The 115,343-nt window shown below is 40.6% G+C and carries 88 protein-coding genes, 1 tRNA gene and 6 pseudogenes (2 of these 95 running past the window's edge); 37 read left to right on the top strand and 58 right to left on the bottom strand.

Going from position 1 to position 115,343, the window contains the following annotated elements:
- A protein-coding gene (fdhF, locus tag AC2VOY_RS11845; protein ID WP_491834125.1) for a formate dehydrogenase subunit alpha crosses the window boundary here: on the top strand, positions 1–2,906 show its 3' portion. Its footprint begins 1,282 nt before the window's first position; only the last 2,906 of its 4,188 coding nucleotides appear in the window; its start codon lies off the left edge, out of view; the stop codon is at positions 2,904–2,906.
- Positions 2,907–2,991: 85 nt separating this feature from the next.
- Here the strand turns inward: fdhF and AC2VOY_RS11850 are convergent, their stop codons facing one another.
- The 4 genes from AC2VOY_RS11850 to AC2VOY_RS11865 all read right to left on the bottom strand — a co-directional run bounded on the left by AC2VOY_RS11850 (position 2,992) and on the right by AC2VOY_RS11865 (position 7,504).
- Positions 2,992–3,315 carry a hypothetical protein gene (locus AC2VOY_RS11850; protein ID WP_491833742.1) on the bottom strand — a complete coding sequence of 108 codons (324 nt, stop codon included), beginning with the start codon at positions 3,313–3,315 and terminating at the stop codon, positions 2,992–2,994.
- 20 nt (positions 3,316–3,335) lie between these two features.
- A complete protein-coding gene (locus tag AC2VOY_RS11855) occupies positions 3,336–3,893 on the bottom strand; it encodes a hypothetical protein (protein WP_491833744.1) in 558 nt (185 codons plus the stop codon).
- 285 nt (positions 3,894–4,178) lie between these two features.
- Positions 4,179–5,285, bottom strand: coding sequence for an adenosylhomocysteinase (locus AC2VOY_RS11860; RefSeq protein ID WP_491833745.1), 1,107 nt, complete (start codon positions 5,283–5,285; stop codon positions 4,179–4,181).
- A gap of 137 nt (positions 5,286–5,422) precedes the next feature.
- Positions 5,423–7,504 (bottom strand): DUF4962 domain-containing protein, encoded by a 2,082-nt coding sequence (locus AC2VOY_RS11865; RefSeq protein ID WP_491833747.1) that lies wholly within the window; start codon positions 7,502–7,504, stop codon positions 5,423–5,425.
- 395 nt (positions 7,505–7,899) lie between these two features.
- On the opposite strand from AC2VOY_RS11865, the gene AC2VOY_RS11870 reads away from it, so the two are divergent.
- On the top strand, positions 7,900–8,409 hold the full coding sequence (locus tag AC2VOY_RS11870) for a DoxX family protein (protein WP_491833749.1): 510 nt from the start codon (positions 7,900–7,902) through the stop codon (positions 8,407–8,409).
- A 113-nt stretch (positions 8,410–8,522) separates the two neighbouring features.
- On the opposite strand, the gene AC2VOY_RS11875 is transcribed toward AC2VOY_RS11870, so the two are convergent.
- Positions 8,523–9,629, bottom strand: a complete 1,107-nt coding sequence (locus tag AC2VOY_RS11875) for a TonB-dependent receptor (RefSeq protein ID WP_491833751.1) — start codon at positions 9,627–9,629, stop codon at positions 8,523–8,525.
- Between the two features lie 70 nt (positions 9,630–9,699).
- Here AC2VOY_RS11875 and AC2VOY_RS11880 point away from each other — a divergent pair.
- A pseudogene (locus AC2VOY_RS11880) lies at positions 9,700–11,166 on the top strand (ABC transporter ATP-binding protein); the annotation flags it as partial.
- A gap of 25 nt (positions 11,167–11,191) precedes the next feature.
- Here the strand turns inward: AC2VOY_RS11880 and AC2VOY_RS11885 are convergent.
- Positions 11,192–12,301 (bottom strand): OmpG porin family protein, encoded by a 1,110-nt coding sequence (locus tag AC2VOY_RS11885; RefSeq protein ID WP_491833753.1) that lies wholly within the window; start codon positions 12,299–12,301, stop codon positions 11,192–11,194.
- Positions 12,302–12,664: 363 nt separating this feature from the next.
- On the opposite strand from AC2VOY_RS11885, the gene AC2VOY_RS11890 reads away from it, so the two are divergent.
- The 6 genes from AC2VOY_RS11890 to AC2VOY_RS11915 are packed head-to-tail and all read left to right on the top strand — an operon-like array spanning position 12,665 to position 19,588.
- The gene (locus tag AC2VOY_RS11890) at positions 12,665–13,921 is read left to right on the top strand and encodes an ABC transporter substrate-binding protein (protein ID WP_491833755.1); all 1,257 of its coding nucleotides are present in this window, start codon (positions 12,665–12,667) and stop codon (positions 13,919–13,921) included.
- A 9-nt stretch (positions 13,922–13,930) separates the two neighbouring features.
- Positions 13,931–15,055, top strand: coding sequence for a carbohydrate ABC transporter permease (locus tag AC2VOY_RS11895; RefSeq protein ID WP_491833756.1), 1,125 nt, complete (start codon positions 13,931–13,933; stop codon positions 15,053–15,055).
- Positions 15,055–15,945: a carbohydrate ABC transporter permease gene (locus AC2VOY_RS11900; protein ID WP_491833758.1), complete on the top strand. Its 891-nt coding sequence runs from the start codon at positions 15,055–15,057 to the stop codon at positions 15,943–15,945. The genes AC2VOY_RS11895 and AC2VOY_RS11900 overlap by 1 nt, the downstream gene beginning before the upstream one ends.
- A 17-nt stretch (positions 15,946–15,962) precedes the next feature.
- Complete coding sequence (locus tag AC2VOY_RS11905) at positions 15,963–17,450, top strand: glycoside hydrolase family 32 protein (RefSeq protein ID WP_491833760.1); 1,488 nt, start codon at positions 15,963–15,965, stop codon at positions 17,448–17,450.
- Between the two features lie 10 nt (positions 17,451–17,460).
- A complete protein-coding gene (locus AC2VOY_RS11910; protein WP_491833762.1) occupies positions 17,461–18,540 on the top strand; it encodes an ABC transporter ATP-binding protein in 1,080 nt (359 codons plus the stop codon).
- A 52-nt stretch (positions 18,541–18,592) separates the two neighbouring features.
- Entirely contained in the window at positions 18,593–19,588 is a 996-nt protein-coding gene (locus AC2VOY_RS11915) for a LacI family DNA-binding transcriptional regulator (RefSeq protein ID WP_491833764.1), read from the top strand.
- A gap of 22 nt (positions 19,589–19,610) precedes the next feature.
- Here the strand turns inward: AC2VOY_RS11915 and AC2VOY_RS11920 are convergent, their stop codons facing one another.
- Entirely contained in the window at positions 19,611–20,513 is a 903-nt protein-coding gene (locus tag AC2VOY_RS11920; protein ID WP_491833766.1) for a DMT family transporter, read from the bottom strand.
- A 90-nt stretch (positions 20,514–20,603) separates the two neighbouring features.
- The gene (locus tag AC2VOY_RS11925) at positions 20,604–21,296 is read right to left on the bottom strand and encodes a GIY-YIG nuclease family protein (RefSeq protein ID WP_491833768.1); all 693 of its coding nucleotides are present in this window, start codon (positions 21,294–21,296) and stop codon (positions 20,604–20,606) included.
- 382 nt (positions 21,297–21,678) lie between these two features.
- On the opposite strand from AC2VOY_RS11925, the gene AC2VOY_RS11930 reads away from it, so the two are divergent.
- The gene (locus AC2VOY_RS11930) at positions 21,679–22,794 is read left to right on the top strand and encodes an acyltransferase family protein (protein ID WP_491833770.1); all 1,116 of its coding nucleotides are present in this window, start codon (positions 21,679–21,681) and stop codon (positions 22,792–22,794) included.
- An 86-nt stretch (positions 22,795–22,880) separates the two neighbouring features.
- Here AC2VOY_RS11930 and AC2VOY_RS11935 read toward each other — a convergent pair whose 3' ends face one another.
- From AC2VOY_RS11935 to AC2VOY_RS11945, 3 genes are all read right to left on the bottom strand, one after another.
- Entirely contained in the window at positions 22,881–24,839 is a 1,959-nt protein-coding gene (locus AC2VOY_RS11935; RefSeq protein ID WP_491833772.1) for a TonB-dependent receptor plug domain-containing protein, read from the bottom strand.
- A gap of 287 nt (positions 24,840–25,126) precedes the next feature.
- Positions 25,127–25,471, bottom strand: a complete 345-nt coding sequence (locus AC2VOY_RS11940; protein WP_491834126.1) for a cysteine hydrolase family protein — start codon at positions 25,469–25,471, stop codon at positions 25,127–25,129.
- A gap of 130 nt (positions 25,472–25,601) precedes the next feature.
- Entirely contained in the window at positions 25,602–26,228 is a 627-nt protein-coding gene (locus tag AC2VOY_RS11945; RefSeq protein WP_491833774.1) for an HD domain-containing protein, read from the bottom strand.
- A gap of 280 nt (positions 26,229–26,508) precedes the next feature.
- On the opposite strand from AC2VOY_RS11945, the pseudogene AC2VOY_RS11950 reads away from it, so the two are divergent.
- The 3 genes and pseudogenes from AC2VOY_RS11950 to AC2VOY_RS11960 all read left to right on the top strand — a co-directional run.
- A pseudogene (locus AC2VOY_RS11950) lies at positions 26,509–26,658 on the top strand (type II toxin-antitoxin system RelE/ParE family toxin); the annotation flags it as partial.
- A gap of 264 nt (positions 26,659–26,922) precedes the next feature.
- Complete coding sequence (locus AC2VOY_RS11955; protein ID WP_491833776.1) at positions 26,923–27,144, top strand: TA system antitoxin ParD family protein; 222 nt, start codon at positions 26,923–26,925, stop codon at positions 27,142–27,144.
- Positions 27,137–27,427, top strand: coding sequence for a type II toxin-antitoxin system RelE/ParE family toxin (locus AC2VOY_RS11960; protein ID WP_491833777.1), 291 nt, complete (start codon positions 27,137–27,139; stop codon positions 27,425–27,427). Before AC2VOY_RS11955 ends, AC2VOY_RS11960 begins: the two co-directional genes overlap by 8 nt.
- Positions 27,428–27,569: 142 nt before the next feature.
- On the opposite strand, the gene AC2VOY_RS11965 is transcribed toward AC2VOY_RS11960, so the two are convergent.
- Positions 27,570–28,421, bottom strand: coding sequence for a hypothetical protein (locus AC2VOY_RS11965; RefSeq protein WP_491833778.1), 852 nt, complete (start codon positions 28,419–28,421; stop codon positions 27,570–27,572).
- 650 nt (positions 28,422–29,071) lie between these two features.
- Between AC2VOY_RS11965 and AC2VOY_RS11970 the strand changes: the two genes are divergently transcribed.
- From AC2VOY_RS11970 to AC2VOY_RS11980, 3 genes are read left to right on the top strand one after another with little or no spacing between them, the layout of a single operon-like run.
- On the top strand, positions 29,072–29,644 hold the full coding sequence (locus tag AC2VOY_RS11970; protein ID WP_491833780.1) for a hypothetical protein: 573 nt from the start codon (positions 29,072–29,074) through the stop codon (positions 29,642–29,644).
- Entirely contained in the window at positions 29,634–31,871 is a 2,238-nt protein-coding gene (locus AC2VOY_RS11975) for a site-specific integrase (protein WP_491833782.1), read from the top strand. Before AC2VOY_RS11970 ends, AC2VOY_RS11975 begins: the two co-directional genes overlap by 11 nt.
- Positions 31,864–34,896: a site-specific integrase gene (locus tag AC2VOY_RS11980; RefSeq protein WP_491833783.1), complete on the top strand. Its 3,033-nt coding sequence runs from the start codon at positions 31,864–31,866 to the stop codon at positions 34,894–34,896. Before AC2VOY_RS11975 ends, AC2VOY_RS11980 begins: the two co-directional genes overlap by 8 nt.
- Positions 34,897–35,405: 509 nt before the next feature.
- Here AC2VOY_RS11980 and AC2VOY_RS11985 read toward each other — a convergent pair.
- The 14 genes and pseudogenes from AC2VOY_RS11985 to AC2VOY_RS12050 form a co-directional block, all read right to left on the bottom strand.
- A complete protein-coding gene (locus AC2VOY_RS11985; protein ID WP_491833784.1) occupies positions 35,406–35,987 on the bottom strand; it encodes a hypothetical protein in 582 nt (193 codons plus the stop codon).
- Positions 35,980–36,918 (bottom strand): hypothetical protein, encoded by a 939-nt coding sequence (locus AC2VOY_RS11990; RefSeq protein WP_491833786.1) that lies wholly within the window; start codon positions 36,916–36,918, stop codon positions 35,980–35,982. The genes AC2VOY_RS11985 and AC2VOY_RS11990 overlap by 8 nt, the downstream gene beginning before the upstream one ends.
- Positions 36,884–37,918 carry a hypothetical protein gene (locus AC2VOY_RS11995; protein ID WP_491833788.1) on the bottom strand — a complete coding sequence of 345 codons (1,035 nt, stop codon included), beginning with the start codon at positions 37,916–37,918 and terminating at the stop codon, positions 36,884–36,886. The genes AC2VOY_RS11990 and AC2VOY_RS11995 overlap by 35 nt, the downstream gene beginning before the upstream one ends.
- Positions 37,899–38,591, bottom strand: coding sequence for a fimbrial biogenesis chaperone (locus tag AC2VOY_RS12000; RefSeq protein WP_491833791.1), 693 nt, complete (start codon positions 38,589–38,591; stop codon positions 37,899–37,901). The genes AC2VOY_RS11995 and AC2VOY_RS12000 overlap by 20 nt, the downstream gene beginning before the upstream one ends.
- On the bottom strand, positions 38,591–41,206 hold the full coding sequence (locus AC2VOY_RS12005; RefSeq protein ID WP_491833793.1) for a CS1-pili formation C-terminal domain-containing protein: 2,616 nt from the start codon (positions 41,204–41,206) through the stop codon (positions 38,591–38,593). The genes AC2VOY_RS12000 and AC2VOY_RS12005 overlap by 1 nt, the downstream gene beginning before the upstream one ends.
- Before the next feature lie 158 nt (positions 41,207–41,364).
- On the bottom strand, positions 41,365–41,958 hold the full coding sequence (locus AC2VOY_RS12010; RefSeq protein ID WP_491833794.1) for a hypothetical protein: 594 nt from the start codon (positions 41,956–41,958) through the stop codon (positions 41,365–41,367).
- 58 nt (positions 41,959–42,016) lie between these two features.
- On the bottom strand, positions 42,017–42,643 hold the full coding sequence (locus AC2VOY_RS12015) for a hypothetical protein (RefSeq protein ID WP_491833796.1): 627 nt from the start codon (positions 42,641–42,643) through the stop codon (positions 42,017–42,019).
- 71 nt (positions 42,644–42,714) lie between these two features.
- On the bottom strand, positions 42,715–43,320 hold the full coding sequence (locus tag AC2VOY_RS12020) for a hypothetical protein (protein ID WP_491833798.1): 606 nt from the start codon (positions 43,318–43,320) through the stop codon (positions 42,715–42,717).
- Positions 43,321–43,547: 227 nt separating this feature from the next.
- On the bottom strand, positions 43,548–46,106 hold the full coding sequence (locus tag AC2VOY_RS12025; protein WP_491833800.1) for an Ig-like domain-containing protein: 2,559 nt from the start codon (positions 46,104–46,106) through the stop codon (positions 43,548–43,550).
- 3 nt (positions 46,107–46,109) lie between these two features.
- On the bottom strand, positions 46,110–46,760 hold the full coding sequence (locus AC2VOY_RS12030; RefSeq protein WP_491833802.1) for an EAL domain-containing protein: 651 nt from the start codon (positions 46,758–46,760) through the stop codon (positions 46,110–46,112).
- A 110-nt stretch (positions 46,761–46,870) separates the two neighbouring features.
- Positions 46,871–47,758, bottom strand: a complete 888-nt coding sequence (locus AC2VOY_RS12035) for a hypothetical protein (protein ID WP_491833803.1) — start codon at positions 47,756–47,758, stop codon at positions 46,871–46,873.
- A 438-nt stretch (positions 47,759–48,196) separates the two neighbouring features.
- A complete protein-coding gene (locus AC2VOY_RS12040) occupies positions 48,197–50,890 on the bottom strand; it encodes an adhesion domain-containing protein (protein WP_491833805.1) in 2,694 nt (897 codons plus the stop codon).
- 221 nt (positions 50,891–51,111) lie between these two features.
- Entirely contained in the window at positions 51,112–52,005 is an 894-nt protein-coding gene (locus AC2VOY_RS12045) for a hypothetical protein (RefSeq protein WP_491833807.1), read from the bottom strand.
- A gap of 316 nt (positions 52,006–52,321) precedes the next feature.
- Positions 52,322–53,396 (bottom strand): annotated as a pseudogene (locus AC2VOY_RS12050) (IS3 family transposase).
- Between the two features lie 64 nt (positions 53,397–53,460).
- On the opposite strand from AC2VOY_RS12050, the pseudogene AC2VOY_RS12055 reads away from it, so the two are divergent.
- Positions 53,461–53,678: pseudogene (locus tag AC2VOY_RS12055) on the top strand (transposase); the annotation flags it as partial.
- A 264-nt stretch (positions 53,679–53,942) separates the two neighbouring features.
- On the opposite strand, the gene AC2VOY_RS12060 reads toward AC2VOY_RS12055, so the two are convergent.
- From AC2VOY_RS12060 to AC2VOY_RS12080, 5 genes are all read right to left on the bottom strand, one after another.
- Positions 53,943–55,535, bottom strand: coding sequence for an ORC-CDC6 family AAA ATPase (locus AC2VOY_RS12060; RefSeq protein WP_491833808.1), 1,593 nt, complete (start codon positions 55,533–55,535; stop codon positions 53,943–53,945).
- Positions 55,536–55,543: 8 nt separating this feature from the next.
- Positions 55,544–56,254 (bottom strand): hypothetical protein, encoded by a 711-nt coding sequence (locus tag AC2VOY_RS12065; RefSeq protein WP_491833810.1) that lies wholly within the window; start codon positions 56,252–56,254, stop codon positions 55,544–55,546.
- 246 nt (positions 56,255–56,500) lie between these two features.
- The gene (locus tag AC2VOY_RS12070; protein WP_491833811.1) at positions 56,501–56,812 is read right to left on the bottom strand and encodes a hypothetical protein; all 312 of its coding nucleotides are present in this window, start codon (positions 56,810–56,812) and stop codon (positions 56,501–56,503) included.
- Positions 56,809–57,984, bottom strand: a complete 1,176-nt coding sequence (locus AC2VOY_RS12075; protein WP_491833813.1) for an Arm DNA-binding domain-containing protein — start codon at positions 57,982–57,984, stop codon at positions 56,809–56,811. Before AC2VOY_RS12075 ends, AC2VOY_RS12070 begins: the two co-directional genes overlap by 4 nt.
- Positions 57,985–57,993: 9 nt before the next feature.
- Positions 57,994–58,206: a hypothetical protein gene (locus AC2VOY_RS12080; protein ID WP_491833814.1), complete on the bottom strand. Its 213-nt coding sequence runs from the start codon at positions 58,204–58,206 to the stop codon at positions 57,994–57,996.
- Between the two features lie 136 nt (positions 58,207–58,342).
- Here AC2VOY_RS12080 and AC2VOY_RS12085 point away from each other — a divergent pair, with 136 nt between their 5' ends.
- Positions 58,343–58,558 carry a helix-turn-helix domain-containing protein gene (locus AC2VOY_RS12085; RefSeq protein WP_491833816.1) on the top strand — a complete coding sequence of 72 codons (216 nt, stop codon included), beginning with the start codon at positions 58,343–58,345 and terminating at the stop codon, positions 58,556–58,558.
- 221 nt (positions 58,559–58,779) lie between these two features.
- On the opposite strand, the gene AC2VOY_RS12090 is transcribed toward AC2VOY_RS12085, so the two are convergent.
- From AC2VOY_RS12090 to AC2VOY_RS12115, 6 genes are all read right to left on the bottom strand, one after another.
- A tRNA-Gly gene (locus AC2VOY_RS12090) sits at positions 58,780–58,854 on the bottom strand.
- Between the two features lie 272 nt (positions 58,855–59,126).
- The gene (gene ppnP / locus AC2VOY_RS12095; protein WP_491833818.1) at positions 59,127–59,408 is read right to left on the bottom strand and encodes a pyrimidine/purine nucleoside phosphorylase; all 282 of its coding nucleotides are present in this window, start codon (positions 59,406–59,408) and stop codon (positions 59,127–59,129) included.
- A gap of 81 nt (positions 59,409–59,489) precedes the next feature.
- Positions 59,490–60,215, bottom strand: a complete 726-nt coding sequence (locus AC2VOY_RS12100; protein ID WP_491834127.1) for an amino acid ABC transporter ATP-binding protein — start codon at positions 60,213–60,215, stop codon at positions 59,490–59,492.
- 37 nt (positions 60,216–60,252) lie between these two features.
- Positions 60,253–61,203 carry an amino acid ABC transporter permease gene (locus AC2VOY_RS12105; protein WP_491833820.1) on the bottom strand — a complete coding sequence of 317 codons (951 nt, stop codon included), beginning with the start codon at positions 61,201–61,203 and terminating at the stop codon, positions 60,253–60,255.
- Between the two features lie 101 nt (positions 61,204–61,304).
- Entirely contained in the window at positions 61,305–62,096 is a 792-nt protein-coding gene (locus AC2VOY_RS12110) for a transporter substrate-binding domain-containing protein (RefSeq protein WP_491833822.1), read from the bottom strand.
- 253 nt (positions 62,097–62,349) lie between these two features.
- Positions 62,350–62,883 carry a glutathione peroxidase gene (locus AC2VOY_RS12115; RefSeq protein WP_491833824.1) on the bottom strand — a complete coding sequence of 178 codons (534 nt, stop codon included), beginning with the start codon at positions 62,881–62,883 and terminating at the stop codon, positions 62,350–62,352.
- A 486-nt stretch (positions 62,884–63,369) separates the two neighbouring features.
- On the opposite strand from AC2VOY_RS12115, the pseudogene cyoA reads away from it, so the two are divergent.
- From cyoA to cyoE, 5 genes and pseudogenes are all read left to right on the top strand, one after another.
- A pseudogene (gene cyoA / locus AC2VOY_RS12120) lies at positions 63,370–64,257 on the top strand (ubiquinol oxidase subunit II); the annotation flags it as partial.
- 153 nt (positions 64,258–64,410) lie between these two features.
- Positions 64,411–66,444, top strand: coding sequence for a cytochrome o ubiquinol oxidase subunit I (gene cyoB, locus AC2VOY_RS12125; RefSeq protein ID WP_491833825.1), 2,034 nt, complete (start codon positions 64,411–64,413; stop codon positions 66,442–66,444).
- Between the two features lie 10 nt (positions 66,445–66,454).
- Positions 66,455–67,093, top strand: coding sequence for a cytochrome o ubiquinol oxidase subunit III (cyoC, locus tag AC2VOY_RS12130; RefSeq protein ID WP_491834128.1), 639 nt, complete (start codon positions 66,455–66,457; stop codon positions 67,091–67,093).
- Positions 67,090–67,416: a cytochrome o ubiquinol oxidase subunit IV gene (cyoD, locus tag AC2VOY_RS12135; RefSeq protein WP_491833826.1), complete on the top strand. Its 327-nt coding sequence runs from the start codon at positions 67,090–67,092 to the stop codon at positions 67,414–67,416. Before cyoC ends, cyoD begins: the two co-directional genes overlap by 4 nt.
- A 287-nt stretch (positions 67,417–67,703) precedes the next feature.
- Positions 67,704–68,648, top strand: a complete 945-nt coding sequence (cyoE, locus tag AC2VOY_RS12140; protein WP_491833828.1) for a heme o synthase — start codon at positions 67,704–67,706, stop codon at positions 68,646–68,648.
- Positions 68,649–68,802: 154 nt separating this feature from the next.
- Here the strand turns inward: cyoE and AC2VOY_RS12145 are convergent, their stop codons facing one another.
- The 4 genes from AC2VOY_RS12145 to AC2VOY_RS12160 form a co-directional block, all read right to left on the bottom strand.
- Positions 68,803–69,558 carry an SDR family NAD(P)-dependent oxidoreductase gene (locus AC2VOY_RS12145; RefSeq protein WP_491833830.1) on the bottom strand — a complete coding sequence of 252 codons (756 nt, stop codon included), beginning with the start codon at positions 69,556–69,558 and terminating at the stop codon, positions 68,803–68,805.
- 188 nt (positions 69,559–69,746) lie between these two features.
- The gene (locus AC2VOY_RS12150; RefSeq protein WP_491833832.1) at positions 69,747–70,724 is read right to left on the bottom strand and encodes a CobW family GTP-binding protein; all 978 of its coding nucleotides are present in this window, start codon (positions 70,722–70,724) and stop codon (positions 69,747–69,749) included.
- Positions 70,705–72,387, bottom strand: a complete 1,683-nt coding sequence (locus AC2VOY_RS12155; protein WP_491833834.1) for an amidohydrolase — start codon at positions 72,385–72,387, stop codon at positions 70,705–70,707. Before AC2VOY_RS12155 ends, AC2VOY_RS12150 begins: the two co-directional genes overlap by 20 nt.
- Positions 72,380–73,801 (bottom strand): sodium/glutamate symporter, encoded by a 1,422-nt coding sequence (locus tag AC2VOY_RS12160; protein ID WP_491833835.1) that lies wholly within the window; start codon positions 73,799–73,801, stop codon positions 72,380–72,382. The genes AC2VOY_RS12155 and AC2VOY_RS12160 overlap by 8 nt, the downstream gene beginning before the upstream one ends.
- A gap of 310 nt (positions 73,802–74,111) precedes the next feature.
- On the opposite strand from AC2VOY_RS12160, the gene pdxR reads away from it, so the two are divergent.
- Positions 74,112–75,674, top strand: coding sequence for a MocR-like pyridoxine biosynthesis transcription factor PdxR (gene pdxR, locus AC2VOY_RS12165; protein ID WP_491833837.1), 1,563 nt, complete (start codon positions 74,112–74,114; stop codon positions 75,672–75,674).
- 9 nt (positions 75,675–75,683) lie between these two features.
- Here pdxR and AC2VOY_RS12170 read toward each other — a convergent pair whose 3' ends face one another.
- Positions 75,684–77,051, bottom strand: a complete 1,368-nt coding sequence (locus AC2VOY_RS12170; protein ID WP_491833839.1) for an aspartate aminotransferase family protein — start codon at positions 77,049–77,051, stop codon at positions 75,684–75,686.
- Positions 77,052–77,416: 365 nt separating this feature from the next.
- Between AC2VOY_RS12170 and AC2VOY_RS12175 the strand changes: the two genes are divergently transcribed.
- From AC2VOY_RS12175 to AC2VOY_RS12190, 4 genes are all read left to right on the top strand, one after another.
- Positions 77,417–78,169, top strand: coding sequence for an SDR family NAD(P)-dependent oxidoreductase (locus AC2VOY_RS12175; RefSeq protein WP_491833841.1), 753 nt, complete (start codon positions 77,417–77,419; stop codon positions 78,167–78,169).
- 70 nt (positions 78,170–78,239) lie between these two features.
- Complete coding sequence (gene rlmF / locus AC2VOY_RS12180; protein WP_491833843.1) at positions 78,240–79,265, top strand: 23S rRNA (adenine(1618)-N(6))-methyltransferase RlmF; 1,026 nt, start codon at positions 78,240–78,242, stop codon at positions 79,263–79,265.
- 224 nt (positions 79,266–79,489) lie between these two features.
- Positions 79,490–80,734 (top strand): NRAMP family divalent metal transporter, encoded by a 1,245-nt coding sequence (locus AC2VOY_RS12185; protein ID WP_491833845.1) that lies wholly within the window; start codon positions 79,490–79,492, stop codon positions 80,732–80,734.
- 148 nt (positions 80,735–80,882) lie between these two features.
- The gene (locus AC2VOY_RS12190; RefSeq protein WP_491833846.1) at positions 80,883–81,794 is read left to right on the top strand and encodes a polyprenyl-phosphate transporter; all 912 of its coding nucleotides are present in this window, start codon (positions 80,883–80,885) and stop codon (positions 81,792–81,794) included.
- Between the two features lie 385 nt (positions 81,795–82,179).
- On the opposite strand, the gene dkgB is transcribed toward AC2VOY_RS12190, so the two are convergent.
- Positions 82,180–82,989, bottom strand: a complete 810-nt coding sequence (gene dkgB / locus AC2VOY_RS12195) for a 2,5-didehydrogluconate reductase DkgB (RefSeq protein ID WP_491833848.1) — start codon at positions 82,987–82,989, stop codon at positions 82,180–82,182.
- Between the two features lie 57 nt (positions 82,990–83,046).
- Entirely contained in the window at positions 83,047–84,039 is a 993-nt protein-coding gene (locus AC2VOY_RS12200; RefSeq protein ID WP_491834129.1) for a zinc-binding dehydrogenase, read from the bottom strand.
- Positions 84,040–84,209: 170 nt separating this feature from the next.
- Here AC2VOY_RS12200 and AC2VOY_RS12205 point away from each other — a divergent pair, with 170 nt between their 5' ends.
- Complete coding sequence (locus tag AC2VOY_RS12205; protein WP_491833850.1) at positions 84,210–85,109, top strand: LysR family transcriptional regulator; 900 nt, start codon at positions 84,210–84,212, stop codon at positions 85,107–85,109.
- Here AC2VOY_RS12205 and AC2VOY_RS12210 read toward each other — a convergent pair.
- Positions 85,106–87,157 carry a GGDEF domain-containing protein gene (locus AC2VOY_RS12210; RefSeq protein ID WP_491833851.1) on the bottom strand — a complete coding sequence of 684 codons (2,052 nt, stop codon included), beginning with the start codon at positions 87,155–87,157 and terminating at the stop codon, positions 85,106–85,108. The two genes, AC2VOY_RS12205 and AC2VOY_RS12210, sit on opposite strands and share 4 nt — an antisense overlap.
- Positions 87,158–87,183: 26 nt before the next feature.
- Complete coding sequence (locus AC2VOY_RS12215; RefSeq protein ID WP_491833852.1) at positions 87,184–89,412, bottom strand: GGDEF domain-containing protein; 2,229 nt, start codon at positions 89,410–89,412, stop codon at positions 87,184–87,186.
- Between the two features lie 327 nt (positions 89,413–89,739).
- On the opposite strand from AC2VOY_RS12215, the gene AC2VOY_RS12220 reads away from it, so the two are divergent.
- On the top strand, positions 89,740–90,015 hold the full coding sequence (locus AC2VOY_RS12220) for a GNAT family N-acetyltransferase (RefSeq protein WP_491833854.1): 276 nt from the start codon (positions 89,740–89,742) through the stop codon (positions 90,013–90,015).
- A gap of 2 nt (positions 90,016–90,017) precedes the next feature.
- On the opposite strand, the gene AC2VOY_RS12225 is transcribed toward AC2VOY_RS12220, so the two are convergent.
- Complete coding sequence (locus AC2VOY_RS12225; protein WP_491833856.1) at positions 90,018–91,802, bottom strand: bifunctional metallophosphatase/5'-nucleotidase; 1,785 nt, start codon at positions 91,800–91,802, stop codon at positions 90,018–90,020.
- Between the two features lie 261 nt (positions 91,803–92,063).
- Between AC2VOY_RS12225 and AC2VOY_RS12230 the strand changes: the two genes are divergently transcribed.
- From AC2VOY_RS12230 to AC2VOY_RS12260, 7 genes are all read left to right on the top strand, one after another.
- Positions 92,064–93,764, top strand: coding sequence for a DUF2813 domain-containing protein (locus AC2VOY_RS12230; RefSeq protein WP_491833858.1), 1,701 nt, complete (start codon positions 92,064–92,066; stop codon positions 93,762–93,764).
- Positions 93,765–93,883: 119 nt separating this feature from the next.
- Positions 93,884–94,588, top strand: coding sequence for a TPR domain-containing protein (locus AC2VOY_RS12235; RefSeq protein WP_491833860.1), 705 nt, complete (start codon positions 93,884–93,886; stop codon positions 94,586–94,588).
- 28 nt (positions 94,589–94,616) lie between these two features.
- Positions 94,617–96,368: a D-lactate dehydrogenase gene (gene dld, locus AC2VOY_RS12240; protein ID WP_491833861.1), complete on the top strand. Its 1,752-nt coding sequence runs from the start codon at positions 94,617–94,619 to the stop codon at positions 96,366–96,368.
- Between the two features lie 208 nt (positions 96,369–96,576).
- A complete protein-coding gene (gene sbmA, locus AC2VOY_RS12245) occupies positions 96,577–97,749 on the top strand; it encodes a peptide antibiotic transporter SbmA (protein ID WP_491833863.1) in 1,173 nt (390 codons plus the stop codon).
- 76 nt (positions 97,750–97,825) lie between these two features.
- A complete protein-coding gene (locus AC2VOY_RS12250) occupies positions 97,826–98,731 on the top strand; it encodes a DMT family transporter (RefSeq protein WP_491833865.1) in 906 nt (301 codons plus the stop codon).
- A gap of 161 nt (positions 98,732–98,892) precedes the next feature.
- On the top strand, positions 98,893–99,903 hold the full coding sequence (dmeF, locus tag AC2VOY_RS12255) for a CDF family Co(II)/Ni(II) efflux transporter DmeF (protein ID WP_491833867.1): 1,011 nt from the start codon (positions 98,893–98,895) through the stop codon (positions 99,901–99,903).
- A 30-nt stretch (positions 99,904–99,933) separates the two neighbouring features.
- A complete protein-coding gene (locus tag AC2VOY_RS12260) occupies positions 99,934–100,362 on the top strand; it encodes a MarR family winged helix-turn-helix transcriptional regulator (RefSeq protein WP_491833868.1) in 429 nt (142 codons plus the stop codon).
- Positions 100,363–100,514: 152 nt separating this feature from the next.
- Here AC2VOY_RS12260 and AC2VOY_RS12265 read toward each other — a convergent pair whose 3' ends face one another.
- The 11 genes and pseudogenes from AC2VOY_RS12265 to AC2VOY_RS12315 all read right to left on the bottom strand — a co-directional run.
- The gene (locus AC2VOY_RS12265; RefSeq protein WP_491833870.1) at positions 100,515–102,878 is read right to left on the bottom strand and encodes a Lon protease family protein; all 2,364 of its coding nucleotides are present in this window, start codon (positions 102,876–102,878) and stop codon (positions 100,515–100,517) included.
- Between the two features lie 121 nt (positions 102,879–102,999).
- Entirely contained in the window at positions 103,000–103,407 is a 408-nt protein-coding gene (locus AC2VOY_RS12270) for a hypothetical protein (RefSeq protein WP_491833872.1), read from the bottom strand.
- Positions 103,408–103,505: 98 nt separating this feature from the next.
- Entirely contained in the window at positions 103,506–104,642 is a 1,137-nt protein-coding gene (locus AC2VOY_RS12275) for a glycosyltransferase family 4 protein (protein ID WP_491834130.1), read from the bottom strand.
- A 33-nt stretch (positions 104,643–104,675) separates the two neighbouring features.
- A pseudogene (locus tag AC2VOY_RS12280) lies at positions 104,676–105,869 on the bottom strand (glycosyltransferase family 4 protein); the annotation flags it as partial.
- Between the two features lie 29 nt (positions 105,870–105,898).
- Complete coding sequence (locus AC2VOY_RS12285; protein WP_491833873.1) at positions 105,899–106,948, bottom strand: glycosyltransferase family 2 protein; 1,050 nt, start codon at positions 106,946–106,948, stop codon at positions 105,899–105,901.
- A gap of 39 nt (positions 106,949–106,987) precedes the next feature.
- The gene (locus tag AC2VOY_RS12290) at positions 106,988–108,364 is read right to left on the bottom strand and encodes a capsular biosynthesis protein (RefSeq protein WP_491834131.1); all 1,377 of its coding nucleotides are present in this window, start codon (positions 108,362–108,364) and stop codon (positions 106,988–106,990) included.
- 5 nt (positions 108,365–108,369) lie between these two features.
- The gene (locus tag AC2VOY_RS12295; RefSeq protein WP_491833875.1) at positions 108,370–109,590 is read right to left on the bottom strand and encodes a lipopolysaccharide biosynthesis protein; all 1,221 of its coding nucleotides are present in this window, start codon (positions 109,588–109,590) and stop codon (positions 108,370–108,372) included.
- A 1-nt stretch (position 109,591) separates the two neighbouring features.
- On the bottom strand, positions 109,592–111,901 hold the full coding sequence (locus tag AC2VOY_RS12300) for a GumC family protein (protein WP_491833877.1): 2,310 nt from the start codon (positions 111,899–111,901) through the stop codon (positions 109,592–109,594).
- A gap of 10 nt (positions 111,902–111,911) precedes the next feature.
- Entirely contained in the window at positions 111,912–112,652 is a 741-nt protein-coding gene (locus AC2VOY_RS12305; RefSeq protein WP_491833879.1) for a polysaccharide biosynthesis/export family protein, read from the bottom strand.
- 15 nt (positions 112,653–112,667) lie between these two features.
- Positions 112,668–114,035 carry an outer membrane beta-barrel protein gene (locus AC2VOY_RS12310; RefSeq protein ID WP_491833881.1) on the bottom strand — a complete coding sequence of 456 codons (1,368 nt, stop codon included), beginning with the start codon at positions 114,033–114,035 and terminating at the stop codon, positions 112,668–112,670.
- 47 nt (positions 114,036–114,082) lie between these two features.
- A protein-coding gene (locus AC2VOY_RS12315; RefSeq protein WP_491833883.1) for an undecaprenyl-phosphate glucose phosphotransferase crosses the window boundary here: on the bottom strand, positions 114,083–115,343 show its 3' portion. It continues 140 nt past the right edge of the window; 1,261 of the gene's 1,401 nt are visible here — the last part of the coding sequence; the start codon falls outside the window, past its right edge — the gene reads right to left on this strand; its stop codon occupies positions 114,083–114,085.

The raw sequence follows: 115,343 nt of genomic DNA on the forward strand, positions 1-115,343 counted from the left end.
CGGCGGTTTCGCAAAAGCCGGATTTGAGCTTCTTAGAAGGCGAAGATTTGCAGATCCCGCTGTCGCGCTGGAACACTTCCGAGGTCGATGAAAAGACCATGCATACTGGCAGTGAAAACATCTTTAGTATCGGTGATTTTCGTCGCGGCCCTGCGACTGCGATTGAAGCCATTGCCGATGGACGCATTGCAGCGCAAGCGATTGATAAGTTCTTTGCTGGCACTATGGATCATATTCCTGCGCCAAAATATGACTCGAAAAAAGAAAAATCAGTCAAACACATAGATCCAAAACAATTTGAGAGTATTCAAAAAGTTGCCCGCGTGATCATGCCTGAGCTTACCACAGAGCAACGTGAGTTTAGTTTTGAAGAAGTCGAAACTGGCTTTGATAATGCAGATGCCATGCGAGAAGCTGCGCGCTGCCTTGAGTGCGGTTGCCAAGCCAATACCGATTGTAAGCTGCGTGATTATGGCAGCGAATACGGCGTCATTGATGATGCGTTAGATAAGTCGATGCAGCAAAAATTTGCGATTGATACCAGCTCAGAGTTTATTACCTTTGACGCTAACCGCTGTATCAGTTGCGGTCAATGTGTCCAAGCCTGTAATGAGTCGGGCGTGCATGGCGTGTTGAGCTTTTTGAAAAATATCGATGGCACCCCGATGCTACGCCCTGAAATGCGCGCAGGTTTTGGCGCCAACGGCTGTGAGCAAATGGGGGATTCAAACTGCGTCCAATGTGGCTTGTGCGTTCAAGCATGTCCGACCGGTGCACTTACCGATGCGCGCGACAAAGCAGAAAGTCGAATCGAGATGCTCACTCCTGTCGATACCATTTGTACCTATTGTGGGGTTGGTTGTAAGCTGAAATTCTTTGTTGATCAAACCACAAACAAGGTGCGGTATGTGCAAGGCGCAGATTCACCCGTCAACCAAGGCATGCTGTGTGTGAAAGGCCGTTTTGGGTTTGACTTTATTAATAGCGAAGAGCGTTTAACGACGCCGCTTATTCGCAAAAATGGCGAATTAACGCCTGCCTCTTGGGAAGAAGCGATACAGCTAATTGCAGACAAATTTACGCATATTAAACAAGAATTTGGTAGCGATAGCTTGGCAGGTTTCTCCTCTGCTAAAACCACCAATGAAGATAATTTTGTCTTCCAAAAGCTTATCCGCCGTGAATTTGGCACCAATAATGTCGATCACTGCGCGCGTCTTTGTCACTCGAGCACAGTAACCGGACTTGAAGCCACCCTTGGCAGTGGCGCGATGACCAATGATATTCCAAGTATTGCCCATTCGGATCTGATCTTTATTATTGGCTCAGACACAACTTCGGCGCACCCAATCATTGCCTCACACATCAAGCAGGCGATTCGCCATCATGGTGCACGTTTAGTCGTTGCCGATCCGCGTCAGATTGAGATCACCCAACATGCCGAGCTTCATGTGAAGCAGCGCCCGGGCACAGATGTGATGCTTCTAAACGGCATTATGCAACAAATCTTGCTCAATAACTGGCAAGACGATGCCTATATCAAAGCCAATACGGAAGATTATGACGCGCTGCGTGCTGAAATCTTAAAACCTGAGTATGCGATTGATAAAGTTGCCCTTGTCACTGGCGTGCCTGAGCAAGATATTGCCAAAATGGCAGAAATGATAGGCACAGCAAAACGCACAGGGGTTTATTATGCAATGGGGATCACCCAACATACCACTGGGCATGATAATGTTGTGTCGATTTCAAACTTGCAGCTTTTATGTGGCAACATTGGCATTGAAGGCGCAGGCATCAACCCACTGCGTGGTCAGTCCAATGTGCAAGGTGCGTGTGATATGGGCGCATTGCCATCCGACTTCCCAGGTTATCAAAAAGTGGTTAACCCTGATGTGCATGCGAAGTTTGTGAAAGCTTGGAATGCACCACATCTTTCTGATCAAAAAGGCTTAACCTTAACTGAGATCATTGATGGCGCTTGCGCAAAAAGCATTCGTGGCCTATTTGTGATGGGTGAAAACCCAGTGCTCAGCGATCCGGATCAAACTCATGTGATCCACGGCCTTGAAACGCTGGATTTCTTAGTGGTGCAAGATATTTTCTTAACTGAAACCGCCCAGTATGCAGATGTGGTGTTGCCCGCTTTCTCTTTTGCAGAAAAAACCGGCCACTTCACCAATACTGAACGTCGCGTGCAACGTTTAAACCCTGCCGTGAAACCACCGGGTTTGGCAAGAGAAGATTGGCGCATCATCCAAGATATTGCTAATGCCATGGGTGGCGGTTGGAATTATCAAAGCATTCAAGATATTACTGCTGAGATAAACCAAGTGACGCCGCAATATGCGTATATGACTTGGGATCGTCTATCTAAAGGCAGCTTACAATGGCCATGTAATGAAGCCAACCCTGACGGCACCAGACTGATGCACCAAAAAGGCATAGTGCGTGGTAAAGGACGCTTTATTCCAACCAGCTTTAAATATGCGGCTGAGTTGCCAGATGACGAGTTCCCACTCACGCTGACGACTGGGCGCTTATTGGGGCAGTTCCACACCGGCAGTATGACGCGTAAAACCCAAGGTTTGGATAACTTAGCCAAAGCGCGCGCAATGATAAGTGTGCAAGATGCCGAGCGTCTTGGGCTGAAAAATGGTGAAATGCTGAAATTAATTAGCCGTCGTGGTGAAATTGAAATTGCAGCCTTTGTCACCAAACGTATCCAAGAAGGTGTGGTTTCTGTGCCCTTCCACTTTGTCGAGGCGCCAGCCAACCGCTTAACCAACCCTGCGCTTGATCCTTATGCCAAGATCCCTGAGTTTAAGGTCTCTGCCGTGCGGATTGAGAAAATTGAAATCGGCGCAGATGGGGCAGGACAAACAGAAGCTGAAATGAGTTACTAAGGCTTACAAACTTGTTCTAATACTTAGCCCATAACCTGATATGCGTTTTATATTAGGTTACGGGCTTTGTTTTTGTTGCCCTATATTATTGATCTGTAGTGATACCAAATTCACTCCATTGGTGCTGACGCTTTCTCGTAAATATACAAGTGACACCTCCGACTGTATGCATAATCGGAGCTTCATAGTCACAAAATGCTGCAATATAATACAAAGGTAACTGCTCATTTCCGAATGTGTTCGGCGTCCATAACGCAACATCACCCTCCTTGCATTTGCTACTCGCCTGATTCGCCTCGCTAAAAGCACAGATGCTTTCTTGCTTGACGCTATTAAAACCAAATGCCGCAAATGAATTAGATGTGACTATCATAAGTATACAAAAAACAAATGCCGTAAAATTTTTCATCCTCTCTTCCTATAATCTGATCACAACATTGAAGCCTCTGCTGAAGCCTTTTGTCTTTCTTCTTCACGTTGCATTGCATTTATTTTTTGCCACATCTCTGATTTAAAATAAATTAAGTCTAATTCAAAACTCAAATGTGGCGCTTCAATAATAATCTCACTTCCCCCTTCTTTATAATGGGCAGATTTATTCCCAACAAAAGGAATGTTTTCTTTAATTAAAGTATATTTATTAGAAAGGGAATGGTGGATGTCATTAAATCTATCTTTACTTAAAGTAGCCATTACGCCGACTATGGTTCCACTTGGGTCTAAAAATACATTAATTTCTTGTAGCCCTTTAAACTGGATACCTTGAGCCGATACCTTATACTGTTTACCTTCTGTATATAGATTCACACCTTGATACTTTGCACTGTGGTACTTTTGCAGTAACTCTTGCTCCGTGGTCTTGCCTATTTCTAAACCAAACACAACTGGATCTGCGTTGACAGTCATAGAAATAACAAACATAAAAATACATAATATATATTTCATATATTCACCCTTTTCTTCATTCATTCCGTGCTTATGCTTCATACATAAATCTAGTTGAAATTACAAAATAGGCTTAGCGTTAAAATATAAAAATAATTACATTTAAATAAAAACCTGAACTTAGTTAAATAATCTAATTTCTATTTCATAATTCTATATATAACTTGTGATATAGCCTTTATTTTTAAAGATGAAATAGCGTTGCTTTACTCAAAGAGTATATTCTCAATTCATTTAGAGTTAGATAATAAAAAACCTACAGCCTGATCACTCAAACTGTAGGTTTATATGACGATATATTCTCTAGCTAAACTAAGAAGTGAGTTCTTATAACGCCGACTTCCAAGCTGACTCAGGTAATAGATACAAGCCATTGTCACTGTTTGCGCCTTCGCCAACAATATGCCCAATACCACTTGCCATCACAGCGAGCGTCACATCAAACGCATTGAGGCTATCGCCATAACCTGCGGTTAGGTTTAGCATCGAACCATCTGCCATCAGATACAAGGTTTTATCATTCCAAGTGTAAGCATCGACATACGGCATAGGTAAGCTGTGGCTGGCGGTTTGTTTGAGGTATGGCACATCAATCTCTTTTGCCACATGACCAACATTTAATACAAAGGTGCCATCTTTGGCAGCGTCAAGGTGGCGCTTACTAACCACATCATACGCACCAGTTGCGGTTGCAATCACATCTGCATCCGTCATCGCTTTGTCTAAATCCACCACAGGCCAGCCGTCATATTTCGCTTGTAGCGCGCGCGCCGGATCAAGCTCAACAACTTGCACTTGTCCGCCATAAGCTTTGGCTGCAGCGGCAACGCCTTGCCCAACCAAACCATAACCAATCACGACAACCACTTTCTCATGCAAGGTTAAATGCGTGGTTTGGAAAAAAGTATGCCACGCGGTTAAGCCCACCATATGGCGGTTATGCAAACCCTCTTTTACCGGTAAGTCATCCCAGTTGAAGATTGGATAATTTGGCGTGACGCCGCCTAAACGGCTGATCCCAGAGCCTGTTGCTTCAAGCCCTGCAATAATATTTAACTCGCGGTTTGATTCGTGTAAACGCGTCGTCAGATCTGCGCCCATTTCACATAGATGCGTTGGCTGCCAATCCAAAGCTAAATCAAAAGATTTCGACCAATCTTCATCGCTCATATCACGCCATGCATGCGCCGTTGCACCTTTGCTAGTGAGATATTTGACCACATCATCTTGGACTGTGGTTGGATTACATGTGGTTAAAAATACCTGTGCACCCTTGTTTAAAAGCCCTTCAACAAGCGGCGCCATTTTTAAGTCCAAGTGCATGTTACACGCTAAGCGCACATGGCTTAAATCAGGTAATTGCGCTAAGGCTGCATGCGTACGTGTCATATGTTTGGCTGCCCATTGCAACTCAGCGCTAAAATCTTTATACATCAGTGATCCTTTTTCCACATTTAAATATTATATTCTATATCAAAAACTTACAAAAAACCCACAGCCTGAAAATTCAAACTGTGGGTTTTCAATATAAGATAATTCACATTAACTTAATGTTAGATTATCTGCAAAACTTATAAAGCAATCTCAACGGTTTCGCCATCAACAGTCAATACAAGCGTGTCGCCTTTGACTTCATGAGAAACTTCTAGCGCTTTGCCAGTGTTTTTGTTTGGCACAAGCAACGTTAGGATGTTGTGATCTTTTGAAGGTTTAAATGACACTTCCACGTGACGGTGGATTTCAAGACCTTCATACTCAGCAGGATCAACCTCGCCAAAGCCTTCAACATTTTCAATTGAAGTGATGTTGTCTGCCGCAGCATTGATAAAGCTCACATCAAGATGCGCTTTTTCACCACGGATAGTGAATGCTTTGTCTGCTACTTCATTGGTAAATGTGGTGTGCATTAGCCAAGTCAGATCTTTCTCTTCAGTTAGCGTTGCTTTGTCTTGAATCACAAATACTTGGCCTTTCACAAACCAGATTTTACGCTTATAAGACTCTAGCTCAGGCACAAAGTATTTATAAGAAGCAGTCGCGTCACCTTCAACAAATTTCACATCTGATTCAGTGTCGAAATCTGAGATGTTACCGCCAGCTTCGATACAGAAGCGATCTTGGTGATCCGCAAAACCTGTATTTTTGTTCTCGCCGTATTGGCCTTTGCCGCCAAATAGAGGCAAGTTTTTAGAGAAGGTCTGACGACGCCATTTCGTGTGCATATCCACACCGAAACCGCCGTAGTAACCTGTGATGCTCGCTAGTGTTTCACCAAATGCATGCAAGGTGAATGCGTTTTGGTCACCGTGTGAGTGGCTGATTGAACCAAATGGGCTACATTTGAAGACCATATGTACATGCTCTTCACGCTCAGTCATCTTGTTGTGGAATGCTGCCCAACCTGTGATTGGGAAAACTTTAAGTAGCGGCTCATTTGATGGCGCCTTTTCTTCTGGTGCATCCCAAAGAATGTTGAAACGAAGATCGTCATAACCAAAGTCCCACCAACCGAAGTTGTAGAATTTAGTGTGCGCTTGTGTATCACGAGCTTTTAACTGGTTGTAATACCAAACATATTCAGGACGTTGGTTGATGCCTGCATAGTGCTTGATGTTATAAGCTAGTTTTAGACCTGGGTAATCACCGATTGATGATTGGTCACAGAAACTTGCGCGTTTTGAGTGAACAGGCATGCAATAAAGCGGGAAATCACCTGTGTTCTCATAGAAAGTCTTGTTAAATAGATTAACGCCAGTGTAGCTCTTCATTAGGTCGAATGCTTCACCTAGGAAAGCCATTTGGGTGTTCCAGTAATCCGGACCTTCTGCCCAACCGCCGTCTTCACCGCCCCATGGTGGGTAGTGTACTGCGTAGTATTCCATTGAATAAGCTAGGTATTCGCCAGCTTTCGGGTGATCGTGATAAAGCGCGATACAAGTTGGAACCACTGCAGATGAAATTGAACGAACGCCGTGGCTGTTAAGTGGGTTAGCAAGTAAATCAACTGTCACTTTTAGGTGATGCATGATTTCATCAAGACGCGTGATAAGCGCAGTTTTCACTGTTTCACGCTCTTCGTCTGTGAAGTGCTCGTTTAGCCAGTCATAACCCCAAGCCATTGCTGCAATCACGCGGAACGCTGCTTCATCGTTATAACCACGAGATGTAACGCCATCTGGATCATAAGTTGCAAGTTTTAGTGTCCATGCTTTTGCTTTGGCAATCATGTCTGCATCATCAAGCACAACACCAGCAATCGCTAGGTTACGTGTTGCGTTCATCGCCATTTGGCAATCTACATACATTTGACGCCAGTAAGGACGCCACAATGATGCCTTGCCCACTGTTTCTTCAGGATATGGCTTTGGCTCGTCGTAAGGTGCTGTATCTAAGAATTTCTCAGTCGAATTCTTCAAGAATGCATCAAACATGCAATATGAAGCATCTTCTTTTACTTTTTCTTTGAATTCAACAAGTTGTTCTGATTGAAGAAGTAAGCGAGGACGTGCGTGGCCTAGGTTATCTAAGAAAGATAAATCGACGTCACGTTTTTGTACTTCGATTGGCATTAAGTCAACAAGGTTACCCGCTGAAGTGTCATTTTCAAGCTTGATTTTGCGGATCGCATCAAGAGCTTCTGATGAGGTGGTCATGTAATTTCCTTTATACAATAAATAACGTTATTGGTGATCTATAAATTTAATCCTGATCTAACTTGTGTGGATTGCAAAAAAACATGCAAGTACCCTTACCTTTCACAAGTAAAACGCCAGTTTAATCTTATTGTATGATAAATGGTAAAAATTTCAAAACTTTCTTATACTTTATAGGTGGGTATAACTGGAAATTAACGTGATTTGTGTCACAGGGATGTGATCCTATGCCATACTCACCGCTTACCATGCATTGCCAAAATGGATAGTTTAATTTCAGCCAAGCCAGTTATATGAAATATAACCCAAAAAACCAACAATCACCCTTATAAGCTATTCATTAACCAAGCTTTTCTATGCTAGTTTACGCGCCTGATATATAGAGGAGAATTAGTTTGTCACAATTGATGATCCAAGATAGTTCTCTAGTATCTAATATAATTGTTGCTATGTTGGCGACAGAAACATTAAGTTTGAACCTTAAAATGGATAGGAAGAAAATGTTCTTTTATATGTTAAAGCGTGGCTCAACAGATTTATCTGAATTAGTCGTAAGAATGATGTTAGCCATAATTTTCATTTATCATGGTTACCAAAAGCTCACAGGAATTGACGCTACAGTCGCCTTTTTTGCATCAAAAGGCTTAGAGCCTGCATTATTACTGGCTTATTTAGCTGCATGTGGAGAGCTTATCGGCGGCATCTTGATTGGGTTAGGTTTCCTTACTCGCTTAGCAGCACTAAATGGCATCATTATTATGATCATCGCAATCATTACAGCCCACTTAGATCAAGGGTTTAAAGGAATGTCATTCCAGCTTCTGATACTTGCTTGCTTTGTCATGTTTCTAATTTCTGGCGCTGGGCGTTTTTCAATCGACTATCGATTGCGAACCAAACGCTAATCCCCTATCCATAAATGGCCCGATGGGATCCAACTAAAGACAAGCTAGCCTAAAAAAAAGAGGTAGACATAAACTGCTACCTCTTTATGATTCAAATGTATTAAATCACCTGATTAAAAATCATAACTTGCTGAAATGATGAAAGTTCGTGGTGAACCTTGGATCAAATAGCTGCTGCCCGGATAACCACCAGATGATGCCCAATAATCTTTATCTGCCACATTTTCAACACGCGCACGTAAAGTTAAAGGTCTTTGATCTAGCATAGTTTCATAACGCGCACCTAAATCAAAACGTACCCAAGATGGGATCTTATACTCGTTGTCTTCATCTGTATATTGTGAGTCCGTGTAGATACTACGCCCTTCAAGGGTTAAGCCATCAACAAACGGGGTTACCCACTCAAGGTTTAGGTTTGCCGTCACTTTTGGCACACCAATCGCTGTTTTACCATCCGCTAAACCGTCTTCCGTTTTCACAAGCTCCGCATCAATCAAGGCAAAGCCACCGATCACTTTAACTTGATCATAGACTTGACCAAAACCGGTTAACTCAATCCCGCGGTTACGCTGCTCACCATTATCGGTATAAGTATTATCAGATGTATAGCGATAGCTTGGCTTGCTGATCTGGAACAGACTCACAACGCCGCCAAACTGACCATTATCGTATTTTGCGCCAACTTCATATTGCTTTGAGCGCAGCGGATCCATGACTTCCCTAGCATTGGTTACTGGCAAGCCATTATTGGTATCAGAGGCGGTATCACCCGGCACTAATGCTTCCGCGTAGTTTGCATAAAGCGTCCAATCTAGAGATGGTTGGTAGATAAGCCCAGTAAATGGCGTGAACTCATTTTTAGCATAGCGCGTGCCATTTTTGCCATCATTATCATAGCTTGTAATATCAATGCGCTGATAACGTCCGCCTAAGGTAAATTTCACCTGATCATCAAACATAGACAAGGTATCGGTCAAGGCAATGCTGGCATACTTATCTTTTTGCGTCACGACAGGATCATCTAAATCACCGCCGCTATATAAAACTTCCAAATTATTATCGAGTTGGGTGTAATCTGAAAGCGAACCTGCATCCGTGCGCCCTGTCATTTCATACGCATTTCCAAGCTCTGCGCGGTACGCCGAACCAGACAGCACCAACGTATGCCCAACGCTCCCGGTATAAAACTCATGATTCACGCCTGTATCGGCAGAAATCACATCATCTTCACGTGCATTTTCAAATGCATAGATAGATAAGTTACCATCGCTATCTGAATAAGGGTTGGTGCATCGCTATTTACTCAAGCAAAGTATTAGTTTTTTCCAGCGTGATCATGCGGGTCGTGTTGCCACCAAAGTGATGCAAAGCGCCAACGCCGTGCGTGAAACCGTGATTAAACTGCTGAGTCTTTCGGTTTATGTCATCGTATATTTAATTTCGATGTTAGTGATGATTGGCCAAGCGGATCGTATATTAGTGATCCCGATTTTAGTTTGGATGCTGATTTATACCTTAGTCCAAAGCTATTTTTTACCGCGTTTGAAAAAAATCTCCACCGCGCAAGCCAATGCGCAGGCCAATATGACTGGCCGCATTGTTGATACTTATACCAATATCACGACAGTGAAACTCTTCTCTCACGCCTCCCGTGAAAAAGATTATGCCGAATCAGGCATGAAGCAATTTTTAAACACTATTTATCGCCAAATGCGCACCCTCACCGTGCTCCTATATAGCGTGGATATTCTCAACTACTTATTGTTATTTTCAGTCGCAGCGGTTTCGATTCAATTGTGGCTCAATGAGTCAGTCACCATAGGCGTGATTGCGATTGGGATAAGCCTCTCGATTCGATTACAAGGCATGTCAAAACTTGTGATGTGGGAAGTTCGCGCTTTATTTGAAAGCATCGGCACTGTGGTTGATAGCATCAAGACGATTTCAAATGATATTGAGATCACCGACATAGACGATGCCAAGCCTTTGATAGTTAAAGATGGTGGGATTGATATCGAAAAGATTTATTTTCGTTATACGGATAAAAAGCCAGTCTTTGAAGATCTTAACTTACATCTTAAACCTGGTGAAAAAGTTGGGATTGTCGGCCGCTCTGGCGCAGGGAAGTCGACCTTAGTGAACTTGCTGCTACGCTTTCATGATATTCAAGCGGGAGAGATTTGCATTGACGGGCAAAACATTGCCCATGTGACCCAAGAGTCTTTGCGCCATCAAATCGGCCTCATTACCCAAGACACCTCACTGCTGCACAGATCCATTGGTGAAAATATTTTATATGGCAACCCAGATGCGACTCAAGAACAAGTCATCCACGCGGCAAAACAGGCACAAGCGAATGATTTTATTGAAGAGTTAAAAGATGAAATGGGCAATACTGGTTATGCTGTGCAAGTCGGTGAACGTGGCGTGAAACTCTCTGGTGGCCAGCGTCAACGCATTGCCATTGCCCGCGTACTGCTTAAAAACGCACCAATTTTGATTATGGATGAAGCCACATCAGCGCTCGACTCTGAAGTGGAAGCGGCCATTCAAAGCAATTTAGAAGTTCTGATGCAAGGTAAAACCGTCATCGCGATTGCGCACCGTTTATCAACCATTGCCAAAATGGATAGATTAATTGTGTTAGATGAAGGCCGCATTGTCGAACAAGGCCCTCATCATGAACTGCTGGCTAAAAATGGGATTTATGCCCAATTGTGGAACCATCAAACTGGTGGATTTATTGGGAACGAGTAAAAGCGCTTAAACTGCGCCTAACGCTTTAAAATGCATAATTAACCCCAATCATAGCAAAGCCATGGGTGCGGTCGCGTTTGTCTGCACTTTTGGGGCCAGTATGCGTCTCGGTAATTTCCCCTTCACGATAATTCGCTTCACCAAATAAAGTTAAATCATCTAACAGCGGATATTCCATAAATACACCATATTTGGTGAAATCTTCTTCGTATTTTTTCAGTGTTTGGCCCGACTCAAGGTGATCGATTTTCTCTTCATACTTACCAATTTCACCAAAAAAGGTAATTGAAAACCCGTTGTCAAAGCGGTAGTTAACTCTTGGCTTCCAAATTAATTCTGAAAATGTCGCAAACTCATTTGGGCTACTCCCATCATCATAAATACGTACATCGTCATCATCGACTTTATTTCCGAATTTAGCAAAATAACCTAAGGCAATATTTCCAGAATCAAAATGGTAAATCAAAGCTGAATCAGTTTCTAAAATGTTGTTATCTGGACTGCCTTTTTTGTAGAACATTTCTCTGGTAAATAACCAAGAGGTAAAGAGTTCTATGTTTTGGGTTAGTTTGTAGCTGCCAAATGGACGAATCCGTGGTTTAAAGAGCCCATCAGCAATACTTTCATGCGCGATACCTATATTTATCCCCCAGTGTCCCCAGTCTTTTTCTTGTACATAATGCGGTTGGAGCTCCATAATTGAGTTGCCCATGTCTCCTTGTTTAAATCGTTTACTGTAGGGCTTGCCCTCATAATATTCTTCTCTTGAAAAGTGATAAAACAAAAACCAATTTCCCCATAATTGTGGTCGCATTGTCCCTTCTCCCAAGACATATTTGACTTTCGACCAGACAGCTTCATCATCTTGATTGTATTCAATTTCTGTTTCAATCTTAGTGATGTAGTTGCCATGAAAAGTCGACTTTGTTTGCACAAGTATGGGATCTTCAAGTTTGTCCTGATCTTCATCCAGAACCTTATCTTCTTCAATATTTGTTTCCGCTTCATCCAAGATGTCTTTATAGGTTGAGAAATACTCAAATCGCATGCCGTTTTCCGACTTCTCTTCACTCGCACTTACCGTTCCAGAGAGAAGTAGACCCATTGAGATCATCAGCAATATTTTATTATTCATTCGTTTCACCATTGGTAAATTTATATTTCTTATAGTTTTTATATAGTTATATTTGTATATGGATTGATAAGCTTAATCATTCTCCTTTTGGCAGCTCGCCAACCTCCAACGACACAATGGAATAGTTAGGCGCTTTGAATGGCCCCATACCTCCATTCTTAATGACAACATTGTCATTTCAACACTCATAAGATATTAATGTGAAGCAGATCACCTATGCGCCATAATTGTGCAATAATTTTATGATAATCGCCGCATATCAAGCTTTAAAACCCTATTTTGGTGCATTTTTAGCTATTTCATTCTTATTTTGATGTTTAGAATGATGAAGAGATAAAATGACAACATTGACTTGGTGGAATTATGAAAAAATCAATTACTGTTTTAGCGTTACCGCTTTCGTTTATTTCTACACTTGTATTAGCAGCACCAACGGAAGTTAAGATTTGGCGTCATCAAACCGGCGATACTGAAATGCAGGCCAGCTCTGATATGGTCAAGCGATTCAATCAATCTCAAGATAAATGGAAGGTTGTGGTCGAGTCGATTCCTGAAGGCGCCTACAATGAGTCGGTAACTGCGGCGGCAATGGCAAATCAGCTTCCTTGCGCCATGACAATCGATCAGCCAACCGTATCAAACTTCGCTTGGTCTGGGTTTATTCGTCCATTGGATGACCTACTCGATAAATCTGTCTATGCATCCGTGATTGAAGGCGGAAAAGGAACCTATAAAGATCACTTATATTCGCTTGGACAATTCGATGTCACCATTGTCATGTTCACTCGCTATTCCATTTTAAAAAAATACAATATCCGTGTCCCAAGTGTTGATAGCCCTTGGACACTGGCTGAATTTGACGAAGCGCTTGCCAAACTAAAAGCATCTGGTGATTTTAAATACCCACTGGATCTCAATGCGGCATGGGGCGGTGAATGGACAAGTTATGGTTGGGGGCCGATGTTACAAAGCTTTGGGGGCGATCTCATTGATAGGGAAAGTTACGTTGAGGCTGAAGATATTCTAAATGGCGAGCAAGCCATTGAATTTGCAGATTGGTTTAAACATCTAGTCGATAATAATTTAATAGATAAGAAACCTGCTAACGACAAAGGCTTTATCTCTGGACGTGTGGCCATTCATTATACGGGAAGTTGGTCGGCTGAAAGTTACGATCAAGCGTTTGGCGACGACTTAGCTGTTTTACCCCCACCTGATTTTGGCAACTCACCTGTGATTGGCGGTGGTTCTTGGCAATGGGCTGTCACAAAAGCCTGCCCAACCCCTGAAGGCGCGGCTGAGTTTATATCCTTTATCATGCAGCCTGAAGAAATCGCTACATTTGTTGATAAAACCAGCCTAGTACCAACCAAACCTGAGGCTGCCGCTTTATCGGAGCAATATAAAGAAGGCGGGAAGTGGAACATGTTTTACGTCTATTCAAGCCTTTACACCAAAAACCGCCCATCAACACCAGCCTATCCGGTGATCTCAAACTCATTTGATAAAGCAATGCGCGACATTATCGACGGCAAAGATCCGCAAGATGCATTAGATATGGCGGTTGATAAGATCGAACAAAATATCTTAGATAATCAAGGCTATGGTTTTGATATGTAAGGGGTTGATATGAATACTGAAACCATGAATAGCAGATTTATTGAAAAAACCGTCAAGAAGCATAGCTATGAGACGCAACAAAAACGTTACGGCCTTTTAATGGGCGCGCCTGCGCTTTTTGGTTTACTTATGTTTATCGTGGTACCTTTTTTGATGGCAATTACGATGACATTCACCAATCAGCGCATGATGTCTCCCCACCCAACTGAGATGGTTGGCCTGAGCAATTATGAACGCTTGCTAAGTATTAATTACCTAGTCATCGAGCCGACCCTTGATGAGGCGGGCAAGCCAAAACTTAATCGTCAAGGCGAGGTTCAATACCCAAGACTACGTACCCTGACACGTAAAACCCATAAAGAGCTAAAAGGCTATTACGAGCTAACTAGTTTTGGCTTATCTGATCATAAAAAATTAGTAATTTTAGCCAAAGATCCAACCTTTTATAAATCCCTGTGGAATACCTTGCTGTTTGCGCTGATGGTTGTCCCACTTCAAGGGGGCACAGCATTAGCCTTGGCGCTTTTGGTCAATCGCGGCTTAAAAGGCACTAAGTTTTTCCGTACCGTTTATTTCTCACCTGTGGTGACCTCTATGGTCGTGGTCTCGATTGTCTGGACATTTTTGTATCACAAAGATTCAGGTTTAATAAATGAGTACTTACGAATTTTAACCTTTGGCGCAGTTGGGCCCATAGATTGGCTGGGTGACAAAGACTGGGCGATGCCGTCTATTGTGATCATGTCTTCATGGCAAGGCGCGGGCGTGCAAATGTTGATCTTTTTGGCTGGCTTGCAGGGAATTTCAAAAGACTTATATGAAGCAGCGGATATAGATGGTGCCAATGCATGGCAAAAATTTCGCTACATCACCTTGCCAAGCTTAAAAAACACCATGGTTTTCATTGTGATCTCCACGACTATCGCCGCCTTTGGTCTCTTTACCCAAGTCGATGTGATGACCAATGGTGGCCCACAAGACTCAACTACAACTGTGATGTATCACCTTGTTCAAAAAGGCTTTAGAGAGATGGATACGGCCTATGGCTCAACCATAAGCGTGATTTATTTCTTAATCATTCTTGCGATTGCAATGATGCAAAAACGAATTTTCGACAAAAAGGATGCCAAATAATGATGCAATCAGTGGATCCAAAATCTGGTTATAAAAAAATGCTCACTTTCACCTTAATGTGTGTATTAGCTTATATTTTCGCATTTCCGTTGCTATTTATGATTTCGTCATCTTTTAAGCCGGAAAATCAAATATTTACTGATTTATATTCCCTTAATGCGATATTACCTGTTGGGGATATATCCTTTGATAACTATACCGCTGTGTTTGAAAAAAGCCGTATCGGCAAATTCTTTATGAACTCTATTTTTATCACAGGTGTTAGTGTCGCGGTCGGCTTATTGATTAACTCTATGGCTGCATTTTCATTAGCGCGCCTTGAGTGGCGAGGCAAAACCTTGGTATTGAGCTTAATTATCTCACTTTTAATTATCCCCGCAGAAGCCATTATGATCCCTTTGCTCAGTTTAGTGGCCGAACTGCCATGGATTGGCTTTGAAGGTGGTGAGTTTGTGGTGCAAAACACTTGGCTTAATAGCTATCAAGTGCAAATTATTCCTGGGCTTGCTAATGCTTTCTCTATCTTTTTGTTTTATCAATTTTTTAAAGATATTCCTAAAGACTTTGATGAAGCTGCTGCGATTGATGGTGCAAAACCCTTTCAAATTTACTGGCGCATCATAGTGCCGATGAGTGGACCTGTGTTTGCCACCGTTGCAATTTTGCAATTTCTAGGCAACTGGAATGCCTATCTCTGGCCTGTCATGGTGACCCAAAGTGAAGATGTACGCCCTATCATGCTTGGGATCCAACAGTTCTTTGGTAATGCCACTTCATGGGGTGAAGTCATGGCTTATGCAACCCTCATCACTTTACCCGTTTTAGCTGTTTTCTTAATTTTCCAACGTCGCTTTGTGCAAAGTTTAGCGGGCGCAGGTATTAAAGGTTAATCTTAGGAGTTTATAAGATGCAACAATTATCAACAGACATTTTTCGCCCAAGTATGCACTTTAGTCCGCCTTTTGGCTGGATGAATGATCCCAATGGATTGGTATATATCAACCAAGAATATCACCTCTTTTATCAATATTACCCTTATGGCAACAAATGGGGCCCGATGCACTGGGGGCACGCTGTCAGCGCGGATTTACTCAGATGGCAACACCTGCCACCAGCACTTGTGCCGGATGATACTGGCATGTGTTTTTCAGGTAGTGCTGTGATTGACTGGCACAATGCAAGTGGTTTATTTGATGATCCAACCCAGCCGGGGATCATGGCCTTTTATACCGCATGCATTGCGCCCACCGATGGCACAGATGGAATTCAAATGCAAAGCCTTGCATATAGCAAAGATGGCGGGTTAGCTTGGGAAAAACTGGCTCAAAATCCAATTTTAGCCAATCCCGGCTTAAAAGATTTTCGCGATCCCAAAGTCATTTGGCATCCACAAAGCAAGGCTTGGATTATGGTTGTAACCGAAGGGCAAGCGATTGGCTTTTATCGCTCTTTGGATCTAAAAAATTGGGAAAAAACATCCCTCTTTGGGGAAGATCAAGGTGCTCATGACGCCCTGCCTTGGGAGTGCCCAGACTTGTTCCCAATCCAACTCGAAGGCAGTGACAAAACCTACTGGGCATTAATTGTTGGCGTGCAAGGTGGGAGTTATGCGGGCGGCTCTGGCACGCAATACTTTATTGGACACTTTGATGGCTTTGAATTTACCAATCAACACGACAAAGACCAAGTGCTATGGCTCGACTACGGACGCGATTATTACGCCGCCCAAACTTGGGCAGATGTTACCGACGGCACTCGTGTTGCCATTGCTTGGATGAATAATTGGCAATATGCCAACGAAGTTCCCACCCAAAGTTGGCGCGGCGCGATGAGTGCACCACGTACGCTAACCCTTGATGAAACCAGCAATGGACTACGTTTACTTTCTCGCCTGCCAAAAGAGTGGTCGCTCGATACCTTGTCTTGCCCCTTGCAAAGTACAAGCCTTCGCGCAGGTGAGTCACACCCGATCACAGCGTCTCATCTTGCAGGGGTGTTATCTGCGCAGATTGAACTGACTTTCGACACAAAAATAGAATTACGACCATTTGGCAATCAGAGTTTGGTGTATACCATTTTGCGCTCAAAAGAAGGCTATCACATCACGACAACACGCATTGTGGCCGACAAAGGTGAACCAAATTATGAAGACACGTTTGCTCATCAAACCAGCTTAACCTTACCAACCCAGGAGCAACTACAACTCACCGCGTTGATTGACCATAGCTCTTGTGAATTGCTGCTTCAAAATGGTGAATTTTGCCTGACAGACTTGGCGTTTGACAAAAACATGTCCAGCTTTGAAGTCACTTGTTTAGATGGGCATTGTCATTTGTCGCAACTGTCTTTTTGTCAACCAAACACAATTCAATCTCCAGCAGTTAGACTGGCCTAAGGGGTAAATTATGGGAAGCGTTAAATTAGCCAATGTCACGAAAAGCTTTGGCAATACACAAACTATTCATGGCGTCAGTTTAGATATTCAAGACGGTGAATTTGTAGTTTTTGTTGGGCCATCGGGTTGCGGTAAGTCCACTTTATTAAGAATGATAGCTGGCCTTGAGTCGATCACCAGCGGCGATATTTCGATTAGCGGCGAACGCGTCAACGACTTGCAACCTTCTGATCGAGGCATTGCAATGGTGTTTCAATCTTATGCCCTGTATCCGCACATGACAGTGTATGAAAACATAGCCTTTAGCATGAAACTTGCGAAGATGAGCAAAGCTGACATCGATGAAAAAGTGATGCAGGCGGCAAAATCCCTGCACCTTGAAAAGCTTTTGGACCGTAAACCTTCTGAGTTATCTGGCGGGCAGCGCCAACGGGTGGCAATTGGTCGCTCGATTGTGCGCTATCCAGAAGTATTTTTATTTGATGAGCCATTGTCAAACCTAGATGCCGAATTGCGCGTTAAAATGCGCATCGAAATTGCTCGCCTCCATAAAGAGTTAGATTCCACCATGATCTATGTCACGCATGATCAAGTAGAAGCCATGACCTTAGCCGACAAAATTGTCGTCCTCAATGCTGGACGTATTGAACAAGTCGGTACGCCACTTGAATTATATCAGCATCCAGATAACTTATTTGTGGCAGGCTTTATTGGCTCACCAAAGATGAACTTCTTACCTGGCGTTGTTGCGCAGCAGACAGATACAGAGGTTAGCATTAATATTGGGGAGTGCTCACGAGTGGTGCTGCCAGCAACGAAACGTCCATTAAATGAAGGCGATAAAGTCACCATCGGCGTACGACCTGAACATATCCAACTTGGGCAAGGGGAAGGCTTAAACCTTGAAGTTATACCTAAAGTGGTTGAAAATCTTGGCGGCCACAGTTTTTTATATACTGAACTTGAAGGCAACAATGTATCCGTTGAACTTGAAGGGGTATATGAGAATAAAGACTATGTGCCTATCCACATTTTTGCTAATCTAAACAATATCCATCTCTTTGATGAAAATGGAAAATCTTTAAAATAATCCCGACAGCGGCATGTGACTTCGTGCCGCTTTTTTCTCGCATAAGGTTGTTATGGTTACAATTAAACAAGTCGCAGCACGCGCTGGCACCTCATTTAAGACAGTGAGTCGTGTGATTAATAATGAGAATAATGTCAGACCTGAAACTAGAAAAAAAATAGAAAAAGCAATTGCAGAACTCGGTTATCGTCCAAATGGTGCGGCGCGAATGATGCGTAACACAAAATCAGGCGTGATTGGCTTTATTGCCGATGAAGTTTCGACAACGCCTGCTGCTATCGAGATCATCAAAGGGGCGCAAGAGGTAGCTTGGCAGCATAACAAACTATTGATGGTATTAAATATAAAGCCTGATGATGGCTCAACCGAGCATGCCATCGACCAACTGTTGCAATTTCGCGCAGAAGGGATTATCTACGCCAGCATGTACCATAAACCGGTTAATCTACCGACTGATTTTCATCATACGCCAAAAGTCTTAGTGAACTGCTTTAGCCCGACTCAAAATATTGCCAGTGTGGTGCCAGATGACTACTTAGCCGCTTATGAACTCACAAACCGAATGTTGCAAAAAGGCTATAAACGGATTGCTTTATTAAACCTAAATCGCCGTATTATTGCAGCCTCTGAGCGTCAACGCGGTTATTTTGATGCGCATTACGCCGCAGGAATTCAAGTCGATGATGCCTATGCAAGAAATGCGGTCATAGAAGAAAATGGTAAAGAAAAACTCATCACAATCAAAGTACTCGAAGAATTACTCGCCCTACCTGAGCCGCCGGATGCAATTGTATGCGGCAAAGACCAACTCGCAATGGAAGTTTATTTTCACCTGTCACAAAAAGGCATTCGTGTTGGACAAGATATTGCCATAGGCAGTTTTGATAACATGAAACCTATTCCCGATACATTAAAACCTGGTTTATCAACCATGGCCTTGCCGCATCTAGAAATGGGTAAATGGGGCATGCAATATCTCATCGAAGAACAAAAGCATAGCGAACAAATTAAACTCCCTTGCTCATTTATCGAGAGGGAGTCTTTTTAATTCCAATCCGGAGCATTTGAGCCTAACGCCCTCGCCTTTCCCATTGGGTAATGAATACAATAGACGCAATCATAATGGTTGCGCCTACCCATAAATTACCCGATGGGACCCAACCAAAGACAAGCCAACCTAAGAACACATTAAACGGCAGTTTAGCTAAATCAAACGGTTGCACAAATGATGCATCCGCAACTGCGTAAGCTTTAGCAATCGCCCATTGCGCCAAGGCAGTTAAAGCGCCCGCGGCAATCAAAAGCAGCCAAACATTCACGCCCACAGGCGTAGACCAAGTTGGAAAGGCTAAAAACAAGTTAAATGGCGTCAACAACACAAGTAAATACACCACCATTGTCGATGGGGAATCATTGACTGACATTTTCTTCACCATCAAAGAATAACAAGCCCAGAAAAAAGCCGCGCCAACGGGCAATAATGTCGCCCAGCTAAAGGCATCTGACCAAGGCGCTAGAATAATCATCGCGCCGATAAAGCCGGCTAAGGTTGCGCACCATCTTGCCCAACCGACCTTTTCTTTTAGTAGTAAACCTGAACCCACAGTGGCAAACAAAGGCGATGTCATTAATAGTGCGATGCCCTGCCAAATCGGCACAGGGTATGCGAGCGCTAAAAACCATAATTGAATCCCAATCACGGAAAGAAATACACGAAACGCATGCCACCAAAAATGCTGCGTATATAAAGAGCGGCGGATCCCAAGGGTTTTGAGGTAAGGTAAAATCGCGACCAAGGCAATGCCATATTGTAAGAATGCCACCGTGGTGGATGGAATCGAAAAGCTGATACTCACATATTGAGCGATGCTGTTTACTAACGCAAAGGCAATGCCTGCGATTAACATCCAAGTTGCGCCTAAGACGGGCGAATGATGCGAAATAACGGGTTGTGATGTAGCGATTTTTGACATAATGCTCTTATTGCAAAAAAGTTAACAAAAAATGGTGGCAAACATCATAGGCTGTTAACAAATTAAGCTCAAGGGCTGTTTCACACTAGGCTAATCTGTTTGTCCATATTGAAATCTGGGGACGCGGTTGTTTTCACTAAAGTAAGCGCCGATTAAATCAACTTCAATCTCATGTCGCAAATGAGCCTGTGATAAATCGATACTTTGTGAAACTGAAAAAAATACGTGACTCATGCCTTTTGAAGCTAAACCGCCCCAATCTTTTTTAGCATGTTGCGCTAGCCTAGCTTGCAATTTCTGAGTCTCACCTATGTATATAACCTCTTGGCTTTGGTGATCAAAAATACGATACACAGCTGGCGAATTTTGAAATTTCTTAATATTAATTAAGTTCAACAGACGAGGCTTTGACCATTCGAGCCCCATCCAATTAAGATCATTACTTTTACCAATATGAGGAAGCGCCTTGCTTGTGGTTAAGCCAGCAGGGTTTAATTCACTCAAGGGTAATTGCGCCCCCTTTCGACCTTGCTTCTTATTACTTGGTTTCACCCAAAATTGATGAAATCGTCCATAATTACATAAGGTTGAAAAACCAAAGCTTTGTCTGTGCTGCCATAGCATAAAATCTTCCAACCCCTGCCTTTGCGGTGTTGCAAGGTCAGTGATAAGAAATGAAAATTCGTATTCAAAGGCTTCTTCTTTGCGCCAAATCCATAAATTCGGGGCGGCTGTATGTGGGTCATTATAAGGCATCTCTTGTGCATAAACGCCTTTTTTCAATGCTCTTAAGCGCTCCCTTAAACACCTCCCTGTTTGACCTATATAAATTAGGCCATTTTTCCAATCGCTCGAATACGATAAAGCCCCGCATGTTTTAAGGGGACACGGTTATATATTTCGGGGCCACCATCTAATGCAAACCATTCTGACCAAACTAGATTATCTATATTCATGACAGCCCTATTCTTCCCAAAATTATAATCAATATTAAACACGACTTAGCCACTTAAAGCTTATTTGTAGAATATCAAAAATAGCCTAATTTAACCCAATTTAAGCTCGCATAACAAAAACCATATAAAGTGAGTCTCCTCTCAAAAGTCACACAATAAAGGATAATATCATATGGTATGATTTTACTTTTAACCTACGGATTTCACGAATGAAAAGATTTGCTGCGCTTGATGGGTTAAGAGGAGTCAGTGCCCTATTTGTTGTCGTTTTTCATATGAATTGGCTTGATTCATTTACTGGCCATCCTTTTGCTAGAGGCAGTTTTCTTTTTGTTGAGTTCTTTTTTGTTTTAAGTGGCTTTGTGTTGGCGCATGGTTACGGGTTTAAAGAAAATTTAAGCTTTACGCACTACATGAAAGCACGTTTCTTTAGGTTGTACCCACTGCACTTGGCGATGTTTCTTTGTATTATCCTTTATCAGTTTATACATATGGCGGTCAATCATTATACTGGGACCAATTTTGGCATAGAACCCTTTACAGCCAAATATGATGTGCATGAAATTATACCGAATTTATTATTGATCCAATCCTGGTTCCCAATGTTCAATAATGTCAGTTTTAATGGCTCGTCTTGGAGCATTAGTATTGAATTTTATATGTATGCATTATTGTTCGCCACCTTAGTGACATTCAAATCTTATCGCATTCTTTCTTGGCTACTTCTTTCATTTGCCTCATTTATCCTGATTTACTTAAACCTTGAAATCGTGCCTAACTCTATTTTAAGGGGGCTTTCATGCTTTTTTGGTGGGAGCGTGATTTATGTGATATATCAAAAACTATCACACATCAAACCATCCTATAAAGTTGCCACCTTAATTGAATCCGCCTTGATTCTATCTGTCATTCTAGTCATTCAGTCAAAAAGTGACTATCGACCTATTTTTGCTTCATGCACTTTCTTCATTGTAGTGTTGTGCTTCGCGTTTGAATCCGGTTTTTTTTCTGCATTATTAAAAACGAAATGGTTACAATTGTTAGGTGTTCTGTCCTATTCAATTTATATGATCCACGGGATTCTTCTTTTATATATACGCGCACTCTTTACGCTGATGGATAACCTACTTGGAACAAGGCTATACCCACTTATTGATGGGGTTAAATATATGGATTTTGGCAGCAGTATGGCGAATAATATTGGCATTGTTCTATTCTGGCTGTTAACTATTTACTGCTCAAAATATACCTATAAATACATAGAAGTTTATGGCAAAAAACTAGGAGAGAAGTTTAACGTCAACAATAGTTTAAGACTTTCTTGAAACTGAGGTTTTATATTGCTTTCAAAGCATATATTAAAGGCCCACCTTTGAGTCAAAAGTGAGCCTTTTTATACAAAATAATTTAATTAAAAGTCATATTTTATCCCAAAACGGACATCACGCCCGGCAGCATAAACGCCAGATACACTTTCAAAGCCAGGGAATTTGGTAAAGTCGCCAATGCTTGAGTGATCACGATAATACTCATCAAACAAGTTGGTCACAGCTAGGTTCAGTTGTAAATCTTGGTTATCTAGCGGCATCCATTGAATGAAAACATCATGCACTTGATAGCTTGGTTTATCAATGCTTGATCCTTCCTCAACATAAGGATTTTCCACTTCAACATTATCTAAATCAGCCACATAGGTATAGTTCCAACCAAACTCAAGGCTTGGGTTAAGCGCATAACTCATGTTAAGTCCAAAAGTGTCCCCACGCGAGATACCAAGGCCAACATGATCATAGCCATTTAATGTTTGGCCATTTAGCTCAGAATCGACATGACTAAAGCTCGCCATAGCCGTAAACCCTTGATTCCAATAAGTCGCTTGTAATTCATAACCTTCACTTTCAAGCTTCCCAACATTCTGATAAATGCGATCTTCAACATCAATCACATCATCAATTGTGCTTTTAAAAACAGTTGCTGAAGCGCGTAAATTTTGCTGTTGGTATTCAAGCCCGACTTCAATATTTTCTGCAGTTTCTTCTTTAAGATCAGGATCAATGCCATACAAATCAAGGGTAAAAGTATCACCGACTTGCTTTCCACGAAGCGCTTGTGCATAGCCCGCATTTAATTTTAGCCCGTCGATAATCTGGTAATTAAAGCCAATATTTGAGCTGATACCGTCACTGTCGATATCCACACCCGTTGATTCTTGCTCTAATTTATAATAATCATAACGGGTACCAAAGCTGAGTAATAGGTTAGGCAGAGCTTGCCAATGATCTTGAAGATAAATCCCATAGACATCACCTTCCTCTTTCACCGCTGGCGCTGCGCCTGATTCTAATGACTGCGCTTTTGCTTCATCTGCGCGATATTCAACGCCATAGGTCAAGGCATGATTTTGAACTTCACTGGTGTTTCGCACATCAACCCCATACGTACTCACCTCTCCGTTATATTTACCATAGACAGCATCTTGCGTAACTTCAGCTTGGGTGTAATAAAAGGTGTCTTCAAGATTGATATATTGATTTACACTTAAGCTATGGTTGGCTGTCACTGTATGGCGCTCGGTTTCAAGCGGGTATAAAGGCGCATCTTCAAGTGCTGGCCAATTTGGTCGGCGTCCAAAATCACCTTCTTCGGTGCGATATTCGTAACTAAAAGATAAGGTTTGGGTAGGTGTTAAATAGCCATCAAGTTTAATAAAAGCTAAATCTTTATCCGACGATGAGCCGTTAATTTTATGCCCATGACCATCTTCCATATCTTTATTTTCAGCCGTCACAAATGAGCCAAAAATCCCCCAGTTTTCATTTATTTCACCGTATAAACTGGCACTGGTCTTATAGCCTTCATTGGTGAAATAATTGGCACTCACGCTACCGCCAAAACTTTCACCAGGATCGAGCAAGTCATGCGCACTTTTGGTTTTAAAACGAATCGCACCGCCGAGTGTGCCAAACCCACTGGTCGCTTCACCTGCGCCCGCTTGAACTTCTACTGTTTCAAGTAAATCAGGATCGATAGATAAACGGCCGATGTGATGGAAAAGTGTGCTCGTTTGTGGCGCCCCATCGACAGTGACATTTAAGTAGGTATCTTCAAGCCCTCTGACATAAACTTTCTGTGCGACACCTATCGAGCCGCCAACTGTCACGGACGGATCCGTTCTAAAAATATCTTCTAAATCTTGCGCTTGGTAATATTCAAGTTCGGTATCTGTGACTGAAAAGTTTGTCAGTTCGCCAACCACAACAATTTTATCTGTTGTATCCGACTCTGAAGACTTCTCGTTTTGTGCAAAAGAAACCGGCGATGCAATCGCTCCCATAATTGCCATCGCGGTGACTGATAGCTTACATTCCATAGTTATAATTCCATTGTGAGTTATATGTATTGATTTAATACCACTAATGATAATGGTGATGATAATTATTTCTATTCACGAATCTTATACATCAATGGAAATCATACATACAGATGGAATACATACTATGTTACAAAAGCATCAAAATTGAGTCTAATTCTTTAATAAACAATGAGTTGAATTACTTTTTGTGGGGATTTATTTAGATATGCGGAGGAAGCGAGTCACCTAATATGCAACTCTTTCTCTGCCGTTACAATACCAAGCACGAATAGGATACTCATTTATTAGCTTTTCAAGCGATCGATGATCTCAGTATTGGATAACGGAACGCCAATGCCACTATTTACCATGTATCCAAATGATTCATCATGACAACCTTGATCATATGAATCGATACATTCTTTGGCTAATAACAAACGATAATCGCGTTGATATGCATCGATAGCAGTCACTCTCACACATGCATGAGTATTTACACCAGCAATGACAATTTCACTAGGTGCCATTTCATTTAAGATTTCATCGAGATCTGTTTCAAAGAAAGCACTATAGCGTTTTTTGATGACTTCATACTCTTCTGGATTTCGAACCAGTTCACTTAATAACTCACAACCACGAGTACCTTCAATAGTCCACTTTTGAGTCGATTAAACGGTGCCCCCCGACACCCATGTCAAGACGGACACCTTAATCACTTAAACCAAGCATAGTAAAATACCACGCATTGCGAAGCACTCTTAAACAATTTATTAGCTGAATTTACATCTCAGAATCGAGCTGTTGAATATAGTTTTTCATAAACTGAACTCGTCTTGCTGCTTCTTGCTTAGCAGAAGATGTGTGCATTTGCTCCGCCAATTTAAATAGCTTCACTTGAAAGTGATCTAATGTAAATGATTTGTCATCAAGTCCACGATGTTTAGCATATGGATCTTCACTGTGGTATAAGCTGGCACCAAAGCTAGAACTTACCTGCAAGCATCGTGAAACACCTATGGCTCCTAGTGCATCTAATCTATCTGCATCTTGCACAATTTGCGCTTCAATTGTTGTAGGCTTGATTCCTGTGCTGAAGCTATGCGCTATGATCGCGTGTTTGATTGCTTTTAACTTCTCAAGAGGGTAATTGATAGAACGTAGGAACTGTTCTGCTTTTTCTGCCGCAACCGCAGAGCTTGATGCTCGCTCTGGATGATTTTTGGGGAAGGTGAAGCAATCATGCAAATAAGCCGCAGGCAAAACGACTAGCAGATCAGCTTGTTCTTTTTGGCAGAGTTCCCTCGCAGTTTTCACGACCCTAAACACATGATTTAGATCGTGTGCCGGATCTTGGATCATCTCTGCGCGGATAAAACGTACAAACTCAGATTCGTATTTTTCTAACAACTGCTCTTCCTTGTATAGTTGACTGCAGTTAACGCCGCATTAACCTGTGAGTCCCAACACCAAAGCATTCGCTTGCGCCTTATTCACTTAACTTATTGAAACTAGTTTTATTATACTAAGGAGAGCTATTATGACTACTGCTAGCGTACGTATTGATCAAGATTTATTTGATAAAGCCACGGTTATAACGAAAACTGAGAAAGAAGCAGGTAAATTAGAGGCCTATTCGTTTGACTAAAATCATAAATATTTTGCAAACACCGAGTTCAAAAAAACGGGTGACTTATCACTTCTGCGTGTATATAAGTCCAAAATGGCAAAGCAACTTACATTATTGGGCGATAGCTATGAAGACGGTACTGTCACCTTAGAATTGATGGCTCTAGGATCTCATGAAAACTTCTACCGTGGCATGAAGAAAATCTATTAGATTACACAAAAATCAACTTTTAACATGTTAATTTTAAAGGTTAATTTGTTATCTATCACATTGGTTCCCTGCGGCATAACTTCCGCTTAAATGGTGAGCCCCGACACCTAAGCCGAGGCTGTCACCTTAACCACTTAACTAACTGAAACCACGGCTGCCACGGGTCGAATCCGTTTTGAAGCGATTGTTATGGTGCAACTTGCAGCACCTGTGGTGATATGCTACATTATCTAAACTAGTTTTATTATACCAAGGAGAGCTATTATGGCTACTGCTAGCGTACGTATTGATCAAGATTTATTTGATAAAGCCACGATTATGGCGAAAGCATTAAACCGCACCACACCGAAACAAATTGAACATTGGGCTAAAATTGGGGAAATGATGGAGGATAACCCTGATCTACCTTACGAGTTTGTAAAGCAAGCAATCATTGCAAAAGCTGAGAAAGAAGCCGGTAAATTAGAGGCCTATTCGTTTGACTAAAATCATAAATATCTTGCAAACACCGAGTTTCAAAAAAACAGTTAAGAAATTGCATAAAAACCAAAAGGCTGATTTAGATAATGTGATTCGAATTCTTTTAGAAGATCCTTATTTAGGTGAGCAAAAAAAGGGTGACTTATCATTTCTGCGTGTATATAAGTTCAAAATGGCAAAGCAACTTACATTATTGGGCTATAGCTATGAAGACGGTACTGTTACCTTAGAATTGATGGCTCTAGGATCTCATGAAAACTTCTACCGTGACATGAAGAAAATCTATTAGATTACACAAAAATAAACTTTTAACATATTAATTTTAAAGGTTGATTCGCTATCTATCACATTGGTTCTCTGCGCCATAACGCTCTTTACACAGCATTTTCCTATTTAAATTACAGCCGACTGCCCACATCCCCCTATTAATTCTAATGGCTCCTAGCGATTGCATTGTTATAACCAATAGGAGAGAACGTATAGCGTTTATCATTAAAGAAAAGCACAGCCGTACTACCTTCTATATCTAATTCAGAAAGTTTATTTGATGCTGATTCAAAAAGACTTAATGTTAAATCATTTTGAATACAATCCATTATTGCAAAATAGTTTTTTCCATTAATCTGAATATATACTTCTTCAGATAATTGAACATTTTGACACGTATTTTTTATATATATTTGTATGTGGTTCATTTTTGAAGGCAAATTCAGATAAGTTCCGATACCTGTATCCTGTAAGTGCTCAACACTTACAAAACCAACAATTTTATTCTTGTTAGAATATAAAGGTGTCATTGATTTATTTTGTAATTTGACCCAATCACTTGCTCTAAGCAAATTTGCGGCACTCAATATTTTTTTAATATCCGAAACTGTAAGGATAGGAATGTCAAAACTGCCAATTAGACTTGTCTGTGTTGCTCTATGTTCAATTAACTCCATCCCTAAATCTGTAAATTTATAGGTGTATATTGACTGTGCAATGGATATATCATTTCCACTGCCAGTCGGTCTATCACGATATTTAATTATTCTGAATTCATTATCTGTACCATTCACACGATATAAAGATACTCTCGAGTACTCTAATTTATCATTATAATAACTATATCCAAGTATTAATTCTGTATATTCATCATAACCATATATACTACTGTCATTTATTGGAAAGATTGCTAGGTGCTCTAAGTCTTGCACATGTTCAGGTTCAGTTTTAGCTTTCATTGCACAAGATGTTAACGCTATTGAAAAAAATATTATATAAATATACTTTATAAACATATATATTCCTTTATATGGTATATCTTTGTTTGCTCTCTTACATACATGGATATTAGATTTTATACTTAATTTGGATTAAATGTAATATCAATCATTATATTAAGATTTTTATTGTATTTTTCATCTTAAGTATAAAGTATACATATAATATAAAACCATCAATATTATTTATATATAAACAAGATCTACTCCATACGATAATTTGTATGCTCGCAAAAAACCAATAAAGACATTAATATTGATCACAATCTGAATATATTATATTTTTCGATGTGAAGTGCAATTATTGCTTACTCTAATTTAACAAGATATTATACTGGTCAATAAACCATATTTGATACTTACCGAAATTTAGGTATTACCACTCAATAAAGAGTGTTATATTTCAATAAGATAAATTTAATTTTTGCTAGAAAAGCTTTGGAGCGTGCGGCGGGAATCGAACCCGCATCATCAGCTTGGAAGGGTTAAACCCAGTTGGATGTTAGAATGTGATATCACACACAAATCCATTTAAAACATACGGTTAAGTGGCGCTTTTAATTTGCATATTACAACATTTAAAACCATTCTTTAAACAAGGTGGTCACTATTTCATAATGACTTACTAGCTACTTTAGGTACTTTTTTCTTAAATAAAGAAGGGTGAGATGCCAGTCATATTATCAAAAATGAAGAAGAAAAACTTATCCGTCAGCATACATCCGATGGCCGAAGACGCCTTTAAATTTTTTCATTCATTTCAGTTTAGATTCGATAAATTTGCTATTGGATTAACTCCTATGGCGAGCACTGCTCATAGTCAAATCTATCGAGCTACCCTCTCTTCCCCAGAGCAATTACACCTAATATCTGGATTTGAATTTTCCGGATTTACTTTAACTTCACTCAATATAAATGATGCAATAATACTCATAGATAATGATCTAACAGATAACGAAATTACTAACTTTTCGTGGGAATGTATCTTACGGGTATTAAACTCATCTGTTCATTATCAGTCATTAGAATCAGTTCGCCATGATTTGAATTTACATGTGCCTTCATTCATTTTGAAAAAATTTTATGACACTGAATATTTGACTCAAAGTACTTTTTCAAAGCTAACTCATATGAGTGTATCAGGTTTAAAAAAGCAAAAGAAAACGAGAAATACATTAGAACCTTCTCACGTAAAACCAGATATATTTTCAACACTGAAGGAGCAGTTTGATGACGAATAACCTTCAAAATAAATCACAATCAATCAGTGAAAAAAGAGCTGAGTTTTACGATGAAATTTTCTACGGAACAGATGATAAAAAAAGCATTATTGCAACAGAAATTATACGACTATATGAGCTGCTTCCCGAGTCATTTCAAAATGAATTTGATGAAATATCATTACTTCTAGAGCAAGCTTATAATTGTCAAAAAACACCAAGTACTATTTTACTGGAAGATATTTATAACACCCTACATGCTCGCAAGCTGATTACTAAACACGAAATAGCAGCTTTCATTACCTCAACGATAAATTTATCTTCGTATGATCAATTAAAGTTTGAACAGTATAAGTCTCTCAGTTTAATAGTGATCACACAACTATATATTCATGGCGATCATCTTCAACAAATTAAAAAGCTCTGCAATGAAATTAGACAATATTCTCTGGGGCATAGAAAACAACTTATTGATCTCTTACCGAAGTTAGACGGGTATTCTTTTTCATCGCTCATCGAATATTTTAATTCAAAAATTGAATCCTTATCGGAGTCTCATAAACAACAATACCTACAGTTAACTTACTATCGAAATCCTATTCGAGCAAGTTATGAAGAACGACCAGGTATCCATCGAAGATTCCGATCAAGAGAGTTTAAAAATGGTAGGGAGTTAACAAAATCTAAACCGCTGATGCTTGATGATTCTCATGATGAATATACAGAAAAAATCATAGAGGTTTCAACACAGCATAAAAATAAAGTGGCTTGGTATGCAGAAGATAATGCTCAACCCGATCGTTCACTATCTCTCGTCTCATCAAAGCAATTTATTAAACGTGGTCGACATCTAAATGCGATGCAAGCCCGGGCAATCAATAGTACCATTACTAAAAATGCTATGTTTCTAACATGTAATATCAATCACACACTAGATTTTGATATTGCATGTGTCCTAAAAGAATGCATTAAAATTTGCAGCACAAGTACTCCTAACATGGACTCTGACGCGGCAACTGTTTTACTTTTGATGCTCTTTACCGGTAATACGTTAAGCGAAATCCAAGAATGGAAAGCAGCAAGGTTAGATGGCTCACGGCATATCATTGGATTAATCAGACATTTCAAATTACCATCTGTTAAAAAGCTAGATAAGGATCTAAAATTTTTAACTAAAAATATACAATCTGATTATTTATTACCTTTACCTTTAAACTTGGTGAGCCACCTAAGAAGCTTTCATTTCAAATCACTTACAAATCATGACATCAAAGAACTACTAGCCAAAATAAAAGCCAAACATCATTTATCTATCAATTTGTCATCCATTGCTCAATATATGAAGCAGACACTAAACCATAAGGGTGTTGATATTTGTATCATTGACTTGATCAATGGCCATCACCCTCAAAATGAACCCGCTAGATTTTACACCCAGATAAAACTTCAAACGCTGCAAGAGAGCTTTACTACATATTGTGAACATCTAAATAAACTCAGCCAATCAGATTATTTACGCGAGCGCCATATTATCAAAGCAGAAGGAGCTATCGGCTCACCATTTTTCATCAGTGAGCAAAAGCTGAAATTATTGTTTAATAAACTCAATGAGTATTTTTATCCTATCATTTATGCCTCACCCTCTTATTTCTCTGAGACCTACCATAATATGTGTGTCATTGAGCTACAGATTATATTAGGGCTAGCTTCTGGTTATCGTCCTGTCAACGACTGGTTTGGCACGATTCATGATATACACTTTGCTACAGGAGAGTACCGCATTGCTGATAAGGAGCGCCATTCTACTTATAGCGGTCGAATTGTGATATTGCCTCCCGTAGCTTTAGATAAATTACAAAACTACTTACGCTATTGCATAGAGGCAGAGCAGTATTTTGCTGCAAGGAACATTAGTTTAAGTCAACGTTATCGCTCGGCAATAGAGGGTGATTCAGCCTTTTGTTTTTATATTAATAAAGGAAGCATTGAAGCTGTAACGCCATCCTCTTACGCAGTACAAATTGATACAATCCTCCCCTTCCAACCGAATTGGACACGCCACTATTTAAGATCGTTCTTGTATTCACAAGGCATATCAGAAGAACTTTGCGCAGCTTGGTTAGGACATATGTATGCAAACCAATTCGCTTTTTCACAATTTAGCCAGCTAAATACAAGTGAGCTTATTTCTATTTCTGATCTTTTACAAAAGCATTTAACGTCATTATTAGGTGGGAAAAATGACTAATCTGACAGGTGAAGCCGAACGTGAAATAAAGCGTATTGAACACATAAATAAAGTGAAAGCTAAGGCTACCGAACTGTTTACGCAAGCTTTTCCAACCCCAGAATCAATATCAACTGAAGAGATGTTTATCCAAGGATGGCGCACCTTTGAAACCAACTTGTTACAAACATTTGGTCAACAGAAGGATTTTCGACAGGCATTTAAGACTGGTGAGTACTTATTCCAACGATACAAAAAGCAATATAATTGGCCCTACTCCCCTCCCGCTACAATTGTCACCAATAAACCGGCAAAGCAAACACGGGACGCTAAGTGGCTCAATAACGCTTGGAATATTTTCGACCAATATAGTCAATGGAGAGAAAAGCATCTCAGCGCGGATACGTCTGATCCTGCACATCGCTACCAGTGTTTGATGCTATCACTGATATTTGAATCGGGACAAATGAATCTTGATGTGGTGCAAGCTTTTCATAAAGGCATCATCAAAGGTAAGCCACTGCCTCTTACAAAATTCAGTTGCTATATTTATCTCCCTCTTCTATTAGAGAACGATAAAATTAACACTAATTCAGAGCATCATGGTGAAAGAGTGACTGAGTATCAGTGCTATCTTTCACTACACACCCTAGCGCAAATTCACTTGTGGTATAAAACGGATAAGCAGTTATGGGAAGCACCAACACATACACAAGCTATTTATAAATGTTTGATTGAAAATTTTCCTGATCCCACACGTCTGCCGAGTCAGTTTAAAACATTTTGCCGCTGCGCAATTACTTGGTATGAGAGACACCAACATACACAGATCAGCCAAGCTTTACTGGAGTATCGAATCGGACGAACCCATTCTTATTCACTGCCAACAAATAATTTAAGGCAAATCATACAACCTCACGTCACGCGACCAGAGGCTAGTTCATTTTATGATTTTCATAGTCAAGTGGATCTTCCAAACCTTTTGATTCCCAAAGCCAGTAGCGACTCAGTGGCAAAAATAGCCGTATCCGATTTCTACTCAGTCATTAAAGAACCTTTTCAACAAACAATTGGAACCAAACTTAGTGCAACAACTCTCAATCATTCACTATCTGATATTACAGATAAATACCAATTAGAAGATTGGCAATATTGCTTTATCGAGTGGCTCAAACATAAACTCACGAACTGTAAGCCTTCAACGGTGAAGAATTACAAAAATACCTTGATAAAAGATTGGATTTATATCAACACTGAGTACCAAATCACCCCATCAATATCATCAGCAAAATTACAAGACATTTATCAAGAACAAATAGACAGGCATAAAAGTGAAAAATCAAAATATCATTTTTCTGCTCGATTAAAAGATTTACATGGCTTCGCCTATGCTTATTTAGGCTTCCCTTTACTTGGTGATGAATTTTTTCATTGCGATGCCACCCAAAAGCACACCAATGCGGGTGTTGTGGACGAGATGACCTTTCGTGCTTTACTTCAACATATCAATACCTTAAATGATATCAATAATATAGATAAAATGGCGCTGCAGACTATCTGTATCTTGTCATATCGCTGTGGGCTTAGAATGATTGAGCTTTATAAGCTTCAGATGAGAAATATCAGTCAGTGCGCTCAGGTATGGATTGAAATTCGATCCAATGGTTTTGGAAATAATAAAACAGCCAGTAGCTTACGCAAAATTCCTGTTTTACCTCTATTACTAGATGAAGAAAAAAATATATTCAACCTTTACCTTCAACATAAAAGAAGTCTATGTAAATCCCAATCAGCACCTTTTTTAACCTTAGGTGAAGATTATGCTAGCCCTTTTAATATGACGGCCACTTCTAATTATGTGGGCAGTTTTTTAAAAATTGCTTCAGGACTTGATCATTTAGTCTTTTATCACCTCAGACATTCATGTCTCAGCCGTTTACAACTAATGCTTGAACTACCCTCACCTTACGACACACTGCCAAATTTTTACCCTTATAAAGAAAAGCAGCATCAAGAGATTCGTCAGTTACTATTTAAGTACTCTTCCATAAAGGGATACTGGGAAATTGCAGCCTTTGCTGGCCATGAAGAACCAGAAATGACCTTTAAACATTACCTACACTTTAGTGACATGCTCGCAGCAGTAAGAAAGCCAGCATACTTACAGTCTATTGACGCTGAAACGGCATTTAAAGCAGGTTTATTTTCACATAATCATTATTGGGCAATGTATCGAAAACACAAGCATAACGTGATCCTCGCTTATGCCTTTAAGCCCTTACTTCATAAGCTTGATGTGAAGGAAATAACGCCGCACACAAATCAATCGTTATACCGAGCAAAAAGTTTGTTGCCAAAAGCCTCAAATAGATTATCCATTGAGCTTTGCTATCAAGTACTGGATTCTATATCAAAAGGACAAGCGATTGACACTTTGGCTTTTAAGTATCGAATACAAGCGAAAACCATACATAACTGGTTGAAGAATGTTAATTATCTTAAATCCTTAAAATCTAGATCTAACCCTTCTCAAAGTAGGCTGTTTAGCTTTGCGCGTGAGCATGCTTTGACACCTGGCCAGCTAAAAACTAAAAAAGAGAAAGAATATGCAAGAAAATTTAATGTCAAATTAAGAGAGCATTACACAAAGTATAAAGATCAATTTACTGATCAAATGAATTACTGTTTGCACCACTGCTCGGTGAGTCAATCCGGAATATATTTTAATAATCCGAAGGAGTTATCGCTATTTTTAGACGCCTTTGCTTTTGCTATTCCAAAGGCACATTGGCGTGTGATGACTCAGTATATGCAATCAAGCACTGTGCTCGAAAAGTGGAAAAAAGCTTATAGTGGATTGAAAGTTATCCATGAGGTCAGTGGTACAAAAACAGGCCGCTCAGGGCACGGCTCTGTACGACTTGAATTGATTAGCCCGGATGAGGAAACCATGATTAAAGACAACCACATGACCAAATACTCATCTCATCTATTGGTCTACCTTTTGTTTTTTACTTTTGTCATGGTGAGGCATACAAAGACTTAATTCAATGATAGAGCAACTGACGAAATTGAGTTTGGAAAATGTGAGTTATCATCTATGCAGTCCTTCATCAATATATACAATTGACTAGTAAAATATATAACGAATAAAATTCGACTCGAAAAACTCTCTGTACATATAAAAGTTCATCAGCTAAAAGCATTTAATTGTGTAAACACACTTTTTCAGTGATATTCTAAATTAGAGTTGTTTCGCACTTTCGATTTAGCCATGTATTTCCAAGGAGTCAACTCTAAAGAAAACTTACGGCTCAGCGACCAAAGAGGAAACTTTACTTGAATTAGGGCTACTTAGCGATAAAAGAAGCCAGTAAGAAATGGACAATGCCTATTCGAAACTGGCGTCAAGCAATGAGCAGATTTATAATTGAATTTGAAGACCGCTTAGAAAAGCACCTTTAATACATGAGGTAGTTACACAGAATATGTTACAGCCTCCATCAATGCCGTTGAAAAATAAGAAATTTAAAAATTAGCCTCGTGCTTATATACCTAAATAAAAAATGGTTTTTTATATAAGGTCACAAACTGATTTATTTCATTATATTTCATTTCATATAAAGTATCGCTAGGGATAGAAAATGTTTCATCAAGTAATTCATCAGACTTCTTCTTGTCATTCAAACAAACTAAAAGGTATTTTTCAATTTCATTATATGTCTTACCAAATTTTGGTTCAGGAATTACCTTCCCTTGTACACGTTTAAATGGTTGGTGTATACCTAAGTAAGCTTCATGATATAAAAATCTATTATGTCCAGACGAAAAAATTAACAAACAAGAAGAAGAGCAATAAGTTTCAACATAAACATCCAAACCTTTACGTCTTACCTCTCTACCAATCTTCATTGCTTGCTCAACACTACCGCCATTTGATTGAATTAATAAACTATCAATACTATTACCTGATGAACGTATTGCAGCTTTAAAACGATTTAACTCATCGTGTGCAACACGTCCATTCATAACTAAAAAATTCTTATTATTAGATTTTATAAATTTATATTCTGCTGCATTAGCACAAGAAACTAAAGTGATAGAATAAATTATAAAAACAAATAAAATCTTAGCCATTTGAGATAACGATATCATTATTAGCATTAACATTAATAATAAAAGAGTGCCCTTTATTAGCAGCACTGCTTGGGTACGATTTTTTATTTGATTGAATTAAATGATTATGTTCTTTACCTATCAACATAAACTGAAGTTCATCATCAGAAGTCACTGGCAATTGTCCTTTAAATACAGCCAAGTTGTTCACAATACCTAGCTGTCCTTTAAACTTGCTCCCAACACTAACTTGCACTTGCTGCCAATCATGCTTTCCGTCCTCATCGACAACTTTAAAAGTAAAAGTATCAACTGTTGCAGTCGATGAATGCTCGTTACTTATTGATTGAACGTCAGCTTTAGATTTAGGTAAATTACCATCAGTAGCTTCATTAACTTTAGAACCTGCAGGTTCAGTAATTTCATCATCTGCTGGTTGACTCATTCCTTCACTAGATTGCTCACTAGCGTCTTCATGAAGAAAATCATACTCAAAACCTAACCCAAAGAAATAATCATTCCCTTCATGATCATGTCTATAATTATTACTAATTACAAAATGTGCATTTTTAGTAATCAAATAATGCAGTTCTAAACCAAGATTACCTTTAACAGATTCTGTTAAGAAGTCTGCACCTAATGTTGGTCGTATGATGTAATTTTTTGATAAATCAAAATCATACCCACTCGATAAAGAAAAGTATGGTTTATTTTTATTCTCATCCGATTTTGTAAAAAGCCCATTAACATTAAATTTATCATAATGATAACCTAAGGCTAAACGAATATAAGAATTCTGAATATCATCTTCATTTTCATAAGAAGTTGAATAAACCCCAGAATTAAAACCTGCAGCAAAATGTGATTCTGCAGCAAAAACATTAGCACTAAATAAAACAGGAATTGCTATTAATACATCATAGATCAATTTCGAATAAAACCTTGACTGCATCTTTATATTCTCCTTCAGCCACTTCTCCCGCAGGTAAATTTTTAAAATAGAAATCAAGATCAAAATTCATATTATCACCTACATATGGTATATTTGAATGTTCTCTAATTTTTTTACCATTTAGAATAACGATAGAATCTTCACATTTAGTGCAATTTAAGCTATATGGGATCACATCTTCTGATTCTGAATGTTCCAAATTAAATGAATCAGGATCCCCTAATGATTCAAAAGTCATCTTTAGACCTGGTTCAATATGACCAGTAACACGAACCAAAAATTTAGTACTACCAGACGCTGTATGATTATTAGTGTCATAATCTATATCAAAATCTCCATCACCAATAATAGACACTGAATCTAGAAATGATGGCGTATAATTAATAGCTATCGTTACTGAAGTCATAGCAGTTTGATAACTTTCGGCAGTTCCATATTTAACCATGTAAGACAACGGTAATTGAACATTTGCATAGTATAAGCCGGAAGGAGCATTACTTTGCTTAAAGTCTTCAACCAATGAATCTAGCTTTATACTACTTCTGTAAAATTCAAACGGCTTATATTTATTTGGCGCACTCAATAACTTTTCCGCTGCACATGAACTATTCCCAGATAATGCATAGTAGCCAGAAGGTGATGCCTCATAGCTACACTTAGCATAGGAAGTCGTTTCATCACTTAGCTCAAATGCGCCACCGTATCGAAACTCTACCCCTGTATGTGAAAACTCAGTTGTTACCGAGCCACCAAGTGATGACTCGAAAACAAGAGTGTTTTGACTACTTTTTTGAAAAGCTGGTCTCCATGCATAAACAGGATGAACATTAACCCCTGAACTGTTTTCCCATATTATTGGTATAATATTTCCATCTACTACATTGGCATTTTTCCAAGTAATTTGGTCACCAACTATATCTGCATTGAGTGTCAAAGCATAAGAATCAAATGAGATAGTAAATAGAAGTGTCAAAAATGAATTAAATAGAAACTTCTTCATTGATCTCTTCATTTGCGTTAATTACATTAAACTTAATATGTGATTTACCCTGTACAGATTCAGGAAGTTTAAATTGCTTCGATGCACCAGATAGTAATTTATATTGATAAATACAATCATTAGTGAACTTCTTGGTGCATACATTCAATACTGCATTTAACATAGTATTGCTGTTATTAGTGAATTGAAATTTATCTTTTCCTACTCTTTTAAGAGCATAATCTAAATTCACTTTTTTAGCTGGATCCATAAAGTAAACTCTATAGCCAAATGCAACGGCTACAGAAGATACGTTTCCTTCAGAGTATGGAACAGGAGTAATATCAACAGCATAGACTTGGTCTTTATTCTCATCACATTTATTTTCTGAGCATTTATTCACCATTCTAATCGTTCTTTTTTCACCTGGACCCAAAATCATCTGTGTAGGACTAATAGAAAAAGTCCAGTTTTCTAAGGTATCTTTATTAACTTTAGTAACTACTTTCTTTCCATTAACATATTCAACCTTAGCCATTTCTAAGTTAATGAACATATCTTTGCCATCATTATTTTCAATAACGACTTCTGCTGAATGCGATTTTGGGTCCGCAGCCTCAAACAGACTGCTGACAGCTATCGCATGAGCATTTATACTGAAAATTGCAAATAAAACACCTAAAAACCTAATCATTACCATACCTCTGAATATTTTTCATCAACACTATTAGTGCTTGCATATTGTTGCATTTTAAATAACAAATCGACTTGATTATCATTATTCGATTTACTTACTTTGGCAAAAACATGCTCATTTCCTGCGAATTGATATTTAAGTATATCAATATTTAAACTATCTAAATTAACAGCCATGCTTGATAATATTTCGTCATCAATCACACCAAGGTAATAATATTGCTCATCACCGTTACCTAAGCCATCGACAACCAACTGCATGCCATTTTCTTCTTCTTTAACACTTGGGAAGCATCGACTAACATATTTCTTATCAGTGCTATCCTCAGTAAATTGACACATTTCGTTATTTGAAGTTAACTTAAATTTCTCACCTTCTTGAACAGATACACTGTAAACACCATCACCAACTCGGCTCACACTAACGCATCCATCACCAATGCAGTCAACATCATTTAAAGGTGAGTTATTAAAGTCTTCAAAATATGTCAAAAACGTTTTTACTTTCTTCAATTTATTATCGACAGATTTAATCGTTCCTGGATAAGTGTACATAGAACCAATCGATTTAGTATTTGAGTGAAACCCACTCACCTCTGTATCTAAATTAAACTTATACTTAGAGTAATCATCTAATCCAACCATTGTATAATCATCACTAATTGACTTTCTATCACTATGGCCTGATAAAGATTGTACGTTTATCAACCCTAAATCATGACTATCGTCAGTAGCAGTATCATTATTTAGTACTAAATATGATCGAGAGCGCTCTGAGGTTGCATAAACTTTGTCTCGTGTAATAACAGTTGTTGACTCTATATCTGCTGAAATATTTCGGTATTCATCATCTGAAACATTCGCAAAAGCATGCGCATCAAAATACTTACCATTTGCAGCTAAGTCACCACCAATAGACGTTTGTGAGTCATTTCCATCAACGTACTCTGATGCATTTATTCCACCCACAACCTTCATATCCGGACTATCATAGACTTCATCGCTATAATTAATATTATTCGCAAGTCGATAACCAGTCAGACTTGAATGTTCTAAACTTGTTGAATAATCAAAAATGTCATTTAAAGGAACAGTCAAGTTTGCTGTCAGAACATTATCGTCATTAGATTTCGTCGAGTAATCTTTCGTCGATGTGAACCCTACATCTAAGCCCATATTTAGGAATAAACTTGTATGGTAATTCACAGAGTAATTTAAAGTATCAATGTTCTTTGAATATTCGTCTCTTTTATTCTCTTCATAATATTTATTTGCATAAAGACTCAAGTTACCAGGGCCGAGATTAAACGAATATGAAATCGTTGATTGTCTATAATCATTGTCCCCATAACGTGCACCGGTTAGATTACTAACATCATCTTTATTCACATCTAAAGATTCATAATTGAACCCAACACCATAAATATTACCGCCTATACTTAATAAGTGGCCATCACCAAGATAGTTAGCAAAAATACCGGCTGTCACATCACCTTCGATATATTTCAAGCCAGTACCGACATGAATATCTTCATCACTTGCTTGTAATGTGCCACCAAAGAGCATTCGACCATCTAGTACAGACATTACACCTGACGTATTCAAATAATCTGTTGTATATTGATTATCTCCACGATCTGCATCGGCGTGATTAAATGAGACAGAATAATCATAGCCACGCACAGAAGTTTGTGATGTGTTGTTATTTATTCTTTTCGTGTAAACTTCTTTACTATAGCCATTCGGTTTCAGCACTAAATCTGCTGTATAATTGCCTTTTGGTAATCGATTAAAATCTATAGTCTGTTGCCCTTTATCAACAGAGTCATTATAGATAGTCACACCATCACGAATTAGCTGAACAGTACCAGCTGCTTTCATGTCATAATATATACGCTTGCCATTTTTAATATCTTTTAGTAAGAGATTATCATTCGAAAACAGTGACACACTGTAAAGTTCAACACCCTGGCTATAATCCAACAAACTTGTTGCGTTATCTTGCAATGAAGAATATTCAGAATAACCAGCTTGAACAGAAAAGCCTTTAAAATCATATTGGTAGTTTAAAGTTTGAACATTATAATCAAGATCATTAGACCCTGCGGTTAAGTCACCATTAAAATCAATATGGCTTTTATTTAGCCCTAGCGTAGCTTCAGTATTGACGCTACCTGTATAACTACCATTATAACCACTCGTATAAACACGATTGGTCATAATTAATGCATTCTGATCTGGGGCTAAGTTGGTAAAATTAGTTTCTCCAACTTGCTCGCTCATGAATGAAGCAGGAACCTGAATTTTTACCGTGTTTTCATCTGATATATACTTAACAACCACATTGTTATTCGTGCTTTCACCAATAACACTGCGCATGACTTCTTGCACTTTGTCTTTCTTTATACCTGACTCCAAGAGTGCCTCTTCTAGCTTCTTGGTTTCATTAACTTTTTTTATTTCGCGAAAATTTGCTTCAACATCAACTGACTCTTCTATTTCATTTGGCAATACAAAATTCACCTGTTTATTTTTAAACATATAAAAATGCTTAAATTCTTCAGGCACATTAGTAGCAAAAGCAACATTAGTGAAAAAAATAAAGAATGCCAATATAGCGTTCTTTCTATTTATACAAAAAAAATACACAGAAGCACCCAAACGTCAAAGATGAAGTTATTATAATAACCCTGCAATCTTTTAAATTAGCAAAAACTAAAAAAAAACAACAGGAGTTGCTAAATAAAAACTGGAGGGGATATTTAGATATATTAAAAGTCTAAGCCAGCCACAAGAACAGCATTTCCTTTACAGCGGTTAACTTTTAAAGAGACATCATCCAAATCATCAAAATTAATAGTAAAACTTTTTTTCATGCCGAGTCCATCTTGCATAGGTACAAGATCATCAAATTCGATAGTTTCTGAAACTGCCAACTCTGTATCTGCTAACATATAATGTGCAAAATCTTTGGCCGTTTCTTCACCATCTGCAAGTTCACAATGGCTATTCAGTTCTTTGGCAGTAATGACATATCCAGCTGGAAAGTTAGAAGGTACATCAGTTTTTAAAATAAGGTTTGTCGTCACTGGCATCAATTGACCAGTATTTTTATTTACAGCGACTTCAAGATTTGGTTGTTCAAATTTAAATTCTTTTATCGTATAAGAATAAAAACTTTCATTTTCAATTGATGCAGATAAATTAATGATTTTTGTAATCGCATCTGAAGCAAAAGAAACATTTGCAATTGAAAATGTAACAATAAAAACTAATAAGTAACTCAACGTTTTAAAATGATAAATCATTATTACTTGTCTTATTATTAAATATTTAAAGCTAGCGCTCTCCGTCCTTGGAGACAATCTATATCCTTATATTTCGGAAGCATCAACATTCAAGAAATGTTGAAAATGTTCACTATTACTTAGCTGGAGTGGCTGGTGCTGCAAATGCAACATCTGCGCGCACAACGGTCGTAGCAGTAATTTTATCACCTGCAATTACAGTAGGAATCTCACCGCCGGTGTGGCTTGCAATTTTCCAGCTTGTTTTCCAAGCGTCGCCATCAGTTACTTCATATTCTGCGCGTGGAGTGATTTCAGAGTTGATTGCACTTGTTTCTGTAATCTTAGCATCAGCGCCTGTCATATCGATGCCTTTTTCAGAAGCAAAAGAAACATAATCAACTTGATAAGTGATTGCACTTACTGCTGCATCGCCGCCATTTGGGAATGTTGAACCGATTGCAGCACCAGGAAGAACTTGCTGAGTCGTTGCATCATAACCATGTACTTCTAGAGGAATTTCGTCTGACTCAAAGCTACCATCGTTATTTACTGTTAGCACACCTTCACGAATTGCGCCGCTGTCAGCACCAGTCATAGTTACCCAGTCACCTGGCACTACTGTAGGAATTTGCGCAACCCAATTAATTTCTGCACTTGTCGTATCTACATCACCATCAGCTGGACCTGTATCACCAACTGCTGCAAATACACCTGCTGAAAACAGACCTAGAAGGCTTACTGCTAAAATTGATTTTTTCATTTTAATTCTCTCTATTAAATTAGGCCTTCCATTAGCCAACTAAAAACCTAAAGCTATAGGCGATTAAATTATTAAAGTTGTGCAAATTCTACGTCTGCACGGACAACAGTTGTTGCGGTGATCTTATCACCTGCAATGACAGTAGGAATCATGCCATCACTTGTACTTTTCACCATCCAAGCTGTTTGCCAAGGCATAGGCGCAGCAGTGAGTGGCTGATATTCTGCATTTGGTGTAATTGGTTGCATAATACTGTCAGTCTCCAAAATCTCTGCATTTGCACCTGTTAGATCAATACCTTTTTCAGAGGCAAACGATACAGGTTCAATTTGATAAGTAATCTTAGATGCAACAACATCTCCAGCCTCACCTTGACCTAAAGCAAGTGGCTCGCCAACCTGACTTGTCTCAGAGTCGTAGTTATGAATCTCTAGGACAATTTTGTCAGATAGAAATGAACCATCATTATTTACTTGAAGCTCACCCTGCTTGATCTCGCCACCAGCTAGACCTGTCATAGTGATCCAGTCACCTGGCACTACTGTTGGAATTTGCGCAACCCAATTAATTTCTGCGCTTGTTGTATCAACATCACCATCTGCTGGACCTGTCTCTGCAGCAAATGCATTTGATGCCAATAGACCTAACATAAAAATAGATAACGTGCTTTTTTTCATTCTAATTCCCCTGTTATTAATATATTTATTTCAAAAGTAAAGTCACGAACAACAACCCTGCCCGACCATCTTATTATTATAAAGTTCCACACATAAAACTTAGCAAATTAAAAAAAATTTAATAAGACCAAGCTAATTCAAATATTATTTAAAAAATGCGCACTATTGCTTTTGGAATATATAAAATAAATAAAGGGTATATAAATATACCCTTTTAATATTAATATTTATTTTTTCTTACAGACAAGATATCTACTATTCGTCATATGTTTATTGTCATAAACAGCCTTGCCATCACTATAATGATTCCAAAATGACATACATGTAGGATCATTTGAGGATCCGCAAGCACCACTATTTAGCCATGTTGCACCATAACCACTTCCTGAATCATTAAATTTCCAAGATGAAGGTGGATATAAATTAGTATAGTTACTCGTTACTGCATCATAACCATGATCTCTACAGTAAACCTGTGGCAGTATCCCTTCAGCGACTATGTTAAGGTTAGATCCAAGATCAATTTGAACAAAATCAAACCTATCCCAACTTGCTGTCACAGACTTGGTCGTAGTATTAAATTCAGCTTGTACTTCACAGCTCTCAGTTGAATTATTTTTTGGCGTAACCTTTGTGATTGCGAAGCCTTCATCATTCGAGATAACCTCTTCAGTGTCGACAGTACAATTTGAGCTTAGCGCTGTAAATACCACAGGGTAGCCGCTTAACACATAATCATCATTCGCAATTTTAGCTTTAATTGTCACTTTATCCGTAGACTCATCATAAGCTGTTTGCTCAATGCTTCTAACTGATCCTGCAATGTAGGTAAGATGCGCATAATCTTCCTCTTCTTTATATGTAATCTTTACAGGTATAGATATATCACTTTTTAGGTCAGCGTTATCATAAGTAACTAAAGCCGTGGCAATCCCATCTGTATTTGTCGAATCATCAGCACTTATTGTTGCATCTTGATATTCTTCAGAGAAAGAAATGCTTTGCCCACTTACTGGGTTTCCGCTGGCATCTAGAACCTTAGCCTCAATTTCATCAACACCGCCGCCAGTTAATTGCTCATCTACCGTGACATCGAATGTTAAACTCGCCGTTTCTGGATCTCCGGTAAACTGAATTGTCGCTTTTCGAATAGCACCATTATATGAAATGCTCACTTCAACATCTTCTGCTGTTGCATCCGTGATATTAAAGACGGCCTTACCCTCAGAGTCTGTATAGACAGTTTCATTATCTAACTGTGCATTGCTTTCAGTGTTAACACTAGCACTTATTGGCTGGTCCTCTATTGGTGTTCCATTATAAGTAAGTTGTGCTACAACTTTTGCCGAATCACTGCCATTAGCAATAACTGGGCCTAAGTTGGATTCTGCTGTTAATATTTCCAAACCACCTTCAGTTAAGCAAGTAACATAATAAAGACTATCGTTACTATCTGACGCAGTACCATCTGATAGACTCACTACTTTATCACCAGTAGAAGTCCAATAAGGAATATCAACAGGCCACCCTTGTTGCGCAGGTTTTTCAGCATTAAAAAAGTTAGTTAATTCATCTTTAGTCGGCAAACGTCCAACAGCCAAACATGAATTTTCAGCATCCTTGAAATTAAATTCTGCAACAACAGCTCCCACACTATCATTATTACTCCCAGTAGCTGGTACACCCTGAGATTGTGTCTCTGATAATGTCAAAGGAGCATGAAAGACTTTTATTTTATATAAAATACTATCCCAATTAGCCTGCGCGGTAGAATCGATAACCATAATTTTAATTAGGGCAACATCATATCCACCATGATGATCTGTGACCACTGCATTGACATAATAATCACCAGCCCAATCAGCTGAAAAATCAAAACTTTTATTCTGGAGATCCTCTGCATCTGTCAAGTTCACCATCGCATTAAATGTATTCACATAAATTAATTGCCAGTCATCCCCGTAGCTATTTGTTACATAAGGAGATAGATCAATAGTCATTGATTCCGTAGCATTAACAGGATCTGGAATGACAATATTATCTTCTATATCAATTCCTGATTTTGCCTCTACAGCAACAGTGACAATCACTTGGCCTGCTAAAACATCCCCTTCAGAATCCTTTAAGCTATATAAAATTGATTCAGTACCTACAAAGTCTGAAGCTGGCGTATAATTGATAATGTTATTAACTGCATCAATCTGAACTTCTGCGCTACTGCTCGTTGATAAAACAGCTGAATCAAGCACATAATCGTCCAGATTAGTCAGATCACCAACCTTCTTCAGCTCTTTAGAGATATCAATATCTAGTTGCTGATCTTGATAGGTGATCATGCCAAAGGGTGTTAATTCTGAGTCATTAACATCCTCTGATACGACAACACGACTGATCCCCGATGTTTTACCTGTTAAATTAGTATTTTCATCATTTGAGTCTATAGCATACTCATAATCACAAACTTTATTTTCATCAGTTGAAACAACGAAACCATCGTCATCTTGGCTTAAAACATTGCAGCCAGGATCTGCAGATAAAACGTCAATCGCACTAATCTTCACTTTGGCATCTGAAGATAGCTCGACTTGATCTGTTAAATCTACACGAAATTGATTGCCCGTTTCTTTTTCAGCAAAACTGTAACTATCTTTAGAGTATGCAGTCACGTATTTTGTGCCTTGATTTCCAGAAGAAGATGCTTCTGAACTATTTGTATTATCTTGGTTACAGGCAACCAATGATAAAGAAATAGATACACACAAAATTATTTTTAAAAATAAATTCATATATTAACTCTTTTTATTAAATAAAAAACCTTGAGCTAAACAGCCATTATTATATGCAAAATCAAGTTGATCATTGGTTTCAATTCCTTCAATAATGACAGAATGACTGAACATTTTTATAAAGGAAATCATTTCACTTAAAAAAGCGCCGCTGTATTCATATAACATCCAGAATACTTTTTTATCAATCTTGATTGCATCAAAACAACCTATATCTAGAGAGGCAAAGTTTGCACCACCTGCCCCAAAATCATCCAGCCAAAACTTAACACCTAAGGAGCTGAAATCTCTATAAAATAATTTATATTCTTGTGTACCAACTAAGTCATAACAAGATTCATTGATCTCAAAAATAATCTCATTTTTCTTATGACAAATCAGGTCTAAAGTTTTGGATTTTAAAAGTTCGCGTAAACCACTATCAATAATCATATTTTTATTTATATTAATAGAGACTTTTATGTTATCTTTATTGGAAATAAAATCAAAAGTTTCATGTAATAATGAATAAGTTGATGATATAGAAATGTTAGTAAAATATTCATCAATCGAACAATTTAAGCTATTCATACACTGAGGTTTAGATAAAACCTCATAATAGCCTATATCCTTTATAGACTTAATCTCTTCTAATCTAAATGTAAAATTACTCATGCGCAGGCCCCAATATAGCATTAATTCTATATTTTATACTGTTACAGAGCCTAAATATTAGCTATCCATATATAAAAAATAAATGAAAAGCTAATAGACATGAATATTAGCTAAAAATCAGATACCAATACAAATTCTTCTGTATTCAATAGCTTAGTATTAGCAATACATTTTTTAATCACATGAAATATCATTTTATTTGATATAAACTGCAACCAATCAAACTTAGCGATATATACCGGACTAAAGTTTCCATTTTCTTTGCTCACGAAAACGAGTTCACCACCTAGTACTTCCATATACTTTATAAACCTTCGGTCTCTAAATGCAAAGTAAGCTCTCTTTGCATTATTTTTATTCAACAAAATATGTGATAACATACAACCTAACAGTATGATAAAATACTCTCGGCAAGAATAATAACTTACATTTACCATAATATCCTCATCATTAATATCTAGTAAATGAGATAAAAAACCTGGCTCTTGGATGAATGATACATGTGAAAGTAAAGTTTTTTCATTACCAATCGTAATTAATGTCGATTGTTGTATAGGACAAAGACTTTCATCATTACTAATCAATTTCGAATAAGTTTTCATCTGACAATAAAAATTGTTTAATTGCTCTGTATGGATAGAGTTTTTTAATAAAGACATAGAAACAACTGCATCGTCTGACATCGAACAGTAATATCTAATCCTATGGTAGCTCTCATCGAGCTCATCAAAAATTTTTGTAAAAACAGATTGTTCTTTTTTGGGAACCGGAGGATCATCAATTAATTCAAAGAACTCCCCCAGAGTCAGCCCAAAAAATTTCGCTAGTAAAATTTGTTTATACAATCCAGGAACGCTTATACCATTGCTCCAACGGCAAAATGTTATATCATCTAAAAACTCAAAACTTTGATGACTAAGTTGTAACTTTGCTATTATTTCTTTCCTTTTAAGAGAGCTTTTCCCTTCCAAGTTTGTCAAAATTTCTGAAAAAATCATAAGTTATAACTTCCCATTATTCATAAGATTACAATTTGTTACATATTATTTGGGTTTCGTAGGTTACACTTTACACAGACCAAAGGTTAGCACCAAAAGAAAAAGTTTTCACCTAGTTGCTAATTACCTGTTTGGAATTTATACGTAACAATTATAAATATACAATCAAGAACGAGTTAAGTTACCGATAATATCCCTCTTTAATTGCATGGATATATAACCTTAATTTAAATGAGCCAATTTACATATAGCTCTTGTATCCTGTTAAGCAAACCTAAGTCATCCATAAAAGATAAATACCATGGTGTTAACACTTACCTTCAAGTCAAAGCAACATGAGTGCCCTTAGTCGTACATATGTTGCGATCAAAAATTATTTGTTTAAAAAATATGCCCAATGTAAATTGAGCATATTAAACTTTGATTTTTATAAATTAATCATTTCTCACATATAATTAATTTACTATAAGCTGAAAGGGATGTACTTAAGCGATATCCTGAATCGGCTCTAATAAATGAAGTAGCAATAGTTCCAGCAGAACAATTTGCGGCACTTGGTGTTCGACGTAATTCACCGGTTAAACCGAAACTTTCAAATTTAGACGACTGACACAGATATCGGATTTCATCTGTTTGCCAACCTTTGGCTTTTAACTCTGCATAATGTTCAACAGTCCAATCCTCGAGTTGATTAGGTTCTGCTTTTTTATAACCATATTCATTACATTTACTTTCAACTTCATCATATTTAATGTTTGAATCCAAAACGACTTGTACGTAAGGGTCTCCACTAAATCGAACTTCAGTGGTTTTATTCTGATCATCCAATGTAATACTCAAGGTTGCCGACATACTACTTCCAAAATTGCCGCTATCCACATCATCTTGATTAAGCATCGATAACACCTTCGCTTCAGCCCAACCATCTTGATCGGTTTTTATAATGGCATGTCCTAGTGCCGGTACTGCTGAGCCGGTATAATCAATCACTCGCATATACGCATTATTGACATAAGAGGCTAACTCGACACCCGGTACTGGATCGCCATTATCATCTGTGACTCGTACTTTAAATTCGTCTACCCCCGCGACCATAGGTTGGTCATTTAAAACAGTTTCAATAGCACCCATTGTTCCGTATTTATGAGTAAAATTCACATCGGTAGTATCAGTCAATTGCACTTCATCAGGTCGCAGATAATTGCCGTAAACACTTGCCGTCATCACATCGCTAGCTTCACCAATCCAACTGATATTAACAGTGCCTTGTCCCTTGTCATCGGTGACTAACTGGTCGGTGCTTAATTTAACGGTTATACCTTCATCATCAGAACCTACGTCAATACTCTCACCTGAAATCGGGTTATCATAAGCATCTAATAATGTTGCTTGGACAACATCATCTGCCTTGGTGATTTCTTGATCATCTATCATTGTAGTAAGCGATAAATCAGCCGTAGCAGGGTCACCAACAAAACTTAACGTCGTTTGACGGTCAACATTATTGTAACGAACGTGTGTTTCGACTTTCTCCGCTTTAATATCGGTAATGATAAAATCCACCTTACCGTTATCATCGGTAATTAAAGTACTATTTTCGATTTGAGCTTGTGAATCATCGGCAACAGACACCGTTAACGGATAATCCGGTAAAGGTACATTGTTAAAGGTTAATTGCGCAATTACGTGAGCTTTATCCACACCGTTGGCAAAAATTGGCCCTAATGATGACTCTGAAGAAAGAATCGATAGGCCGCCTTCGCCTATACAAGAAACATAGTAAGGTTTAGATGAACTTGATTCGCTTACTCCAGTGCCTAAATTAACGACTCTATTTACGTCACTAGTATAAAATGGTAAGTCAGTAGGCCAACCTTGATTAGCTGGCTTAGCTTTCGCATATAAATTTTCTAGTTCATCTTCTGTCGGTAAACGACCAATTAGAGCGCAATATTTTTGTGCAGCGGCATAATCAAACGTCGCAATGGTTGAGTCTACTGAATCATAATTAGAACCAGAAACGGAGATACCTTGGCTTTGCGCTTCACTTAATGTTAGTGGCGCAAAGAAGATGTTTAAATCTAACGGAATATCGTCCCATGTTGCTTGCGAATTAGGGTCAATAACATCTATTTTAATTAGGCTGATGTCATATCCACCGTGATGGTCCGTCACCACAGCATTCACATAATAATCCCCAGGCCAATCAGCTAAAAAATCAAAGCTTTTATTTTGGAAATCCGTTGAATCAGTCAAACTGACCATCGCATTAAATGTATTAACATAAATTAATTGCCAGTCGTCGCCATAACTATTTTTCACATAGGGAGAAAGATCGATAGTCATCGATTCCATCGCATTAGCTGTATCCGGAATAATGATACTATCTTCAATATCAATACCTGATTTCGATTCTTCAGTAACAGTGACAATCACCTGACCAGCTAAAACATTACCTTCCGAATCCTTTAAACTATATAAAATTGGTTCTGTACCTAAGAAATCGTCAGCAGGTGTATATTTTATAATATTGTTATCTGCATCAATATCGACTTGTGCGTTACTGCTCGTTGGTAAAATAGCTGAATCCAATACATAATCGTCAATATTAGTAAAATCACCAACTTTCTTTAACTCTTTGGCAATATCAATTTCTAACTGCTGCTCTTGATATGCAATCATTCCAAATGGTGTTAATTCTGATTCATTAACATCCTCTGATACCACAACACGGCTAACCCCCGATGTTTTACCTGACAATTTTGTGTTCGAATCACTTGCTTGAACAAAATACTCATAATCACAAACTTTATTTTCGTCAGTCGACACAACGAAACCATAGTCATCTTGACTTAAAATATTACACCCTGGATCTGATGATAAAACATCAAGCTCACTAATATTTACCTTTGTCTCTGAAGATAATTCGACTTGATCGGTTAAATCTACACGATATTGATTACCTGTTTCTTTTTCAGCAAAACTATAACTATCTTTAGAATACGCTGTAACATATTCGATACCTTGACTTCTAGAAGATGATGTTGTTGGGCTACTATTACTATCCTGATTACAAGCGACCAATGATGATAAAATAGAAATATACAGAATAAATTTTAAAAAACCTGTCATGTATTAACTCCTTTTATTAAATATAAACCTTGAGCTAAAAATTATTAATATAGGTGCAGTAAACTGCTCATTGGTTTCAATTCCTTGAACAATTAATTTCAACGACAATTCTGATAACGCCATTTATTTCATTTAAAGGCTCCTACTAGATTTATAAAAATGCATTCTCTTTTTCACAACTTTTAAAGATTACTTAGATTTATTTAGGAAAATATATGAAGCTAAAGATCAGATAGCATCATAGCCTTACCTTTATTTAGGCGTTTAGCAATAAAAAAATTTTGTTTTATAATATGAAAAATCGCATTATTTGATATAAATTTTAGCCAATCAAACTTCTCTATATATATCAAACTAAAGTTTCCACTTTCCTTATTAACAAAGACGAGTTCACCTCCTAATGACTCCATATATTTTATAAATCGTTTATCTCTAAAGAATAAAAAAACTCTATTAACTTCACTTTTATTCAATGCAATATATGCAAGCATACAACCAAAAAGTATGATGAAATACTTGCGGCAAGAATAATAACTAACATTAACCATAACGTCATCGTCATTTATATCTAAATTAATTACATGAGATAAAAAACCTGGTTCTTGAATAAATGACACATGCGAAAGTAAAGTTTTTTCATTACCTATCGTTATTACCGTCGATTTTTTTATAGGGCAAAACCTATCAAAATTTGTAATCAAATTAGAGTATGTATTCATCTGGCGATAAAAATTATTTAGTTGTTTTTTATGTATAGAGGATTCTAATAAAGACAATGATATGACTTCATCACCCGACTCAGAAAAATAGCATTTTACTCTATGGTCACTCTCATCGAGATCATCAAAAATTCTTGAAAAAGTAGACAGCTCTTTGTTAGGTATTGGTGCTTCATCTATTAATTCAAAAAATTCTTCCATAGATAGGCCAAAAAACTTTGAAAGTAAAATTTGCTGCGACAACTCAGGTACGCTAGTGCCATTACACCAACGACAAAATTTTATTTCATCAAGAATATCAAAGCTTTCATGACTAAGTTGTAGCTTTTCTATTATCTGATCTCTTTTAAGAGGGCTTCTCCTCTCCAGTGTGGTCAACATTTCAGAAAAAGTCATATGCTATATAATCCACCATTCAAAAAGCCAGTATTTAATAATTACTCTTACACTTTTCTAGTGTTAAACATTTAAGGTGACAATGGCTAGCATCTGAAGAAAAACTTTTTATTAACATGCTAGCAACATACTTGTACATTTGGGATACATAGATGTGAGTAGTTAGCTTGGCCACGATGAATCTTTCCGCCACTAAAAACCCAAACGCCAGACATGTAAAAACACGCAATAAAGCGTTTAGTTTTAATAAGTTAAATTGAAGGTATATCAAGAGAAGCTTTGGAGCGTGCGGCGGGAATCTGTATCCCTCCCTGTTTTAGTGGCACTCTAAATTAGAGTTTTTCCTGCTTTCATGCCTTGCTAAATACTCCCAGGGAGTCAAATCATCGAGTGACTCATGAGGCGTTCATCGGTGTATTCCTTTATCCATTTTTCTGTCGGATCTCGGACTTCGCTCAGTGTTTTGAACACGTACATGTTGAGTATTTCTGTCCGGTAAGTTCGGTTAAATATCTCAATATAAGAGTTCTCCGTTGGTTTGACTGGGCGAATAAACTCCAATTCCACTGTGTTCTCTTCAGCCATTCAGCCAGAGTGATCGAGATAAATTCTGGGCCATTATCCATGTGAAGCTTACTGGGGAACCCTAGCCAGGAAATAATGCGCTCTAGCACCCTTATAATGCGTGGTGCTGGTAGATTTAAATCCACTTCAATCGCCAACACTTCACGGTTAAAATCGTCCACGACGTTAAACGTACGAAAGAGCCGACCACAGTTCAATGCGTCACTCATGAAGTCGATAGCCCAGCAACTGTTGAATGACTATGGGCACGCTGGTGGCGTTGGATCTCGTTTCGGTAGACGCTTTTTACCCTTGCGCTGTAGGTTTAACTTGAGCGAACAGTACACTCGATAGACTCGTTTATGATTCCATCGATATCCCCAACGTCTAAGTATTTTAAATAATTTGCCAAATCCGTACGCATGATACCGCTCTGCTGCCTCCTGCAACTTAGCGATGACCTCATCATCTCGGTGAGGATCTGATCGGTTGCGATAGACTGAGTCACTAATGCCAACTGCGCGGCTGGCCATTCGTAAACTGACCTGATAGTGTTTGCGAGCGTAATCGACAAGCTCGCGCTTAACCACTGGCCTTACAGCTTTTTTTCCAGAATATCTTTAACGATACGGTACTCGAGACTGAGGTCGGCAAACATTTGCTTGAGCCTCCGATTCTCATCCTCGAGTTCTTTAAGCCGTTTAACATCTAACGCTTCCATCCCACCATACTTGGACTTCCAGTTGTGTCGCATCAGAGATGCCATATTCACGACAGACTTCGTTGACTTTTCGGCCTGCTTCGACTTCCTTCAAGATTTTTACGATTTGCGTTTCAGTGTAAACGGAAAAGCTCTAATTGCTAATGACCAGTTTTTGGGGAGGGTTACAATTTGATTATATGCAAGCAATGAAAGATAAATTGATAGTCCAGAGGGACGGCGTCAATATAGTAAACGGCTTGGCTGCGTTGAGCCTGCTTTTGGTAATATCACAGTAAATAAACAGATGAACCGCTTCACAATGAGAGGAAAAGAGAAAGTAAACGCCCAATGGGCGATGTTTAGCATGCTCCACAACATAGAAAAGCTGCGAAATTACCTAAATTAGCGGGTAAAAATGCCTATCAAAGGCAAAATAGCCATTTATCCTTTCTTATCACGCTCTATTTTGCGTTACCACAATCAGGACAATTGTCACACCACAGCATTTAGCACATTATCGACAGCAAAAACTACGAGAAAATCAGGTAAAAACAGCTAAAAATAGAGAAATCCTACAGCCTCAACGCCTTGCTAAACGGAAAATAATGGTTGGCTATAATCGCGAAGCGATGGCCAACTGTTATTTTTCCGTTTAAGCAACTTGTTAACTTTAACCTGATAAATATTCAAAAACTGCTGAAGTAGCTTCATTTTTTATATACCTAGATCTTACTTTACCCACATAATAAGCTTGCTGAATTCGACTCTCTGTAGCATCGAGAACGTCCTTTATTTGAATCAAATTTATGCTTTTTAATGATTCTATCAACCAGTTAGGTAGATCTAAAAAATCTACTGACTTTGAAAGCTGCTCATTCAATGCGCTATTTATTACTGAGTCGTCAAAATCAGTAAGTGTGGGCTTAAGGCTATCGTACGCGGCATGACTTTCCCCATACTCAGTCATTCTTTTTATAGTTGTATTTTTAACAATAGGTAAACCTGTAGATACAGGTATATTTTCCAAAGAAAGCAAACAGCCAAAATTTACACTGTACCTTGTGCCTACTCGGCTTTGTGTAGCCTTTACGGCTTCTGTATGCAATGAAATAATGCCGGTATAACAAAGAAGATTTAAAGCTTTTTTAACTGCTTCAGGTGCATCTCTACTAATCCAAAAGAAGCGAGTCGATTTTTTACCTTCAGGTATATAAGCGTCATTTTTTTCTTTGGTATCTGGTAATACATAATCCTCAACAAAGTCTCGCCCCCAATCAATGAATTCAGTAAACCCAGAGTATTTATTTGACAGCAGCGTATGTTCTTCCCAAATATAGCTTTTATAAAAAGATTTAATAGTAGCATTTACATCTCTAGACGATATAGATGAAGCCTGTGTAAGTGTCTTTAAAAGAGCTCGAGGGTTTCCATTTGCTGCATAAGTTAATATAGAGAAATTCCCCATATTCTTGGCTATTTTTCCAAGAAGAATACTGTCAGCTTGCTTCTCAACAATACTCCTCATATATTCAACATACCCTACACTTGAAACATCTCTCTCTAGATATAAAAATGTAGCATCATGACTAGGTTGAAAATTATTGCCAAATGAAGTTACTCCAGGGTAGATAGCAGCATTACAATTAATGTAAGGGCTATTTATATCTCTATAAAGATTAAAAAACTGCCTCTGTTGGGCCGGTCGTAAAATATGGGCAGCCTCATCAATAAAAAAGTTAACTGATTCGATTTCTGCTTCTTCACATATATCTTCTACGGCGTCCTTAAAATCATCTATTGATGGTAAATCTCCTGAGTCAATTACATTTGAGTTATTCTTCCATGTTTGTTCAAATTCACTAATCAATTTAGTAAGATATGTTTCTTCTTCATCTTCAGTTTTCCCTCCCAATAGTGATACCGGCATTGAAATACCAAGTTTCTTTATACTTCTTAGGAAAGCGGAACACATTTTTGCTAGCATCCATTGATAAAAATCATGTTCATCAGCTAACTGGAGTACTGAACCTTCAGTAAAAGATATATATACCGGTACAATATTACTATTACCTATATCCTTTTTTAACTCTGCTTCGGCAACTCTTAGAAGGAACGATTTTCCAACACCACGACTACCTACTAATACAATTGGAGTATCTGATTTTAATTGCTCTATAATTTTGCGATCTTCTTTTGTTTCAACAAAATAATCTAAAATTTTAGACGGTTTGATCGTTTCTGTACGTATCTTAAAATTTGACATAGTTCTTCCTAACTATTGAATAGAAAATTGAATTCTTCTATTCCACCAAGTTCATCTCTAACATTATCTTCAATTTCATCCAACTCTGTACGGCTAAAATTTTTTGAAAATCGAATTGTGAGTAAAAATACAGTTATAAATTTACTTGTTTCAACAAATTCCAACCACTTATTGAGTAATAAGGGTTCGAAACTCAATTTAGCCGGCATATCAACTACCTTATTAAAATTACCATGGATATATTCAGAAGTTTCCCGATATAATTTTGACGAAAGAGTAATCATATGAACTCCTTCACCTTCTACCTCATTGTAGAATGCACGGATAAAAGTCTTTGAGAAAATGCCATTATCCTTATCAATAAGGGAGCCCCAAGAAATATCTTTAAGTCCTAACTTCCAATGCCTAAGTTCGAGTTCATTAGTTGATAGGTAGATATACCGACAAACCTGTTCTAAAAAATATCGTTGAGCAGTGAATGCATATCTATATTGTCCATTTAACGCAGCTTGAAAGCTGAACTCGTATTCTTTAATAGCACTAACAAGAATTGTTGTATCTTCTTTATTTTTTAAAATTTCATACCATACATTTAAGTCATCTATAAATTGAAACAATTCAGAAATTTTAGAAGAATTTTCAGATGAAAAAGAAGCCTCTATGATTTTAGAAAACTCATTGTTTAATTGTATAAAGTGACTTTTACTACCCTGTTCCATAAAATTTCCACTATTTGATGATTGGTAAAGTTAACGCTCTTTACACAGCATTTTCTGTTTAATTCACAGCCTACCGTAATTTCAATTTATGAACAATGTGCTTGAAATTAATTATTTTTAATTCGACATAGTTCACATAAATACACCTAATTCTACTCAGAACACCTATCATCTTCAGGTGGTTTTGTGAGCAAACAAAAACACTCTGTACTAATGACAGAGTGCAAATAATAATCTATGTTATTGTCACGCCTGCACAGTCTTTAATGACAATATAATTCGAGACTCCATAGCTGGTAGAATCCATGCTGAATCTCGAGCTAAGGGGTTGCTTAAACATTGATGCAATACACAAACTATGCCATGTGCGACTAGTAAGGCAAACTCACGCTCTTCTGGATGCTTCTCAGGAAATAACTTTGTTCGCTCACGAACTAACAAATAAATATCTTCTTCAAAAGCATCAATATCACTATGGCTCAACTGTTGGAATTTTATGCTTTCAATTACATCAAAGCATAAACTGGTACAGTGAATTGCTAAGGATGAATATTTCATACAACACCCTCCTCAGATAAAAAACGCTCAAACGCACTGCCATCTTTTCTCGTCAAGTTTGGTACATAACGAGAGTAGACGCGAAATAGCATTGTTGTTGTCGTATGCCCCATCTGATTTGCAATCCATTCTGGAGATTCACCAGACGCTAATAATAATGTCGCAAAAGTATGACGCGTTTGATATGGATTGCGTTTAGGCAGTTGTGCTTTTTCAAGCGTTGGGTACCAAACTGTTCTGGAAACGATTTGATAATTTAATGGCCCGCCCTTTCCATTAGTGAAAACAAATCTACTTTTGGTGTCAGACAACTGTTTATGCTTATATAAAGCATCAAGTACCGTATCAATTAAGCGAATGGCACGATGAGATCCAGCCGTTTTAAGACCTTTAATTTCCCCACGCACATAACTTTGATTAACTGTCAGTGTTTTATTGTTAAAATCAATATCACGCCACATCAAACCATCAATTTCGCCGGTTCTAAGGCCTGTAAAAAAACGAGTTAAATAATATGCTTGGTATTCTTTTGGTACAAATTGCAAAAAAGTATCAATTTCTTCTAAAGAAAATGGATCAACCTCAGTACGACCAACTTTTAAAGCTTTTATATTTTTCCAAGGAGAAGTAAAGTCATAACGATCAGCAGCTTCATTAAGAATCACTCTCAATGGAGTCATAATGTGATTAATACGAGATGGGCTCAACATCCCTTTTCTTCCTGGTACTTTGGCAAGTATGGAACGAAACTGCAAAATCTGACCTTTATTAATAGTGCTAATTTTTTTACTACCAAAAGCTGGCAACAAATATTTATCTAACACTCCCTTTACATCTATATAATGGCCTTTACTCCATTCAATTTTCATCTCTTCAAGCCAAACACTTGCGAACTCTTCAAATTTTGGTGAATTTGGTGCCTCAAAATAACTTTTTGCAGATTCTTTTCGATGTGCAATATTTTCAAAGCGCTTTGCCATTGAACTATTTGGAAAGTAACGAGCATAATCGAATGTATCTAATACAATCTCAGCTTCAATACGTTTTAATAGACGCTCCAATCGATTACGATTTGCTTTATTGTCCACAAGTTGAGTTTGCTCCCTGCATCGGAGCCCTTTGTATCGAAACTGTAATACTAACTTGTTATGACGTACATTTAGAACCCCCATACCATCTCCTTACAAGCCGGTTATAAGTGACTGAGTTGAAATACCATTAAGCATCTCTTCTTCAACTCTTTCCCAAATGAACAATATTTTTCTGCCACCAAATGGACGAATATAATGCAAGCCTTCAAATAAAACCGTATCTTTCAATTGTTCTCTTATCACTCTTTCGTCATATTTAATGCGTTGTGCAAGCTCAGCGGTTGTCAAATAGGTGTTATCCATAATACAATCTCCTAATGAACTTATTATCTCTCAAAAGAGCTTAATGCTCTCCTGTAGATTAAAATATAGCACTATGAATAACTATTGCAAGTCATTTTAACCTACAGGGGGGCATTTTTTACAGGAGAAGAACATTTTGAAATGCCACTTGTCACGAATTATGGGTGAAAGAAAACTAAAAATTGCCGATGTTGCGCGAGAAACAGCTATCAATAGAGGTACTATAACTCGACTATATAATGAAACAGCTACCCGAATTGAGTTAGACGTCATTGATACATTATGTGATTATTTTGATATTGAAGTGGCTGATTTATTCGAGAGAGAAAGAAAAGGTGACGAATCAAATTAATTAGAAAAACTAATCTTGAGCTGAGGATTATATCCGCTTACTTCACTTAAAAACATTTAGCCCCAAAAGATCCCAGCCGGAAAAGTTGGCCACCAAAATGGCCACGGTTTGGCCACGGTGAATCTTTCCGCCACTAAAAACCCAAACGCCAGACATGCAAAAACACGCAATAAAGCGTTTAGTTTTAATAAGTTAAATTGAAGGTATATCAAGAGAATCTTTGGAGCGTGCGGCGGGAATCGAACCCGCATCATCAGCTTGGAAGGCTGAGGTAATAGCCATTATACGACGCACGCATCAGATGTGCTCAAGTTGAGCTTTGAGATGCAGTCCCTCATCGGAACGAGTTACTATATTGCCATAAATTTGAAAAAAGAAAAGCCCTTTTATGCAGCAAAAAGTTCAATTGCGCATAATATAATCAATAACTTGGGGGGAACTTTAAATGCAAGCGATGAAGCAAATAAGTCTGCGATCTTAGTCACAAAAAAACCTAGCACAAGTCTGGCTAGGTTTCATTTATATTAACTGGCTGAACGTATCAGTTATACCAAAAGCTCGACAGTCTTTATAGATACTCGCACAGATATGCTGTATCAAGTTCAACTTTTAAATCAAACGAAGCGTCCCCTTCAACACTGAAAGATTCGCCTGAGCGATAGGTGATCCATTCTTGGCTATTTGGCAGTTTAACTGTCAGCGCACCTTTGATCACAGTCATACGTTCTGGCGCTGCAGTGCCAAAGGTATATTCCCCTTTTGCCATTACGCCAACGCTGCTGTCACCATCCTGTTGAGCAAAACCTAATGACTTTACATTGCCATCAAAGTAAGTGTTCTCTTTTATCATCCTTGTGTCCTTAAATAATATAATGTTTATTACAAGCTAATCCTCAAAATACATGACGCTCTACGTCAGATATATAAAGGATCAGAGCAACATAGATAAAAACTGCTGCAATCTAGGATGCTCAGGGTTATCAAAAAATTTATCCGGCGTCTCATCAACCAGTAGCTCGCCATCTTGCATAAATAGTACACGGTCGGCCACTTCGCGGGCAAAACCCATTTCATGCGTCACCACGACCATGGTCATGCCTTCATCAGCTAAGCTTTTCATCACTTCCAGCACTTCGCCGACCATTTCAGGATCCAGCGCAGAGGTTGGCTCATCAAACAGCATCACATGCGGTTTCATTGCCAAGGCGCGGGCAATCGCCACACGTTGCTGCTGACCACCAGATAAATGGTTTGGGTAATTACTCATGCGATCGGAGAGGCCAACTTTCGCCATTAAGGCTTTCGCTTCTTCTTCGATATCCGCTTTGGTGCGTTTCGACACCACCATAGGCGCAAGCATCACATTCTCTAATGCGCTTTTGTGCGGAAATAAATTAAAGCTTTGGAAAACCATGCCTACATGTTCACGCAAAGTATTGATATTCGTAGATTTAGCATACATATCTACGCCATCAATCACCACGCTGCCGGAGTTAATTACTTCCAGTTGGTTCAGCGCTCGCAAAAATGTTGACTTGCCTGAGCCCGACGGGCCAACAATCACTACCACTTCACCGCGGTGGATCGTTGCCGATACATCTTTTAATGCATGACAGCCGTTTGGATAGACTTTGTTGACATCCGTCGCGATGACCATAGGTTCACCTGGCGCGACTGGGATTTGAGTTGTTGAATTAGTCACTGACAGCTAACCTCTTTTCTAATGCTTGAATGCCCCAAGATAAGGTACCGGTGAGCACTAAATATAAAAGTGCGACGGTGATCCAAACTTCAAACGGTGCAAAACTACTACTCACCACTTCACGTCCCGCTTTGGTTAAATCGGTAATTGCAATCACAGAAACCAATGATGAGTCTTTGATTAAGTTAATAAATTGGCCTGCAAGCGGTGGTAGTACTCGTTTAAATGCTTGCGGCAAAATAATATGGCGCATGGCTTGAGGATAGGTCATCCCAAGCGAGCGTGAGGCTTCCATCTGCCCTTTTGGAATGGCTTGAATACCGGCGCGAATAATTTCTGCGACATAAGAAGCGGTGAACATGGACAATGCCACCACACCTGCGGTAAAGCGCTCTAAATCAAGCACAGTGCCGATAAAGAAATAAACAAGGAAGATTTGCACCAGTAGCGGCGTACCACGCACCACTTCGATATAGCTAATGGCTAATTTGCGTAGCGCGATATTGTCTGCAAGGCGCATGAGCGCGAGGATCATCCCGACCAGGACGGCAAAAAATAACGAAATGATTGACAGTTTAATTGTGACGATCACCCCTTCGCCGATACTGCCAAGTTTCCATTGCTTGCGCTGAGCGATTTCATCGCCTTCGAAAACAATGTCACCATCGCCGACCTGCAAATTCTTGTATTGGCTCAGATCAACTAAGGTCTCACCGGTTGCCGTCTCGGTCAAAATTAATTGTCCATCAGCATTGGACACCACATCGCCATCACGCGGCGCATAGATAGATTCAGGTTGGGTATCAATAATATAAGGAACGACGCGCTGCCAGTTCCATTCATAATTAATTCGTGCTGCAGAAAAGTAAATCAATGCGAATAGAGCGGCGATAATGCCCACATAGACCAAATTCCAAAACAGCTTATTGGCTTTAGGCTGCATAAAAACTCTCTTTAAAAATCATAAATCACGCAATTTGGTGAAAAGCAGATATAACAACACTCGCCTAAACTTAGACGAGTGTTTGGGAACAAATAGCGGAATTATTGGACTTTATCGAGCCAGGTTGCTGACTTAAACCACTTGTCATAAATGCGATCGTATGTGCCGTCGCCTTTAATTTGTTTCAAGTAGTTGTTCAGGAAGTTTAGGAAGTCAGGATCGCCTTGACGCACTGCAAAGCCTAGTGGTTCAAAGGTAAATGGCGTATCAAGGTGAACCACTTTGCCTTCGTGTTGCGCAGTATAGATAGCGTTAAATGGCAAATCATAGACAAATGCATCGGCTTTGCCGCCAGAAACTTCAAGCGCAGCATCAGCTGTGGTTTCAAATTGATTTTGCTTTGCTTTTGGTAGGAATTTTTCTGCCGCAACGATACCTGTTGTGCCGATTTTAGTTGCAATGGTGTACTTAGGATCGTTCAAATCACGGTAGCTTTTCACTTCATCTTTTAGCTTGTCGCTCAGTAAGATACTTTGACCGATCACCACATAAGGTTCTGTGAAGTTCACTTGCATGTTACGTTTAGCGGTAATTGTCATGCCGCCCATGATCACGTCACATTTATTAGTTAAAAGTGCAGGAATGATGCCATCCCAAGAGGTGTTGACTGGCGTAAATTTCACATCAATGGCTTTTGCCAGCATTTTGCCTAAATCGACATCAAAACCGATAAATTCGCCATTTTTTGCTTTCATTTCAAACGGCATATAGCCCGCATCAAAACAAACACGTAGCTCGCCTGATTTTGAAATATTTTGAAGGGTGGTGTCTGCAAAACTTGAAGTTGCAAAAAGCGCCGCGCATACAGCTGCGACTTTAAACGTTGTTTTCATAGTAATATCCGTATTGTTGTGTTTATTCCTTGTCGCTTCATTTGTGAGCAACATATAAAACTTATACCAAAAATATAAAGCAAATTAAATGATTATTTGAAATCAAGTTACAACTTTGAACCTTTAATTAAAACAATCAAGGGATTCAACCGATACAAAAAAGCACGATTGGACGAAAAACAACATATTGCGTAAGTTTCATCCAAAATCGTGCTTTAAATTTACAGTTTTGCTCTAAAAATAAGAACTTAGCTTATAGCGCAGCTTCAACTTTCGGCGCTAGCTCGTCTGCTGTATAAGTTGGTGAAAAACGCTCTAGCACCTTGCCATCTCGCCCAATCAAAAACTTAGTAAAGTTCCACTTAATTTCGCCGCCTTCAAACACTTGACCAAGCTCAGTCAGTTTTTCAACAAGCTGATTCGTGCCTTCATTTTGCGTATCAGTTGGCTGTTCAGATTTTAAGAATTTGTATAGTTCAATCGCATTGTCGCCGTTGACCTCAACTTTCGCAAAGTTGGTGAATGTTACGCCGTAGTTCAGCTGGCAAAACTCTGCCACACCGGCGTCATCTTCTGGCGTTTGGTTTAAGAACTGATCGCACGGAAAGCCAAGAATTTCAAGACCTTGATCTTTGTATTTTTGATATAAGGCTTCAAGACCTTCGAGCTGTGGCGTGAGGCCACATTTGGTCGCAATGTTAACAATTAAAAGCACCTTGCCTTGATAATCAGAGAGAGAAACATATTCACCTTGGGTATTGCGTACATTAAATTGATAAACGCTCATGTTCGATCCTTTCCATTGTTAAACGTGAAGACTCACTATAGCAGTAAGCTCTCCATACACACAATCAGGAATTGATAAAAAATCATTGTTTTAAATCAATAAACCCAGATACCTCATTACATTAAAACGTGACACTGATCACATTTATGAAAGATTCCCATGTAAAGCCCTGATTGTTTCGTGACCTTAGGGAGAAATGTAAGCAAAATAATATTATGTAACAAAACAATTACAAAAAGTAAGGTTTATAGAAAGAACTTTAAGTCTTTGTTTTTATTTTGTTACGCAACATGATTGGGCAATTCTTTTGTGAGCAATGTGATTATCGCGAGCGAATGCACTTGCACAATTAAAAACAACGTCACTTGGCGGCGCAATTGGCGGTCTTAGGGCTGTTTTTTGAAGCCAAAGAGTAATAACACGTCAACATTAGACTCGGTCCTTCTTCCTAGGACTATTTAATCTAAACGATAAGTTGAGACGAGAATGGATGCTTTAAATAAGAAAAAAGCATGGCGTAATGCATTAATCTTTTTTTCCATTGCCTTACTTACTGGATGTGAGAGCGCACTGCTTGATCCAAAAGGTGCGGTTGGGATGCAACAAAAAGAGCTGATCATTACCGCTTTGTTATTAATGTTAATTGTCGTGATCCCCGTGATCTTAATGACAATTTATTTTGGGTATAAGTATCGCGCGTCGAACAAAGATGCCACCTATACTCCTGAATGGTCGCACTCTACAAAAATTGAAGTCGTCGTTTGGGCTGTGCCAATCGTAATCATTGCAATTCTTGCAACCATTACTTGGCGCACCACGCATGAGCTTGAGCCGTCCAAGCCGCTTGTGCATGAAACGCCGCCAATGACAATCGAAGTGGTATCGCTTGATTGGAAATGGCTCTTCATCTATCCAGAGCAAAAGATCGCAACAGTCAACTATGTTGCGTTTCCAAAAGATGTTCCGATCGAATTTAAGATCACCTCGGATAACATCATGAATGCTTTCTTCATTCCTCAATTAGGCACACAAATTTACGCGATGGCCGGTATGGTTACTCGCCTAAACTTAATTGCCAACCACGAGGGTGATTATAAAGGTATTTCATCAAGTTATAGCGGTGATGGGTTCTCTGGAATGAAGTTTACGGCGCACGCTTTTGATACCCAAGCTGATTTTGAAAAGTGGGTTGAAGAAGCTAAGTCTAAACCTCGCAAAATCGAAAACTTTGCCGATTATGAAAAGCTTGCCGAGCCGAGTGAAAACGAGCCTGTGGCTTACTTCTCAAGTGTTCCAGATGACTTGTTCATGTCTGTGGTACATCAGTTTGAAGGTTCTTTGAATCATCACGGCGCAATGCCAGAAGGTAAAGCTATGACCCATGGTGAAAAGCCAATGGCGCATGGTGATAAAGCGATGTCAGATGACAAAGCAATGCATTCCGAGCATGGCACAACCCATGATGCACATCAAAGTCATGGCGATGCTGAGCATGCGCAAGCATTAGAAAGCAAGGAAGAATAGATTATGTTTGGACGTTTAACATTAGAATCTGTCCCTTATCATGAGCCAATTATTGTGATCACCCTCACGGCGATTGCATTGATTGGTGCAGGGCTGCTATTTGCCATTACCAAAGCGGGCAAATGGCAATATTTATGGACGGAGTGGTTTACCTCTGTCGACCATAAAAAAATTGGTTTCATGTATATCGCTGTTGCGCTTGTCATGCTTATCCGCGGCTTTGCCGATGCGGTGATGATGCGTAGTCAGCAATTGCTGTCATCTGCCGGTGAAGCCGGTTATCTGCCACAACACCATTATGATCAAATCTTTACCGCTCACGGCGTGATCATGATTTTCTTTGTCGCGATGCCGCTTATCATAGGTATGATGAACATTATCGTGCCACTGCAAATTGGTGCGCGTGATGTGGCTTTCCCGTATTTGAACAACCTTAGCTTCTGGCTATTTGTTGTCGGCGTCATTCTAACCAACCTATCTTTAGGTTTGGGTGAATTTGCGCGTACTGGTTGGCTGGCATACCCGCCACTTTCAGGGATACAAGATAGCCCCGGGGTCGGGGTCGACTACTGGATATGGGCACTCCAGATATCCGGGGTCGGGACAACCCTTTCAGGGGTAAACTTTGCGGTAACAATTTTAAAAATGCGTACCCCAAGCATGCCACTGATGAAAATGCCAGTCTTTACTTGGGCGTCACTATGTTCAAACATTTTGATCATCATTTCGTTCCCAATTTTGACCGTGACCATCGCGTTATTAACGCTTGATCGTTACTTAGGCATGCACTTCTTTACCAATGACATGGGCGGCAACATGATGATGTATGTCAACCTGATTTGGGCCTGGGGTCACCCAGAAGTGTATATCTTAGTCTTGCCTGTGTTTGGTATCTTCTCTGAAGTTGTTGCCACCTTTAGCCGTAAAAAGCTCTTTGGTTATACCTCTTTGGTTTGGGCAACAGTTGTGATCACCATTTTGGCATTCGTCGTATGGCTGCATCACTTCTTCACCATGGGTTCGGGCGCGAACGTCAACGCATTCTTTGGTATCGCCACCATGATTATTTCCATTCCAACCGGGGTGAAAATCTTCAACTGGTTATTTACCATGTATCGCGGTCGCATCGAGTTTAGCACCCCAATTCTTTGGACATTCGGTTTCCTTATCACCTTCACCATTGGTGGGATGACAGGGGTACTGCTGGCTGTGCCGGGCGCAGACTTTGTGCTTCACAACAGCTTGTTCTTGATTGCGCACTTCCATAACGTGATCATCGGTGGTGTAGTGTTTGGCTGCTTTGCAGGTTTAACTTACTGGTTCCCGAAAGCAACAGGTTTCAAACTTGATGAAACTTGGGGTAAACGCGCATTCTGGTGTTGGATCATCGGCTTCTGCCTTGCATTCATCCCGCTTTATGCACTTGGATTTATGGGTATGACGCGCCGCATCAGTCAGCACATCGACCCTGAGTTCTTCCCACTGCTCGCAACAGCTGCCTTTGGTACTTTCGTGATTGCATGTGGTGTGCTTTGCCAATTCATCCAGTTCTTCGTTAGTATCAAGAACCGTGAAGCATTGCGCGACCACACTGGAGACCCGTGGGATGCACGTACGTTTGAATGGTCAACGTCGTCGCCACCGCCGTTTTATAACTTTGCAACCTTACCAAAAGGTGATGAGTTAGATTCGTATTGGTATCAAAAACAAAGCGGTGAGTTTGACGTTAATGGTGAAAAACCACGTCCGAAATATGAACCGATTCATATGCCAAAAAATACCCCAATGGGCATGTATCTATCAGCATTTGCCTTAGCATTTGGCTTTGCGATGATTTGGTACATTTGGTGGCTTGCAGGCCTAAGCTTTGTGGCTATCGTTGCGCTTTGTATTAAGAAGAGCTTTGATGAAGATGTTGATTACTACGTCAGCGTAGAAGAAATCGAAGCGATTGAAGCAGCGCATCATGCAAAACGTGCTGAATATGCACAAAGTCTCAAACAAAAACAAGATGAAGCGGAGGCTCAGCATGGATAATCAAGCAGCAATGAGTCAAGACCTAAACCAAGCATCAGATCATGCTGATACGTATGATCATGATGCGCATCATGCACACCATATGCATGAAATTGCTGAAAACAAGAAGTTTGGGTTTTGGATTTACTTGATGAGTGACTGTATTTTGTTTGCAAGTTTATTTGCAACCTATGCAGTCCTCGCTAACGGCACAGCTGGCGGTCCTTCTGGTAAGGACATCTTTGAATTGCCGTTCGTGTTTGTGGAAACCATGTTCCTACTTGCCAGTAGTTTAACTTTTGGCATGGGCATGATTGCCTTCAAACAGCAAAACCTTGAAGGGGTTAAAAAATACTTAGGACTTACCTTTGTGTGTGGCTTTGCCTTCATCTGCATGGAAATTTATGAGTTTCATGTATTAATTGAAGAAGGCTTTGGCCCAGATCGCAGCGCGTTTTTATCTGCTTTCTTTGGTCTTGTTGCCACCCACGGCTTGCACGTGACCTTTGGTTTGATCTGGCTTGCAACTTGCTATGTTCAGCTATCAAAACAAGGTCTTACGCCAAACATGCAAATGCGTTTGTCTTGCCTAAGTTTATTCTGGCACTTCCTTGATATTATCTGGATTTGTGTGTTCACCTTTGTTTACTTAATGGGAGTTCTAGTATGAGTGATCAAAACCAAACCCATGATGTAAATGCACTTAAAGAGGATTATCTCAAGGGCTTTAAGCTCTCGATCATCCTGACAGTGATCCCTTTCTTCTTAGCGTCATTTGAATTTTTGACGCGTGAAGCAAGTATCATTCTTGTCGTTGTGTGCGCGGTGATCCAGGTCTTGGTGCATTTTGGATATTTCCTCCATATGCGCCATAAAGATCCAGAAACAGGTTGGAATAAGGTTTCGCTTGTTTTCACCGCAATTGTGGTTTTCATTATTGTCGCAGGGTCGATTTGGATCATGTGGAATATGAATCATAATATGATGATGTAACGATACTCTTCATCCTTGAAGTTGCAGAACTTCGTTAACTTTTATGATTCAACCTAGTCACATATTCTTATATGCTCCTAGGCTTGAATCATCTTGTTGCCTTGCTGCATCTCCAATGATTTTGAGTATACCCTTTCTATTTGGGTATAAATCAAGATAGTGCTTACACCGATAACCTCATGGTTTAAGCACTATCTTTCAGATTTCTTTCACCATCCATGCACAACAAATGCATCTTTGGTATAGCGACAAGCAGTACCTTTCAGGTTTACAAGGATAAAGCCAATATGCAAACGCCAGTGATACACTCCCCTCGCAAACTAAATATCGGGGCATATGTTCGCTTAACAAAACCTGGGATTATTGTCGGTAATCTCATCTCAACCCTTGCCGGAATTTTTCTTGCCGCCAAATCAAGCCCAATCACTTGGGAGCTCACCCTTTGCACCCTTGCAGGCGTGGCGCTGATCATTGCTTCTGGCTGCATGTTTAACAATATTTTTGATAAAGACATCGACGCTAAAATGGCGCGCACCGCCAACCGCCCTTTGGTGACAGGTGAAGCCAACATCGATGTAACATTTGTACTCGTCATGCTAAGCCTCTTGCTTGGCACTTGGCTCTTATATCATAACGTCAACCCAATGACCGCCGTAGTAGTCTTACTCGGTTACGTGTTTTACGTCTTTTTCTATACCATGTGGTATAAACGCAACTCAGTTTATGGCACTTTAGTTGGCAGCGTTTCAGGCGCGATCCCGCCGCTTGCGGGCTACATCGCCGTCACCAACTACATTGATATTAATGCAGCGCTTTTATTTGCCTTATTTAGCCTTTGGCAAATGCCCCACTCTTATGCAATTGCCATGTTCCGCCGCAAAGATTATCAAGAAGCCAATATCCCTGTCCTGCCACTTGTAGAAGGCATTCAAGTTGCCCGCAGTCATATGCAGGCTTATGTGGTGGTGTTCAGCCTCGTGGCTTTAGGTTTATTCTTATTTGGCGAAGCAGGCTATTCTTATTTAGCTATTTCTAGCTTGGTCTGTTTTGGCTGGCTAAAAGCAACATTTTCATCTTTTGATTCGCAAGTGGCTAAAAAAGACAATAAAACTGATCTTAATCAAGAAGATAAAGAAAACATTTGGGCGAAAAGCTCATTCAAACATTCTTTATTTGTGGTGATGGGACTTAGTTTTGCGATGGGCATTGAGTTTTTACTAGCTGGAATTTAATCCACAAGTATCAAAACAAACTCAGACTACTCCTCCCCTTTCCAAGGGGAGGTTGGGTGGGGTTAAAGCGCCAATAAAAAACCGCCACCTTCAAATGAAAGCAGCGGCTTTATCAAATCAATTCGATTTCTTCAATCTATCGCGCAAGCAAGGATTAGATACCTAGTGCTTGACCACCACCGATTTGAACAGTTTCAGCAGTGATGAATGATGCATCATCGCTTACTAGGAAAGAAATTACAGAAGCAACTTCTTCAGGTTGACCTAGGCGGCCAAGAAGAATGTTGTTTTTCCAAGAAGCGAATACTTCTGGTTTAGTTTCTTTGATTTGCTTGTGGAAAGGTGTATCGATTGTACCAGGCGATACAGCGTTTACACGGATACCAGCAGGTGCAAGTTCTTTCGCTAGTGCGCGAGTTAGAGTGTGTACAGCGCCTTTAGAAACACCGTAAATACCAGCGCCAGGGCCACCAGCATTCCAACCAGCGTTAGAAGTAAAGTTGATGATTGAAGCAGACTCTGCTTTTTTCAAGAATGGAATTGCAGCGCGAGAAACGAAGAATGCGCTGTCTAGGTTAAGAGCCATCACGAAACGGTAGAAATCAGTTGTCATTTCTTCCATTGAGCTACGACCACCAAGGCCACCAGCATTGTTCACAACTACATCTAGTTTGCCGTATTTTTCGCCGATTGCTGTGACTTGCTCAGTGACAACTGCATCGTCAGTTACGTCAAAACCATAGTATTCAGCTTCAATACCTAGCTCTTTAAGCTCAGCAACACGTACTGCGCCTTGATCATCTTCGATACCGTTAAGAACAACAGTGTAACCGTCTTGGCCTAGACGTTTAGCAACTTGAAAGCCAATACCGCCTGTTGCGCCTGTGATTAATGCTACCTTTTTAGACATTTTTATTTCCTCGTTTTTGAAAATTGCATTCCCAAGCTTGATCATATCAAAAGGACATGCGTAAACTCATACCCTGTATATCTGGGTAGATATTATTGTATGACAATTATAAGCTCTAATAATTCTATGAGAACACACTTGAGTTGTCAAATCGGCTAGAAAACACACGGATAGATATATAAAAATGCTTAAAAACTAACTAATTTATTGATATCTGAGTAGAAAATATCAAAGGATAGGTTTTTCTTAGCTATCACCACACAGGTTTTTAAATTTGCTTGAGTTAAGCTTTGCCAACTTAGACGCGTCCCTGAAAGTTGCACTAAATAAGCTTTTTGTTCCGACTTTACATAGACATAGCCTTTAAGGCGAAGTAACTCATTTTGATGCTTGCTAAGCAGCTCAGCAAATGTCTGTTTTGTGTTACAGGTAAGATCTTGAAATGTAAAAGATGATATCCCTGCGTGGGCTGTTTTGAGGATAATTTTCGCTTGGTTATTAGCTTCTATTTGTGGGACAAATAAAGCAGTGTTTTTTTGCTCTGAATGCAAGTGATAAACATTATCGTCAGAGGTGTATTCCTCTAATTTTCTTATAATCCCTGTTTGCTTAACTTGTGATTTTAAAAAATTCATCGCTTTGCGATCCATGTCTCGGATTTCCTTCGAAACACGATTCACCAACACCAGATCCGCTGCTTGGACTTGCGCAAGCCAGATATCACCAATGCTTTGATCATCTCGCCAGCGCGCCACTTGTGACACATCAACCAAGGTGGTGATCGCACTGAGCGTAAAGCCGCGTGCAAGGTGCAGCGTTTCTATAATCGTTTTGGGCTTGGCAATGCCACTAGTTTCGATGTAAACATCTTGCACCGACGCAAACCAAGGCTGCTTGGTGAGTTGAGTGAGTTCATCTGCCAAGCTGCCACGAATCGAGCAACAAATGCAGCCGTTCGAGAGTTCAATCACCTGCTGATCTTGGGCTTCAATCAAACTGAAATCTAAGTTAATTGAGCCAAAATCATTGACAATCACCAGCGAATTAGCGCCCAATTTGTTGCTTTTAATCAGTTGGTTTAAATAAGTGGTTTTGCCCGCGCCCAAAAAGCCTGTCAACACATAAACAGGCTTTGGCATTGGCAGCTTATGCGCCGCTGTCTGCATACACACACTCCCCGCCCAAGTGCGTGGCTAGCACTTTAATATCTTTAATTTCTTCACTTTCACACGTTAATGGGCACGCATCTAAGACAGCAAAGTCGGCGAATTTACCACATTCTAAGCTGCCGATAAGATGATCTAAGTGCAGGCTATAGGCTGGCGCTAGTGTCACCATTTCCAGAGCCTCCATCGCAGATACTTTTTCATATTCGCCTAAACGTACGCCATTTGGCGTGAGCCTATTCACTGCGCAACTCATTGAGAAAATAGGATCTAATGGCGTCACTGGGGCATCCGAGTGGATCGCAACCATCACCCCTTTATTTAATGCCGAGCGAAGCGGCTCCATACGTTGCGCGCGCTCATAACCCACCGTGGCGTGCAAGTGTTGATCGCCCCAATAATACAGGTGATTGGCAAAAATATTCATACAAATATTAGCATTGGCAATACGCTTAATTTGCGCGTGATTGACCAGCTGGCAATGCTGCAAAGTATGTCTATGGTTCATCCAAGGCACCATGCTGAGCGCAGATTCAATGCTTTCAATCATCAGCTGAGTGGCTTCATCACCATTGGTATGAATATGCAAGTTGATCCCCGCTTGGTGATACGCATGCACCATTTCCGTTAAAGTTTCCGGTGGCGCATTCCAAATGCCTTTGACATTTTGCGCGCTTTCGCCTTCTTTTTGAAAATACCCCGGATACATTAAACGCGCGGTGTAGCCTTGGATACTGCCATCTGTCATCAGTTTGACTGTACCAAAAAAGAGTTTATCGTTGCCCGCATCTTTTAGGCTTAATAAACGCTCCACCCCTTCTTCTGGGCGATAACTCAAGGCGCTCATTGCCGGAATAAGACGTAAACCAAACTCTGGTAAGCTCGTGACTTCTTTTAAGATTTCTACCCCCTTCGGCGTCAGCGGGTTATATAAGTCAGTTGCTGTGGTCACCCCAACGCGCGCGGCTGATTTTGCATATAAAAATAGTGCACTTGGGTCTGCTGAAGCATCAAACACATCATCATCCAGCAGTTCTAACACACGGTTCATTGTCGCCATTTCTAACAGCTCACCCGTTGCTGCGCCGTTTTCATCGACCAATACACCTTCAATACTGGTTTCTTTATCTAGCCCAGAGGCTTCAAGCATTAAGCTGTTTACCGTTAAAACGTGAAAACTTGCATGTAAAATCACGACTTTACGATCGCTCACCACGGCGTCAATATCATGACGTGAAATGCGCTGGCCTTCAAAATAAATCGGGTCAAACCCCCAAGCGAGCAGCACTTCACCTTCTGCTAATTCAGCCGAGGCCGTTTGCAAACGATCTTGAATTTGCGCCAGGTTTTTCACCCCAGTCCATAATTTGCCATCGGGCGCGGTGCGGTCAAAAAAGCCTAAATAGGTATATTTCCATACGCCACCTTCCATTGCATGGGCGTGTCCTTCGACAAAACCCGGTACTAAGACTTTGTTTTCATAGCTAGTATCAAGTTCATACTCATCCATTAAGTGCGCAACCGCTTCTTTTGGCCCAACGCTGACAATCTTGCCATCTTCACAGGCTAGGTATTGCGCTTGTGGCATGGATGGATTCATGGTGATAATTTTTTTCGCTTTGAAGATTTTTTTTGTTTGAGAAACGTTTGTTGTATTAAGCATGGCTATCCATTCCTTGTTGTGCCGTCGAAGCGGTTATTTTTTTAGGTTTAAACATTAAGAAAAGCATGATCGCTAAGGCAAATAAACTTTGCAGCACCAGCACAGTTAAGTAGAAACTTAAAGATAAAGACGGCGCAATTGGCGTGAAGATCATGAGTAACGGCAATGTCGTGATAATAATGGCAACGTTAAAGAATGCGAGTTCTTTGGCAACCAAGGTATTGAAGTTGGTATCTAGCATGCGCAGTAGCAAGAGGCCAGTACCTGTTGATCCACAGCAGCAGCCAAATGCAGTGACGGCGCGCTCAGGACCAAGTTCGCCACTGAATTTCCCAACCAGAACACAAGAGAAATACGTAACGATAGTTGTAAAAAAGGCCACAATGAGGATTGGTACTAATAAAAGACTTAACACTGAGAGCTTGATACTCATGATAGTACCTGTGACCATAAAATCGACGGACGAGCCGGTTATGCGTTTTAGGGTTTCATCATCCACTGTTTTGCAATAACCGAGTTTGTTCATGGTGCTGCGTAAAATCAGGCAGACCACAAGTCCATGTAAAAAGAATAAGTTGTAGCTAAATAAAACTTCAAGGGTGACGCCAGCAATGCTCACGCCTGCAACCACGCCTTGGATCCAAGTCAGCCAAAGGTAAGTCACCACATAGGCCACGCCAAGCAAGCCCACATGATAGGCTAACGAATCCAAGTTGGCCGAGTGCGTCACTAACTTGCCACTTGATGGGCAGTTTTCAGCTTTATACATACCGTTTAGATAATCTGTATCCATTTTGGCATCTTGGTTTGAGTTCATGCCAAGACCAAGGTAGCGACGCGCCATCGGCACACCGACTAAAAACGCGGCGATAAAGCCAAGCGAGGCATAAATGACCCCTACTTGCATCACATTGACGATGCCATATTGGCTCTCCCAAATACCACCATAAGTTAAGGCTTGACCTGGGCCTTGAGTGAAACCGTGGGCGACAATTGAGCCTAAGAAATAACTTAAAGATTGGTCGGTAAAAAAGTTATAGGCGCAAATCGCCGTGATCCCAACAATCGCTTGCAAACCTAAAGTAAAGGTCCAAGTTGCGGTCAACCACATGCCACCTTGTAAGATCCCTTGCTTTGGCGCATCAACTGGCTTTTTACGACGCAAACCGCCACATAAACACAGGGACATAAAGCTCAAGGTGAAAAAGTGAAAAGTAATTCCAAGGAAGTCTTTTGAAGTAAAAGGGACAACGCCACTCCAGTTAATCAGCGCAAAGCCGATGATCCCGCCAATCAGGCTCGATGGAATGAGGTTACGCTTAAGAAATGCGACTTTACTACGCACCAAACTACCAAGCACGAGCATAGCGGCTAAAAAAGCAAAGGCAATCACACCATGAAAGGTACTATCCATATGTCTATCTCCATGTTCAGATATTTATATTCTGTATATCTTGTAATGTTAAAATATCTATATTCTGACCAAATAGGTTAGTGCCAGTTTGTTTTTTATTATGGGTCAGTTTTTAGTGCTAATTTAATCAACTTTTATTCACTCTAAAAAATATAGGCAATATCTATGCCATTTATATTTATTAAGATACTAGCCCTTTAAATATGGAATGATTCTTGCAATGATCTTTTCATTTATATTGATTTTATAGTTTAAAATATTTTAAGCGTCATATATTGGGGCAAGTTGCACTATTTTAGGGAGAGTAAACATGGCAAGCCATCACACCTGCTTTATTGAGTTTAACAAAAACCAAAGCTTACAAGATCAAGTGCGTGCTTACTTAGTAAAGTGTATCTTAAATGGTAGTTTTCCTCAGGACAAAGCCCTGCCTTCTTGTCGTAAGCTTTCCACCCAGTTAAAAGTCTCACGTAACACGATTTCAATTGTTTATGAGAAATTATTAGACGAAGGTTATTTAATTAGTAAGCCGCGCAGTGGCTATTATTTAGCGCCCGGTTATGAAGAATTAACCCCACAGGAAATGTCACTAGAAAATAAACCTAAAGCTTCTGATTCAAATAATTCAACTGCACAAGATGCGTGCAGCGCAATAATTACCCCTAATAATGATGAGAATATTCACGCACCAAATTGGCACAAGCGTTTAAAACTTTCTACGAGTGCTTACCCGAAAATTCAAAAGCCTTCTTATTGGAGTCATTATAAATATCCATTTATTTATGGACAGCCTTCCATTGGCGAATTTCCGTTAACCCAATGGCGCGAATCTAGCCGCAAAGTGATTGCCGATGCCAAAGATCACAGCTGGCTGTGTGACAAGGTGGATAAAGATGTCGATGCCCTGATCCAACAGTTAAAAATGCGTGTTTTGCCGCAGCGTGGCATTCATGCCAGTGAGGATGAGATTTTAATCACCATCGGCTCGCAAAATGCCCTCTCATTAGTATCTTTATTACTTATGGATCAAAACACTAAAGTTGGCATCGAAAACCCGGGTTACCGTGAAGCGCACAATGTGTTTAGTTTATGTGGGGCGCAACTTATGCCGCATCAGGTCGACAGCCAAGGGTTAGTGCCCAATGAGACGACGCCAGAATGTGATTATTTTTATGTCACCCCAAGTCATCAAGCGCCAACTGGCGTGACCATGAGTGATGCACGCCGCGCCGCCCTGTTAGAGCTTGCCAATACCCAAGATAAAATCATTATCGAAGATGATTATGACTCTGAAAATAATTTGGAGTTTTTCCCAAAGCCTGCGCTTAAAGCAAAAGATAAAGAAGGGCGTGTGATTTATGTGGGCAGTTTTTCAAAGATTTTAGCGCCGGGGTTGCGCCTTGGATATATTGTGGCCTCTGAAGCCTTGATTTATGAGCTGCGTAACTTACGCCGTTTGATGTATCGCCATGTGCCAAGCCGCGTCCAAATGGAAGTCGCGCACTTTATTGCCCAAGGTTATTATGACTCCTATTTGCGCCGTTTTCGCACCCACAGCCGTGAACGTTTGGCCTTGATGCGTGAAGCGATGGATTTGTATCTACCAAATTGCCACCTACTGGCTAAAACTGAGCTGACCAATTCTTTATGGCTGCAAACTCCCAATGGCATGGACAGCCACTTTTTAGCCTCACGCGCAGCGCAACATGGGGTGTTAATCGAAACCGGACATTCGCACTTTTATCAAGCGCCAGAGAGCCAGCCCCCTATTCAAATGCCTGTCCCTAAGTCTTACTTTCGTTTAGGTTTTCATGCAATAGCGCCCGATAACATCGAAGATGGCATCAAGGCGCTGGCAAAAGCTATGGGGTAAAGCGCTCGCTTAAAGTTCCGCTAACGCTTCTTTAATGATCGCTATCCCTTTTTCGACCTCATCGGTTCGGATCACCAAAGGTGGGGTCACATGAATGCGGTTGTTGACGATAAAGGTCAGCAAGCCTTTTTGAGTTAAGCTAGCTTTTAGCTGCGCCATTTTCTCATTGCTCAGTGGGGCTTTGGTTTCGCGATCTTCCACCAACTCAACCGCCCAGAACATGCCTTTACCGCGTAAATCACCAATAAGTGGTTGCGTTTCCATCAAGGCTTTGAGCGCAGGGCCAAGCACTTGATTGCCAAGCTTATCAGCGTAATCGATAATGCCTTCTTCTTCCATAGTATCTATGGTTGCGCAAATAGCTGCCATTCCCATTGGGTGCCCAGAATAAGTCAAACCGCCCATAAACATATTGGATTTAAAGTACTCACAAATAGGCGCACTTACCATCACGCCACCTGCTGGCACATAGCCAGAGTTCACGCCTTTGGCAAAGGTCACCAAATCAGGTGTAATGTTAAAGTGCTCAAACGCAAACCAACGCCCAGTACGGCCAAAGCCAACCATGACTTCATCACAAATCAGTTGGATGCCATGTTCAGTGGCAAGTTCGCGCACCCCTTGTAGATACCCCTCTGGTGGCAGTAAGAAACCTGCTGTGCCGGGAATACTTTCTAAAATAATCGCTGCAATTGAGCTTGGGCCTTCACATTCGATGGTGCGTTTTAGGTGCGCCAGTGCGCGTTCGCATTCTTCAGCCTCTGTTGTCGCATTAAACTCGGTGCGATATAAGAAAGGATTGAAGAAATGCACATGCCCACGGCTATATTCATTTGGAATACGGCGAAAATCACCCGTTGCCGCAATTGCAGAGCCTGTATTGCCATGGTAGGAGCGATAAGCAGATAGCACCTTGTCACGGCCTGTAAACTGCCTTGCCATACGAATTGCATTTTCATTCGCATCAGCGCCAGCATTGGTGAAAAATACCTTTTTAAAGCAATCTGGTGCGTGAGATAGGATTTTTTGCGCCGCAAGGCCACGGGCTAAGTTTGCCGTCGCTGGCGCAATGGTGACTAAGCTTTGCGCTTGATCTTGAAGCGCTTTCACCACTTTTGGATGCTGATAGCCAATGTTCACATTTACAAGTTGGCTGCTAAAATCTAAATACTCTTTGCCTTCATAATCCCATAAGCGACAGCCTTGCGCGCCGGCGATCACAATCGGCGTACTTGCTTCTTGCACTGACCATGAGTGAAACACATGCTTATCTAAATCAATCACTTCTTGGTTGGTTGTGTCAACAGCACTACGCAATGCATCCGCTGCGAAACCTTCTTCTTGACTCAATGGATTAACTAAATTATTTACGCTCATTGTATTGCTCCTTGCAGTTGCGTGAATCTGACGATGACTCATTTGTTAGATTCATCTTGCAAGAGAAATAAAGTCGAGTGTTAGGGACAGTTTTCTAAAACCATTGAGCCAGTTTTAAACCTGTCATTCTGGCCTATCGCTTCCTCAAAACTGGCTCTATCGCTTCCTTGACGCTTATGATTAAGCTAGGCTCATGTTAGATATTTTTTATTTTTCAAAAAGTTTTATATTTTAAGTTGTTTTTTGCTTGTCAGTTATAGATAGTAGGTAGACTTAAATATATTTGTTGGCTTCAAGACCTAAGCACTCTTCATAGCCAAACACTTATTTAATATTTTGATATATGAGAATAAAAGGAGTTTCAAATGCCAAATATTGCATTCATCACAGGCGCAACCTCAGGGTTTGGCCGCGCAGCTGCAAAACGTTTTGCACAAGATGGTTGGTCACTAGTTTTATCTGGTCGCCGCGTTGAGCGCTTACTTGAGCTCAAAGAAAGCTTAGATGTGCCTGTGCATATTATTGAGCTTGACGTGCGTGATGATGAAGCAGTTGCCAAAGCTGTGAGCGAACTCCCTGCCGAGTTTAAAGCAATTAAAACTTTGGTGAACAATGCAGGCCTTGCCCTTGCCCCAGAGCCTGCGCAAAAGGTTGATTTAAAAGACTGGCACACCATGATTGACACCAATGTGACTGGTCTTGTCAATGTTACCCATGCCCTCTTACCAACTTTAATTGAAGTCGGCGCAGGCGCATCTATCATTAATGTGGGCTCAATTGCGGGTCAATGGCCGTATCCGGGCAGCCATGTATATGGCGCAAGCAAGGCATTTGTGCAGCAATTTAGCTATAACCTTCGCTGTGATCTACTCGGCACAGGCGTGCGCGTGACAGATATTGCGCCGGGCATCGCTGAAACAGAGTTCACCTTAGTGCGCACCAAAGGCAACCAAGAAGCATCGGATAACCTTTATAGCACCACCACGCCGCTTACCGCTGAAGACATTGCAGAGCAAATGTTCTATCTTGCAACCCTGCCTGATCACATCAATATTAACCGCTTAGAAGTCATGCCAACACGCCAAGCTTGGTCGGCATTTGCGATTGATAGAGATTAGTTTTCTTGGGGATCAATTCAAAATGCTTTATGATGGCGACAATTCTATTTAAACCACATAAAGCATTTCTATGATCCCAACTAAAAAAGCAAATGGCTTGCATCCAAATAACCCGCATTCAGGCCGTTATGACATGCAGCTGTTAGCCAAGCAAAATCCAGCCCTAAAAGAGTTTTTAGTCACGACCCCGCGTGGCGAATTATCAATTAACTTTCATGATCCGAAAGCCGTTTTGTGCTTAAACCAAGGTTTGCTGCGCACCTATTATGGGGTGCAATTTTGGCAGATCCCTGAAGGTTATTTATGCCCGCCGATCCCAGGACGCGCAGATTATATTCATCACCTTGCTGAGTTATTAACTCAAAGCGGCGCGCCAACGCAAACCGTGCGTCTGCCAACCCAAACCAATAAAAGCGCTCAACCAAAAGTGCAAATGGACGCCGCTTCACAAAAAATCCAAGTTCTAGATGTGGGCACAGGCGCCAACTGCATTTATCCAATTTTAGGCAGCCAAAGCTATGGTTGGCAGTTTGTTGGCACGGATATGAATGCGATTGCGATAAAATCGGCGAAATTTATTGTTCAAACCAACTCGAATTTAAAAAACAAAATTCAGTTTAGACTGCAAAAAAATCCAAGCAATATCTTTGCAGGCATCATCAAAAAGACTGATTTCTTTGATGTGAGCATGTGTAACCCTCCGTTTCATGAATCCCTTGAAGCGGCAGCTGCAGGCAGTCAGCGTAAGCTCAATAACCTCAATAAAGGCAAAAAAGCTAAGCCAAATAAAGAGCTGGTTTTAAACTTTGCTGGCATCAAGCAAGAGCTAAGCTATGATGGCGGTGAGATTGCCTTTCTAAATACCATGGCAGAAGAAAGTAAAGATTTTGCCCAGCAAGTGGGTTGGTTCACCAGCCTGATTTCGAAAAAAGAGAATGTGTCTTTGCTGCATCAAAACTTGCAAAAACTTGGCGCAAAACAAGTACGTGTAGTAGAAATGGCGCAAGGTCAGAAGATCAGCCGCTTTATGGCATGGAGCTTTTTCTCGAAAGCCGACTTAGCCGAGTATCTATCGCGTGAATCAATTTCAGACTAAAGCGTGCAGTTAACTCATTCATCAAGAAGGGGATAAGATTATTCCCTTTTTTTAAAAAAGCCTAGACAAACGTTTGCGCAATCGTTAATATACGCTCCCAGAATCGCGGCTAGCCAAAACGCCGCAAACACGTAAGCAATTGAATACGAAAGCTTCACATTACAGCTGATCCTGTCAGTTGGTTTTTTTATTTTCTATGAGTCACAAACTTTTAGGGAATAAAAATGAGCCAAAGTGCGGCGTTAGCCTCCACCCAAACTTCTCCTACTCAAGCCGAACCTAAATCTGCAAGCTGGCGCTTAAAAGCCTTGCTCAGTGTTGCCTTTTTAATGGCGACGACTTCTGTTGGTCCTGGCTTTATCACCCAAACGAGCGTCTTTACCACGATTTATAAAACCGACATGGCTTTCCCTGTTTTTGCCTCTATGTTTATCACTTTTGGGATTGTCATGAACCTTTGGCGCATTGTGGGCGTATCTGGTTTGCGCATTCAAGATATCGCCAACAAGGTAGCACCAGGTCTTGGCTATGTGGTGGGGATTTTACTTGCCCTTGGCGCCGTCGCGTTTAACTTTGGTAATGTCAGCGGCTCAGCGCTTGGTCTGCAAGTCTTAACCAATCTTCCAACCACTTGGGGGGCTCTGGCAACTGGCGTTTTAGGCAGTGCGATTTTTTTGATTCACAACGCTTCGGCGCGCATGGATCAAATGGCGCGCTACCTTGGCTTATTAATGATTATCTTAATTGCTTATGTTGCCTTGACCAGCCTGCCACCGATGCAAGAAACCTTAACGGCTATGGTCATGCCCTCAGATTTCTCAAGTTTACTGCTTCCTACTCTAACTATTGTTGGCGGCGCTGTTGGCGGATATTATACTGGCGCGCAACGTTTAATCGGGATTGGCTTGCAATCACAGCAAGAACTGCCAAGCATTAATAAAGCCGCTTGGATGGGAATAAGCATTGCGGTTTTAATTCGCTTCTTGCTTTTCTTTGCTATTTTAGGTGTTGTCGCAACTGGCGTGACCCTAAACGCAAAAAACCCAGCAGCCGATGCCTTTCAACATGGCGCAGGGGATTTGGGCTACTACATTTTTGGATTAGTCCTTTTTGTCGCCTCGATCACCTCTGTGGTCGGTAATTCATACATGGCGATTTCTCTAGTTAAAACCTTATTCCCTGTGATTGAGCGCAACGAAAAAGGGTTTTGTGTTGGCTTTATTCTTGTGACCAGCATTGGCACCTTGTTGATGAATATGCCAATTTTACTCTTGATGCTTGCGGGCCTTGTCAACAGCATTATCTTACCTATCGTTTTAGCGACTATGCTGATTGCAACAAAGCGCAAAGACATTGTTGGGGATTACAAACACCCGAAATTTTTAACTCTGCTTGGCGCAGCGATTGTTGTGATTATGGCTGTGGCGAGTGTGTTTAATATTGAATCCTTTATCACTAAAATGATGTAAGTGCTGACTTGCTCTGACGAGCATAAAGCGGCTTTTTCATTAAAAAGATAGCATCTAACAAAAGGTTAAGGATAAAATAAGGGTTTTGCGTTACCCTGTCCTTCTTTTGGGATTATCCTTCACCTAATTCTTAATGGATTAAATGTTAATGAATTACTTTTTTACTTATCTTAAAGGGATCGCCATGGGCGCAGCAGATGTTGTGCCGGGCGTTTCTGGCGGGACCATTGCCTTTATTACAGGCATTTACGACACGCTTTTAAACAGCATTCGCAGCATTACGCCAAAGCTTTTTGTCACTTGGAAACAAGAAGGCTTTCAAGCTGTATTAAAAGAGGTCAATGCTGGTTTTTTAATTGCTCTTTTTGGCGGTATTTTCACTAGCATTTTAACCCTTGCTAAACTGATTTCTTGGCTGCTTGAAACTCATCCGATCCCGCTTTGGTCTTTCTTCTTTGGGCTTATCATTATCTCTATCATCCATATGCTCAAACAAGTTGAAAAGCGTCATGTGTCGCGCCTTGTGACCATTGCGCTTGGGTTTGTGTTTGCTTATGTGATCACTGTGGCTAAGCCGCTGGATATGGAGCCGACGGCTATCAATACCATTTTAGCCGGCGCAATTGCAATTTGTGCGATGATCTTGCCGGGCATTTCAGGTAGTTTTATCTTGTTGCTGCTTGGTATGTATGCACCAATTTTAGGCGCGGTCAAAGGGCTAGAGCTTGGCACTTTAGGTTTATTTGCCATTGGCGCAGTGACGGGTTTGCTGTGTTTCTCGCACCTTTTATCTTGGTTATTAGAAAAGTATCGCGATTTAACTCTAACTTTTTTAATTGGTCTGATGCTCGGCACCTTGCCAAAAATCTGGCCGTGGAAAGAAACTATTAGCTGGCGCACTAATTCGCATGGTGAGCAAGTGCCACTGTTACAAAATAACCTCTCGCCGATGGAGTTTCATCAAACTACAGGTGAAGCCTCACATGTTGGCCTTGCTGTGGTCTGCATGCTTGTGGGAATGCTGATTGTTTGGGGTCTGGAGAAGGTTTCAGAGAAGTAACGCTTAGCTAAATATAGATAAATATAGACAAATAAAAATAAACGCTTTAGCAGCAATCCTTATCTAAGGAAGCGACTAAAGCGTTTTTTATTATATATACCCAAGTGACCTCAAGATGCAGGATTCAGAGCTTTCATCCAAGTTTTTAGACAAGAAAGATTTGAGAAGAAATGTAGGCACCTTTCAAACAAATCTGCCGACGTATAAAGACTTGGATGAAGCTCCCAAAGGGCGAGTTAAAATAAGCTTTATCCTACGTAAAATTGAATCGGAATAGAATTACTATGCCATCTTCAATTTGCCTTGCCTAAAGCTTATTTTATTCTCGCTGAAACTAGCATCTTGGGGTTACTTGGGTATATCACTAAAGCTTAACGAAAGCTCATTACTCATCCCACTTCGGCGCAAAACCAGGGTTTGCAAGGCGGTAGTTGCGATTAAGCGTTTTGATTTGAGCTAAGTCTTCACCATCTAATGTCACCTTATCAGCGGCAATGTTTGATTCGATATTTGCTTTTTTAGTTGATGATGGAATGGTCACATAACCCATTTGACGCTCCCAAGCGAGTACGATTTGCGCTGTGCTTGCGCCATGCTTGTCAGCAATCTTCACAATCAGGTCATCTTTTAAGACTTCACCATACACAAATGGCATATATGCCGTGACAATCACATCATTTTGCTTACAAAAATCCACTAAGCTTTGGTTTTGCAGATAAGGGTGCACTTCCACTTGGTTCGTTAAAACCTCACCTTTACCCAAAATTTCAATCGCTTGTGCAAGCTGCGCCTTGGTAAAGTTTGACACACCAATGTGCTTAGTCAGACCTAAATCTTTGGCTTTTTTCAGCTCACCTAAATACTCTTCCATTGGCGCGCCATCTTCTTGTAGTGGCCAGTGAATCAGCAATAAGTCAACATAGTCAGTTTTAAGCTTAGTTAAGCTTTCTTTGACACTATCAATAAATAATTCTTTGTTGCAGTTATCCATCCAAACTTTCGTCGTGAGGAAAATATCACCGCGCGCAACGTTTGAATCCGCAATAGCTTGACCGACGGCTTCTTCGTTGCCATAAATTTGAGCGGTATCGATATGACGAAAGCCAGCTTCAAGTGACAAGGTAACAGAATCAATGGCATCTTGGCCTTTTAAACGATAAGTACCAGCCCCTAGGTGTGGAATAAGTGTTTGCATTAGTAATTCCTTATTTTTTAATAGTTTAATTGATAAATTTAAGTCATTAACAAAGTATTATGCATGAATTAAGGCAACAATTTTACCTTGCGTTCGTTTTTGTCGGATTTGCTGCAGCGCCTCTGGAATGTCTTTAAAACCAATATGCTGGCTATGAATGCCGCGAAACACCCCTTGAACTTGCAAATCTGTCATCGCAAGACCGGCGTTTAAGATAGAATCACGCCCTGCTTTGCCATGCCCGTGCCCTGCGCCCAAGCTTAAGTGATGCACTGTCAGGCCACGCAAAAATGCGTTGGAATAACTTGTAGGGTTAGCGGTTTGCACCAATTCAAGCATTTGCCCATCAAAGCTCAGCACATCTGCGCACACTTGTTCCTGCTCACCACCAACACAATCAAAGGCTTTGCTGACGCCTTGCCCTTCGGTAATATCTAAAATTGTTTCGACAACATTTTGGGCGTGATAATCAATCACATGCGTCGCGCCAAGGCTGCGTACATAATCGGCCTTTGCACTTGAACAGGTAGTAATAATATTGCGCACTTTTAAAGCTTTCGCAATCGCAATCGCATAACTGCCCACGCCACCTGCGCCGCCGGCAATAAACAAAGTATCTTCGGAATGAATCGCCAATTTATCCACCAAGGCGCGGTATGCCGTCCAACCCGCGCATGGGGTTGCCGCCAGTTCAAGATCAGATAAAAACTCAGGCGCAGCAATCAATGTGCGGCTATCATGCACCGCCATTTGCGCAAAACCGCCATGTTGACGCTTCATATTGCCATGATACACAACGCGATCGCCAAGTGCCCAGCCAGTGACTTTTTCACCCATGGCAAGGATTTCGCCGCACACATCCAAACCGCCCACAAAGTTATCATCCATATCTGGAATACTACTGTGCCAAAAGTTAATTTTGCTATCAACAGGGTTTAAGCCCACAGCATTCACTTTCACTAAAACGTCATACTCAGTTTCAAGTTGTGGCGTTGGAATATTCTCGATTTGAAATGAATCTTTCTCTTTATGGTAGGTCACGGCTTGGATCATCATTGGCTCCTCTATACATCTTCATGATGTGAGTATCTGGTTATTTTTGTTTGCTTAAGACTAGAATATGCCTTTCATCCCAATAAATAAAATTATGATTTGTTTTTGTTATGATAAAATTTTATTATATCAAGCATAGATTTTATCCGCCTTTAGCGACCATTATTATGAAAGAACTCAACTTAAATCCAACTTGGCTCAAAACCTTTAAAACCTTGGTCGATTTGGGCCACTTTACTCAAACCGCAAAAGCCCTGCATATGACCCAACCGGGCGTGACCCAACATATTCAAAAGCTTGAACATGCGTGTGGCCATGACTTATTGTTTCGTGAAAATAAAAGCTTCTCGTTGACCGAGCAAGGGCGTATTTTATATCAATTTGCCAAGACTCAGCAGCAAGCGCATATTGATCTAAACCAAGCGTTAAACTTTGATGATATGGAAAGTGGGCGCTGCGTGTTGGCTTGTTCTGGCTCGCTGTCATTAGCAATTTTCCCTGACTTTATCGCGCATCAGCTAAAATATCCAAACTTACAAATTGAATTGGAATCCGCGCCAAATAAAAACATATTAAAAGCAATAGAAGCCGATGACTTAGATGTGGGCGTGGTGACATCCAAACCCGATGCGGGACGCTTTGAGATAGAAAAGATTGGTGAAGAAAGCCTTGCGATGATTTTGCCTCAATCTGCCATCTCCAAGCGCATGAGCCCAGAAAATTTAATCAAACTTGGCATGGTGCGCCATCCTGACGCTGATCATTATTTAAATCTGTATCTAAGCCATCATAAAGATCTCGCGAACTTGCATCCAAGTGATATTCCAACCCGTTGTTATATCAACCAATTGCAACAAATTTTAATGCCCGTGGCACAAGGCATTGGCTTCACTGTACTGCCGCGGATCTCGTATGAGCTGTCACCGTTAAAAGAAATGCTGTATATGCCAAATGATCAGCAAAAGATAGGTGAGAGTCTCTATTTAGTCACTAAGCGTCACCGCAAGCTGCCGAAACGCTTTATGCCATTAATAGAGATGATTAAAGCCAAGGTAAACCCAAACTAAGCTTGCCCGGCTGATTTTTGCGCCATTTTATGTTTATACATTGCCTCATCAGCCAGATGCAACACATCATCTAAGATCATCTTTTTGTTGCGATCAAACGAGTGCCCAACCGAGCACTGGATCACAAGTTGCAAATCTGGCTGGGTTCTGGATTGAAAATCAAGTTGTGTGAGCTTTTGCAGTACCGGCATTAGCGCTTCACCATCTTGATGTGAGATCCCCACAAACTCATCTCCACCAATGCGGTAGACCTTACCCGGCCAGCGTTTGCGTAGCCTGCGACTAAAGAATTTTAAGACTTCATCGCCGATTTCATGGCCATACGTATCATTGATATATTTAAAATTATTTAAATCAAAATACGCCAAGCTGGTTTGCGCATCGATGCCATATTTATACTTATGATATAAACCGCGGCGGTTATAAAGGCCAGATAGACGATCGAGAATAGATTGACGATATAACCAAAAGGCGACAAGGGATAAGCCGACAACAATCACAACCAATAAGACTTTGACTTTAAACATATAATGCTTTCTTTGATTAACAAATGTTTGCCAGTCAGGTTCAAGGTTATATTGGCTAGTAATAGATTTAATATCCATCATATTAATCGCGCGGCTAAACAAATAACTTAAATGCTCGCCAAGTTCAGTTCGAGGAAATGCATAGGCAATATTTGACGTATTAAACTCACCAATCATTTCATCTTTGGTAATGTCAGTCAGGCCTGAGGTGGAGATCAAAAGCTCATTATACATTTGCTGATCGCTAATAATATAATCTACCTCACCACTTTCTAGTGCATGGAGCAAACTCTCTCGATCTTCGTATTTTGTGATGTCTTTATTTGGCAATAACTTCGCCATAAGAAAATCATAGTAATCTTCACTAACCACGCCAACCCGTTCCACCACAAGCTCAGTCACGTTACGATAAACATCGGGCTTAAACCCTTTACGCTTGAGTACCACGGCCACAGACTGATAAAAGGCTTGTGAAAAATACAGCTCTTTTTCACGCTCACGAGTGACCATAGTTGGCGCTAAGATATCAATTTGGCCCGATTTTAGCTCCTTTAGCATATCCGGCCAACGCTCATTATTATGACTGACGATCTCACATTCCAAAGCTAAAATATCACAAGCCTCTTGGATGATATCAACACTGATCCCAGAGACATTGCCAGCTTTGTCATATTCAGAATAATGCGGCAAGTTTTCAAACTTAATCTTCAATGGGCGATCCAGGTTGACCCCTTCACGGCTTGCCAGCGTACGTAAAAAATCAACCCGTACTTGATGGCTAAATTCTTCCATGGTTTGACTGATCAAGCCTTGAATTTCTGCGGTATGAATAAATTCTTCAATTTTGTCGAGTACAGCTTTATTCTCAGCTTTGGCTGTTGCAATACTCACCGGCATAATCGGCAAAAGATCATTGAGTAGACGCCCTTCTAAATTGGCGTTGATATACGAGCGTATACGCGTCATCGAATCAATCACAGCATCCACACGGTTAGACTGAATCATCTCAATGCCTTCTTTGGCCGTATGATAATTTACAATCTCCACATTCGGGAAACGTCTGGCAACCCAGTCATTAAAAATGGAGCCATAATCAATCCCAATACGATGAATTTTAGTAATATCAAAGTCTTTTTCAGGCTGAGTATATAAGTGATCGTATTCGATATTTGTCGGCTGGGAGATATAGAAGTCTTTGGCGCGCGCTTTGGTGTAGGTAAAATTTGAAATAAAATCAATTTGTTGGTTCTTGGTCGCTTTAAATAAGTCATCAAAGCTCTCAAATTGCACATAATCTACTTCAAAGTTTAAGTATTCTGCTGCGGAATCAAACATTTCACGCGTCATTAAATCATCAGCAAGAATGCCAACCGTATAAATTTTAGCGTTTTCTGATTGCGTTTTATCGCGTGCGATCGCATCAGAGATATCTTCACTGGCGTAACTTAAAGGTAAGGCGGCGCAAAATAGCAAGCTGATGCAAAGAAACACCCAAATAGCGCGGATACAATTCGATAACACGTTCCATCTTCCCTTTTATTAATAACTTAGTGCTGCGCAGCTAAATTCTGATGATAATCACGCTTATATTCATACATAGCTTGGTCGGCGATATGCAAAGCGGCATCTATTTTCATATTATGCTCACGTTCACGAGACACCCCAAACGATAAACTCACCTCAATGCCTGCGCTCACATCAAGCTTGCGGTAGTGGGTAAAGCTTGCGAGCTTTGAAAGCACCTTTTCTAACTCAGCTGGTGGGATATTTGCCATCAATACAAACTCATCGCCACCAATCCGAAATGCAGGGCCTGGCCAATGTTTCATAATTAAACGTGCCACTTGTTTCAATACCGCGTCGCCCACTTCATGGCCATAAGTATCGTTAATTTGTTTGAATCGATTCACGTCTAAATAGACAATAGTTTTCTTTTTATCTATACCTAAGCGATAGCGGCGATATAAGCCACGACGGTTTTTAAGCTTAGTCAAATTATCTGTCATTGATTGGCGATAAAGAATAAATGAAATGCCAAATAAACCTATGATAATAATCGCCAGTAGTAAGCGTATTTTGGTCGAAAATTCATTCTCTGAGGCTAGAAATTCATGCCAATCCGGCTTTGCATCATATTTATGCACAATCGGCGCAATATCAATAATTTTCATTGCACGATCAAAGAAATAACCTAAAAGTTTACCTTGCTCAGTATGCGGAAATCCAAAGGTTAGATTCGATTGATAAAAAGTCCCAATCAGCTCATCTTTTTGCAGTTCTAAATTGCCCTTGGTATCACGCAAGACTTGGTTAAAGTAAGCATTGGTCAAGACGATATAGTCGACCTGATCATTTAACAGTTTTTGAATCAAACCCGCGCGCGAATCGCTGCGCACTAAAATCTTATTTGGCAATAGCTCACTAAAAAGACGATCATAAAAATCATCATTCACTACACCAATGCGCTCAACAATAAGCTCTGAAACATTACGATAAGTATTTGGTTTATATCCGGTACGCTTGACTAAGATGCCACCAGATAAATAAAATGAATGGCTAAAGTAAATTGAATCGTGGAGCTTTTCTGAATAGGTCAGTGGCCCTAAAACATCAATCTTATCATCCAATAAGTCTTGATACATGGCTGACCATGGCTCCTGGGGCGTACTCACCACTTGGCATGGCACATCTAAAATCTGACAAACTTCTTTTAAAATATCAGCCGCAATGCCTTCTATTTGTCCATTGTCTTGGTATTCACTAAATTGCAGCAAGTTTTCAAGTTTAACTTTCAAAACAGATGAGGTATCTAACTGACTGATTTTGAGCTCATAGCGTAAGGCATCTACACGTACGGTGCGCTGATATTCTTCTACCGCTTCGCGTAAACGTTTTTGAATCGCGGCGGTATGAATAAATTCGACCATTTCTTGCATCAGGGATTGGTTTTTGCCTTTCGTTGTTGCCAGTCCAACCGGCTTAATCGGCAACATGTCATTAAGCATGTATGAATCTAAACCATTTTCGACCATAGCTCTTAACTGAGTGATCGAGTCCACTATGCCATCAATTTTACCCGCATTTAGTAATTGCACCGCTTCTGCTGGTGAATAGAAGTCCACCAACTTTAAATTGGGGTAACGCGTCTCAAGATATTCTTTAAAGATAGTGCCCTTACTGATCCCTATACTATGAATATGATCAAACGAGAATTTCTCTTGAAAGCTCGGTTTCGTATAAAGGTAGGTATATTCGATATTTGTCGGTTCACTGATATCGACGACTTGGGCACGCTCATCGGAATAAGTAAAATTACCGGTAAAATCGATTTTTCCCGTTGAAATATCATTAATTAAGCGGGTGAAATCATCATAAAAAACATATTCCAGATCTAAATTAAACTGCTTGCCTAATAAATCAAATAAATATGCGGTCACGACATCGCCATTGCGCACGCCGACATAATACTTTCTTATCGCGTGTGGGTGATCATGTGAGGGGATATAGGAATTGCCGGCATCCACTTGGAGCGTTTGTTCAGCTCTAAGCTTGACTTGAGAATGAAAATAAGTGTCATCGCCTGTTGGAATAGGATCAACAGATGACACCTTGCCGCCCGCATCATTTAGCAGGTCTTCAGTAGTTGGATGCGCAAAACTTGCAGTGCTGCCACACATCACAAATAGGATAAGGGTGATCAGCTGCAAGAAAAAGCGGCATCTGTGCACGACAAATAGTGTCATAGCTTTAGAATATGAAAATTGAGCTGTGTCCATACTTCCATTACAAAATAAAATTGATTAATACCCTTTAATATTTTGGGACATATATTAAATAACGCATCCTTGTGTTTCTTTTCCAAGCTATTAACAATTAATTTGTGGGTATTCTTGGTTAAGCTTAAGGCCAGCTATACTATCACTTTTAAGATAATTATTGCAGCAAGTTTTATAACTATTTCTATCGAGATCAAATCTATACTTGAATTTAAGTTATTCTTTTTACATAAACTTTCTTGTACCCTTATATCTGTCTAATATAAAGATCATAAACTGCAAACTATGTTATAAAATATCGTTCACAACCAAAAAGAAGGTTTTATCATGCCGCAACTAAAACATTTAACTGAGCAAAATAGGTTTTTAGTCGAAGTCGCACCCGATATGTGGGCGCATATGGATTATCAGCCAGAAGGCAATATATTGCATGTGACCCATACATTCGTCCCCAACGAACTACGTGGTCAAGGCTGCGGTAAGGTCTTGATGGAAACCTGTTTAAAAGAGATTGAAGCGCAGGGATTGAAAGTGCACCCCATTTGTAGCTATGTGGTGCACTATATGAACCGCAGTAAAGACTGGCAGCATTTATTAGCCTAAAGCTAGGCTTGTAAGGAGCCTGAAGCAAAGATATCTGCTTGTGCATCAATTGTTTGCATCTGCTTTAAATAATAAATCACGCAATCAGCCATTGAGGCATTGGTGACGAGCGATTGCTGCATATTTAAAATCGCGTCATAACCCTCTTTGCCTTTCATCGTGTAAGCCGACGAGCTGCCCCAGTATAGCTTATCGGCTTGGATGCTTTGCCATTGGCCTTGCGCATCTTGTATTTTTAAATCCAGAATACGCTCGCCCATCGGCGCATCCGCTTGATAGGTATACTTTAAACGGTATGAATAAGGATAGCTGCCCGAACCTGTACCAACCACTCCATTATTGAGCGCATTATTAATCGCCCCTTCGAGAATCGCTGCGATGTGCTTGCCTTGGATCTGATAAATACCAATGGGTACCAGAAACGGCACTAACTTGCCGGCAATATCCCCTGTGGTGATCGGCCCTGCCGGCATCGACGCGCGCACCCCGCCAGCATTATGAATAGCAAAATCAAGCGCATGACCAAGGGATTGCATTTTCCAGTAAAAAGCTTCGACAACCATAGGTGCAAGCTCGCTGGGCCCCTTTTCATCTGGAATACGCACATGGCGCATCGCTTTATCAAAATAACCGACTTTTTGGTTTTGTTTCTCACGTACTTTAGGCAGGTAATCTTGCGCTAGCAGTGCTTGAATTGCCGGATCTTTGACGCACACTTGCACACGTGGGTGCTCGGCCAAATAACGACTGACTAAGGCATGTTGCGTATCTTGATAAGTACTTTGCAGTGAGGCATCCAAACACACTCGACGACCAATTAGTAACTCGTTTGTGCCTTCAAATTCAATCACTTTACCATTTTGATCAAAGCTAATGTGGCAATGCCCAAGGGCTTGTGCGTGAAAGCCAGCTTGCACCACATAAGAGCCATTTGGGTTGTCCTGCGTTTGCACCAAAACGCCATAATCATCTTCGTCTTTATTTAAGCCTAAATCGCTAAAATCACCTTGTAAACGATGCGAGTGACCGCCAACAATAACCCCTATACCGGCCACTTGGCTGGCTAAGTAAAGATCTGCTTCATATCCTAAATGACTGAGTAAAATGATATTTTTTATCCCTTGCGCCTGGATTTGGGCCACCGTATTTTTCGCTACCATGAGCGCATTTTCAAACGGAGTATCCGGATCTGGGTTTGAAATCTCTGCCATTTGATCAATAGATAGGCCAAAAATAGCTACGGGAGCACCTTGGGTTTGCTTGACGATATAACTTGCGGTTTGGGTTTGCGGCAAAAATGGATACAAGGCTTGGCTATCACCAACGCGCCAAGTTTTGCTTTGATCTTCTTCGCTGACGTTCCAGTTGCCGGCAAGCAATGGGAAATTGATTTTAGGTAAAAATTTAGCCACAAGCTCATTGCCCATGTCTAACTCATGGTTGCCCAGCACCATGGCATCAAGGTTGAGCGCATTAAGTAAATCGGCGTTGGCGCGACCTTTAAATAGCGAGAAATATAAGGTGCCTTGAAAGCAGTCCCCTGCATGTAAAAATAAAAAGTCACGCTGCGCTGCTTTAGCTTGATTTGCTAAGACTTTAGCTCTGGTTGCGATGCGCGCAAAACCGCCCACACTAACAAAAGGCTTAAGCTGCTTGTGATTAATAGTTAAATCGAATTCAAGCGCTGTCGGCTCAAAATAAGAATGGGTGTCATTGATGTGTGCAAGTGTTAGCTTGGTGCACGTTGAGGACTGCGAGTTATCCGCAGAAGTGTTTTCTAAATTCATGTTTCGTTTCGTCCCTTGCGCGCTTCATGATGCCAGATTTTCGTCACTGGCAGCGCTTTCTATTTCATCTTCTTTGTCTTTATCACCATATACTAAAGTAAATGACAACTTAATGACAGGGATAGAAATTTTTGCGCGCAATAAAAGCAAATCATGAATTCACATAGGGTCAAATTTTTGGAGTAAGATGTTAACTGCGCTGAAATAAATGTCATAAAAAACGCCTATACTCAAAATAATTGAATAATAATGAGAGGTTATATGCAGCTAGAACGGATTGAAATTGCAGGTTTTCGTGGGATCCAGCGACTCTCTTTAAGCCTTGAGCGCTTAACCACCTTAATTGGTGAAAACACTTGGGGCAAATCGTCACTCTTAGATGCGCTTGAAATTGCGCTGCCCAATCATCAAGAACTCTATCAATTTAAGCTTCAAGATTTTCATTTAGACTATGTCTTAAGCCAGCCGCAAACCCAGTCAATTCAAATCATTACCCGTTGGCGTACGCAAACAAAAGGTGAGGAAAATATTGGCCGCTACCGAAAACTAAGGCCAGTTTGGCTAGATGTGTCTGGCAGTGATGATAAAGAGCTGATTTATCAAGTCAGTGCCACCCGTGATCAGCACAATAAAATCACCACCCATTACCAGTTTTTAAATCAAGCTGGCGATATTTTACAACTGCATCAAAGTGAAAAACTCGCCCTTGAGCTCGCATCCTTACACCCTGTGTTGCGCATGCGCGATGCCAGACGCTTACACCTTGATGGGCAAGCAGATGAAGAAATCCCTGAAGCTGTCTATCGCGAGGTCGATACGCGTCGTGCTCAATCTCGTAATCAAAGTGAATATGAAGCAAAAATACAAAAACGTATTCAAAATACATATCGGCGTTTAAATGCCGCCCCTGGGCATGTCAATAAAGGTGAAATCAAAAGTAGCCTGCGCGCGATGCAGCATTTAATCGAGCATTATTTTTCCTATAAACCGCAAAAACGTCATGGTAAGCACAATCGGCGCGATGGCCTGTTTCAGTCCAATTTAAATGATCAACATACTTTGCTTACCATGATCAAAGAAAGTAAGAATACTCAAAGCAAGCTCATGCTGATGGGGTTGATGCAAGCCTATATTCAAGCCAAAGGCAACACGCCGCTGCGTAAAGTCTCGCGCCCGATTTTGATTTTAGAAGATCCTGAAGGCCGTCTTCATCCAACTAACTTATTAAAATCGTGGGAATTATTACAACTTATCCCGATGCAAAAAATCCTCACGACTAACTCTGGCGTGCTACTTAGCGCTGTGCCTTTGTCATCGATTCGCCGCTTGGTTCGCCAGTCTGATCGCACCCAAGCCCTCCCTATCCCGAAAAATTTATTATCTAAAGATGAAATTCGCCGCGTCAGTTTTCATATTCGCTTTCATCGCTCAAATGCCTTTTTTGCTCGCTGCTGGCTTTTAGTTGAGGGCGAAACCGAAGTATGGCTGTTCAATGAGTTAGCACGAATTTGTGGCTACAACCTTGCTGCAGAAGGCGTTCAAATCATCGAATTTGCGCAATCTGGCTTAAAATCCTTAATCAAAGTCGCCAAGGCCTTGCACATTGATTGGCATGTGGTGTCGGATGGCGACCCTGCAGGTAAAAAATACTCACACACGGTGCGCAGTCTGCTTGGCACAGATCAAGAGCGTCACAGGTTAACTGAGCTGCCCGATCGCGACATTGAACATTTCTTATATAACAACGGCTTTGAAGCCTTTTATCGTGACTTGGTGAAAATCCCGATGGATCACCCGATTCCGGCGAAAAAAATCCTCGCTCGGGTGCTCAAAAAACATGCGAAGCCGGATGTCGCACTCGGCATCGTCAAACATTGTGAGGAGCAAGGGATCGAGAGTATTCCAATTTTGATCCGCTGGATTTTAAAGCGGGTGTTGACCATGGCAAATGGCAATACCTAAACTAAAGTTTAATTTTGACATAAAATTTACATACACTTGTATAAAATTGACGAATAACAATAAATCAGACCAATGGATCGATTAAAGTAGAGATGCTTTGTTACGTTCATGGAATTTATATGTTTTTTGCTAGCATTTTTATCTTGATAGCGCTGATTTTAGTTGGAAGTTACTTTTATCAAGCAAACCCTATTTCGGCTCGCCATCTTTTGATTGGTGGGCTTTTTTGCGCACTTGTGACCCTGACTATGTATCGTATTTTAGGGACGACTGATTATTCAACCCAAGTGCTCACTGCGCCACCAAGTAGCAAAGCAACGAGCTCAGATTTTTCTAGCCGCAACCCTTTTGCGCATGAAGATCCAAAGGCAAAAAATTCATTGTCTGAATACATCACAGATATGCAACAAGCTGTTATCGATGATACTGAAAACGGTGAAAAATGGTATGCGCTCGGCAATGCCTATATGTATGCCAATCAATTTGAAAATGCGGATGTTGCTTTTTCTTACGCACAACGCTTAGCCGCAGTCCCAGAGCCGAACATTTTAGCTGCGCGCGCCACAGCGTTATATTATGCCGAAGGCCAACGCCTGAGCCTTACAGCAGAAAAAATGCTCAAAGAAGCGTTACAGCTTGACCCTGAAAATACCGCAGCTTTGATGCTAAAAGCCTCTGATCACTTTCTAAATGCAGAATACCGTCATGCGATGTTGATTTGGCAGCTCATTTTAGACTCTGAAAAAGAAGATATTGATCGCGTTGCCGTGATCACTGCTATTCACCAAGCGCAAAATTTGTGTCAATGTAGTTTAACTAACTAACACCATTGTATCCAAGGTGGCAAAGGATATGCCAAAGACACACCCAGCACAAACATCCTCATCCCATTCATCCGAGTATTCAGCACCCATTATCCAAGCGCTACAAGCCATTGTTGGCGCATCCTCTATTCTGACTCAAGACAGCCAAACAAGTTATTTTCGCAGTGGTTTTCGTTCAGGCTCGGGCAGTGCGCTCGCAGTTGTCTTTCCTAAAACTTTAGTTGAGCAGTGGCAAGTCATTAACACCTGCGCGGCGCACTCTTGCATTATCATCATGCAAGCGGCCAAAACAGGGCTGACCGAAGGATCTGCGCCAAGCGGAAATGATTATGATCGCCCTGTCGTCATTGTAAATATCACTAAAATCAAGCAAATCCATTTAATTAATGATGGCAAGCAAGCCATTTGCCTGCCCGGTGCAAGTTTGCATCAACTCGAAAAAACGCTCAAAGCAGTTGGACGAGCGCCGCACTCTGTGATCGGCTCATCAACGCTTGGCGCAACTGTGGTTGGCGGCATTGCCAATAACTCTGGTGGCGCTTTGGTGAAACGCGGCCCCGCCTACACTGAGCAAGCTTTGTTTGCGCAGATCACGAAAGAGGGCCATGTTGAGCTTGTCAATCATTTGGGGATCCAAAACTTAGGTGACACGCCTGAGGCGATTCTAAACCAAGTGGAGCAAGGTAAGTTCAGCCCAGCGCAGATTTTAACTGAAGATAAAATGGCCTCGGATAGAGAATATAGCGCGCGAGTGCGGGATGTTAATTCGGATATCCCAGCGCGCTTTAATGCTGACCCAAGACGTTTGTATGAGGCAAGCGGCTGCGCCGGAAAACTCGGCGTCTTTGCCGTGCGTGTCGATACTTACCCGATTCCAGAAAAAGAGCAAGTTTTCTACCTTGGCACCAATGATCCCCAAGCCCTGACTGCGCTTAGACGCGATATTTTAACTCAGTTTGAGAACTTGCCTGAGCTGGGTGAATATATGCATAAGGATATTTTTGATCTGACCACTCAGTACGGAAAAGATACCTTTTTAACCATAGATAAGCTTGGCACGGATAACTTGCCACAATTTTTTTCACTCAAAGCTAAGATTGAAAATAAGCTCAAGCAGCTGCCATTTACTTCGCCGCACTTGATTGATTCAAGTCTTTATTATCTTGCGAAATGCTTCCCCAATCACTTACCTAAATCTTTGCTCGATTATGCGCAAAACTATGAACATCATTTGATTTTAAAAATGAGCGATGATGGCATAGAAGAAGCTAAAACCTATTTAGAGAAATGGAAAGCCAAGCACACGGGCAGTGATTATTTTGCCTGCAGTCCAAGTGAAGCCAAAAAAGCCCTCTTGCATCGCTTTGCGGCAGCCGGCGCAGCAATCCGCTATCAAACTATCCATCAAAACAAAACCGAAGAAATTTTAGCGCTGGATATTGCCTTGCGCCGAAATGATCTAAACTGGGTAGAAAACTTGCCGTCTGAAATTACTCAAAATCTAATCAAGCCTTTGTATTACGGTCACTTTTTTTGCTATGTATTCCATCAAGATTACATCTTTAAAAAAGGCACAGATGTCAGCAAGATGAAAAAACTCATGCTTGAACATTTAAATCAACGCGGCGCTAAATACCCTGCCGAGCATAATGTGGGTCACTTATATGAAGCCGAAAATACATTGCAAGAATTTTATCACGCGCTTGATCCGACCAATACATTTAACCCGGGCATCGGCAAGATGAGCAAATATAAACGTAACTGTGGCTGCTGCGGCTAAGTCGCACTGACGTTACTCTTCCCCCTTGAAGCGGTCACACTATGTCGACCGCTTCTTTCTTTTCAATTCTTTGTGAAAGCATCCTGTCTATTTAGATTTAAAATTAAACTTTTCAGATTTTAACTGTCTTACATTTTGTTACATTTAAAAATTTAATCCTAAAGTTTCTCACGTCACTTAATGTGCTTAATTGTTAAAAGGCGGTTTCATGTTCCATACATTTTTCCCTAAACCTAAGCTTTTCTTTTTAAGCTTTGTGCTTTGGTCTTTGTCTTGTGTGTTGGTTTGGTATGCAGATGTGAGCGCGCTTGCGCCACAATTTGGTTTCACTGTTAATGCTTGGTTGTATACCTACATGGCAATTTGCTACGCAATTTTCGTTGCCATCTGGATGAGAGTTGGCGGTCAAAAATGGGCAAAATGGTCTGTGCTTGGCTCGGCTGTGATCGTCTTTATTACTTGGTTTCAAGTGGAAGTCAGCGTCATGCTTAACGAGTGGTATGGAGATTTTTATAACCTGATCCAAGATGCGCTCGGCAAACCCAACAGCATTTCGATAGATAAGTTTTATGGCGAACTTTCCACCGTGATGATTTTACTCATGGTCGCGATTCTAGTCGCCGTTTTAAATGCGTTTTTTGTCAGTCATTATGTGTTTCGCTGGCGCACCGCGATGACAAATTATTACACCGCAAAATGGGAAAGTGTCAGACACATCGAAGGCGCATCACAGAGGATCCAAGAAGACACCATGCGTTTTGCAAGCATTGTGGAAAATTTAGGCGTGAAGTTTTTACAATCTATCATGACCTTGATGGCTTTTTTGCCGATTTTATGGGGACTTTCAGGTTATGTGACCCACTTGCCTTGGTTTGGTGAAGTGCCACAAGCGTTGGTTTTTGTTGCCATTTTATGGTCTATTTTTGGCACTGTATTGCTTGGCGTCGCAGGGGTAAAATTGCCCGGTCTAGAGTTTAATAATCAAAAAGTTGAAGCAGCATACCGCAAAGAGTTGGTCTATGGAGAGGATCATCAAGATAGAGCGCAGCCATTGACCTTACAAGATCTTTATGCAAATGTTAGGCGCAATTACTTCAAGCTTTACCTGCATTATGTCTACTTTAACGTCGTGCGCTATGGCTATTTACAGTTCAGTACTTTTATTCCTTTTATCGCACTTGGCCCATCAATTGTTGCCGGCGCGTTTACTTTAGGTATTATGCAAAGGATCATGAATGCTTTTGGTCAGGTTTCCGACTCTTTCCAATATCTCGTGAATTCATGGACAACCATTGTTGAACTACTTTCTATCTACAAACGTTTGCATGCTTTTGAGAGTGCTTTTAAAACCAATGAAAGCCTCCAAACACAAAGGCTATAACCAAATACTTTGATAAAAGCGGCGTCGTGGCGGCTCAATATAGGGTATACAAGAAAACCATAAGGACATATAAAACATGAAGCGACACTCCGCTATTTTCTTCACGGCGCTTGCCTTGATTGCTTTTGCAGCCAACTCAGTGCTGGGACGCTTAGCCTTAACCGATACTGCGCTGAGCGCGACGGACTTTACCGCAATTCGCTTAGCAAGTGGCGCTGTGATGCTGGCCGTCTTAGTCTGGCTGCGCATGGCGTTAAGCGCTTCTTCTACGCCAACTTCATCGCTGCAAGCAAGCGCAAGTGCGCCAGACGCTCCTCTAAAAAAAGCTTGGCACAAGCAAGGGTCGTGGCTGGCAAGTGGTTATCTTGGGGTTTATGCCCTGACCTTTTCGATTGCTTATTTAAGCTTAGACACAGGCACGGGCGCACTGATATTATTTGCCGCAGTGCAACTTGGCTTAATTGGCTATCGCCTTGCCAAAGGCAACCCACTGTCAAAACAAGAAACTCTCGGCGTGCTCATCGCTTTTGCAGGCTTTGTGTATTTAATGTTGCCAACATTAAGCACCCCGTCTTGGATAGGCTTAGTGCTTATGAGTGTTTCTGGCCTTGCATGGGCAGGTTATACGGTTTTGGGCGCGAACTGCGCTGATCCTCTTGCCCACACCGCAGCAAACTTTGTCCGCACCTTGCCTTTTGCTTTGGTTTTACTCGCCTTTATTGACCTGCACAGCTTAACCTTTTATAGCCTAAGTTTAAGCATTGCTGCGGGCGCTATCACCTCCGGCCTTGGCTATGCGATCTGGTATTTAGCCTTGCGTAATCTCACCGCGACGAGCGCTGGCGTGTTGCAGTTATTGGTGCCTGTGCTCGCAGCAATCGGTGGCTTTATCTTTGCCGCAGAATCTCCTGATCCGCATTTTTATATAGCGCTCGTTGGGATTCTAGGTGGGATTTATTTGGTGCTGAAGGGAAGAAAGTAAGCTTTCATTCGCTTTTTTATTGCAAAAGTCTTGCATGAGCAAAAGCCACAATGCCTTCTTAAACAAAAGTATCACTACGTTGTTATTGATTCATCTTATTTACTTAGTTTGATTATCAAGTTATTCTTTTATCAATTAACTTGATAATCAAGGTATTTAAAATGACTGATCCCAATCTAAAAATTTGCCCGCAGCAACACCAACTCAATCACACCAACCACCAAGGTGAAAAGCGAACCCTATATGTTCTCGCGTTTACCATAGTCATGATGGTGATTGAGATTGTTGCTGGCAGCGTATATGGCTCAATGGCTCTGCTTGCCGATGGTTGGCACATGAGTACCCACGCCGCCGCTTTTATGATCACTTTATTCACCTATCGCTACGCGCGTAAACATGCCAACAGCACGAAATTTTCTTTTGGTACCGGCAAAGTCGGCGCGCTGGGCGGTTTTAGTAGCGCCATCGCGTTAACCTTAGTCGCACTTATCATGTTGGTCGAGTCTTTGCAACGCTTTTGGACGCCACATGAAATCCATTTTAATGAAGCTATTTTTGTTGCTTGTCTGGGCCTTGCAGTGAACCTTGTGAGTGCGTATTTACTTAAAGATGATCATCACCATCATCACGGGCATGATCATGGCCATGCGCACCATCACGACCATCACCTTCACCATAAGCATGAACATGAACATGAACATGAACATGAAGAAAATCATACACACTATCACGAAGAAAAAGCTCAGCAACATCAAGATCATAATTTAAAAGCAGCTTATATGCATGTGCTCGCCGATGCCCTCACGTCAGTACTCGCGATCGTCGCTTTATTTGCCGCCAAGTTTTGGGGATGGAACTGGCTTGATACCATGATGGGAATTGTTGGCGCTGTGATCATTACAAAATGGTCGATTGGCTTAATCAAGCAGACAAGCCCAATCTTACTTGATGCCAGTCTTGATGAAGATTATTTAACCGACATGGTCACCAGCATTAAAAATGATGATGAAAACAACCAGATCCATGATTTACATGTATGGAAAATCAGTAGCGATCACTACGCCGCGATGCTGACGATTCAATCTGCGCAAAATAAACCGGCTGAATATTACCGACAATTGCTAACCAAGTTTGATAAAATCGAGCACTTGACGATAGAGGTTCAATCCTAAATTCGATGTCCACAGATTTGCAGGTGTAACATGACTCAGAAAACAACCAATCTTAATCATGAAATAATTGAATTTTATGATAAATTTTCTGCTTGGGAACACAAGGTTGTCAAAGGAAAAGCATTTAGCTTAGCCCAAATTCATACCATCGAAGTATTAGGTGCTCACGGCCCGATGCGGATGAAAGCTTTATCAGATAAACTTGGGATCACAACCGGCACCTTAACCGTTCAGGTGGATAAACTCGTCGCCGCTAATATTATCGCGCGCCAGCCCCATGAAACGGATCGCCGCTCAATTGTGGTGACACTCACCAAGACAGGTGAATCTTTATACCAAGAGCATAATGATTTGCACCTTGAGATGATGCAACAAATCACTAAGGATTTATCGGCTGAGCAAAAAGCTTTATTGCTTGAATGTTTAGCCTCGATGAATCGTAATTTTGAGGATCTGTAAGCTTATCGACATAGACTTATTAAGATTTAAGAAAGATAAATAGGTTAAGTAAGATAAATAGGTTAAGTAAGATAAATAAAAATGGCAGTGAAACCCGCTTCACTGCCATTTTTGTGTCTATTTACTCGTTTTCACAAGCGATTAGTCTTTCACTATCTCGCCACAGCGTTCAGCCTTGCTTGGGCGATGCCAAACACACTTTCAACTGGGTAGTTTTGCGCCAGATCGGCCTCACCAACACTTTTACCCGTAAAGAGCTCAATCGCCTCACGCACATGATCAATCGCATAAATATGGAAGTTGCCTTGTTTCACCGCATCCACAATATCCGAGCGCAGCATCAAATTCTGCACATTCGAGCGTGGGATGATCACCCCTTGGGTGGATTGACGGCCCATGATTTTACAGACATCAAAAAAGCCTTCGATTTTTTCATTCACGCCGCCAATCGGCTGAGCCTGACCAAATTGGTTCATCGAGCCGGTGATCGCTAGATCTTGACGCAAGCCAATGCCAGAGAAAGCTGACACAATCGCGCAAACTTCTGCCATCGAGGCACTGTCGCCGTCCACACCGCCATAGTTTTGCTCGAAGGTGATGTTAGTGGTCAGCGGGATACGTGCACTTTTGCCAAAAACGGAAGCTAAATAAGCCGATAAAATCATCACGCCTTTTGAGTGAATGCTGCCACTTAAATCCACGCTACGTTCAATATCTAATATATCCCCGTCGCCATAAGCTGTGGTCGCGGTGATCCGATTCGGCGCGCCAAAGCTATAATCACTGGTGGCGAGCACAGACAGCGCATTTACTTGCCCCACAGACTCACCTTTGGTGGCAATCAAGGTGGTGCCGCGTTTAAAGCTTTCGAGCACATGATCTTGCAAGCGGTTGACGCGCAAACGTTGATCACTCAAGGCTTGCTCAACATGACTTAAACGGATCATATTTGAGTTAGCACGCTTGGCGGCATAGTTAGCTTCACGCAGCAGGTTGGCAATATTTGCCGAGTGCAAAGACAACTTGTTTTGATCCCCAGCAATGCGCGCACTTTGCTCGATGATCCGCGCAATCGCTTTTTTATCGCAATGCAGCAAGTTATTGTCATGGATCATGCTCGACATCAAACGAATATAACTCTCCTCTGATTCTTTGGTGCGGCTTTGCTCATCTTCAAAATCAGCGGTGACGCGAAATAGCTCAGAAAACTCGGCATCATAATGTTGCAGCAATTGATAAGTGCGATAATCACCAAATAAGATGATTTTCACATCTAGCGGAATGGCTTCGGGATCAAGCGAAACAGCGCCGGTTAAGGTGACTTCTTTTTCGAGCGAAGCAAGGCTTAGTTGGCGCGCACGCAAGGCACGTTTCAAGCCATCCCAAACATAGGGACGTTCGAGCACCTTGATTGCATCCATCAAGAGCACGCCGCCATTGGCTTTGTGCAAACTGCCTGCGCGGATCAATGAAAAGTCAGTAAAAACCGTGCCTTTTAAGGTTGCAGTCTCAATTGAGCCAAACAAACTATGATAATTCGGGTTATCTTCAACAATAATTGGGTAAGTATTTTGCGCATTATTGACCAATACATTGATCATATAACGACGCGGCAGACGCCCTTCCATCGACGCGAGTGACATTTCATTGGCATCACTTGATTCTTGCAAAAATAAATCGACATTTTCGACAATATCTTTTTGCATCGCATCCAAGTGCGCTTTTATTTCAGGGTATGGTTTGTATTGTTTTTTCAGATCTTTTATCGCATGACGCAAGACTTCAAGCGTGGTTTCATCGTTAAGCTTTTTGATCTTATCGGTATAAGTTTCTTCCCATTCGGTCAGTTGGCGCACCATCTTACGCAAGTCAATTTCCAGAGCATCGATTGCATCTTCAAACGCTTTTTGCTCACTCATAGGCAACGCATCAAAGCTATCTTCAGTGTGCAAGTTTTCCTCATCAATCATGGCGACAAATTGATAATCCCCTTGCGGTGTGATCGTTAAGCTGATGTTTTTCTCACGCGCTTTTTTGCCAACCGTGTCTAAAGCACTTTGCTGCTTTTGCGCCATCTGCGCTTTAAGTTTATCCGCACGGCTAAAATAGACTTCGTTATCAAATGCAAGCGGCAAAGCTTTGAGGAGTTTGGAGAGGAGCTTTTCAATATCTTGACGAAATGCTTTGCCAAGGCCGGCTTCAAGCTTCAACACATTTGGGGTGCGCACATCTTCAAAATTTGACACGTAACACCAATCATAAAGTGCCATGTCTTCGGGTTGATTTTGATTTAAATAGCGCAAAATCATGGTGCGTTTGCCAAGGCCGTTTTGACCTGAGGCATAAATGTTATAGCCTTTATCCCTGATTGACATCGCAAACTCAACCGCTTTTTGCGCGCGCTCTTGCCCCATAATAATATCGATCGGCGCCACATCCTTGGTCGATTTAAAGGAGAGATCACTAAGATCGGCGATTTTATACAGCGCATCAAATTCAAGTGAAGTAATCGGCATAAGCATTTCCATATATGTATGATATTGTTTTCTCTACTTTAGTATGAAAACAGTGACATTGTCGTGATCAAAATGGCATGCTGCGCTCAAGCGATTAATTTTTAATCAAAAACAAGCCCTTTTAGCTGATCAAATCCTTAAACCAATCCCATACACCAAATGAAAAGTTATGGAAAATATCAATTCCAAGTGCGGATTTGACGATATAAAGGAAAAATACTACAAAGCTAAACAGTACAGAGACGCTAAGTAAGCTTAAAATACTAAAAAAGATAATCGCAGGAATAGAGTCTTGATCGCGACGCTGGCGTCGATCTCGACCAAATAAGAACAAGAGGTAATAACGCTTACTAAAAAATGGGAACGTCAGGCGCCAATCAATTTTATGTGTGCTTAAGCCGTGCGAAGCCAATAGCGCTCGGTTAATACTCTTTTTTTGCTCTGGCGTTAAGCTATCTTTGCAATCATCGTCTAATGAACGATAAAAACGTTCGATTTCCTGAGGTGTCTCTGTGTTACGTTTCGTCAAAATAGGCTTCTTTTTATTATTTTATTTAAGACTGCACAATAAAACAAAAAAAGGGACCTTTCACAAGTAAAAGCCCCTCAATTTTCGTCAAAATACGGTTATTTAACTAACTGACGATAGACTTGCATGGTTTGCCTAGCAATTAATGACCAATCATATTTAGCTAAATAAGTTTGATAATCCACTGGTGTCGCATGCTCAAAAGCCGTTAGTTTTTGCGCCAATTGCTCACAATCCCCCACTGGGAAATAAACCTCAGCGTCCAGTCCGACTTCGGTGTTGGCTGGAATATCACTGACCATAGCAGGTAAACCGTATGACATCGCCTCAAGCAATGCAATCGGCAAGCCTTCATGATAAGACGGCATCACAAAGAGCCCCGCTTGGCTGAAAACGCTCTGCAGAGCTTGGGCTTTTAAGAAACCAGTCAGCACCACGCCTTCCACTTCTGCGGCTTGTTTTTTCAAACTTTCACTGTATTCACTTGGATGATCGCTATCACCCACCAACACAAGTTTTTTACTCACGCCTGAAGCTTGATAAGCTTTAATCAAATCATGAAAACCCTTTTCTTCCACGAAGCGCCCAACCGCAACAATGTACTCACCTTTTTGAAGATGAAATTGCGACAGATGCGATTGAATCTCGACTTCATCGATTGGCGCTGCAGGCAACACGCCATTGTGAATCAAGTGGGCATCAAATCTATCATGCTTTTGTTTGATAATATCGTTAATTACTTCTGAGATAACAATCACTTCAGACGCATAATTGACCGCTAGTTTTTCACCTAACATAAGGATTTTCTTCGCAAAACCACCCCATTTTTGACGGTCATAATCTGGTCCATGGTGAGTAAAGACGACTTTTTTACCTAAAAGACGCAGCAGCGGCGTGACTAAACCAGGACCGATGGCATGCACATGCACGATTTTAGAACCATCAAACAAGGTACTAAGCGCTGCTAAGGTCGAATGAATAATCGCTTCCAAAGATTGTTTTTTGGGCGTCCAAACTGCGCGCGTATTCACACCTTTATATTGAGATTTTTTATAATCGACATAAGGACTACGCGCAATGACGCAGATATCAATTTCATCATTAAATTGCGCTTTGACTTCTGGATATAAGTGTTGGCAATGGGTTTCGACCCCGCCTAAAACATTTGGGATCCCACGAGTACCAAGTACACTGAGCTTAAAGGGAGTAACTTTAGGCGCATGATGGACATCCACATTCGCTTTCGCTTCACCTTTTGGTGTTACCCCAAGGCTTTGATAAACATCAAGTAATCTTTGCTTATGAACACTCAATGAATACACATCACGCAAACGCTGACGCGCATTTTGACCGAGAGTTTGTGCCAATTTAGCCTCAAGCGAAAGCCTATCCATCGCATTTGCCAAGGATTGTGAATTGCCGGCTTCAAAAAGTAAGCCTTCTTGCTCATGGCGTACTTGTTCAGGAATACCACCAATTTTTGCGCCAATGACAGGCTTACCATAAGCCATGGCTTCAAGCACAGACATTGAGCAGTTCTCATACCATTGTGATGGCACAACCACGGCGCGCGCCTTCGCGATTAAATCAATCAGAGCCTGCCCTTGCTGAAAGCCAACAAACTCAGCATTTTGGTACTTAGCTTCTAGTTCTTCTTGCAAAGGGCCTGTGCCGACAATTTTAAGCGGCAGCGGACTTTTCATTCGCTGATGTGCTTCCAGTAAACTTGGCACCCCTTTTTCATCGCTCAAACGCCCAACATAGACGAAGTAACCCTCATCGATAATCTCGCCTTGCGCGAGGTTTTCATCAATTCCATTGACGATCACTTCAAGGCGATTTTTCGGTAGTTTTTGCTGAATTTTATTCGCAAGAAACTGACTTGGCGCCACAATTGCATCAAGTTTATAGTAGTTTTTCTTAAAATCTTGATAAAAAGCTTCAAGGGAAAGCAGTAAGCTTTTGCTAGTTGAGCCTTCTTGGCATTTATTTTTAAATGCATTCCAATTTGAACCCGTCAAACAGTCTTCACACACATGTTCATTGCGATACATGGTGTAATTTGGACAAGCAATTTTGTAATCATGCGCAGTTAAAACGGTTTTACAACCAAAGTCTTGCGCGATTTTAATAATAGAAGGCGTGAGTTGGTGATAAATATTATGAAAATGTACCAAATCCGGCTTTTCTTTTTGCAGTAGCGCCTTAAACTTTTGACACGCCTCATCATTATGAATAAAGTTTTTCGCTGTCTTAAATTTTGCGATGACACCAGAGTCTTGATAATAATCGACATTTTCAACAAAGTAGTCGCTGTATGCTGACTCAAAGTTCTTTTCATGCGCCATCGAGAACTCAAGCACTTCAAAGCCGAGTGATTGGAGCATCTCTCTTTCTTGGAAATAAACGGTTTCAGCGCCGCCTTTATTATAGAAAAACTTATTTACCAGTAATATTTTCATCATCTTGCCCAACTTCTTAATTTTTATATTTATTTAGTTACTTCTTGTGCATTTGGCGCTGTTTTTGGATCTTTTTGTGTCATACACAAACCGCGCAATAAACCACATGAGAAAACAGTTAAGTTCAAAACACTTAAGCTGCCACTTTTTAAAGATTTATTCTGATAGGATTTGAATGCCCAAAATGCAATCCCGGGCAATAAACTCAGCCAAAACAGACCAAAGTGCCCGATCATCAGTGACAATAAAAATGCCGCTGCAACACCGACAAGGTAAAGGCTAAATGCAGCTAAGGTTTTGACCGTTTTTAAGCTATCAATAAAGTACTCGCTTCCCCATGCACTGCGCAAAAGCTCTCCTGGTCCACATAAGTACTTACTCTTCCAGCGGCGTTTTAATAGCTCGAAAGTCGATAAGGTGTAGGAGCTATGAAAGAAATATGGCACATCCAAGCGATGCAATTTAAAACCCGCTTTAGTCAAGCGAATGCCAAGCTCAGCTTCTTCAAACGCATGCAGATTTTGGTTGGTTAAATAACCTATGCTATCAATTGCGCTGCGACGATATAAGCCACCACCGCTTAAATGCGAGACATCGCCAAGCGGGTAGATTTCATTGATTCGCTGCTTGCGTGATTCAAACTCGTAATTGTGCGCATCATCCATTTCAACGCGCCCAGCCACGCCAGCATAGTCTTGATGCGCCTCTAAAAAACTTAAGCCAGCTTCGACAAACCCTTGTTCTAGCTGCATATCACCATCAAGTAAAAGTAAATACTCGCCTTGACTATACACATAACCGAGTTGGTGCCCGACGCCGCAGCAGCGATCCGCTTCTTGGGTTAAGCTGACAACTTTTGCGCCAAGTTCAAGCGCTATCTGCTGAGTTTTATCGGTTGACAGGCTATCAGCAACAATGACCTCATGTGACACCTCAGAAAGATGGGTGCGAATGCTTTCAATCGTCGCTGCAATCCCATCTTCTTCGTTTAAGGTTTTAATGATCACAGAGACCAAAGGAGTACTTGCTTGGCTATCACAAGAAGCAAGCGCTTCTGGGTGTAGATCGTTATCTGTCATGGCGTGAACCTCGCGCACAAAAATTAAATTAAATTAGAACTAACGCGCTGCTGCGTAATTCATCACGGACTTTCTGATCACCAAGGCGCAGCCAAGGGTCAAATAAAAAATAAATTGCAGCATAGGCGTTAGCATCAAAATCTGGCTATACGGCAAACTTAATAAACAGGCGACACCAAAAGCGCGAAAAGCAGCTTGATAGCTCACCAACTCTATATCTGCTCTATCTAAATCTTCTCGGTTTAACAATGCTTTTGGCTTAGATATTTTTAATATATAAATCACTAAAGTCATAAAAAAGATGGTGCCGACTATCCCCACTTCCCACAGCAACATACTCAAAGATGTGGAGTCCAAAAGCACGTTTAAGACAATATTTAAAAAGCCTGGTGCAACCGAGCTACCATGGTTAGTTGAATTCAATCCATAACCAAATAGCACCCCTGTCATGCCATATAAATCACTGTTATTAAGCCAGAAAAATATTGTCGTCATCCGCCCAAGCTCTCCGGATTCCATAATATAATTAGGGTCAAAGATATAGCTTAGTGAGTCCAAAAAGATATCCAAGGGGCTCTTGGTTGGATCTGTGCCAAACGCTGAGGCGTAGCCAGCTGCAAGCACCATGATCGCAATGCTTATCAAAGCAAAACTACCAACAGCTATCATCAAGAGCACCTTGATATCCATCCCCTTCATGCCTTTGATATAACTCGGTGAAAGCCAAACCACAGCTAAGAGCATTGGCGAGAGTAAAATCACAAACTTAATCTCCCCCAGCACGCATAAGGCAAAGCCAATCGAAACATGGATAATCATCGACTTTAAGCTCACCACACCATGCTTGAACCCTGAAACTTTCAAGAGCATGATCAGTAAGCAAAAAAGACCCATTGCAGCCGTGTTACCGCCTCCGAGTGGATCCCCACCAAAGGTGCCGACGACTGAATCCCATTTTTCAAATTCACCTTTAAATGCAACGCGTCTTGGCACCATCACCAACACTTGAAAGATGATCACCGGCAGTTGGACATAAAAAATCCAATCAAAGAGTTTGACCAAACGATAAATCTGCGACTCACGGCAAAAACCAAGCAGCAAACACAAAAGCACTAGCGATAGCGCAAGCTCGTTTTTCATTCCAACAATCGTGATTAAGACGCCACTTTGCAGCAAGGTGCTGGCTAGGACCATGCCAAAAAAGCCTAAAAATAAGGCAAGCGTCATGACTTCTTGGCTATCTAAATTTAAGCCTTCATAGCGAGTTTGCATAACTAGCAGCAAAGACATGGCACAAGCGAGTAAAAACGGCAACCAAAGCACCGCACCTATCCCAGTAAAATACTGCACTAAACCACAAAAAACCAAAGTGGTTAGTGCGTAAACCTGTAGATAGAGACCTGTGTTAAGTTGCAACAAATTCATGCGTTTGGCTCTATCTCACCTGATTTCATGCTTTGCGCGCGTCTGGTTACTCTTAGATAAATAAAGCTGTAACGGACAAATGACAAACAAGCGTATAAAAGTACCGCCATGCCATAATCTGGATAGAAATATGGGAAGGCGACAAAGGCAATTAAAACCACTAATAACTGCTCAAGTTGGATCTGCAAAAAGTAACGTGGAGAGCCGAATACCAACTCAATCACTGTCAGTGGGCAAATCGCTAATGCAGGGAATAAATACGGCAGCATATAACGTGAGGTTGGAATTGAATCCACCCATTCAGGGCTCATAAATGGTAACTTAATGACCAATGGATAGAAGATGAAGACACCAGCCGTTGCAATCACACCAAGGCTAAATAGGAGCCAGCGGACTTTTTGAAATTCAGGGTAATTAAAGCGATTGTTGCGAAAATCAATCGACCACTTGGAGAAAATAGAATTACGCACGGCATTGCCGACAACGGTAATTGGCGACAAGCAAAAACGATGGACAACCGCAAAATAACCGGCCACCACAGGTGAGAACCAAAAGTTCACCAAAATAGTTGGCAAGTTAATGTTCGCCATTGCGAGAACTTCAGCGCTACCAACCCCTGAGATATAACCAAGATTTTGTTTAAAAAAGCCTATAATTTGGCGCGGCGCAAAGTCTGAGAGTGAAAACTTTCGCCAGCTTAGCGAGTAGTTTAACCAAAGACCAATAAGCACTAGCATTGCCAGTGACCAAAGCCAATAGAAGAGCGCCATACTTGTGGTCGCAAATAAAAGCCCAAAAACGAGAATCGAGACACTCAAACGTTGCAATGCGAGCTGTTTCATTTGCCCATCTCGTAATAAAATATTTTCTGAGATTAAAACTAAAGCATGCGTAAACGTAAGCAAGATCAAAACGATAGGGTCTCTATCGAAAATTAATGCTGCAATATAGCCATAAATCACCGCCATCACAGCGCTTTGTACAAAACAGTAGGCAATGTTACCAAAGAGCTTCTCTTCAGATTGCTTAGGTATTAATAGCTGGGTCGCAAAGGTACAAACTTGCGCCCCAATGATCACAATACTAAAGGTTAAGGCATAAATACCGACATCAGCCATGCCATATTTATGTGAGACGAGCCAAATCGAAATCGCTCCAATCACTTGGGTGATAATCGAAGAGCCAGCTATGGTCGTAATATTTTTAAGAAGACTCATCTTATTGCCCTTTTTGTTTAGATTTAAAGCTAAAGCGCTTTTTTCTTTGCTTTTCTTTTGGTTTGGCTTGCTTAGATTTGACAGACTTTTTGCGGCCTAAAAAACCAGTTTGTTCACCTGAAATTAAAGTCTTACCTTCTTCACTTTCAATGTCTTCGGTTTTGACTTGATTGAGTACACCACCGATTAACTCAATTGAATTTTCATCAAAGGCTGCAATGGCCTTCTTGATTGCCGGCGCACCTAAATAATCGGCTTTAACCACAAAGATACCGGCATCTGCATGCTGACTTGCAAGCAATGCATCTTTGTATTGCGAGGTTTCAGGTAAATCTAGCAAGATACGTGGATATTTTTGTCTCAGAAGCGTTAGTAAATCTTCAAATGCTTGTGATGCAAACACGACCAAAGGCGAGTCCGCAAACTGACCTAATGGCAGAACATCTAATCGCTCTGTACGTGAAAGGAGTAAATCTTCCAACGCCATGCTGCCATCAAGTAGCTGTGATACCCCTTGTGTGGCTTCCAAGGCGCTCGAAACCCCTTCGCTATGACGCATATCTAAATCAATCAACAAAGTTTTTTCTTCACGCGCAAAACTTTGTGCGATTAGATAAGCGACACTTGAACGCCCTTCTTGCGTCCCACAAGACAGCACAGGGATCATCTGCCAAGAGAAGTTTTGACCTAAGGCTGTGCCTCGCTGCTTTTCAAGCAATAGAATATTTGAGCGGATCCCATGTACCAATTCAGCTTTATCCGCTTCTTGGATCAAAGCTTCCACGCCATAAACAATATCATCTGCTTGCCAATTAAATTTAATCAGCTCACCAAGCGGGGTTAAACCTAAACGGCTTTCGATTTGGCTTAAGGTTTGGATCCGGTTATTAAGTGCCGCTTTGATAATTAAAGCCACCACACAGAAGATAGCCGTCAACATCACCACCATAATATTAAATAAGCCTTTGTTTGGCTTTGATGGCTTCTCGGCTGGATGCGCGGGATCGTATAAAACTGCATCCGGCTCTTGATATTTACTGGTTAATTCCAACTCTTGGCTACGGGTGTATAAGCGTTTATATAAGTTCTGCGTTTCTTCTAAATCTGTGTTGAGATCATCATATTTATCACGCTTTAAAACAAGCTTTCGCCAAACCTCTTTTTGCTCTTCAAGTTGCTGTTTATATTGATTTTCTTTTTCTAACGCCGACTGATATTTTTTGTACAAACCCGTGCGTAATTCACGTAACACAAGGTTAGTTTGATCATTAATCGCCTGAATTTGCGCTTTGATCTCTAGGATTTTTTTATGTTTAGGGCCATAACGCTTGCTCAAGTCATACAGCTCTTTGCGCGCAGTGATAAGCGCAATACGCAAGTCTTGTATTTGCGCATGGTTTGAGATCTCGGTTGAAGTGATCACCTCAGATAAAGGTTTGCCAAGCAACTCACTCACCACATCATATTCTGTTTTATATTGAATGCGGCGATCTCTCGCATCGGCGAGTTTGTTTGTCACAATTCCTAATGTCTCAGTTTCAAAGCCATCAATGCCGCGAAAGGTAAGTAAACCTTCATTATCAATCAGCTTTTGAATCCCAGCTTTTTTCGCAATAATATCCGCTTTAAGCTCATTCATGCGTCGTTGGTTCCACGCTTGAGCCTCACGGGTTTTGGCTGTTTTTTGATCGCGCGTATAATCGATAAAGGCTTGTGCAACCCCATTGGAAATGGTTACAGCCATATTTCTATCTGCGGACTCATATGAGACATATGCGAGCTGTGTTAAGCGCACGCCTGTGATGGTTAAGTTTTTATTTACTTCTTTCACCGCAGCATCTAAACGTGCTTGCTGGCGCTCGGCAGAGATTTTTCCTTCCACCTCTTTGGCTGATTCCCCTTCGCCATTAAAGTCTGGATTCTTATCTAAACCTAAGTCCAATACAGCGCGTTCTAAAATGATGCGCGTATTCATCAAAGTAAACTGAGTTTCAAAATACTCATTACGGGTAGAGTCAAACCCATCAATTTTATCTATATCCGTGGCATTATCAGATTGCGCTTTTAAAAGAACGGTCGCCGTCGAGACATATTTTGGGGTTAAGCCTTTGATCATTGGGTAGCAAAGCGCCGCCACGATGGCTGTGATTAATATCACTTTCCACCAGTGGCGCTTAAACTCTTTGATAAAGCGAGTAAAATCAATGGTCGACTCCACCCGTTTGCCTTTTTCAACTAAGCCTAGTTGCTTCGCCTGTGCATCAACACCAGAGGACGACTCAGGCGACGATGTTGAATTATTTTTTGTCATTAAAACCATCTTAGAAAAAACTCATTTCAACAGTGACTACATCTCCTGGCTGAACGATTTGCTCAAGCGAGACATCTTTTAACAGCTCACCAGTACGTGACACACGCAGGTTGATACCATCACGGTCCGCGCGATCGGTATAGCCTCCTGCCACAGCAAGCGCTTTGCGCACTGTCATGCCCGGCTGATATGGATAACTTGCTGGATCTTCCACTTCGCCCGAGACAAAAATATGGCGAAACTCTTCAACGCTCACGCGCACATCAGGGTTGATTAAATAGTCGCCACGTAACCGATTTTCGATCTCTTCTTCGATTTGGCGTGGACTGCGACCAACCAGTTGCACCTTACCTATGTATGCAAAATTGACCATGCCATTATTTTCAATTTTCTGGCGTACTTGCATATCGGGCTCATCATATACATCAATATTGATCAGATCCCCCGCACCTAAGATATAGTTTTGTACATCATTGGTTGCAATATCTTCCGCACTCGCTTGCGCTGCACTTTGAGCGCCACTTGTTTCCATCACTAATGCTTGATTTGAGGCATCCATATTTGACGCTGCCTGCTCTTGCTGGCTACTCGCATCCACCACTGGCGATGATGACACTTGGACATTCTCGCCCCCAGCAACGGACTCAGAGAAATAAGAGTCGACCTGTGCACAGCCTGCAAACAACAAGCTCAATCCAAGTAGCATCCAGCGTCCATCCAAAGCTAACGCACTGAGATTTGTATATTTCATATCATCTGGCTCGTATTAAATCTGAACATTAATAGTAAAAAAAACAAATTGCTGATCATAACCAATGCGGTGCACTATCAAGGAATAATCGCTGCCATCTGCGGTCAGTTGATTATCTGCATCCGCAGCCGTATAGCTGCACCTTGCATTGGTTTCAATCGCATAGCAATCAGTATCTAAATCTGAATCCCAGTTTTCAAACTGGTAACCAAGTTGGAAATTAATTGACGGTCGAAAATCGTAATCAAGAACGAATTTAACCGTATTCCCCTCATCAAACCTTGGCCTGTCTTGCTTTTTATAATCGCTTGTATGGTAGGTATAACTAATGCTACTGGAGAAGCGGTCGACCCACCAAAAATGCTTCCATTCCACACCATATTGCGTATCTAGAATATATCCGCCCACTTCAGAAGGATCTTTTAATTGACGTAATGTGCGCAAACTGAATGTCGAATGTTTGCGGGGTTGCCAGTTGAGCTTAGCTTGCCAGTTCAGACCATCAAAATCATGTGAGTTGGGATTGTTATAAAACACCTTGTGCAAATAAGCGATGTTGCCTTCAAAGGAGGTTTTACCTGTATGTTGGCTGATCACACCTATTTCATAAAAATACTCACGCCAATTTTTTAACTTATTGTCATAAAATCGATTGTTATTGATGAAGCTATAACGAAAGCGTGAATCCGTTGAATATTGGTCAAACAGTTCAAGGATATATGTATTTTCATACCATTGCTGCTCTAAGGTATATTTATAAAAATTGGGACTTGCATCCGCAATCGCATCCAAATCATGAAATGAAAGCTCTTTACGTAAGTAGGCCACGCTCAATGAGCCTCGCGCTTCAGGGGCGCCATAATAATAACGCCCTTCAAAGTTACTAAAGTTAGTTTTCATCCCTTGATTAATCCCTAAGTCGGCATATTGATCAAAGGTAAAGCCCTCGGTACTGTCTTTGCCACGTAGTGCTCTATCTATGGTGTCATCAAATTTGATATAGAATTCATGCATTAAACCATTGCGCCAGTTGGCATCAAAGAAAAAGTAATGACGATTTTTATTATCCTTATCACTGTCTGAATAACGTAGAAAATCCCCTTGATAGATAAACTGATATTTGTCCTCATAACGCTCCCCCACCATTTTAAAATTAGTAAGATAGCGCTGATAAAAGCTTGCAACTGCGTCATCACTTAAGGTTTGATAATTGACATTTGAATTATAACCAAACTCACTGCCGACACTGGATTGAAAGTCAATTCCAAGCCAACCTAGATGCGATTTAGGTGTCAATTGAGCATGTGAAGGGAAACTAATGGAAAATGCAAACCAAAACGCAGTGATAAGCCCAAATGCCCGAGTTAAATGAACCTCAGGCATGCTTTTGGGCTGAATAGGGAAAAATAACTTAAAGGGCATAAATAGGACTAATACGCTGTTTCGCCTACAAAGCCTTTAAAAATCGTTAAAAAGATTATTTTCAAATCATACATAGGCGTCCAGTTCTCCATGTATTTAATATCATATTGGATACGTTTTTCCATTTTATCCAAGGTATCGGTTTCACCGCGAAAGCCGCTAATTTGTGCAAGACCTGTGATCCCAGGCTTCACCTTATGACGTATCATATAGTTATCGACCAAGACGCGATACTCTTCATTGTGTGACACTGCATGTGGGCGCGGCCCAACAATCGACATCGTGCCTTGGAGCACATTAAAAAATTGAGGCAATTCATCCAAAGAGGTGCGGCGAATAAAAGCGCCAAACTTGGTCACACGTGGATCGCCTTTGGTGGCTTGGGTGACCACATCTGAATTTTCCATCACCTTCATCGAACGGAATTTCCAAACTTTAATTTTTTTACCGCCAAGGCCATATCTGTCTTGTTTAAATAAGATTGGGCCAGGCGAGGAAAGCTTCACCCCAATGGCAACAAACGCCAGCACAGGGAGGATCATTAAGGTAATCGCGCCACCAACAAGCAAGTCAATAATACGTTTGATTATCCCACCAATGCCATCAAAGGGGGAGCTAAATACACTAAAGGTTTGAATCGTATCAACCATGTGCACTTGTGAGAAGTGACGGCTATATGTGAAAAGATCGGGGACAACAAAGGTATTGACTGTGGTGTCCGAAAGCTCACGTAAAGCACTTTGAATACGCTCACGTGCAACCATAGGCAAGGCAATGTATACCTCATCAATTCGTCCGGCTTTGGCATCGTTGATCATATCTGCCATCGAGCCTTTAAATTCAGCTTTCAGGTGATAACCAAAACGGCTTGTGCCGCGATCATCATAGGTCACGAATTCTACTTTTTGTTCACCATATTGCTTTTTGACTGCGCGATGAATATAAAGACCGGTTTGCGTTAAGCCTAAAATCGCAATCCGCACAGGAGGCTTGTCTTTTAAAAAGAATAGGTAATAAAACCAACGCACAGAGCTTAACACTAAGGCTACGCTAATATACCAAAGCCAAGTGATGCCAGGATTTAACGAGGCCATATCAGAGCCTTCTAACTCATTTGCGATGGCAATTTTAAACACTTCCATGACCAAAATGCTCAGCGCTATATTTAGCCACAAGCCTTTGATCACCTCTTTTGAGTGAGAGCCGATGCGAAAGCGATACATATTTGTATATTCTGCAACAAGTAAGAAAAGAGAGGAAAAAAGAAGC

The sequence above is a fragment of the Vibrio sp. KMM 9700 genome, assembly GCF_058545285.1.

What these genes read in the sequence shown, in the direction of transcription:
- AC2VOY_RS12265 (WP_491833870.1), bottom strand. Translation starts at nt 102,878, where the DNA reads ATGCCGATTACTTCACTTGAATTTGATGCGCTGTATAAAATCGCCGAT.
- AC2VOY_RS12220 (WP_491833854.1), top strand. Translation starts at nt 89,740, where the DNA reads ATGCCGCAACTAAAACATTTAACTGAGCAAAATAGGTTTTTAGTCGAA.
- AC2VOY_RS11980 (WP_491833783.1), top strand. Translation starts at nt 31,864, where the DNA reads ATGACTAATCTGACAGGTGAAGCCGAACGTGAAATAAAGCGTATTGAA.
- AC2VOY_RS12145 (WP_491833830.1), bottom strand. Translation starts at nt 69,558, where the DNA reads ATGTCTAAAAAGGTAGCATTAATCACAGGCGCAACAGGCGGTATTGGC.
- AC2VOY_RS12185 (WP_491833845.1), top strand. Translation starts at nt 79,490, where the DNA reads ATGAGCCAAAGTGCGGCGTTAGCCTCCACCCAAACTTCTCCTACTCAA.
- AC2VOY_RS12260 (WP_491833868.1), top strand. Translation starts at nt 99,934, where the DNA reads ATGACTCAGAAAACAACCAATCTTAATCATGAAATAATTGAATTTTAT.
- pdxR (WP_491833837.1), top strand. Translation starts at nt 74,112, where the DNA reads ATGGCAAGCCATCACACCTGCTTTATTGAGTTTAACAAAAACCAAAGC.
- cyoE (WP_491833828.1), top strand. Translation starts at nt 67,704, where the DNA reads ATGCAAACGCCAGTGATACACTCCCCTCGCAAACTAAATATCGGGGCA.
- AC2VOY_RS12100 (WP_491834127.1), bottom strand. Translation starts at nt 60,215, where the DNA reads ATGGTCATCGCGACGGATGTCAACAAAGTCTATCCAAACGGCTGTCAT.
- AC2VOY_RS12035 (WP_491833803.1), bottom strand. Translation starts at nt 47,758, where the DNA reads ATGATTTTTTCAGAAATTTTGACAAACTTGGAAGGGAAAAGCTCTCTT.
- AC2VOY_RS12230 (WP_491833858.1), top strand. Translation starts at nt 92,064, where the DNA reads ATGCAGCTAGAACGGATTGAAATTGCAGGTTTTCGTGGGATCCAGCGA.
- AC2VOY_RS12040 (WP_491833805.1), bottom strand. Translation starts at nt 50,890, where the DNA reads ATGACAGGTTTTTTAAAATTTATTCTGTATATTTCTATTTTATCATCA.
- AC2VOY_RS11900 (WP_491833758.1), top strand. Translation starts at nt 15,055, where the DNA reads ATGATGCAATCAGTGGATCCAAAATCTGGTTATAAAAAAATGCTCACT.
- AC2VOY_RS12300 (WP_491833877.1), bottom strand. Translation starts at nt 111,901, where the DNA reads ATGACAAAAAATAATTCAACATCGTCGCCTGAGTCGTCCTCTGGTGTT.
- AC2VOY_RS11890 (WP_491833755.1), top strand. Translation starts at nt 12,665, where the DNA reads ATGAAAAAATCAATTACTGTTTTAGCGTTACCGCTTTCGTTTATTTCT.
- AC2VOY_RS12030 (WP_491833802.1), bottom strand. Translation starts at nt 46,760, where the DNA reads ATGAGTAATTTTACATTTAGATTAGAAGAGATTAAGTCTATAAAGGAT.
- AC2VOY_RS11935 (WP_491833772.1), bottom strand. Translation starts at nt 24,839, where the DNA reads ATGGAATGTAAGCTATCAGTCACCGCGATGGCAATTATGGGAGCGATT.
- AC2VOY_RS12250 (WP_491833865.1), top strand. Translation starts at nt 97,826, where the DNA reads ATGAAGCGACACTCCGCTATTTTCTTCACGGCGCTTGCCTTGATTGCT.
- AC2VOY_RS11965 (WP_491833778.1), bottom strand. Translation starts at nt 28,421, where the DNA reads ATGTTTATAAAGTATATTTATATAATATTTTTTTCAATAGCGTTAACA.
- AC2VOY_RS11905 (WP_491833760.1), top strand. Translation starts at nt 15,963, where the DNA reads ATGCAACAATTATCAACAGACATTTTTCGCCCAAGTATGCACTTTAGT.
- AC2VOY_RS12235 (WP_491833860.1), top strand. Translation starts at nt 93,884, where the DNA reads ATGTTTTTTGCTAGCATTTTTATCTTGATAGCGCTGATTTTAGTTGGA.
- AC2VOY_RS11995 (WP_491833788.1), bottom strand. Translation starts at nt 37,918, where the DNA reads ATGAAGAAGTTTCTATTTAATTCATTTTTGACACTTCTATTTACTATC.
- AC2VOY_RS12175 (WP_491833841.1), top strand. Translation starts at nt 77,417, where the DNA reads ATGCCAAATATTGCATTCATCACAGGCGCAACCTCAGGGTTTGGCCGC.
- AC2VOY_RS11850 (WP_491833742.1), bottom strand. Translation starts at nt 3,315, where the DNA reads ATGAAAAATTTTACGGCATTTGTTTTTTGTATACTTATGATAGTCACA.
- dkgB (WP_491833848.1), bottom strand. Translation starts at nt 82,989, where the DNA reads ATGCAAACACTTATTCCACACCTAGGGGCTGGTACTTATCGTTTAAAA.
- AC2VOY_RS12285 (WP_491833873.1), bottom strand. Translation starts at nt 106,948, where the DNA reads ATGACAGATAACGATCTACACCCAGAAGCGCTTGCTTCTTGTGATAGC.
- cyoB (WP_491833825.1), top strand. Translation starts at nt 64,411, where the DNA reads ATGTTTGGACGTTTAACATTAGAATCTGTCCCTTATCATGAGCCAATT.
- AC2VOY_RS12170 (WP_491833839.1), bottom strand. Translation starts at nt 77,051, where the DNA reads ATGAGCGTAAATAATTTAGTTAATCCATTGAGTCAAGAAGAAGGTTTC.
- AC2VOY_RS12225 (WP_491833856.1), bottom strand. Translation starts at nt 91,802, where the DNA reads ATGAATTTAGAAAACACTTCTGCGGATAACTCGCAGTCCTCAACGTGC.
- AC2VOY_RS11860 (WP_491833745.1), bottom strand. Translation starts at nt 5,285, where the DNA reads ATGTATAAAGATTTTAGCGCTGAGTTGCAATGGGCAGCCAAACATATG.
- AC2VOY_RS12295 (WP_491833875.1), bottom strand. Translation starts at nt 109,590, where the DNA reads ATGAGTCTTCTTAAAAATATTACGACCATAGCTGGCTCTTCGATTATC.
- AC2VOY_RS11910 (WP_491833762.1), top strand. Translation starts at nt 17,461, where the DNA reads ATGGGAAGCGTTAAATTAGCCAATGTCACGAAAAGCTTTGGCAATACA.
- rlmF (WP_491833843.1), top strand. Translation starts at nt 78,240, where the DNA reads ATGATCCCAACTAAAAAAGCAAATGGCTTGCATCCAAATAACCCGCAT.
- AC2VOY_RS11975 (WP_491833782.1), top strand. Translation starts at nt 29,634, where the DNA reads ATGACGAATAACCTTCAAAATAAATCACAATCAATCAGTGAAAAAAGA.
- AC2VOY_RS12160 (WP_491833835.1), bottom strand. Translation starts at nt 73,801, where the DNA reads ATGGATAGTACCTTTCATGGTGTGATTGCCTTTGCTTTTTTAGCCGCT.
- AC2VOY_RS11920 (WP_491833766.1), bottom strand. Translation starts at nt 20,513, where the DNA reads ATGTCAAAAATCGCTACATCACAACCCGTTATTTCGCATCATTCGCCC.
- AC2VOY_RS12080 (WP_491833814.1), bottom strand. Translation starts at nt 58,206, where the DNA reads ATGGATAACACCTATTTGACAACCGCTGAGCTTGCACAACGCATTAAA.
- ppnP (WP_491833818.1), bottom strand. Translation starts at nt 59,408, where the DNA reads ATGATAAAAGAGAACACTTACTTTGATGGCAATGTAAAGTCATTAGGT.
- AC2VOY_RS12110 (WP_491833822.1), bottom strand. Translation starts at nt 62,096, where the DNA reads ATGAAAACAACGTTTAAAGTCGCAGCTGTATGCGCGGCGCTTTTTGCA.
- AC2VOY_RS12070 (WP_491833811.1), bottom strand. Translation starts at nt 56,812, where the DNA reads ATGAAATATTCATCCTTAGCAATTCACTGTACCAGTTTATGCTTTGAT.
- AC2VOY_RS12305 (WP_491833879.1), bottom strand. Translation starts at nt 112,652, where the DNA reads ATGAAATATACAAATCTCAGTGCGTTAGCTTTGGATGGACGCTGGATG.
- dld (WP_491833861.1), top strand. Translation starts at nt 94,617, where the DNA reads ATGCCAAAGACACACCCAGCACAAACATCCTCATCCCATTCATCCGAG.
- AC2VOY_RS12205 (WP_491833850.1), top strand. Translation starts at nt 84,210, where the DNA reads ATGAAAGAACTCAACTTAAATCCAACTTGGCTCAAAACCTTTAAAACC.
- AC2VOY_RS11895 (WP_491833756.1), top strand. Translation starts at nt 13,931, where the DNA reads ATGAATACTGAAACCATGAATAGCAGATTTATTGAAAAAACCGTCAAG.
- AC2VOY_RS12155 (WP_491833834.1), bottom strand. Translation starts at nt 72,387, where the DNA reads ATGCTTAATACAACAAACGTTTCTCAAACAAAAAAAATCTTCAAAGCG.
- AC2VOY_RS11970 (WP_491833780.1), top strand. Translation starts at nt 29,072, where the DNA reads ATGCCAGTCATATTATCAAAAATGAAGAAGAAAAACTTATCCGTCAGC.
- AC2VOY_RS12075 (WP_491833813.1), bottom strand. Translation starts at nt 57,984, where the DNA reads ATGGGGGTTCTAAATGTACGTCATAACAAGTTAGTATTACAGTTTCGA.
- AC2VOY_RS12060 (WP_491833808.1), bottom strand. Translation starts at nt 55,535, where the DNA reads ATGTCAAATTTTAAGATACGTACAGAAACGATCAAACCGTCTAAAATT.
- AC2VOY_RS11985 (WP_491833784.1), bottom strand. Translation starts at nt 35,987, where the DNA reads ATGGCTAAGATTTTATTTGTTTTTATAATTTATTCTATCACTTTAGTT.
- cyoC (WP_491834128.1), top strand. Translation starts at nt 66,455, where the DNA reads ATGAGTCAAGACCTAAACCAAGCATCAGATCATGCTGATACGTATGAT.
- AC2VOY_RS12310 (WP_491833881.1), bottom strand. Translation starts at nt 114,035, where the DNA reads ATGCCTGAGGTTCATTTAACTCGGGCATTTGGGCTTATCACTGCGTTT.
- dmeF (WP_491833867.1), top strand. Translation starts at nt 98,893, where the DNA reads ATGACTGATCCCAATCTAAAAATTTGCCCGCAGCAACACCAACTCAAT.
- AC2VOY_RS12115 (WP_491833824.1), bottom strand. Translation starts at nt 62,883, where the DNA reads ATGAGCGTTTATCAATTTAATGTACGCAATACCCAAGGTGAATATGTT.
- AC2VOY_RS12020 (WP_491833798.1), bottom strand. Translation starts at nt 43,320, where the DNA reads ATGAAAAAAAGCACGTTATCTATTTTTATGTTAGGTCTATTGGCATCA.
- AC2VOY_RS12150 (WP_491833832.1), bottom strand. Translation starts at nt 70,724, where the DNA reads ATGCAGACAGCGGCGCATAAGCTGCCAATGCCAAAGCCTGTTTATGTG.
- AC2VOY_RS12065 (WP_491833810.1), bottom strand. Translation starts at nt 56,254, where the DNA reads ATGGAACAGGGTAGTAAAAGTCACTTTATACAATTAAACAATGAGTTT.
- AC2VOY_RS12000 (WP_491833791.1), bottom strand. Translation starts at nt 38,591, where the DNA reads ATGATTAGGTTTTTAGGTGTTTTATTTGCAATTTTCAGTATAAATGCT.
- AC2VOY_RS12190 (WP_491833846.1), top strand. Translation starts at nt 80,883, where the DNA reads ATGAATTACTTTTTTACTTATCTTAAAGGGATCGCCATGGGCGCAGCA.
- AC2VOY_RS11955 (WP_491833776.1), top strand. Translation starts at nt 26,923, where the DNA reads ATGGCTACTGCTAGCGTACGTATTGATCAAGATTTATTTGATAAAGCC.
- AC2VOY_RS11855 (WP_491833744.1), bottom strand. Translation starts at nt 3,893, where the DNA reads ATGAAGCATAAGCACGGAATGAATGAAGAAAAGGGTGAATATATGAAA.
- AC2VOY_RS12015 (WP_491833796.1), bottom strand. Translation starts at nt 42,643, where the DNA reads ATGAAAAAATCAATTTTAGCAGTAAGCCTTCTAGGTCTGTTTTCAGCA.
- AC2VOY_RS12215 (WP_491833852.1), bottom strand. Translation starts at nt 89,412, where the DNA reads ATGGACACAGCTCAATTTTCATATTCTAAAGCTATGACACTATTTGTC.
- AC2VOY_RS12025 (WP_491833800.1), bottom strand. Translation starts at nt 46,106, where the DNA reads ATGAATTTATTTTTAAAAATAATTTTGTGTGTATCTATTTCTTTATCA.
- AC2VOY_RS11865 (WP_491833747.1), bottom strand. Translation starts at nt 7,504, where the DNA reads ATGACCACCTCATCAGAAGCTCTTGATGCGATCCGCAAAATCAAGCTT.
- AC2VOY_RS11990 (WP_491833786.1), bottom strand. Translation starts at nt 36,918, where the DNA reads ATGCAGTCAAGGTTTTATTCGAAATTGATCTATGATGTATTAATAGCA.
- sbmA (WP_491833863.1), top strand. Translation starts at nt 96,577, where the DNA reads ATGTTCCATACATTTTTCCCTAAACCTAAGCTTTTCTTTTTAAGCTTT.
- cyoD (WP_491833826.1), top strand. Translation starts at nt 67,090, where the DNA reads ATGAGTGATCAAAACCAAACCCATGATGTAAATGCACTTAAAGAGGAT.
- AC2VOY_RS11885 (WP_491833753.1), bottom strand. Translation starts at nt 12,301, where the DNA reads ATGAATAATAAAATATTGCTGATGATCTCAATGGGTCTACTTCTCTCT.
- AC2VOY_RS12045 (WP_491833807.1), bottom strand. Translation starts at nt 52,005, where the DNA reads ATGACTTTTTCTGAAATGTTGACCACACTGGAGAGGAGAAGCCCTCTT.
- AC2VOY_RS11930 (WP_491833770.1), top strand. Translation starts at nt 21,679, where the DNA reads ATGAAAAGATTTGCTGCGCTTGATGGGTTAAGAGGAGTCAGTGCCCTA.
- AC2VOY_RS11915 (WP_491833764.1), top strand. Translation starts at nt 18,593, where the DNA reads ATGGTTACAATTAAACAAGTCGCAGCACGCGCTGGCACCTCATTTAAG.
- AC2VOY_RS12105 (WP_491833820.1), bottom strand. Translation starts at nt 61,203, where the DNA reads ATGCAGCCTAAAGCCAATAAGCTGTTTTGGAATTTGGTCTATGTGGGC.